The 115,343-nt window shown below is 62.4% G+C and carries 97 protein-coding genes (2 of these 97 cut by a window edge); 56 read left to right on the forward strand and 41 right to left on the reverse strand.

Annotated elements, in window-relative coordinates; translation table 11 throughout:
• The 5 genes from BM438_RS03185 to BM438_RS03200 all read left to right on the forward strand — a co-directional run.
• Window positions 1–293, forward strand: the 3' portion of a protein-coding gene (locus BM438_RS03185) for a MarR family winged helix-turn-helix transcriptional regulator (protein WP_093632877.1). It extends 175 nt beyond the left edge of the window; only the last 293 of its 468 coding nucleotides appear in the window; its start codon lies beyond the left edge, outside the window; it ends in the stop codon at window positions 291–293.
• Window positions 294–309: 16 nt separating this feature from the next.
• Window positions 310–873 carry an isochorismatase family protein gene (locus BM438_RS03190; RefSeq protein ID WP_093632878.1) on the forward strand — a complete coding sequence of 188 codons (564 nt, stop codon included), beginning with the start codon at window positions 310–312 and terminating at the stop codon, window positions 871–873.
• Between the two features lie 55 nt (window positions 874–928).
• Window positions 929–2,269, forward strand: a complete 1,341-nt coding sequence (locus BM438_RS03195) for an MFS transporter (RefSeq protein WP_093632879.1) — start codon at window positions 929–931, stop codon at window positions 2,267–2,269.
• Between the two features lie 90 nt (window positions 2,270–2,359).
• A complete protein-coding gene (locus tag BM438_RS45310) occupies window positions 2,360–2,536 on the forward strand; it encodes a hypothetical protein (RefSeq protein WP_167378290.1) in 177 nt (58 codons plus the stop codon).
• 102 nt (window positions 2,537–2,638) lie between these two features.
• Window positions 2,639–4,003 carry a glutamine synthetase family protein gene (locus BM438_RS03200; RefSeq protein WP_093632880.1) on the forward strand — a complete coding sequence of 455 codons (1,365 nt, stop codon included), beginning with the start codon at window positions 2,639–2,641 and terminating at the stop codon, window positions 4,001–4,003.
• Window positions 4,004–4,105: 102 nt separating this feature from the next.
• Here the strand turns inward: BM438_RS03200 and BM438_RS03205 are convergent, their stop codons facing one another.
• Together BM438_RS03205 and BM438_RS03210 are read right to left on the reverse strand one after the other, a co-directional pair.
• A complete protein-coding gene (locus tag BM438_RS03205; RefSeq protein WP_093632881.1) occupies window positions 4,106–5,629 on the reverse strand; it encodes a CoA-acylating methylmalonate-semialdehyde dehydrogenase in 1,524 nt (507 codons plus the stop codon).
• 171 nt (window positions 5,630–5,800) lie between these two features.
• Window positions 5,801–6,880, reverse strand: a complete 1,080-nt coding sequence (locus BM438_RS03210) for a hypothetical protein (protein WP_093632882.1) — start codon at window positions 6,878–6,880, stop codon at window positions 5,801–5,803.
• Between the two features lie 221 nt (window positions 6,881–7,101).
• Between BM438_RS03210 and BM438_RS03215 the strand changes: the two genes are divergently transcribed.
• The 3 genes from BM438_RS03215 (at window position 7,102) to BM438_RS03225 (ending at window position 9,956) form a co-directional block, all read left to right on the forward strand.
• On the forward strand, window positions 7,102–8,007 hold the full coding sequence (locus tag BM438_RS03215) for a LysR family transcriptional regulator (RefSeq protein ID WP_093632883.1): 906 nt from the start codon (window positions 7,102–7,104) through the stop codon (window positions 8,005–8,007).
• A 130-nt stretch (window positions 8,008–8,137) separates the two neighbouring features.
• Window positions 8,138–8,815 carry an HAD family hydrolase gene (locus BM438_RS03220; RefSeq protein WP_093632884.1) on the forward strand — a complete coding sequence of 226 codons (678 nt, stop codon included), beginning with the start codon at window positions 8,138–8,140 and terminating at the stop codon, window positions 8,813–8,815.
• 4 nt (window positions 8,816–8,819) lie between these two features.
• Window positions 8,820–9,956 carry a DSD1 family PLP-dependent enzyme gene (locus BM438_RS03225; protein WP_093632885.1) on the forward strand — a complete coding sequence of 379 codons (1,137 nt, stop codon included), beginning with the start codon at window positions 8,820–8,822 and terminating at the stop codon, window positions 9,954–9,956.
• A 63-nt stretch (window positions 9,957–10,019) separates the two neighbouring features.
• Here BM438_RS03225 and hpaR read toward each other — a convergent pair whose 3' ends face one another.
• Window positions 10,020–10,427: a homoprotocatechuate degradation operon regulator HpaR gene (gene hpaR / locus BM438_RS03230; RefSeq protein WP_093632886.1), complete on the reverse strand. Its 408-nt coding sequence runs from the start codon at window positions 10,425–10,427 to the stop codon at window positions 10,020–10,022.
• Window positions 10,428–10,604: 177 nt separating this feature from the next.
• On the opposite strand from hpaR, the gene BM438_RS03235 reads away from it, so the two are divergent.
• The 7 genes from BM438_RS03235 to hpaI all read left to right on the forward strand — a co-directional run bounded on the left by BM438_RS03235 (window position 10,605) and on the right by hpaI (window position 16,717).
• Complete coding sequence (locus BM438_RS03235) at window positions 10,605–11,378, forward strand: fumarylacetoacetate hydrolase family protein (protein ID WP_093632887.1); 774 nt, start codon at window positions 10,605–10,607, stop codon at window positions 11,376–11,378.
• The gene (locus tag BM438_RS03240) at window positions 11,375–12,133 is read left to right on the forward strand and encodes a fumarylacetoacetate hydrolase family protein (protein ID WP_093632888.1); all 759 of its coding nucleotides are present in this window, start codon (window positions 11,375–11,377) and stop codon (window positions 12,131–12,133) included. The genes BM438_RS03235 and BM438_RS03240 overlap by 4 nt, the downstream gene beginning before the upstream one ends.
• Window positions 12,134–12,212: 79 nt before the next feature.
• Window positions 12,213–13,670, forward strand: coding sequence for a 5-carboxymethyl-2-hydroxymuconate semialdehyde dehydrogenase (gene hpaE, locus BM438_RS03245; protein WP_093632889.1), 1,458 nt, complete (start codon window positions 12,213–12,215; stop codon window positions 13,668–13,670).
• Window positions 13,671–13,731: 61 nt separating this feature from the next.
• Window positions 13,732–14,595, forward strand: a complete 864-nt coding sequence (gene hpaD, locus BM438_RS03250) for a 3,4-dihydroxyphenylacetate 2,3-dioxygenase (RefSeq protein WP_093632890.1) — start codon at window positions 13,732–13,734, stop codon at window positions 14,593–14,595.
• A 21-nt stretch (window positions 14,596–14,616) separates the two neighbouring features.
• Window positions 14,617–15,015, forward strand: a complete 399-nt coding sequence (locus BM438_RS03255) for a 5-carboxymethyl-2-hydroxymuconate Delta-isomerase (RefSeq protein ID WP_093632891.1) — start codon at window positions 14,617–14,619, stop codon at window positions 15,013–15,015.
• Window positions 15,016–15,089: 74 nt separating this feature from the next.
• Window positions 15,090–15,893, forward strand: coding sequence for a 2-oxo-hept-4-ene-1,7-dioate hydratase (hpaH, locus tag BM438_RS03260; RefSeq protein ID WP_093632892.1), 804 nt, complete (start codon window positions 15,090–15,092; stop codon window positions 15,891–15,893).
• Between the two features lie 20 nt (window positions 15,894–15,913).
• Window positions 15,914–16,717: a 4-hydroxy-2-oxoheptanedioate aldolase gene (gene hpaI / locus BM438_RS03265; protein ID WP_093632893.1), complete on the forward strand. Its 804-nt coding sequence runs from the start codon at window positions 15,914–15,916 to the stop codon at window positions 16,715–16,717.
• A 309-nt stretch (window positions 16,718–17,026) separates the two neighbouring features.
• Here the strand turns inward: hpaI and BM438_RS03270 are convergent, their stop codons facing one another.
• Window positions 17,027–19,360: a bifunctional diguanylate cyclase/phosphodiesterase gene (locus tag BM438_RS03270; protein ID WP_093632894.1), complete on the reverse strand. Its 2,334-nt coding sequence runs from the start codon at window positions 19,358–19,360 to the stop codon at window positions 17,027–17,029.
• A gap of 603 nt (window positions 19,361–19,963) precedes the next feature.
• On the opposite strand from BM438_RS03270, the gene bcsD reads away from it, so the two are divergent.
• The 7 genes from bcsD (at window position 19,964) to BM438_RS03305 (ending at window position 33,048) form a co-directional block, all read left to right on the forward strand.
• Window positions 19,964–20,419, forward strand: a complete 456-nt coding sequence (gene bcsD, locus BM438_RS03275) for a cellulose biosynthesis protein BcsD (protein ID WP_093633235.1) — start codon at window positions 19,964–19,966, stop codon at window positions 20,417–20,419.
• A 97-nt stretch (window positions 20,420–20,516) separates the two neighbouring features.
• Window positions 20,517–21,506 (forward strand): cellulose biosynthesis protein BcsP, encoded by a 990-nt coding sequence (bcsP, locus tag BM438_RS03280; protein ID WP_093632895.1) that lies wholly within the window; start codon window positions 20,517–20,519, stop codon window positions 21,504–21,506.
• Window positions 21,503–22,291, forward strand: a complete 789-nt coding sequence (gene bcsQ, locus BM438_RS03285; RefSeq protein ID WP_093632896.1) for a cellulose biosynthesis protein BcsQ — start codon at window positions 21,503–21,505, stop codon at window positions 22,289–22,291. Before bcsP ends, bcsQ begins: the two co-directional genes overlap by 4 nt.
• Window positions 22,288–24,492: a UDP-forming cellulose synthase catalytic subunit gene (bcsA, locus tag BM438_RS03290; protein ID WP_093632897.1), complete on the forward strand. Its 2,205-nt coding sequence runs from the start codon at window positions 22,288–22,290 to the stop codon at window positions 24,490–24,492. Before bcsQ ends, bcsA begins: the two co-directional genes overlap by 4 nt.
• Window positions 24,493–24,495: 3 nt before the next feature.
• Complete coding sequence (gene bcsB, locus BM438_RS03295; RefSeq protein ID WP_093632898.1) at window positions 24,496–27,057, forward strand: cellulose biosynthesis cyclic di-GMP-binding regulatory protein BcsB; 2,562 nt, start codon at window positions 24,496–24,498, stop codon at window positions 27,055–27,057.
• A 10-nt stretch (window positions 27,058–27,067) separates the two neighbouring features.
• A complete protein-coding gene (gene bcsZ / locus BM438_RS03300) occupies window positions 27,068–28,276 on the forward strand; it encodes a cellulose synthase complex periplasmic endoglucanase BcsZ (protein ID WP_093632899.1) in 1,209 nt (402 codons plus the stop codon).
• A complete protein-coding gene (locus BM438_RS03305; protein ID WP_093632900.1) occupies window positions 28,267–33,048 on the forward strand; it encodes a cellulose synthase subunit BcsC-related outer membrane protein in 4,782 nt (1,593 codons plus the stop codon). The genes bcsZ and BM438_RS03305 overlap by 10 nt, the downstream gene beginning before the upstream one ends.
• Before the next feature lie 803 nt (window positions 33,049–33,851).
• On the opposite strand, the gene BM438_RS03310 is transcribed toward BM438_RS03305, so the two are convergent.
• Window positions 33,852–35,084, reverse strand: a complete 1,233-nt coding sequence (locus tag BM438_RS03310; RefSeq protein ID WP_093632901.1) for a DUF2252 domain-containing protein — start codon at window positions 35,082–35,084, stop codon at window positions 33,852–33,854.
• Window positions 35,085–35,528: 444 nt separating this feature from the next.
• On the opposite strand from BM438_RS03310, the gene BM438_RS03315 reads away from it, so the two are divergent.
• Both BM438_RS03315 and BM438_RS03320 read left to right on the forward strand, forming a co-directional pair.
• Entirely contained in the window at window positions 35,529–38,213 is a 2,685-nt protein-coding gene (locus BM438_RS03315) for a hybrid sensor histidine kinase/response regulator (protein WP_093632902.1), read from the forward strand.
• Window positions 38,214–38,249: 36 nt separating this feature from the next.
• Entirely contained in the window at window positions 38,250–39,170 is a 921-nt protein-coding gene (locus tag BM438_RS03320; protein WP_093632903.1) for a DUF72 domain-containing protein, read from the forward strand.
• A 62-nt stretch (window positions 39,171–39,232) separates the two neighbouring features.
• Here the strand turns inward: BM438_RS03320 and BM438_RS03325 are convergent, their stop codons facing one another.
• Window positions 39,233–40,078, reverse strand: coding sequence for an MBL fold metallo-hydrolase (locus BM438_RS03325; protein ID WP_167378291.1), 846 nt, complete (start codon window positions 40,076–40,078; stop codon window positions 39,233–39,235).
• A 108-nt stretch (window positions 40,079–40,186) separates the two neighbouring features.
• Window positions 40,187–40,852, reverse strand: coding sequence for a glutathione S-transferase family protein (locus tag BM438_RS03330; protein WP_244179238.1), 666 nt, complete (start codon window positions 40,850–40,852; stop codon window positions 40,187–40,189).
• Window positions 40,853–41,109: 257 nt separating this feature from the next.
• Between BM438_RS03330 and BM438_RS03335 the strand changes: the two genes are divergently transcribed.
• Window positions 41,110–42,138 carry an SGNH/GDSL hydrolase family protein gene (locus tag BM438_RS03335; protein ID WP_093632905.1) on the forward strand — a complete coding sequence of 343 codons (1,029 nt, stop codon included), beginning with the start codon at window positions 41,110–41,112 and terminating at the stop codon, window positions 42,136–42,138.
• Between the two features lie 222 nt (window positions 42,139–42,360).
• Window positions 42,361–42,627, forward strand: coding sequence for a hypothetical protein (locus BM438_RS03340; RefSeq protein ID WP_093633237.1), 267 nt, complete (start codon window positions 42,361–42,363; stop codon window positions 42,625–42,627).
• Here the strand turns inward: BM438_RS03340 and BM438_RS03345 are convergent.
• From BM438_RS03345 to BM438_RS03370, 6 genes are read right to left on the reverse strand one after another with little or no spacing between them, the layout of a single operon-like run.
• On the reverse strand, window positions 42,572–43,963 hold the full coding sequence (locus BM438_RS03345; protein WP_093632906.1) for an ATP-binding protein: 1,392 nt from the start codon (window positions 43,961–43,963) through the stop codon (window positions 42,572–42,574). The two genes, BM438_RS03340 and BM438_RS03345, sit on opposite strands and share 56 nt — an antisense overlap.
• The gene (locus BM438_RS03350) at window positions 43,960–44,673 is read right to left on the reverse strand and encodes a response regulator (RefSeq protein WP_093632907.1); all 714 of its coding nucleotides are present in this window, start codon (window positions 44,671–44,673) and stop codon (window positions 43,960–43,962) included. Before BM438_RS03350 ends, BM438_RS03345 begins: the two co-directional genes overlap by 4 nt.
• Window positions 44,674–44,689: 16 nt before the next feature.
• Window positions 44,690–47,821, reverse strand: a complete 3,132-nt coding sequence (locus BM438_RS03355; protein ID WP_093632908.1) for an efflux RND transporter permease subunit — start codon at window positions 47,819–47,821, stop codon at window positions 44,690–44,692.
• Window positions 47,818–48,948, reverse strand: coding sequence for an efflux RND transporter periplasmic adaptor subunit (locus BM438_RS03360; RefSeq protein WP_093632909.1), 1,131 nt, complete (start codon window positions 48,946–48,948; stop codon window positions 47,818–47,820). Before BM438_RS03360 ends, BM438_RS03355 begins: the two co-directional genes overlap by 4 nt.
• 4 nt (window positions 48,949–48,952) lie before the next feature.
• Complete coding sequence (locus BM438_RS03365) at window positions 48,953–50,521, reverse strand: efflux transporter outer membrane subunit (protein WP_093632910.1); 1,569 nt, start codon at window positions 50,519–50,521, stop codon at window positions 48,953–48,955.
• A 50-nt stretch (window positions 50,522–50,571) separates the two neighbouring features.
• Window positions 50,572–50,865 (reverse strand): EF-hand domain-containing protein, encoded by a 294-nt coding sequence (locus BM438_RS03370; RefSeq protein WP_054038902.1) that lies wholly within the window; start codon window positions 50,863–50,865, stop codon window positions 50,572–50,574.
• A 25-nt stretch (window positions 50,866–50,890) separates the two neighbouring features.
• On the opposite strand from BM438_RS03370, the gene BM438_RS44620 reads away from it, so the two are divergent.
• The 3 genes from BM438_RS44620 (at window position 50,891) to BM438_RS03380 (ending at window position 52,432) form a co-directional block, all read left to right on the forward strand.
• Window positions 50,891–51,181, forward strand: coding sequence for a hypothetical protein (locus BM438_RS44620; RefSeq protein WP_143131638.1), 291 nt, complete (start codon window positions 50,891–50,893; stop codon window positions 51,179–51,181).
• A 121-nt stretch (window positions 51,182–51,302) separates the two neighbouring features.
• Entirely contained in the window at window positions 51,303–51,641 is a 339-nt protein-coding gene (locus BM438_RS03375; protein WP_093632911.1) for a hypothetical protein, read from the forward strand.
• 545 nt (window positions 51,642–52,186) lie between these two features.
• Window positions 52,187–52,432 carry a hypothetical protein gene (locus tag BM438_RS03380; protein ID WP_093632912.1) on the forward strand — a complete coding sequence of 82 codons (246 nt, stop codon included), beginning with the start codon at window positions 52,187–52,189 and terminating at the stop codon, window positions 52,430–52,432.
• Between the two features lie 21 nt (window positions 52,433–52,453).
• Here BM438_RS03380 and BM438_RS03385 read toward each other — a convergent pair whose 3' ends face one another.
• Both BM438_RS03385 and BM438_RS03390 read right to left on the reverse strand, forming a co-directional pair.
• Window positions 52,454–53,704, reverse strand: coding sequence for an arsenic transporter (locus BM438_RS03385; RefSeq protein WP_093632913.1), 1,251 nt, complete (start codon window positions 53,702–53,704; stop codon window positions 52,454–52,456).
• A 126-nt stretch (window positions 53,705–53,830) separates the two neighbouring features.
• On the reverse strand, window positions 53,831–54,847 hold the full coding sequence (locus BM438_RS03390; RefSeq protein WP_093632914.1) for a sensor domain-containing diguanylate cyclase: 1,017 nt from the start codon (window positions 54,845–54,847) through the stop codon (window positions 53,831–53,833).
• Between the two features lie 225 nt (window positions 54,848–55,072).
• On the opposite strand from BM438_RS03390, the gene BM438_RS03395 reads away from it, so the two are divergent.
• The 5 genes from BM438_RS03395 to BM438_RS03415 all read left to right on the forward strand — a co-directional run bounded on the left by BM438_RS03395 (window position 55,073) and on the right by BM438_RS03415 (window position 58,857).
• Window positions 55,073–55,627: a cytochrome b gene (locus tag BM438_RS03395; protein ID WP_093632915.1), complete on the forward strand. Its 555-nt coding sequence runs from the start codon at window positions 55,073–55,075 to the stop codon at window positions 55,625–55,627.
• 105 nt (window positions 55,628–55,732) lie between these two features.
• Complete coding sequence (locus BM438_RS03400) at window positions 55,733–56,296, forward strand: YceI family protein (protein WP_093632916.1); 564 nt, start codon at window positions 55,733–55,735, stop codon at window positions 56,294–56,296.
• 48 nt (window positions 56,297–56,344) lie between these two features.
• Entirely contained in the window at window positions 56,345–56,923 is a 579-nt protein-coding gene (locus tag BM438_RS03405) for a YceI family protein (protein WP_093632917.1), read from the forward strand.
• 390 nt (window positions 56,924–57,313) lie between these two features.
• Entirely contained in the window at window positions 57,314–57,925 is a 612-nt protein-coding gene (locus BM438_RS03410) for a hypothetical protein (protein ID WP_167378300.1), read from the forward strand.
• A gap of 206 nt (window positions 57,926–58,131) precedes the next feature.
• On the forward strand, window positions 58,132–58,857 hold the full coding sequence (locus tag BM438_RS03415) for a DeoR/GlpR family DNA-binding transcription regulator (protein ID WP_093632919.1): 726 nt from the start codon (window positions 58,132–58,134) through the stop codon (window positions 58,855–58,857).
• A 64-nt stretch (window positions 58,858–58,921) separates the two neighbouring features.
• Here the strand turns inward: BM438_RS03415 and BM438_RS03420 are convergent, their stop codons facing one another.
• The 7 genes from BM438_RS03420 to deoC form a co-directional block, all read right to left on the reverse strand.
• Window positions 58,922–59,983, reverse strand: coding sequence for an ABC transporter permease (locus BM438_RS03420; RefSeq protein ID WP_093632920.1), 1,062 nt, complete (start codon window positions 59,981–59,983; stop codon window positions 58,922–58,924).
• A gap of 15 nt (window positions 59,984–59,998) precedes the next feature.
• Window positions 59,999–61,555 carry a sugar ABC transporter ATP-binding protein gene (locus BM438_RS03425; RefSeq protein ID WP_093632921.1) on the reverse strand — a complete coding sequence of 519 codons (1,557 nt, stop codon included), beginning with the start codon at window positions 61,553–61,555 and terminating at the stop codon, window positions 59,999–60,001.
• Between the two features lie 94 nt (window positions 61,556–61,649).
• The gene (locus tag BM438_RS03430; protein ID WP_093632922.1) at window positions 61,650–62,654 is read right to left on the reverse strand and encodes an autoinducer 2 ABC transporter substrate-binding protein; all 1,005 of its coding nucleotides are present in this window, start codon (window positions 62,652–62,654) and stop codon (window positions 61,650–61,652) included.
• Window positions 62,655–62,791: 137 nt separating this feature from the next.
• Window positions 62,792–63,859 carry an ABC transporter permease gene (locus BM438_RS03435; RefSeq protein ID WP_093632923.1) on the reverse strand — a complete coding sequence of 356 codons (1,068 nt, stop codon included), beginning with the start codon at window positions 63,857–63,859 and terminating at the stop codon, window positions 62,792–62,794.
• Between the two features lie 34 nt (window positions 63,860–63,893).
• Entirely contained in the window at window positions 63,894–64,859 is a 966-nt protein-coding gene (gene rbsK / locus BM438_RS03440) for a ribokinase (RefSeq protein ID WP_093632924.1), read from the reverse strand.
• Window positions 64,860–65,021: 162 nt separating this feature from the next.
• Window positions 65,022–67,415, reverse strand: a complete 2,394-nt coding sequence (locus BM438_RS03445) for an aldehyde dehydrogenase family protein (protein WP_093632925.1) — start codon at window positions 67,413–67,415, stop codon at window positions 65,022–65,024.
• Between the two features lie 16 nt (window positions 67,416–67,431).
• Window positions 67,432–68,442, reverse strand: coding sequence for a deoxyribose-phosphate aldolase (gene deoC, locus BM438_RS03450; RefSeq protein WP_093632926.1), 1,011 nt, complete (start codon window positions 68,440–68,442; stop codon window positions 67,432–67,434).
• Between the two features lie 252 nt (window positions 68,443–68,694).
• Here deoC and BM438_RS03455 point away from each other — a divergent pair, with 252 nt between their 5' ends.
• The 4 genes from BM438_RS03455 to dinB all read left to right on the forward strand — a co-directional run bounded on the left by BM438_RS03455 (window position 68,695) and on the right by dinB (window position 73,939).
• On the forward strand, window positions 68,695–70,326 hold the full coding sequence (locus tag BM438_RS03455; protein WP_093632927.1) for a sugar ABC transporter ATP-binding protein: 1,632 nt from the start codon (window positions 68,695–68,697) through the stop codon (window positions 70,324–70,326).
• Complete coding sequence (locus BM438_RS03460) at window positions 70,323–71,324, forward strand: ABC transporter permease (RefSeq protein WP_054038800.1); 1,002 nt, start codon at window positions 70,323–70,325, stop codon at window positions 71,322–71,324. Before BM438_RS03455 ends, BM438_RS03460 begins: the two co-directional genes overlap by 4 nt.
• A 119-nt stretch (window positions 71,325–71,443) precedes the next feature.
• The gene (locus BM438_RS03465; protein ID WP_093632928.1) at window positions 71,444–72,589 is read left to right on the forward strand and encodes a substrate-binding domain-containing protein; all 1,146 of its coding nucleotides are present in this window, start codon (window positions 71,444–71,446) and stop codon (window positions 72,587–72,589) included.
• A gap of 183 nt (window positions 72,590–72,772) precedes the next feature.
• Window positions 72,773–73,939 (forward strand): DNA polymerase IV, encoded by a 1,167-nt coding sequence (gene dinB / locus BM438_RS03470; protein ID WP_093632929.1) that lies wholly within the window; start codon window positions 72,773–72,775, stop codon window positions 73,937–73,939.
• Here the strand turns inward: dinB and BM438_RS03475 are convergent.
• The 6 genes from BM438_RS03475 to BM438_RS03500 form a co-directional block, all read right to left on the reverse strand.
• A complete protein-coding gene (locus BM438_RS03475; RefSeq protein ID WP_093632930.1) occupies window positions 73,936–75,360 on the reverse strand; it encodes a heavy metal sensor histidine kinase in 1,425 nt (474 codons plus the stop codon). The genes dinB and BM438_RS03475 overlap by 4 nt on opposite strands.
• Window positions 75,357–76,043 (reverse strand): heavy metal response regulator transcription factor, encoded by a 687-nt coding sequence (locus BM438_RS03480; RefSeq protein WP_093632931.1) that lies wholly within the window; start codon window positions 76,041–76,043, stop codon window positions 75,357–75,359. Before BM438_RS03480 ends, BM438_RS03475 begins: the two co-directional genes overlap by 4 nt.
• 79 nt (window positions 76,044–76,122) lie before the next feature.
• Window positions 76,123–77,610: an efflux transporter outer membrane subunit gene (locus tag BM438_RS03485; RefSeq protein WP_093633238.1), complete on the reverse strand. Its 1,488-nt coding sequence runs from the start codon at window positions 77,608–77,610 to the stop codon at window positions 76,123–76,125.
• Between the two features lie 29 nt (window positions 77,611–77,639).
• Window positions 77,640–78,863 carry an efflux RND transporter periplasmic adaptor subunit gene (locus BM438_RS03490; protein WP_093632932.1) on the reverse strand — a complete coding sequence of 408 codons (1,224 nt, stop codon included), beginning with the start codon at window positions 78,861–78,863 and terminating at the stop codon, window positions 77,640–77,642.
• A 41-nt stretch (window positions 78,864–78,904) separates the two neighbouring features.
• Window positions 78,905–82,129: an efflux RND transporter permease subunit gene (locus tag BM438_RS03495; protein ID WP_093632933.1), complete on the reverse strand. Its 3,225-nt coding sequence runs from the start codon at window positions 82,127–82,129 to the stop codon at window positions 78,905–78,907.
• A 435-nt stretch (window positions 82,130–82,564) separates the two neighbouring features.
• A complete protein-coding gene (locus BM438_RS03500) occupies window positions 82,565–82,999 on the reverse strand; it encodes a VOC family protein (protein WP_093632934.1) in 435 nt (144 codons plus the stop codon).
• Between the two features lie 385 nt (window positions 83,000–83,384).
• Between BM438_RS03500 and BM438_RS03505 the strand changes: the two genes are divergently transcribed.
• A complete protein-coding gene (locus tag BM438_RS03505) occupies window positions 83,385–84,023 on the forward strand; it encodes a LysE family translocator (RefSeq protein ID WP_093633239.1) in 639 nt (212 codons plus the stop codon).
• Between the two features lie 69 nt (window positions 84,024–84,092).
• Window positions 84,093–84,452: a hypothetical protein gene (locus tag BM438_RS03510; RefSeq protein ID WP_093632935.1), complete on the forward strand. Its 360-nt coding sequence runs from the start codon at window positions 84,093–84,095 to the stop codon at window positions 84,450–84,452.
• Window positions 84,453–84,492: 40 nt separating this feature from the next.
• On the opposite strand, the gene BM438_RS03515 is transcribed toward BM438_RS03510, so the two are convergent.
• A complete protein-coding gene (locus tag BM438_RS03515; RefSeq protein WP_093632936.1) occupies window positions 84,493–86,205 on the reverse strand; it encodes a SulP family inorganic anion transporter in 1,713 nt (570 codons plus the stop codon).
• Window positions 86,206–86,680: 475 nt separating this feature from the next.
• Between BM438_RS03515 and BM438_RS03520 the strand changes: the two genes are divergently transcribed.
• The 4 genes from BM438_RS03520 to BM438_RS03535 all read left to right on the forward strand — a co-directional run bounded on the left by BM438_RS03520 (window position 86,681) and on the right by BM438_RS03535 (window position 90,094).
• Window positions 86,681–87,052: an antibiotic biosynthesis monooxygenase family protein gene (locus BM438_RS03520; protein ID WP_093633240.1), complete on the forward strand. Its 372-nt coding sequence runs from the start codon at window positions 86,681–86,683 to the stop codon at window positions 87,050–87,052.
• Window positions 87,053–87,429: 377 nt separating this feature from the next.
• A complete protein-coding gene (locus BM438_RS03525; RefSeq protein ID WP_093632937.1) occupies window positions 87,430–87,813 on the forward strand; it encodes a helix-turn-helix domain-containing protein in 384 nt (127 codons plus the stop codon).
• Window positions 87,800–89,056 (forward strand): type II toxin-antitoxin system HipA family toxin, encoded by a 1,257-nt coding sequence (locus tag BM438_RS03530; RefSeq protein WP_167378292.1) that lies wholly within the window; start codon window positions 87,800–87,802, stop codon window positions 89,054–89,056. The genes BM438_RS03525 and BM438_RS03530 overlap by 14 nt, the downstream gene beginning before the upstream one ends.
• 180 nt (window positions 89,057–89,236) lie before the next feature.
• On the forward strand, window positions 89,237–90,094 hold the full coding sequence (locus tag BM438_RS03535; protein WP_093632939.1) for a PA4780 family RIO1-like protein kinase: 858 nt from the start codon (window positions 89,237–89,239) through the stop codon (window positions 90,092–90,094).
• Window positions 90,095–90,145: 51 nt separating this feature from the next.
• Here the strand turns inward: BM438_RS03535 and BM438_RS03540 are convergent, their stop codons facing one another.
• The 10 genes from BM438_RS03540 to ftrA form a co-directional block, all read right to left on the reverse strand.
• The gene (locus tag BM438_RS03540) at window positions 90,146–91,201 is read right to left on the reverse strand and encodes a LacI family DNA-binding transcriptional regulator (RefSeq protein ID WP_093632940.1); all 1,056 of its coding nucleotides are present in this window, start codon (window positions 91,199–91,201) and stop codon (window positions 90,146–90,148) included.
• Window positions 91,202–91,249: 48 nt separating this feature from the next.
• A complete protein-coding gene (locus BM438_RS03545) occupies window positions 91,250–92,452 on the reverse strand; it encodes an ABC transporter ATP-binding protein (protein ID WP_093632941.1) in 1,203 nt (400 codons plus the stop codon).
• Between the two features lie 11 nt (window positions 92,453–92,463).
• Window positions 92,464–93,375 (reverse strand): carbohydrate ABC transporter permease, encoded by a 912-nt coding sequence (locus tag BM438_RS03550; protein WP_093632942.1) that lies wholly within the window; start codon window positions 93,373–93,375, stop codon window positions 92,464–92,466.
• Entirely contained in the window at window positions 93,375–94,316 is a 942-nt protein-coding gene (locus BM438_RS03555) for a carbohydrate ABC transporter permease (RefSeq protein ID WP_093632943.1), read from the reverse strand. Before BM438_RS03555 ends, BM438_RS03550 begins: the two co-directional genes overlap by 1 nt.
• A 9-nt stretch (window positions 94,317–94,325) precedes the next feature.
• Window positions 94,326–95,567 carry an ABC transporter substrate-binding protein gene (locus BM438_RS03560; protein WP_093632944.1) on the reverse strand — a complete coding sequence of 414 codons (1,242 nt, stop codon included), beginning with the start codon at window positions 95,565–95,567 and terminating at the stop codon, window positions 94,326–94,328.
• 63 nt (window positions 95,568–95,630) lie between these two features.
• Complete coding sequence (locus BM438_RS03565) at window positions 95,631–97,046, reverse strand: GH1 family beta-glucosidase (protein WP_093632945.1); 1,416 nt, start codon at window positions 97,044–97,046, stop codon at window positions 95,631–95,633.
• 305 nt (window positions 97,047–97,351) lie between these two features.
• Entirely contained in the window at window positions 97,352–98,572 is a 1,221-nt protein-coding gene (locus tag BM438_RS03570; RefSeq protein WP_093632946.1) for a DUF2252 domain-containing protein, read from the reverse strand.
• Window positions 98,573–98,614: 42 nt separating this feature from the next.
• Window positions 98,615–98,746 (reverse strand): hypothetical protein, encoded by a 132-nt coding sequence (locus BM438_RS46680; RefSeq protein ID WP_372342318.1) that lies wholly within the window; start codon window positions 98,744–98,746, stop codon window positions 98,615–98,617.
• Window positions 98,747–98,909: 163 nt separating this feature from the next.
• Window positions 98,910–99,860, reverse strand: a complete 951-nt coding sequence (locus BM438_RS03575; RefSeq protein ID WP_143131639.1) for a hypothetical protein — start codon at window positions 99,858–99,860, stop codon at window positions 98,910–98,912.
• Window positions 99,861–100,236: 376 nt separating this feature from the next.
• Window positions 100,237–101,205: a transcriptional regulator FtrA gene (ftrA, locus tag BM438_RS03580; RefSeq protein WP_093632948.1), complete on the reverse strand. Its 969-nt coding sequence runs from the start codon at window positions 101,203–101,205 to the stop codon at window positions 100,237–100,239.
• A 123-nt stretch (window positions 101,206–101,328) separates the two neighbouring features.
• Between ftrA and BM438_RS03585 the strand changes: the two genes are divergently transcribed.
• The 3 genes from BM438_RS03585 (at window position 101,329) to BM438_RS03595 (ending at window position 104,859) form a co-directional block, all read left to right on the forward strand.
• The gene (locus BM438_RS03585) at window positions 101,329–101,760 is read left to right on the forward strand and encodes a rhodanese-like domain-containing protein (protein WP_093632949.1); all 432 of its coding nucleotides are present in this window, start codon (window positions 101,329–101,331) and stop codon (window positions 101,758–101,760) included.
• 100 nt (window positions 101,761–101,860) lie between these two features.
• Entirely contained in the window at window positions 101,861–103,930 is a 2,070-nt protein-coding gene (locus tag BM438_RS03590; protein ID WP_093632950.1) for a putative bifunctional diguanylate cyclase/phosphodiesterase, read from the forward strand.
• A 122-nt stretch (window positions 103,931–104,052) separates the two neighbouring features.
• Window positions 104,053–104,859, forward strand: a complete 807-nt coding sequence (locus tag BM438_RS03595; protein WP_093632951.1) for a hypothetical protein — start codon at window positions 104,053–104,055, stop codon at window positions 104,857–104,859.
• Window positions 104,860–104,942: 83 nt separating this feature from the next.
• On the opposite strand, the gene dapA is transcribed toward BM438_RS03595, so the two are convergent.
• Window positions 104,943–105,863 (reverse strand): 4-hydroxy-tetrahydrodipicolinate synthase, encoded by a 921-nt coding sequence (gene dapA, locus BM438_RS03600; protein WP_093632952.1) that lies wholly within the window; start codon window positions 105,861–105,863, stop codon window positions 104,943–104,945.
• Between the two features lie 408 nt (window positions 105,864–106,271).
• Between dapA and BM438_RS03605 the strand changes: the two genes are divergently transcribed.
• From BM438_RS03605 to BM438_RS03620, 4 genes are all read left to right on the forward strand, one after another.
• Window positions 106,272–107,564, forward strand: coding sequence for an aspartate carbamoyltransferase (locus BM438_RS03605; RefSeq protein ID WP_054038849.1), 1,293 nt, complete (start codon window positions 106,272–106,274; stop codon window positions 107,562–107,564).
• 235 nt (window positions 107,565–107,799) lie between these two features.
• On the forward strand, window positions 107,800–109,263 hold the full coding sequence (locus tag BM438_RS03610; RefSeq protein WP_093632953.1) for an amino acid permease: 1,464 nt from the start codon (window positions 107,800–107,802) through the stop codon (window positions 109,261–109,263).
• 318 nt (window positions 109,264–109,581) lie between these two features.
• Entirely contained in the window at window positions 109,582–110,640 is a 1,059-nt protein-coding gene (locus tag BM438_RS03615) for a hypothetical protein (RefSeq protein WP_093632954.1), read from the forward strand.
• A gap of 4 nt (window positions 110,641–110,644) precedes the next feature.
• The gene (locus BM438_RS03620) at window positions 110,645–111,448 is read left to right on the forward strand and encodes a bestrophin-like domain (RefSeq protein WP_093632955.1); all 804 of its coding nucleotides are present in this window, start codon (window positions 110,645–110,647) and stop codon (window positions 111,446–111,448) included.
• Between the two features lie 48 nt (window positions 111,449–111,496).
• Here BM438_RS03620 and BM438_RS03625 read toward each other — a convergent pair whose 3' ends face one another.
• Window positions 111,497–112,174 (reverse strand): response regulator transcription factor, encoded by a 678-nt coding sequence (locus BM438_RS03625; protein ID WP_093632956.1) that lies wholly within the window; start codon window positions 112,172–112,174, stop codon window positions 111,497–111,499.
• 274 nt (window positions 112,175–112,448) lie between these two features.
• Between BM438_RS03625 and BM438_RS03630 the strand changes: the two genes are divergently transcribed.
• The 5 genes from BM438_RS03630 to BM438_RS03650 form a co-directional block, all read left to right on the forward strand.
• Complete coding sequence (locus tag BM438_RS03630) at window positions 112,449–113,129, forward strand: DUF2589 domain-containing protein (RefSeq protein WP_054038856.1); 681 nt, start codon at window positions 112,449–112,451, stop codon at window positions 113,127–113,129.
• Between the two features lie 31 nt (window positions 113,130–113,160).
• Window positions 113,161–113,967 (forward strand): DUF2589 domain-containing protein, encoded by an 807-nt coding sequence (locus BM438_RS03635; RefSeq protein ID WP_244179239.1) that lies wholly within the window; start codon window positions 113,161–113,163, stop codon window positions 113,965–113,967.
• Window positions 113,960–114,406: a lysozyme gene (locus BM438_RS03640; protein ID WP_093632957.1), complete on the forward strand. Its 447-nt coding sequence runs from the start codon at window positions 113,960–113,962 to the stop codon at window positions 114,404–114,406. Before BM438_RS03635 ends, BM438_RS03640 begins: the two co-directional genes overlap by 8 nt.
• Window positions 114,407–114,428: 22 nt before the next feature.
• A complete protein-coding gene (locus BM438_RS03645) occupies window positions 114,429–114,935 on the forward strand; it encodes a hypothetical protein (protein ID WP_093632958.1) in 507 nt (168 codons plus the stop codon).
• A gap of 184 nt (window positions 114,936–115,119) precedes the next feature.
• Window positions 115,120–115,343, forward strand: the start of a protein-coding gene (locus BM438_RS03650; RefSeq protein WP_093632959.1) for an extracellular catalytic domain type 2 short-chain-length polyhydroxyalkanoate depolymerase. It continues 895 nt past the right edge of the window; the window shows 224 of its 1,119 coding nt (coding positions 1–224); it begins with the start codon at window positions 115,120–115,122; its stop codon lies beyond the right edge, outside the window.

Raw genomic sequence — 115,343 nt, forward strand, 5'->3', positions numbered from 1 at the left:
AAGGTCCGGCAACGGTCACCGCGCTCGCGCGCATCCAGGGGATGCGGCCGCAATCCATGGGCGAGACGCTTTCAGTTCTGAAAGCAGCCGGACTCGTGAGCGGCGCACCCGACCCGAACGACGGGCGGCAAACCGTCCTCTCCCTCACGCCCGCCTTCCGCAAGAAAATCAAGGCAAGCCGCGCGGCGCGCGAAGACTGGCTATTCCGTACGATCCAGACCCGCTTCTCCGCCGCCGAACAGAAACAACTCGCGATTGGCGTCGACTTGCTCAAACGCCTCATCGATTCGTAACTCTCAGGAAAACACCATGGCCCTCACTACGCTCGACGCAATGACCGCATTGGTCGTCATCGATTTGCAGCAAGGTATCGTCGCGCTGCCTACTGCCCATCCCACCGCAGAGGTTGTCAAGCGCTCCGTTGGTCTGATCGATGCATTTCGCCGCCACGGTCTGCCGGTGGTGCTCGTCAACGTGGCAGGTGGCGCGCCCGGCCGCGCGGAACAGTCGCGTCCTGCCGGCGACTTCCCCGCCGGCTTTGCGGACCTCGTTCCCGAACTGAATCAGCAGCCGTCGGATCATCTGGTGACCAAGCGCACCTGGGGCGCGTTCACGAACACCGACCTCGAAGCGTATCTGCGCAAACAAGGCGTCACGCAGGTGGTATTGGTCGGCGTTGCCACCAGCATCGGCGTCGAGTCAACCGCGCGTTTCGCCCAGGAACTCGGCTTCAACGTCACGTTCGCGGTAGACGCGATGACGGACATGAACCTCGACGCGCACACCAACAGCATCACGCGAATCTTCCCGCGCCTCGGCGAAACAGGCACGACGCAGGACGTCCTCGATCTGCTCGAGACATCGCGCGCATGATCATGCGTCTGAACCGCTGTGCGGCGCGGCGAATCGTCCACTCGGGGATGTCCCGGTGAGCGGCACATTTCGTTCGCTGCGTACGTTCAACTACCGGGTCTGGGCCAGCGGTGCGATCGTCTCCAACGTCGGGACATGGATGCAGCGCACGGCACAGGACTGGCTCGTGCTCACTGAACTCACGCATCACAATGCCACCTCCGTGGGCATTGTGATGTCGCTGCAGTTCGGGCCGCAAATGCTCCTGCTGCCCCTAACCGGCTATGCGGCCGATCATTTCGATCGCCGCAAGCTGCTGTTCGCCACCCAGGGGGCGATGGGCACGTTGGCGTTATGCCTCGGGATTCTCACCGTGACCGGCCTCGTGCAATTGTGGCAGGTCTATGTGTTTGCGGGCTTGCTCGGCTGTGTCACCGCGTTCGATTCACCGGCGCGCCAAACCTTTGTCTCCGATCTGGTGGGAGAAGCCGATCTGTCGAACGCGGTCGCGCTGAACTCCACCTCGTTCAACGCAGCGCGCATGATCGGGCCTGCCGTCGCAGGGCTATTGATCGCCTCAGTGGGCACGGGCTGGGTGTTTCTGATCAACGGGCTCTCCTTCGTCGCCGTACTCGGTTCGCTGCGCATGCTGCGCATCAGCGAACTGAATGTGAAACCACGTGCAACACGCACGCGCGGCAGCTTCGTGGAAGGTTTCAAGTATGTGTGGCGCCGTCCCGATCTGAAGGCCGCGCTGTTGATGATGTTTCTGATCGGGACGTTCGGGTTGAACTTCCCGATCTTCATCTCGACCATGTCGGTCACCGCTTTTCATGCGGGCGCGAGTCAATACGGCGTGCTGAGCTCGACCATGGCGATCGGTTCGGTAACCGGTGCGCTGCTCTCCGCACGCAGAGCGAAGCCTCGCATGGCTCTTCTGCTCGGCGCAGCGGCCGTTTTCGGCGTGGGCTGCACGATCGCCTCGCTCATGCCGAACTACGTCTTGTTCGGCCTGGCGCTCATCGTGGTTGGCGTGGCGACGCAGACCTTCAACACGTCGACGAACAGCCTCGTGCAAATCTCCACCGAGCCGGCCATGCGTGGCCGGGTCATCGCGATCCTGCTGGCCATCGCCCTGGGCGGCACGCCACTCGGCGCGCCGGTGGTGGGTTGGGTCGCGGATCGCTTCGGTCCGCGTTGGGCGCTCGGCGTCGGCGCTGCATCGGGTTTCACGGCGGCGGTCGTCGGCTTGATGTATCTGGTCAAGTATCGTCAGTTGCGCGTGTATGTCGAGGCTGGGCGTTTGCGCTACAGCATCGATGATCCGCGCCAGGCGCCGCCTTATGTCAGTCCCGTCACGGCAGTACAGAATGCCGTGTTGCATGAAGCCGAAGAGGATACGTCGGCTGGGGTTTGAGGGGTGCTGCGCGGAACGCGTCGAAGCAGCGGAGCGCCCCGTTATTTCGTCGAGCAACGCGCCCTGCCCACAGCTATACTCGTGTGCATCATGAAGCCCGCCGCATGGTCATCCAGCCGCAGTTGCCACGCCGATCCGGCGTGCGCGCACGCGCGCCTCGCCACGGCACGCCTCAATCCCCTGCTGAACGTGATTCTCGCTTTCTGGGCGATCTGGCATTGCCGTCACGCACGTCCCCCGTTGTTCTCCCTGCATCCGCTCGTCTGAACTGAATCCGACGCCGCCATCCGCGGCTCTTCCGATTTTTTCGTCGCTCCGCGCGCCTGATGCGGAGGACGAGGCACGCGCCAATGCGCAGAGAGAACCGACATGCAATTCGCCCACGAACAGGAAGCGCTGAGTTTCCTCGAACAGAATCCCGATATCGATCTGATCGAACTCTTTATCGTCGACGCCGCCGGCGTGCCGCGCGGCAAGCTGCTTCATCGTGAAGAACTACTCGCCGTGTATCGCAGCGGACGGCCGCTGCCGAGCGCGATCATGAATCTGACCATCAACGGCGACGACACCGAGGACAGCGGCCTCGTCTGGGACGTGGGCGATATCGACTGCCGCGCCTATCCGCTGCCGGGCAGCCTCGTGCGCCTGCCGTGGCGCAAGATGCCGACCGCCGCCGTGCAGGTTCAGATGCATCCCGAAGAAGGCCTGCCCGCCGGCGTCGCCGATCCGCGGCAACTGCTTGCGCGCATCGTCGATGATCTACAAGCGGAGGGTTTCTTTCCGGTGATGGCGTGCGAACTCGAGTTCTATCTGCTGGATGCAAAACTCGATGCACAGGGCCGTCCGCAGCCCGCGCTCGATACCGACGGCCGCCGTCCGCGAACAACCCAGGTGTATGGCCTGCGCGAACTCGAACAGATCGAGCCGTTCCTGAAGGATCTCTACGATGCCTGCCGTGAACAGAACATTCCGGTACGCACCGCGATTTCCGAATACGCGCCGGGCCAGGTCGAGATCACACTCGAACACGGCCCCGCGCTCGAAGCGATGGATCACGCCGTGCGCTACAAGCGCATCGTCAAGGGCGTCGCGAATGCGCACGGCATGAACGCATGTTTCATGGCCAAGCCGTTCGCCGATATCGCAGGTTCTGGCATGCACATGCACGTCAGCCTCGCCAATGAAGCCGGCGACAACCTCTTCGCCTCCGAAGACAAAGCCGGCACGCCACTGCTGCGCCAGGCCGTGGGTGGCATGTTGCACGGCCTGCTCGATTCGATGCTGATGTTCTGCCCGAACGCGAACTCGTATCGCCGCTTCCAGGCAAACAGCTATGCGCCGTGCACGCCGACATGGGGTGTCGATAACCGCACAGTCAGCCTGCGCGTGCCGGGCGGCCCGGCGCCGAGCCGGCACGTCGAGCATCGCGTGTGTGGCGCCGATGCGAATCCGTATCTCGCTGCCGCGGCCATTCTTGCGGCCTCGCACCACGGCATTCGCGAGCGCCTCGACCCGGGCGCACCGATCGAAGGCAACGGTTATGCGCAAGCCACCACACTGCTGCCGACCGACTGGTTAAGCGCCTTGAACGCACTCGAACAGTCAGACTGGGCGAGGGACGTATTTGGCACAAAATTCCTTAAGGTGTTCCTCGCGATCAAGCGCGCCGAGTATCGGCAGTTCATGGGCGAAGTCGGTGAACAGGACTGGCGCTGGTATTTGAACCAGGCTTGATTGCTTGTCACTGCGTGCTGCGTGCATGTTGCTGATTCATTAAAAAAGCCGCGCCTGAAATCAGGCGCGGCTTTTTTGACTACGGCAATACAGTTCTATTGCTTACTTCGCCACCGGCATCGTGAACTCAGCACCCTTCGCGATGCTATCCGGCCAGCGCTGCATGATGCTCTTGTAGCGTGTGTAGAAACGCACGCCTTCTTCGCCATACGCGTGGTGATCGCCGAACAGCGAACGCTTCCAGCCGCCGAACGAGTGCCATGCCATCGGCACCGGAATCGGCACATTGATGCCGACCATGCCCACCTGAATCTGCCGGCCGAACGCACGCGCCACACCGCCATCCGACGTAAAGAGCGACACGCCATTGCCGAACTCGTGCGCATTGATCAGCTCGACCGCGCTCGCGAAATCGGGCACACGCACCACCGCCAGCACCGGGCCGAAGATTTCTTCCTTGTAGATCTTCATCTCGGTACCGACCTGGTCGAACAGCGTCCCGCCGATAAAGAAACCGTCCGCATTCGTGACCGGATGCGCGCGGCCATCGACGATAAGCTTCGCGCCTTCCGCCACGCCCGAGTCGATATAGCCGGCCACCTTGGCCTTATGTTCAGCGGTAACCAGCGGACCCATTTCGGCGTCGAGGTTCTCGCCGTTCTTGATCACCAGAGACTTCACGCGCGGCACGAGACGCTCGATCAGTTCATCGGCGACATTGCCCACCGCCACCGCGACCGAGATCGCCATGCAGCGCTCGCCTGCCGAACCGTAGGCAGCGCCGATCAGGGCGTCCACCGCCTGGTCCAGATCGGCGTCCGGCATCACCACCAGATGATTCTTCGCGCCGCCGAGCGCCTGCACGCGCTTGCCGCGCTTCGATGCTTCCGTATAGATATATTCGGCGATCGGCGTGGACCCGACAAACGACAGCGCCGCGACGTCCGGGTGTTCAATCAGCGCATCCACGGCTACCTTGTCGCCGTTCACGACGTTGAACACGCCATCAGGCAAACCGGCTTCCTTCAGCAGCTCGGCAATGCGCAACGAAGCCGACGGGTCACGCTCCGACGGCTTCAGCACGAACGTGTTGCCGCAAGCGAGTGCGACCGGGAACATCCACATCGGCACCATTACCGGGAAATTGAACGGCGTGATCCCTGCCACTACGCCCAGCGCCTGACGCAGATTCCAGTTGTCGATGCCGCCGCCGATCTGGTCGGTGAAATCGGTCTTCAGCAGATTCGGAATGCCGCAAGCGAACTCGACCACTTCGATGCCGCGCACCACCTCACCTTGCGCGTCCGTGAACACCTTGCCGTGTTCGCGGGTGATCAGCATCGCCAGTTCGTCGTGATGCTTGTTCAGCAGTTCCTTGAACTTGAACAGAATGCGGGCGCGCTTGATCGGCGCGGTTTCGCTCCAGGCGGGAAAGGCGGCCTTGGCGGCCTTGACCGCCGCGTCCACTTCCTCGACCGATGCCAAAGCGACCGAGCCGGTCACCTGGCCCGTGGCGGGATTGAACACGTCCTTGAAGCGGCCGCTGGTCGACGCAGCCGGTGCGCCGCTGATGTAATGCCCCAACTGTTGCACCGACAACTTCGCTTGTTCGTTCACTGCATTCATTTCGTTCCTCGTGTTCGGGATAGGCCGCAAGGGTTGATCCGCCAACTGTATCGACGGCGCCGGTCATATTCCCGATACAGCACAATAAAACCGCGCCTCACTGTATTGTTTTTCACGAGGCAACTGTACTGGCCGACGAGGTTGGCGCAACTTCAGGAAAAACCGCTCAACTCAGCGCCATTGCTCGGTCAATTCATTGGCCAACACCATCTTTTCGCGGACGAGCTCGATAAAGCCGGCGTCCGCGCCGTTCTGGGCTTTGAGGAATTTCAGCGCCGCGGAATGAACGGCTCGCATCGACCGGCCGTCGATCCCAGCCATGCGCGCCGCGCTGCGACGCGTTTCCTCGACCAGATCGCGCGCGCTGCTGAAGTCGGGTGACAGACCGGTCTGCGCTTCGAACCCGGCGCGCAATCCGGCCGCATACTCACGCGACGGCCCCAGCCGGTCGATGTCGATCATCAGATCGACGCCGTCGGCCATGCGCAACGCACAGAGAATCCATAGCGCGACGAACGCCCGATATGCGTTATTGCCTTCCGCCGTGCGCGCGTATTGCTCGCACACCATGGCGTAAGCGTCATCCGACGTAGGCACGCCAGGCGGCAAACTCACGCCGCAGATTTCGATGGCCTGCCGGACCAGCGGCTCCGTCTGGTTCAGACCCAGCACGCGAAACGGCGCGGCCACGAAAAACGAATTGCTCCATTGCTGATTGAGCAGCCACCCCGAGGCGAACTGCGAAGCGGGATTGCGCAACACGGCTGCGTGCATGATCTGCGGGAACGCTTGCTTGAGCCACGGCAGCCGGCCCGACGAACGGCAAAACTTGAAGACGGGTACGCTGCCGTGCTCAGCGGTGCGTTCCCACAGGTTGGCCAGATAGGCCTGCAAGGCGGGGAATTCCGCGTCGGGTGCAGGCGCAAAGCGGTCGGTGCCGAAGCGCTTCCTGTATCCGGCTACGCCGCGTGCGCTCTCCTGGAGAAACGGCCGATACTCTTCGAAATACGGCGCGGCGAGCGGCGGGTGTCCAGAAGTTAATGTAGGGCGGGACGCAGAAACGTCGGCGAGGCTCAGATCGGCGAGCACGTTGCTGAACGGTTCATAGAATCCGGTGACGGAATCGAGTGCGCGCAGACGCGACCAGACCCACGTTCCTGCGCTGCGCCAGCCCGTGTGCAGGAATACCCCCTGTTTCAGGGCATTTTGTTGCGCGGCGGCGCCCGGACTCGTTCCTCGTGACAACGACATGGGACTTCTCTTCAAATGGAAGCAACAACGATTCGACGGAAGGCGGGTGCTGCCCGCCCCACCTGGTTCAAGTGCACACTGAAGTGCACACTTTAGCCGTTCAAGCTGTCGGCTTCGTTACGGACGTATCAGTTTACCTTGCAAGAACGTCTTGTGACGCACTGGAACAGCGCATCCAAACGCTTTAAGCTGCCAGACTCCCGAACTCAAAAGCTTCTGCCATGAACGACTCGGCCGATATCCGGTTTCTGCTGGCCATCCGCGAAAGTGGCAGCCTGATCGCCGCGGCGCGAAAACTGGGTCTGTCGCCCTCGGCGGTGACCCAGCGCCTGCAGCAGCTCGAAAAGAAACTGGACACGCAGCTGGTGACCCGCACGGCGCGCCGTTTGCAGTTCACGGAAGAAGGCGCGCTCCTATGCGAACGCGGCGCCGAACTGGTCGAGCAGTTCGACTCGCTGTTCGAAGACCTGCAGACACGCCGGGGCGGCCTGGTCGGCACGCTGAAAATCAATGCGCCGCTGGGCTTCGGCCGGCGTCACCTCGCGCCAGCCATCGCCGACTTCCAGCAGCAAAACCCGGACATCGACGTGGCGCTCACACTGTCCGACCAGCCCTTGACCGACACGATAGACCGCTTCGACATCGTCGTGCATATCGGCGACTTGCCGGTATCGAATCTGGTCGGCTATGCGATTGCGCCGAATGCGCGCTTCGTCTGCGCCGCGCCCGCGCTGCTCAAACGTACTGGTCAACCGGAGTCGCCGGAAGACTTGAGCAAGCTGCCGTGCATCGTGCTGCGCGAGAACAACGAGGACGTCTCGCTGTGGCAGTTCAGCAAGGGCCGCACACGCCGCAGCGTGCGCGTTTCTCCGCATCTGAGCTGCAACGACGGCGATGTGATCCGCCAGTGGGCTTGCGAAGGCCGCGGCGTAATCCTGCGCTCCGAATGGGACGTGGCCGAGGACATCGCGAAGGGACGACTCGTGCGTTTGCTGCAAGGCTGGAAGACACCAGACGCCGACGTGATCGCCCTCACGCATCAGCGAACGGGAATGCCTGCTCGCACGCGACATTTCATGCAATACCTGCAGGGTCGATTCAGGCCGCTGCCGCCGTGGAGAAGATAACGCGTGAAACGTGACGAATTACGTCGCGGATGGCGCATTCAGCCAAACTGAATCTTAGAGTTACCTTGGCTGAACTCCGCGCGAGTGATGAAACTTTATAATCGGCTCACCGTTCCTCGCCGGTTAAACCATGACTTCCATCTCGACTCCGACCGCCTACCCCAAGGCCGTCCTCTTCGACCTCCTGACCGCCCTGCTCGATTCGTGGACGTCATGGAATCACGCCGCGGGGTCCGAACAGCTGGGCCATGCGTGGCGCGCCGCCTATTTGCGTCTGACCTACGGCTGCGGCCGCTACATTGCGTACGAACAATTGGTGCGTGAGGCGGCCGCCGAAGTTGGACTGCCTGAATCCGTCGCGCTTGCGCTCGAAGTCGACTGGCTGAAACTTACCCCATGGAGCGGCGCTCTCGACGCCTTGCACGCACTCCGCCCGCATTGCAAACTGGCAATTGTCACCAACTGCTCCATCCGCCTCGGTACGCAGGCTGCCGGGATTTTCCCAATCCACTGGGACGCGATCGTCACCGCCGAAGAAGCCGGCATGTACAAGCCGGACCCGTTGCCTTACCGGCTCGCGCTCGGCAAACTTGGCGTAGACGCCCATGAAGCCGCGTTCGTGGCCGGTTCCAGCTACGACATGTTCGGCACAGCCGCGGTCGGGTTGAGGACATACTGGCACAACCGCGTGAGTCTGCCGCTGGTGGCGGGAGCACAGCCGCCCGAAATCGAGGCGCCCACGCTCGACTCGCTGGTCCCATGGCTCGGCCAGTTCGGCCAGACCGAAAGCCACTCCGTTCCCCGGTGAAACCATGAAACTCGAGCATATCGACACCCCTGCCGCGCTGATCGACATCCCCCGGATGCAGAAGAACATCGCGAGAATGCAGGGACATATGAACGCACTGGGCGTCGCATTCCGTCCACACGTCAAGACCACCAAATGCATCGACGTTGTCCGTGCGCAGATCGCCGCCGGCGCGCGCGGCATCACGGTCTCGACCCTCAAAGAGGCGGAAGCCTTCTTCGCGGCCGGCGTCAGCGATATTCTCTACGCGGTCAGCATCGCCCCTTCAAAGCTGCCGCGAGCACTGGCGCTGCGCCGCCAGGGTTGCGATCTGAAGCTGGTGGCCGACAATCCGACCGCCGCTGCAGCCATCGCCGCCTTCGCGGACCAGCATGGCGAATCCTTTGAGGTGTGGATCGAGGTGGACACGGATGGCCACCGCTCAGGGATTACGCCGGAACAGGACACACTGATCGAAGTCGGCCGGATTCTGCACGAGAACGGCGTCAAGGTGGGCGGCGTGATGACTCACGCCGGTTCCAGCTATGAGCTTCATACGCCGGAGGCGCTCGCCGCGCTGGCGGAGCAGGAACGCGCCGGCTGCGTGCGCGCGGCGCAACGGTTGCGCGACGCAGGCATTCCGTGCCCAGCGGTGAGCGTCGGGTCGACGCCCACGGCGCTGGCCGCCGAGCAACTGGATGGCGTGACCGAAGTGCGGGCGGGTGTCTACGTTTTCTTCGATCTGGTCATGCACAACGTCGGCGTGTGCGCGCTTGAAGATATCGCGCTGAGTGTGCTCGCGACCGTGATCGGGCATCAGGCGGACAAAGGCTGGGCGATTCTCGACGCAGGCTGGATGGCGATGAGCCGTGACCGCGGCACCTCGAAGCAGCCGCACGATTTCGGCTACGGCCAGCCATGTTTATTGAACGGGACACCGCTTGGCGGTTTTGTCGTGAGCGGCGCCAATCAGGAGCACGGGATTCTGTCGTCGTCGGAAGACGGTGAGCCTGTGGACGACATCGCGCAGCGCTTTCCCATCGGCATGAAGCTGCGTATCCTGCCCAATCACGCGTGCGCGACCGGTGCACAGTTCACCGAGTATCACGCGGTGTCGGCGAATGGCGGCAGCGTCGAGTGGAGGCGATTTCAGGGGTGGTAAGAGACTGGCCATGGCCTGCGCGAGCGCAGTTCATCGCCAGAAATTAACCAACAACGCGCTGCTTCACTCCTCCTCGTCTTCCAGCCCGGCAAGCAGATCGTCGACCGCGCGATACACGCGCTCGACGATTTCCGGCCCCACCTTGCGCTCCAGTTCGCGATAGTGCGCCTCGAGATCCTTCGAGATCACGCGCACCAGGTCCACGCTCGTATCAGTGAGCGACACCAGCACACGCCGCTGGTCTTCCGCGAAACGCTCCTTGGTCACCAGCTCCATACTCTCCATACGCGCGAGCACACCCGCCATGCTCGGGCTCGAAATCGTGCAGATATCGGAGATGTGACGCGGCTCCATCGGCCCGTGCTCGTTGAGCGCGCGAATCACGCGCCATTGCTGCTCGGTCAGTCCGTGCGCGGTAATCAATGGCCGGAAACGCTCCATCATTTTTTCTCTGGCGCGCAGCAACAGCATGGGCAGGTTGCGGTGCAAAACTCGGGTAGAAGCAGATGCGGACATGGCAGATAAATTAAAAGCAGCTGTCGAGGCTTAAGGGAAAACCCGCGATCGGCCGACAGGCTATTGACCGTGGATGATATCAAGCGCAATACTACTAACATGTTAGTGTTTTTGCCGAGAGACAGCTAATTTATGTTTGCACTTGCCGATCACCTGTTGCATCCGGAAGGCGACGCGCTGCCTCGCGATGTAGATGCGCGCACCGTTGCCGCACTGCTTGCACGCGGCATTGCCTGCCGCGCGCCGGTTTCCGGTGCTGTGTATGGAACCTTGCTGAACGACCGCGCCGCTTTGGCCGCGCTGGGCGACGCAGTGCATGCTGCTCCCTATAAAGCCCCGCCCAAAGCACCGATTCTCTATCTGAAGCCGCGCAATACGTTCGCCGGTCATCGCGCACGTGTTGCCGTGCCTGACGATGCATTGGGCGTGGAAGTCGGCGCTTCGCTGGGTATCGTGATCGGCCGCACTGCAACACGCGTTAGCGCGGAGCAGGCGTTCGACTACATCGCCGGCTATACGCTGGTCGCCGATCTGAGCGTGCCGCACGCGAGCGTGTACCGCCCTTCAGTACGGTTCCGGGCGCGTGACGGTTTTTGCGTGATCGGGCCGGCGGTGGTTGCAGCGCATCATCTTGTTGCGCCGGACAACCTGGCGATCAAGGTTTCGCTTCCTGGGCGCGAAGTATTCACTGCGAGTACTGCGTCGTCAGTACGCAGCGTGGCGCAATTGCTTGCGGACGTAACCGATTTCATGACATTGAGTGCCGGCGACGTCATTACGCTCGGCGTGCCTCATGGTTCGCCAGTTGCCCATATCGGCGACACGGCTACGCTGTCGATTGGCGGTTTGCCGCCGCTCGAGGTGTCGTTTGTCGGTGCAGCAGAACAGGATGGAGAACAGCAATGATGCGCGGCCGTGTTGCGTATGCAGGAGCGATTCATGAAGCCTATCCGGACGCCAACGGCGTGCGCCTTGCCGACGGCCGCGTACGTCGTGAGGATGAAGTGGTGTGGCTCGCACCGATCGAGGTCGGCACGATCTTCGCGCTTGGCTTGAACTACGCGGAGCACGCGAAGGAACTGCAATTCAACAAGCAGGAAGAGCCGTTGGTCTTTCTCAAAGGCCCGGGCGCGGTCATCGGTCACCGCGGCTTCACGCGCCGCCCCGCCGACATCACCTTCATGCACTACGAGTGCGAGCTGGCGGTGGTGATCGGCCAAACCGCGCAGAACGTCAAGCGCGACAACGCCATGCAGCATGTGGCCGGCTACATGATCGCCAACGACTACGCGATCCGCGACTACCTGGAAAACTACTACCGCCCCAACCTGCGCGTGAAGAATCGCGACGGCGGCACGGTGCTCGGCCCCTGGTTCGTCGATGCCGCCGATGTCGAAGACGTCACGCAACTCGAATTGCGCACGTTTGTGAACGGCACGCGGCAGCAACACGGCAACACGCGCGATCTCGTCACCGATATCCCGGCGTTGATCGAATACCTCAGCGGCTTCATGACCCTCGCACCCGGCGACGTGATCCTGACCGGTACGCCGGAAGGCATCGTCAACGTCAATGCGGGCGACGAAGTGGTCTGCGAAATCGACGGCCTTGGCCGTCTCGTCAATACGATTGCATCCGACGCGGACTTCGGCCGCGCCTGATCGACAGGCTTTGCATGGGATCAGAGTAACGCGCTAAAGCGCGCACTCTGATCGACAGCTAAAGAGAAAGGACAACACAATGCGAATCGACCATCTGATCAACGGCAAATCGAGCGCCGCGAAAGACTACTTCGAGACCGTCAATCCGGCGACGCAAGACGTGCTCGCCGAAGTGGCGCGTGGCGGTGCGGAAGAAGTCGACGCCGCCGTACGCGCCGCCAAAGAAGCGTTTCCGGCATGGGCCGGCAAGCCCGCGGCGGAACGCGCAAAAATCATCCGCAAGCTCGGCGAGTTGATCGCGAAGAACGTGCCGGACATCTCGGAGACCGAGACGAAAGACACCGGGCAAACGATCTCGCAGACGCGCAAGCAACTCGTGCCGCGCGCCGCCGACAACTTCAGCTATTTCGCAGAGATGTGCACGCGCGTCGACGGCCACACGTATCCCACCGATACGCATCTGAACTACACGCTGTTCCATCCGGTCGGCGTTTGCGCGCTGATCTCGCCGTGGAACGTGCCGTTCATGACGGCAACATGGAAAGTGGCACCCTGCCTCGCATTCGGCAACACCGCGGTGCTGAAAATGAGCGAACTGTCGCCGCTAACCGCCTCGATGCTCGGCAATCTCGCGCTCGAAGCCGGCATTCCTGCCGGCGTGCTGAACGTCGTGCACGGCTTCGGCAAGGACACCGGCGAACCGCTGGTGGCGCACCCGGATGTGCACGCGGTGTCGTTCACCGGATCGACGGCAACCGGCAACCGCATCGTGCAGACCGCGGGTCTGAAGAAGTTTTCGATGGAACTGGGCGGCAAGTCGCCCTTCGTGATCTTCGACGACGCCGATTTCGAACGCGCGCTCGATGCCGCCGTGTTCATGATCTTCTCGAACAACGGCGAACGCTGCACGGCGGGTTCGCGCATTCTGGTGCAACGCTCGATTTACGCGCGCTTTGCCGAGCGTTTCATCGAACGCGCAAAACGTTTGACGGTTGGCGATCCGCTGGCCGACAGCACGATCGTCGGCCCGATGATCAGCCAGGGGCATTTGGCCAAGGTGCGCAGCTACATCGAACTGGGTCCGAAGGAAGGCGCCACGCTCGCATGCGGCGGACTCGACGCGCCCGACTTGCCGGAAGCCATGCGCAAAGGCAATTTCGTGCAGCCGACGGTATTCGTCGACGTCGACAATCGCATGCGGATCGCGCAGGAAGAAATCTTCGGTCCGGTCGCCTGCCTGATTCCGTTCGACGACGAAGCCGATGCGATCAAACTCGCCAACGACATTTCCTACGGCCTGTCGAGCTACATCTGGACCGAGAGCACCGGCCGCGCGCTGCGCGTCGCTGCAGCCGTGGAAGCGGGCATGTGTTTCGTGAACAGCCAGAACGTGCGCGATCTGCGCCAGCCGTTCGGCGGCACCAAGGCATCGGGCGTAGGCCGCGAAGGCGGTACGTGGAGCTATGAAGTGTTCCTCGAACCGAAAAACGTATGCGTATCGCTCGGCTCCCACCACATTCCGCGCTGGGGCGTCTGAAACGCGGGTCATTTGCGCGCGAGGGCACCACGCCTTGCGCCACACAGAACAGGAGACCGCGATGGGCAAACTCGCGTTAGCAGCAAAAGTGACTCACGTCCCGTCGTTATATCTATCCGAACTCGACGGTCCGCATAAGGGCTGCCGTCAACTGGCAATCGACGGTCACCATGAAATCGGCCGCCGCTGCCGCGAATTGGGTGTGGATACGATCGTCGTTTTCGACGTGCATTGGCTGGTGAACAGCGAATACCACATCAATTGCGCGCCGAAGTTCGAGGGCGTCTATACGAGCAACGAACTGCCGCATTTCATCAAGAACATGCCGTACGCGTATCCCGGCAATGTTGGACTCGGCGATCTGATCGCGGAAGTCGCCAACGAAATGGGCGTGAAGAGTCGCGCGCACAGCGAGACCACGCTCGAACTCGAGTACGGCACGCTGGTGCCGATGCGCTATATGAACAGCGACCAGCACTTCAAGACCGTATCGGTAGCCGGCTGGTGCATGTGGCACGACCTCGAAACGAGCGCGCGCTTCGGCCTCGCGGTACGCAAGGCCATCGAGGAACGTTACGACGGCACCGTGGCGATTCTGGCGAGCGGGTCGCTGAGCCACCACTTTGCCAACAACGGCACGGCCGAGCAGTTCATGCACAAGGTATGGAGCCCGTTTCTCGAACAGATGGACCGCCGCGTGGTCGAGTTGTGGGAAGCCGGCGACTGGAAGACCTTCTGCGAGATGCTGCCGCTCTATAACGAGAAGTGCTGGGGCGAAGGCGGCATGCACGACACGGCGATGCTGCTCGGCGCGCTCGGTTGGGATCGATACGACGGCAAGGTCGAAGTCGTCACACCGTATTTCGGCAGTTCGGGCACCGGCCAGATCAACGCGATCTTCCCCGTGACACCCCTGCCCGCTTGAGTCCTGAGAGAGGAGCTTACCGTGCCACATCTGACACTCGAATACAGCGCCAATCTTGCTGATGAAGCAAGCATCGGACAGCTTTGCACCTCGCTCGCGGCTTGCCTCGACGCGCAGCGCGACAACGACCAACGCGTCTTTCCGCTCGGCGGCATCCGCGTGCGCGCCTTGCGTTGCGACCAATACTGCATAGCCGACGGCCGGCCCGACGCCGCCTTCCTGCATGCAAACCTGAAGATCGCCGCGGGCCGCTCGGACGCCGTAAAGAAGGCGACGGGCGACGCGCTGTTTGAAGCGATCAAACGGCACTTCGCCGCGGAGTTTGAAAAACACGGCCTGGCGTTGTCGCTGGAGATCAATGAATTCAGCGAAGCCGGCACGTGGAAACACAACAATCTGCACGCGCGGCTTAAGGCCTGATACCGAGGCTCGAGGCTCCGGCCTAACATTCCGACCCGGCAAATGGGTCTGGCAGCCGCTCAAAGAGAACCATCATGCTAGACGAACAGACAATCTGCGACCTTGCGGCGCAACTCGACAACGCCGAGAAGACCCGCACCCAGTTGCGCCACTTCTCCGCGAAGTATCCCGAGATGACGGTACAGGACGGTTACGCGATCCAGCGCGAGTGGGTAAAGCTCAAACTGGCCGAGGGCCACGTGATCAAGGGCCGCAAGATCGGCCTGACGTCACGCGCGATGCAGCGTTCCTCACAGATCGACGAACCCGACTACGCGCCGTTGCTCGACAGCATGTTCATCGAAAACGGCCAGGACATCCGCGCTGATCGCTTCATAGCGCCGCGCGTGGAAGTCGAACTGGCCTTCATATTGAGCAAGCCATTGAAGGGCCCGGGCATCACGCTATTCGACGTTCTGGACGCCACAGCCTACGTGACCCCGGCCGTGGAAATTATCGACGCCCGCATCGAACAATTCGACCGCGAGACGAAGGCGCCGCGCAAGGTCTACGACACCATCTCCGACTTCGCGGCGAATGCCGGCATCGTACTGGGCGGCCGCCCGGTACGTCCTATGGACGTCGACCTCCGCTGGGTCGGCGCATTGCTTTACAAGAACGGCGCCGTAGAAGAAAGCGGCCTGGCCGCCGCCGTGCTAAACCACCCCGCGACAGGCGTTGCATGGCTCGCGAACAAGATCGCTCCATACGACGAAGTCCTGAACGCGAACGACGTCATTTTGAGCGGCTCCTTCACGAGCCCGATCCCGGCACGAGCGGGCGACACCTTCCACGTCGACTACGGTCCGCTGGGCGGCATTGGTTTAAATTTCATTTGAGCTCATTTGAGTCAATCGACATGTCTCTACCGCAAAACATGTTCAAGCATGCGCTAGCAGAGGGCAAACCACAATTCGGCTTATGGGCAGCGCTTGCCGACGCCTACGTGACCGAACTGCTGGCCACGGCCGGCTTCGATTGGTTGTTGATCGACAACGAGCACGCACCGAACGACGTCCGCAGCACGCTGGCGCAATTACAGGCGGTGGCCGCCTACACATCGCATCCGGTGGTCCGTCCCGTACGAAGCGACAGCGCACTGATCAAGCAATTACTCGACATAGGCGCCCAAACCCTGCTGCTCCCGATGATCGACACGGCGGAGCAAGCTGCGGAAGCCGTAGCGGCAACGCGCTACCCACCGGAAGGCATCCGCGGCGTGGGGAGTGCGTTGGCACGAGCATCGCGCTGGAACCGAATCCCCGACTACCTGACCACGGCGGCGCAGGAATTGTGCGTACTGGTCCAGGTAGAAACCGTGCAGGGGATGGAAAACCTACCGGCGATTGCAAAGGTGCAAGGCATTGACGGCGTCTTCTTCGGCCCAGCCGACCTAAGCGCATCAATGGGTTTGCTAGGCAAACCAGGCGACGCAAGCGTACGCGAAGCGATCTGCAGCGGGATCAGGAAGGTACGAGAAGCCGGCAAAGCAGCGGGCGTACTAGCACCGGACCCGGGCATAGCAGCCGAATACTTGGCGGCGGGCGCAACATTCGTGGCGGTAGGAACAGACACGGGCCTACTAAGCAAAGCAGCAGCGGACCTAGCGGCCGCATACAAAAAGACAGCGCCAATGACAACACCGACAAAAGGCGGCTACTAACAAAACCCCACGGATCGGTTTTATGAACTACTCTTCGGCGCGCGCAGCGCCGCCGGAAGAATGACGCCCTTGTCACAAGAGCATGTAGTGGCACGAACACAGATTCCAGTCGCACCACTACCCTGAGCGAGCTGCGGGACCCGCTTAGCAGGGGCATCTAGCCGCTTTCTTTTGCCTACTTTTCTTTGCGGCGGCAAAGAAAAGTAGGTGCCGCCCCGCACAGGGGCAACGCTAATAGACCACTAACAAATCAAGGAAAGGCCAAAGCCCCAGGAACACGGCCAAATGCCGCCGCCAAAGGCAAAAAAACTACTCACCGGCAGGCCAAGGCAACCCCACCACCGACCAATCCAACTCCACCCCAATAACCGACCGCTCAGCGGAAAACTGCACAGCCAAAGTAACCGCAACACAAGGCCGCCCACTAGCCAAAGAAAGATAAGGATTACTAGCCACAGCCACCCCAGGCAACAAAACAGCGTTACGAAAATAAGGCCGATGATCCCACCTGGCATCCTGCGGATTAGCCACAGGCTGCAACGAAGCCCCATCACCACTCCCCGCGGGCCCGCGCACTTCATGCCCAATCTGCCGCCCCGAATCATCAAGAACAAAGCAACTGATACACCGCTCAAACGTAGCCAGAAAAGCAAACGCCTCACCAACGGAAACACCGGCAATCAAAGCATCGGCAGCCCGCCTCAAAGCAGCCCGATAAGGCTCAACCTCCGACTCAAACATCGCATACTGATGGGCCCTCCCCTGGGCGATCACATCGAACGCATCATCGATTCGCCTATGCACCGAATCAGGCGGCACAATCTCAGCCGCCGGCCGCCCAAGCAAAAATCCTTGCGCAAAATCCACATTCGACTCCACAGCAAGAATCAATTCCTCCGTGGTTTCCACGCCCTCAACAACAACCAGCATCCCCGCCAGGTGTAACAAAGAAACGAGCTTCGGCAAGATCGGCTGCTCGGTGCCATGACCCGTCGCGCGAATCAACTCGCCATCGAGCTTTACAAGATCCGGCCGAATCCGCAGCAACCGGTCGAGGTTCGACTGCCCCGCACCGAAATCGTCGACGGCGATCAGAAAGCCATGCTCACGGTACAAAGCCGCCACCCGCGACATGTCGTCGACGCTGCCACCATGCGATTCGAGAATCTCGAGAACCACCCGCTCAGGTTCGAGTCCCACCGCCCGCACGATCCTGGCGAGCTGGTCCGCATAGCCCTCGGCGATAAACGTCGCAGGCAGAATATTCAAGAATAGCCAGGCATCGCTCGGCAGCGACTTGCGCGCGTTGGCCAGATGCACGGCATGGCTCGCGCGATCGAGCGCGCCTTCGTCGCTGGAGGGCTTCGGCGCGAACAACACGACGGGCGGCACCAGCGTGCCGTCGTCCTGCTCTCCTCGCAGCAAGGCCTCGAATCCCACCTGCTTCTGATGCGACAAACTGTAGAGCGGCTGGAAGTGCGAGGTCAGGGAGTACTCGTCCCAGCGATGCCGCGGCACCAGCGCCCCGTCCTCCGCGAACACATCGCCGGCGAGCATCTGCAGCGGTTCGATCGGCAACGCGCGTTCGGCGCACACGCGGTTTCTGCCCGAATGCTTGGCGCGCAGCAAGGCTTCGTCGGCGCGATCGAGCAACACCATGATGTTTTCGCCGCTCCGGTGTTGAGCCACGCCGAAGCTCGCGGTCAGATGGCCGTCCGGGCGCTCGAGCGCGGCAATCGCGGCGCGCAGGCGCTCGGCCAGCGCCAGTGCGCCGGTCAGGCCGTCACGCAGCAGCACGGCAAACTCCTCGCCGCCGATCCGGCTCACACTGTCGTCCGCGGAGGTCTCCTCCATCAACACCTGGGCGACCTGGTACAACGCATGGTCGCCGACTGCATGGCCAAAGCGGTCGTTCAGCGATTTGAAACTGTCGATGTCGAGAAAAATCGCGCTGACCCGCGCCTCGGGCGTCATGGTTTCGAGGCGGCGCTCGGCCTGCTTCACGAATGCACGGCGGTTTTGCAGGCCGGTCAGCGGATCGGTCGCGGCGAGCTGCGCCAGTTGGCTCTCGAGCAGAAAGTGGTTACGCCGGAACCGGTAGAAGCCGAAGTGAAACACAACGGAAGTCGGCACACCGATCGCCAGGATCCACATCCACACGACGATGTCGACGTCATGCGTGCGCGGCCCGCCGAACAGCAAGGCAAACGCCGCCCCATAGAAGAGCGCGCTGCCGACGAAGAAATGCAGCGGCGTGAGCCACAACGGCGCAGCGCAGACGGGGATCACCACCATGGCCGGCAAGACCCACAACAACGGCTGCTCGACGCCGGAGACGTTCAGCGCGAGACCAACCACCAGCACAAGAGAGTAAGCGACACCGATTGCACCGAAGGTCCAGGTCGAGCCGGTGCGTGGAATCGCCATCACCAGCGAGGCGAGCACCAGCGCACAGGCAAGCCGGTAGCCAAGCGGCGTTGCCGGCCCGTTGACCATGTTGCGCGCCCCCACGAGACACAGGAACGCGACAACCGTAAATGCCATCGTCACCGTCGAAAGGGGACGCTGGTGTTCCAACGATCGTCGATGGAAGCGATCGCGCAAACCGGAATCGGACAGTGGCTTCGTTGAGGTGGAAAGCATATTGATAGATATCAGGCTGGCTCCGGTTACTCTACCGATGTATAACGGCAACCGTCTGACAAATATTTATGCCCCGCCCGTAAATAGAATTCCCCCCGCCCCGCTCAGGCAGGGCTACGCCGCCATCACGCGACACGAGAGATGCCCCGCGCATAACAGCACCGCCGTTAGCACGAGGGACTCGCCACCCTTTCGACGGCCAATACCTGGCTCATTTCGCGCAACCCAACTCAAACCGTTGCATTTAGCACGAAACCAAAAAGCTAAAAGATCGGCGCAATCGACCGTTAATAAAATTATTGAAAACAGCTTAGCGACGGACATCCTCAGTGGAGAAGCGAACAAGGCAATTCCGGCAGCAAAAATTACGTGGCGGACAAGCATCTGCAGCAATCGTTTGCGCGTATAAAGCAGACGAATGTAAAGTGGCTAAAAGTTAATGTCTTAAGTAGACTCCTCCGAAGTGTGGCGGATAGAGCAGACGAACTCGGTAAAAGTAACCTAAGACGCGTGCAACGCGCGCCTTCCCGTAACACTTTCAGTTATTCGGCCGTCGGCACCCGTTTTGTACGCGGTTTGAGCAGCGGCTATTTCCCGGAAAACATGGTCCAAATTCTCGATTACCTGCTGGAACGCCAAATCTCGCCACAATGGCGCGGCATGCTGACCGCACTCGCGACAGAGTTCGAAGCGCAGATCGGTCGCGACGAACTGCGCCAACTGATGTACCGGGTCGGTTGCCGGTTTGCGGCGGCGCATCAATTGCCGGCGTGCGGGTCCACCGCCGAGCTCGCTCAGGCGTTGAATCTGTACTGGCATGACATGGATTGGGGCTACGTCGAACTGTCCGACGAAGCAGACGCGCTGCGCATCGTTCATTACTGTGCGCCGCTGCAGGCATTCGGCAGCGCGGCGCTCGCGTGGACCCCGGCGTTTCTCGAAGGCGTCTATCAGACGTGGTTGAGCGCGTTGGGCGCGCAGGGCCTTTCGGTAGCGCAAACGAGCGCGTACGGCACGGACACCTCGATCGAGTTCCGGCTGGGGCGGCATTCTGTTTGAGCGGTCCGGGTAGCAAACCAGGTAAGCGAGCCAGGTAAGCGAGCCAGGCGAGCGGACCGATCGGGGCAACGCAAGTCATTAAAAAGTCGGCGGCACTATGAGTTCATCTAGCGACATCGAAAAACTATTCGACCATTTTGGCGGCGACGCCAGCGCGTACCAGGAAATCGGCCGCGAAAACGAAGCGCGTTCGGCGCGCACGCGTTGGCCGCTGCTGGTGACGCTGGATCTGACACAGCCGGCGATTCCCGCGATCGGGCAACGCCGCGAGGTTGCTGGCGAGGCATTGGCGCAAGAAGCGGCGCCGGAAGTCGATCGTCAGGACACAACGCCAAAAGACGCCGCCTCGGTCACACGCGCGAAGGCGCCGCTGTTTACCCGCTCGCATCGACGGGACATTCCGCCGGTCGCCGTCGCCGCTCAGCCTGGCGCGCCGCGCGGCGCTTCGCGTTTCGGCGCGTTCGAAACGAAGGGTGACGCTGCCGTACCGATCGATGCCGTGACGCCAGTGGCCGCACAGCCTGCGGCTGCCGTCGCCAAGGTACAGGTGCCGCCGATTGCGACCGCACCTATTCCCCCTGTCATGCCAGCTGTAAGTATTCCGCCCGTGGCTCAGTTCCGCACGCCGGCCATGCCTGTAGCGCAACCTACGGCGAGCATGCCGTCAGCAGCGGTGATGCCGCGCGCCGAGATCCCTGCCCTCACGCCGCGCAGCACTGCGCCGGCGCCGGTCTCCGCATCCGCGCCGACGTGGGCGCAAGCACCGGCTCCGGTCCCGGCATGGACGCAAGCTCCCGCCCAGGCGCACACCCCGACGTGGGCACAAGCACCCGCACCCACCTACACGACTGCGCCCGCAGCGCCAAAGCCGCCCGCGTCGATCCTCGGCAAACTGTTCGCTCCGGTATCCGAACCGACGCCGCCGCAACCCGCCGCGCCCACCGGCGAATCCGCACCGCTGCAATCGGTCTTCGACCGTCTGCGCGGCACACCCGCACAAACGGCCCCCGCGCCGGTCCGCGCTCCCAGCGTCGCCGCGCCCGCCCCCTCCAACTCGTGGCTGGTCAACGGCCCTCGTCGCTCATGAAAGTCATTGCGGTCGTGTCCGCCAAAGGCGGGGTCGGTAAAACCACCCTCGCCGCCAATCTCGCTTCCGTGCTGGCCGCCAGCGGCCGCCGCGTGATCGCGCTCGACCTCGATCCGCAAAACGCGCTGCGTCTGCATTTCGGCGTGCCGCTCGACAGCATCGACGGTTTGTCGCGCGCGACATTGACGGGCGATCCGTGGCAATCGGTCATGTTCGACGGCGTAGACGGTGTGACCGTGCTGCCCTACGGCGCCGTGCTCGAAGACGATCGCCGCCGCTTCGAAGCGTATATCGACCAGGACCCGAGGTGGCTCGCGCACTCGCTGCAAACGCTGCGGCTCGACGCGTCCGACATCGTCATCATCGATACGCCGCCAGGTTCGTCCGTGTATGTACGCGCTGCGTTATGCGCGGCGACCTTCACGCTAAACGTAGTGCTCGCCGACGCCGCTTCCTACGCGGCCATTCCGTTGATGGAACGGCTGATTGAAGCGTACGCGGCGCCGCGCCCCGAGTTCGGCGGCGAAGGTTACGTGGTCAACCAGATCGACCAGTCGCGCCAGTTGACCAAAGACGTCCTCAAGGTCTTGCGCCAGATGCTCGGCGACAAGCTCTTCCCAGGCGTCATCCATCTTGATGAAGGGGTGAGCGAAGCGCTCGCCTGCGACACCACGCTGATTCACTACGATCCACTCAGCCAGGCGGCCGCCGATTTTCGTTCGTGCGGCAACTGGCTGATGGCGGCGGTCGATGCGATCGCCGTCTCGCCGAGGAACGTCGCATGAGTACGCCCCAGTCGCAGGACATCGAGGCCGGCGAACCGTCGCGGCTCGAACGCATCGTCGACGCGCGCTTCTGGAACAGCCGGATCGTGACCGGTCTGGTCACGCTGTTCGCGCTGATGATGCTGTACTTCGTCTTCACGGTGCCGCTCGCGTTCTACGAGCAACTGACGTTCGCGACCTGCTGCTTCGTCACCGCGCTGCTGTTCCGCCGCCTGCAAGGCCGTTACGCGACGATGGTGATGATCATGCTCTCGGTGGTCACGTCGGGCCGCTATATGTACTGGCGGCTCACTTCGACGACTTACTGGGAACATCCGCTCGACGCCGCATGGGGCCTGCTGCTGGTGTCGGCCGAAGTCTATTCGACCGTCGTGCTGATGCTCGGCTACTTCCAGACCGCCTGGCCGCTCAAGCGCACGCCGATGCCGCTGCCCGCCTCGCGCGACCTGTGGCCGACCGTCGACGTCTTCATCCCGACCTACAACGAGCCGCTCGCGGTGGTGAAGCCGACCATCTACGCCGCGCTCGCGCTCGACTATCCGGCCGACAAGATCGCGATCCATGTGCTCGACGACGGCCGCCGTCCCGAGTTCAAGGCTTTCTGCGAGGAAGTCGGCGTCAACTGGACGATCCGCACGCACAACCGCCACGCGAAGGCCGGCAACATCAATGAAGCCCTGAAGATCACTCAGGGCGAGTACCTCGCGATCTTCGACTGCGATCACATTCCGACCCGCTCGTTCCTGCAGATCGGCCTCGGTTGGTTCCTGCGCGACAAGCTGCTGTCGATGCTGCAAACGCCGCACCACTTCTTCTCCGCTGATCCGTTCGAACGCAATCTCGGCACCTTCCGCAAAGTGCCGAACGAAGGCGAACTGTTTTACGGCCTCGTGCAGGACGGCAACGATCTGTGGAACGCGACCTTCTTCTGCGGCTCGTGCGCGTTGCTGCGCCGGACCATGGTCGAAGAGATCGGCGGCATCGCGGTCGAAACGGTGACCGAAGACGCGCACACCGCGTTGAAGCTGCACCGCCTCGGCTACACCACCGCCTATCTGGCGATCCCGCAGGCAGCAGGTCTCGCCACCGAAAGTCTGTCCGGCCACATCGGCCAGCGGATTCGCTGGGCGCGGGGCATGACGCAGATTTTCCGGATCGACAATCCACTCACCGGCAAGGGCCTGAAAATCGGCCAGCGGCTCTGTTATCTGAACGCGATGATGCACTTCTTCTACGGCATCCCGCGTCTGGTGTTTCTCACGGCGCCGCTGTCGTATCTGTTCTTCGGCGCGCACGTGATCGAGGCCGCCGCCAGCACGATCGCGATCTACGCACTGCCGCACATGATGCATGCGAGCATCACCAACTCGCGGATGCAGCGCTCGTTCCGCCATTCGTTCTGGGCCGAAGTTTACGAATCGGTGCTGGCGTCGTACATTACCGCCCCGACGCTGCTCGCGCTGATCAACCCGAAGCTCGGCAAGTTCAACGTGACGGCCAAGGGCGGTCAGATCGAAAAGAACTACTTCGACTGGGCGATCTCGCGGCCGTATCTGTTTCTGCTGTTGCTGAACCTGATCGGCTTCGTGGTCGGCATCGTGCATATCTATCTGAACTGGCACACTCGCAGCGTGGTGCAGACGACCATCCTGAACTTGGGCTGGACCACCTACAACATGCTGATTCTCGGCGCGAGCGTGGCCGCGGCCAGCGAGCGCCGGCAGATTCGCGCGGTGCACCGCGTGGCGATGACCATGCCCGTGATGCTGAAGTTCTCGACCGGCCGCACGCTCGCCTGCGAGACCATCGACTACTCGGAAGGCGGCGTCGGCGTGGCGCTGCCGGCCAAGATCGAAGTGCCGATGCACGAAAGCGTGACCGTATCGCTGTTTCGCGGCGACGAGGAATACGCCTTCCCCGCCACCGTCGGTTTCACGGAGCCGGGCCGCGTGGGCCTGCGCTTCTCGGCAATGACGCGCGAACAGGAGTACGAGTTCGTCAAGACCACGTTCGCGCGCGCCGACGCGTGGACCGGCTGGGCCGAAGGGCGTCAGCAGGACACGCCGCTGCGCGGTCTGACGCATGTGCTGACGGTCGGCGCACGCGGCATCGTGGGGCTCTTCGAGCATCTCTATGCCGACCTTCGAAGCTCGATGAAAAGCCGTCCGGTGGACGTCAAGAAGCTAAAAACCAAAGACTGATCAATGGGCAACAGGATGGCGAAGGGACACGTCGAACGCTCGAATCACGGGCGCAATGGGATGGAAACGGAGGCACGCCTTTTTGGACGCCCTCGCTCAAAACGGCTGATGCGCGGGCTTGCCTGCTGGCTCGCGTTGCAAACCGCGTTGGCGGCGCCACTGGCTTCGGCAGTTGAAGTGGCTGCAGCGGCCATGAGCGGCGCGAGTGCGTCGCAAGCGTCGCCCGCAGCCGGCGCCCCAGGCGCGGCGGCCGCTCGCGTCGCCACCGGCGTGGGCAGCGTGCCTGCGCCGAGCGTGGCCGTCCTCTACGATCCGAACGCGCTCGCGCAAGCGCAGCTGGCCACGCCCACGCCGGCGCTCGCCGCGTCGTCGGTGAAAGCCTTGGGGATCAAAACGCCGACCACGGCAGAACCGGGCACGCTGGTGCCGGGCGGCCGCCGTCAAACGCTCACGTTCGCCGACCTCGGCGCGCGCGATCCGCTGCAACTGCGCGGCACCGACGGCCAGAACGGCGTCGCGTTCTCCGTGCGCGGCGACGAAGTGGTGACCGGCGCGATCCTGCATCTGGTCTACAGCTACTCGCCGGCGCTGCTCGCGAATATTTCCCAGCTGAAAGTGCTGGTGAACGGCGAAGTCGCCGCGACGCTGCCGGTGCCGCACGAACAGGCCGGCATGCTCGTGGCGCGCGACGTCTCGATCGATCCGCGCTTCATCACCGAATTCAACCATCTGAACGTGCAGTTGATCGGTCATTACACGACCAGTTGCGAGGACCCGGCGAATTCGTCGCTGTGGGCCACCGTCAGCAATGCGAGTTCGCTCGATCTGACCTACGCGTCGCTCGCCAGCAAGCCGGATCTCGCCGCCCTGCCGCAGCCATTCTTCGACCGCCGCGACGTGCGCCGTCTCGAGCTGCCCTTCGTGTTCCCGCAAAAACCCGGCGCCGCGACGCTCGAAGCGGGCGGCATCGTCGCGTCCTGGTTCGGCGCGCTCGCCGGCTATCGCGGCGCGGTGTTTCCGGCGCAACTGGATAACGCGCCGCTGTCGGGCAACGCCGTCGTGTTCGCGACCGACGACCAGCGCCCGGCCGGCGTGACGATTCCGGCGATTTCCGGCCCGACGATCGCGGTGGTGGATCGCGAAGCGCCGGCGCGCGGCAAGCTGCTGCTCGTGCTCGGCCGCACCGAGGCTGAACTGAAAACCGCCGCTAAAGCGCTCGGCATCGGCCAGAACACGCTCACCGGCCCGAGCGCGACGATCACGCAGTTGAACGAACTCATGCAGCGTGCGCCGTACGACGCGCCGAACTGGCTGCCGACTAACCGTCCGGTGCGTTTCGGCGAACTCACCGATCCGCGCGACCTGACGGTGTCCGGCTATGACGCCGACGCCGTGCGCGTGAATCTTCGCGTGCCGCCGGATCTGTTCATGTGGCACACCAAGGGCGCGCCGATCGATTTGCGCTACCGCTATACGGTGCGTCCGCTGCGGGACCGTTCGTCGCTGAACGTCAGCGTCAACGACGGCTTCGTGCAGGCGCTGCCGATTCCGGCCGAGTCGGCCTCGGTGTTCGAGTTGGGCCATTACTTTGAGCGCGTGTTGCCGGACAAGACTGCCGAAGCGCGTCGCACCGTGCATATTCCGCCGCTGCTGCTGACGCCGCGCGCGCAGGTGCGTCTGCATTTCTTCTACGACATTCCGAACACCGGCGAATGCCACGGCCGTCTGCTGGAAAACGTGGTCGGCGCCATCGATCCGAACTCGACCATCGACCTCTCGTCGTTCCCGCATTACATGGCGCTGCCTGATCTCGCGGCCTTCGCCAATAGCGGCTTCCCGTTCACGCGGATGGCCGATCTCTCGGAGACCGCGGTGGTCCTGCCGAACGAGGCCGATTCGAGCGACTACAGCCTGTTCCTGCTGACCATGGGCCGCATGGGCGCATCGACGGGGTATCCGGTGAATGGCGTGACCGTCGGCACGGCCGACGACGTCGACAAGTACGCCAACAAGGACCTGCTGATTTTCGGCGCGCCGGGCAAGCAACCGCTGCTGCAACGCTGGGCCAAGTCGATGCCGTTCTCCAGCGACGGCGATTCGCGCACCTTCGCGCTCTCGGACGTGGTCTTCAAGCTCGAGGACTGGTGGCATGGCGAACGCGGCGTCGAACGCTCGCCGGCACGCGCCGACCTGACGCTCGTGAGCTCGAGCGGCGATGCGCTCCTGACCGGTTTCGAATCGCCGCTGCAGAAGAACCGCAGCGCCGTCGCGCTGGTGAGCGCGGCCGGCCAGTCGGACGCCGATCTGTCCGCCGCCCTGCTCGACGCCGACGTGCTGCAGGAAATTCAAGGCGCGATGGCCGTGGTCCACGGCCGCACCGTCACCATCACGTCGAACGGCGAAGCGTACTATGTCGGCCATTTGTCACCGCAGGAGTATCTGCGCTGGGCACTGTCGTCGCATCCGCTGTTGCTGATGCTGGGTGGCGTGCTCGCCGCGTTGATCATCGCCGGACTGTTCTACCGGACGCTGCGCTCGATCGCCGCGCGCCGCCTAAAGGACTGATAGGACTGATATGCGGGTTCGAAACATCAAGACACACGTGGCGCTAACGCTCGGGCTTGGCTTCGGCCTTGTCCTTGCGGCGGCCACGTGCTTTGCCAATATCACGAAGGTGGCGCAGACCACTTCGGCACCCGGCCAAACGGGTCCGTGTAACACAGACTCGCCGGCCTACCGCATCTTCGTCGAACACTTCGTGCAGGCCGATGGCCGCGTGATCGACTACTCCTCGCCACAGTTGAAGACCACCTCCGAAGGCCAGTCATACGGCCTGTTCTTCGCGCTGGTCGCGAACGACCGCGCAACCTTCGACCGGCTCCTGAACTGGACCCGCACCAATCTCGCGGGCAATCAGTTCGATGCGCAAAACGTGCGGCTGCCGTCGTGGCTTTGGGGCAAGAAGCCGGATGGCTCGTTCGGCGTGCTCGATCCGAATTCCGCATCCGACTCCGACCTGTGGATCGCCTACGATCTGCTGCAAGCCGGCCGCCTGTGGCATGAGGCGAGTTATACGCAACTCGGCGAGGCGCTCGCCGCGCAGATCGCGCGCCAGGAGATGACCACGCTGCCGGGCGTCGGCCCGATGCTGCTGCCCGGTCCGCAGGGCTTCAAAAATGGCGGCGTGACGCGCCTGAATCCGAGCTACCTGCCCTTGCCGGTGCTGCGCGCGCTCGCCAAAGACATGCCGAACGGCCCATGGGCCAAGCTCGCCGACAGCGCCTACAAGCTCATCAAGACCACCGCGCCGCAAGGTTTCGCGCCCGACTGGGCGGCGTGGCAGAACGGCCAGTTCGTAGTCGATCCGAAAGAAGGCGACACCGGCAGCTACGACGCGATCCGCGTCTATCTGTGGGCCGGACTCACCTCGCCCGCCGACCCGCTCGCCAAACCCTGGCTCGCGGCGCTCGGCGGCATGCGCGCGAAGGTTGCGCAAAGCGGCATTCCGCCCGAGAAGGTTTCGTCGACCACCGGTACGGCGAGCGGCGAAGGACCGTTGAGCTACTGGGGTGCGCTCGCGCCGTACTTCAAGGCGCTCAATGACGAGCGCGGCCTCGGTCTCGCGCGCACCCATCTCGCCGTGCTCGACACCAATGTGCCGGGCCGTGAACCTGTTTATTACGATCGTGTGCTGGGCTTGTTCGGCACCGGATTCATCGACGGCCACTATCGTTTCGACGAAGCCGGCCGTCTCGTGCCGAGTTGGAGAAATGCATGCGATTGAGCGCCCTCGCGTTTTCATTGCGGTTCGCGCTGAGCCTCACGGCCGTCTGCTGCGTGGCGACGGCTTCGCCTGACGCATTGGCGCAGGCGTCGAAAGACCCCTTGAACGTGCTGATCGATCAGGGCAAGTACTGGCAATCGCATCATCGCGGCGACCTCGCCGAGCAGGCGTGGCAGAAAGTGTTGCGCATCGATCCGAAGCAACCCGATGCGCTCTACGGCATGGGCATGGTGCTCGCCGACCGCAAGGACGGCGCCGGCGCGCAGCAATATCTGGCGCGTCTGAAAGCGGTCGCGCCGAACTATCCGAACCTGGACGAACTGGGCCGGCGCCTCGGCGAATCGAGTCTGCGTGACCAAACGGTCAACGATGCGCGGCGGCTCGCGCAAAGCGGTCAAAGCGCGAGCGCGGTAGAGGAGTATCAGCGCGCGTTGAACGGCAAGCCGGCCACACCCGCACTGCAACTCGAGTATTACCAGGCACTCTCCGCCACGCCGCAAGGCTGGGACCAGGCGCGCCGCGGCCTCGAACAGCTCGCACGCGATAACCCCGACGACCCGCGCTACGCCCTCGCCTACGCACAGCATCTGACGTATCGCGATACGACGCGCCGCGACGGTATCGCGCGGCTGCAGAAGCTTGCCGGCGACAGCACGGTCGGCGCGTCGGCGAAAAAGAGCTGGCGCCAGGCCTTGCTGTGGCTCGACGCACGGCCGTCGGACGCCGCAATGTACGAAGCGTATCTGCAAGGCGCAACCGACGACGCCGCGGTCAAGGCGCGCTTCGAGTCGATGGTTCAGCAGGACAAGGTGGCCCGCGATCGCGCCCAGGAAAATGCCGCCGTCGACGCCCGCGGCCGCACCATCGCCGATGGTTTCGCCGCGCTCGACCGCGGCGACCTCGGCACGGCGCGCGCGAAGTTTTCGTCAGTACTGGCGAATAGTCCGAACGACACCGACGCGCTCGGCGGCATGGGTATCGCCGCGTTGAAGCAGGAAAAATTCGCCGAAGCCCGCAACTATCTGGAACGCGCGTCGCGAAACGGCAATCCGGCGCGCTGGAAAACCGCGCTCGATAGCGCGACCTACTGGACCTATACCAGCGACGCCATCGGCGCGCGCAGCAATGGCGAGTTCGCGAAGGCGAAGTCGCTGTTCGAACGCGCGATCGCGCTGAATCCGTCCGACGTCACCGCACAGGTGCTGCTCGGCGAAATGCTGCTCACGAACGGCGACCCGGTCGGCGCCGAACAGGCCTACCGGATGGCGCTGCGCCGCCAGGCCGACAATCCCGATGCGATTCGCGGCCTCGTCGGTTCGCTCGCCGCACAGGGTCGTGGCGACGAAGCGCTGCAATTCGCCAATCAGCTGAACAGCGAACAACAATCGAAGGCCGGCGGCATCAACCGTCTGCGTGGCGAAGCGCAGGCCGCGCAAGCACGCGCGGCCGAAGCGCGCGGCGATCTCGGCAGTGCGCGCAGCCTGTTCGAAGACGCGTTGCTGAACGATCCTGACGATCCCTGGCTGCGCCTCGACCTCGCGCGTATTTACGTGCGCCAGGGCGCGGTTGCGAATGCCCGCAGCATGATGGACGGCCTCCTCGCCGCGCATCCCGACATGACTGACGCGCTGTATGCGAGTGCGTTGTTGTCGGCGGAAACGCAGGACTGGACGGCCGGTCTCGCGCAACTCGAACGGATTCCAGCCGCGCAGCGCACCGACGCGATGACGACCTTGCAGCATCGCCTGTGGGTGCATCAGCAGGCCGATCTCGCGACGCGGATGGCGCGCAACGGTCAGTCGCAACAAGCGCTGGCAACCTTGCACGCCGCCGAACCGGTTGCCGGCAACAATCCCGAACTGATCGGCGTGATCGCTGCCGCGTATCAGCAGGCGGGCGACCCGAATCGCGCATTGGGCCTCGTGCGCAGCGCGATGAACGCGGCGCCTGGCAACACCGATTTGCTGCTGCAATACGCGGGTATTCTCTCCGCCACGCAGCAGGAAGCCGAACTCGGCATGGTGATGCGACGCCTCGCAGCGATGCAGTTGACGCCGCAGCAGCGCACGGATTTCGGCAATCTGAATCTGGGCATCGTCATCAAGCAATGCGACGCGGTGCGTCAGCGCGGCGATCTTGCCAGCGCCTACGACGTGATCGCGCCGTGGCTCGCGGCGATGCCCGACAATCCCGATCTGCAAGCCGCTCTCGGCCGCCTCTATTCGAGCGCCGGCGACGACCGCAACGCGCTCGCCAGTTACCGCGTCGCGTTGCAGCGCAAACCCGACGACCTGAACCTGCTGCAAGCGACGATCTCCGCGGCATCTGGCGCGAAACAGTTTAGCTATGCCGAATCGCTCGCCAATCAGGCGCTTGCAGCGGCGCCGAACGACCCCGGCGTGCTGGCGACGGTCGGCCGCATGTATCGCGCCGAAGGCAAGCTGTCGCTCGCGTCGACTTATCTGCAACGCTCGCTGATCGCCGCCAATACGCCGCTGATGGCCAACGGGCCCCGCGCCAATGCGCCGAGCAACGTGCCGCGTGGCTGGGAAGTCGCGATGCGCCGGATCGGCGCGACGCCGCTGCCGGGCACCAATCCCTTCGAAGGTAAAACCGCAACGATCTCGCCGACCGACGCCGACAACGCCGCGCTCGCAGGTGGCGGCTTCAATGCCGCGCGTGCATCGCTCCCGTACTCGCAGTCCTCCTTGCCGTCCCAGACCGTGCCGAACTATCCGCCGCCCTCGCAGCCCGCGCCGTACGTTGCGCCCTATACGGCGCCTGCTCAGCCGTATGCGCCGAACGCCGCGCCTACCGCCGTTCCCTATAACGCGCCACGTCCCGGCACCAACGCGGATGGCTACGGCCAGGAGACCAACGGGTCGAGCCAGTCCGGCGCGCCGTTGCAGCCATATCCGGGGCAAGGGCAGGCGCAGATGCAGCAGGCGCAGCAGCAGCAGTACAACCCGGCGTATCCGCAGCAATCCGGTCACCCGCAACAAGGTGGATATCCTCAACAGGCGCAATATCAGCAGCAGGCGCCCTATCCGCAGCAGCCGGACGGTTATGCGACCACGCCGTGGCCGATGTCGCCTGCGGCACGCGATGCGCAGGCCAATGCCGGTTCGATGCAACAGCCGCGTTACACGAATTCGGCCACGAGCACGAAACGCTCGACCAGCAAGAAGCAAAGCACGTCGAAGAGCAACCGTAACGCGCAAGCCTATGCGCAGGCGCCGTATGGGCAGCAACAAGCTTATCCGCAGCAGCAACAGCCCTACTACGGCCAGCAGCCTTACCCGCAGCAACAACAGGCATACGCGCAGCAGGGTTACGCGCAGCAGCCTTACCAACCGGTGCCGCCGCAACAGGCCTACGGTCAGCAGCCTTATCAGCCGTATCCGAATCAGGGCTCGGGGTATTACGCGCAGCAACAGCAGCCGTATATTCCGCAACCGCCGACCGGTTACGCGCAGGCGTACTACCCGCAACAACCTGGCGCGAACGGTAACGGCGGCACCTACCCGCAACCGAACGTCGCCAATACGCAGACGCTCGGCGTGGCTGAAGAACTGGCGCAGGTCAATCGCGAGCAGTCGAGCACCGTGTCGGGCGGGGTCGTGTTCCGCAATCGCACGGGCGAGGACGGCCTGTCGACGCTGACCGATATCGAAGCACCGATTCAGGGGCGCATCAAGGCCGGCAACGGTCACATCGTCGTGACCGCGACGGCGGTAACGCTGGATGCCGGCACGGCCGCGGGCAGTCTATCGACGCTCGCGCGATTCGGCTCGGGGTTGTCCAATAGCACGTCCGCTACGGCGGCGGTGGCGGGCACCAACACTTATGGCAGCCAGACCGCCAACGGCGTAGGTTTGTCGCTCGGCTACGAAGGCCGCAACCTTAATGGTGATATCGGCGTAACGCCGCTTGGTTTCCCCGAGAAGAACATTGTGGGCGGCTTGCAATACAACGGTGGCATTACCGACAAGGTGTCGTATTCGCTGGCCGTCGCGCGCCGCGCGGTGACTGACAGCTTGCTGTCGTATGCCGGCGCGCGCGACTCCGGCTCCGGCCTCGAGTGGGGCGGCGTCACTTCCTTCGGCGGCCTCGCCAGTCTTGCATGGGATGACGGCACCAACGGCCTGTATGTGAACGCCGCGTACCAGAACTACCATGGCTATCACGTCGCAAGCAATAACGCAGTCAAAGGCGGCGGCGGTATCTACACGCGTGTTTACAAGGATGCCGATCAGACGCTCACTGTCGGTGTGAACACGACGCTGATGACCTATAACAAGAACCTCTCGTACTTCACGTATGGTCAGGGCGGGTATTTCAGTCCGCAGCAGTACATGATTCTGAATTTGCCGGTGGAGTGGACTGGGCGCAATGGTCAGTTTACTTATGACGTGAAGGGCTCGATCGGCGTACAGCATTACCGGCAGGATGCATCGGATTACTTCCCGCTCGACGGCACGCTCCAGACCAATGCGGCGGCGGAAGCCAAGACCCTCGGTTCGAATCTGGATAGTGGTGCGCAGTATCCTGGGCAGAGTAAGACTGGGGTTTCTTATTCGCTTAGCGCGGTGGGGGAGTATCAACTGGCTCCGCAGTTGGCGTTTGGGGCGACTGCGTCGCTCGGCAATGCTTATGAGTATCGCGAGTGGCTCGCGGCTGTTTATTTGAGGTATAGCTTTAGTAAGCAGACTGGGTTGCAGCCGTTTCCGCCTACGCCGGTCAGTTCGCCTTATTTGTCTTTGTCTAACTAGCTGGGGGTTTTTGCCTGCGCGGCGCTTTTTGGCCGTGTTCCTGGGGCTTTGGCCTTTCCTTGTTTTGGTGGTGGTTTATTAGCGTTCCCCCTGTGCGGGGGGGCACCTACTTTTCTTTGCCGCCGCAAAGAAAAGTAGGCAAAAGAAAGCGGCTAGAAACCCCTGCTAAGCGGGTCCCGCAGCTCGCTCAGGGTAGTGGTGCATCTGGAATCTGTGTTCGTGCCCATGCATAGGCTTGTGACAAGGGCGTCATACTTCCGGCGGCGCTGCGCGCGCCGAAGAGCCGCTCATAAAGCCACTCACTACGTTTTGACGCCTACGCCTCGCCAACAGGTCGTGGCTCGTCCTTGCATTGCCACCGCAGCCGCGACCGTGATTGCGAGGCACCGACAAACATTTGAAGTGGGGGTTTCCGGAGTGAGTGCAGGGCGCGTCGCCGAGGCGAAGCCAACGGCCCCCACAGACCTCAACCGAAGCCCATGGTTTCCCCTGCAGACCCGTCCGCGACGCACGCAGTGCGGAGTGGGAGCTGATGACTCCTTTGTCACTAACGCCGAATGTGCGAGAGCACGGATTCCAGTCGCACCACTACCCCAGGCAAACCACGGTGCCCGCTTAGCAGGGGCTTCTAGCCGCTTTCTTTGCTTATCTTTCTTTGCGGCGGCAAAGAAAGTAAGTGCCGCCCCGCACAGGGGCAACGCTAATAAACCACTAACAATGCAAGGAAAGGCACCAAAGCCAGAACAAGGAAAGCCCAAAGCCCCAGGACCACGGCCAATGCCGCCGCAAAAGGCAAAAACCAGTCACTTAATGCCCCCCTCAGTGGCATACCGTCGACAATGCTCCAAATACCCCACAGCATGACTACTAACCAACTCTAAAATACTTTTCCAAAGCCACCCCGGCGCATCGAGGGTTTTCGACCGATTCCTCCGCAACTCCGCAAGCCAGGCCGCGCGCTCAAGCGCATCCATTTGCCTCGCATGCGCCTTCCCCACCACCAACGCAAGAAAGCGCGCAGCTTTCATCGCCTCGTCCTGAGTCAACTGCTCAATCGTCAACTTCATATCCTGCGGCAGCAGCTCCCGTATAACAACAGCGCGATCCGATAACCGCGCCGCCCGCATCCGCTCGCCCAGCGAGGGCGACAAATGCCGCGCCCCCTCCACCACCCGCTCGGCGTTATCCCGCGGCATGCGCACTCGGGGATAACGCGGCGCGGCTGCCTGCGCTGCTTCCTTGATGTCGATCAGGCACAGGTCGTCGCCATCCACCGCGGCGCCGTCGATGTCCAGCAACACCGCATACCGCAACCGCCCCAGCGAACTGCACCCCTTCACCCAGTACGCCGCGTCGAGCACCTCGACATCGGCGTCGTCACCGCCGCCACGCAACACCGTCGCGAGCCGCGCCAGCGAACCCTTCTCGAACAGCGCCTCGATCTCGCGCCGCTCGCTCTTCGCCAGCGGCCAGAAGCGCGGGCCAAGTGGAATGGTCGGCTCGAGATCCTCAATCCGCTCTTCCGCCAGATGACGCCACGACCGGCGCACCGCCTCCTTCATCACCACCCTCACCGCCTCCGGCTTCTCGGCATGAATATCGGCATCGCCGGCCGCCTCGTCGAAGGCGCGCTCGTAACCGTCCGCCAACGCTTCCATCATGTGCACCGTAGTCAGTCCAGGCAGGTTCGAACCGCGCGCGGCCGTCGCCAGCGACAGCCCAAGGCGGATCAGGTCGTGCGCAGGATTGCCAATCACCGTCTGGTCAAGGTCGCGAATCAGGATCTCGACACGCCCTTCTGCATCGGCGACCGGTCCGAGATTGCCGGTGTGGCAATCGCCGCAGATCCAGATCGCCGGACCTTCAGGCAAGGTGTGGCTCTCCATCCCGTCGAGCCATTCGTAGAACTTGCTCGTGTTGCCGCGCACATAGGCGTGCGCCGAACGCGCCATTCTGGCGTTACGGCGCGTGGTCAATATCGCCTGCCGTACGTCCGGCTTGGGCAGCTTGTTTCGTGTGATGTTTTTCCTTGCCATCGTGTGGTCCGCGTTTATAGAAGTTCGAATCCGGCATGGCGCTCAACCCCCACCATGCGCCCGTTGGCATAAGCGAAGAAGAGCGGGCAGCACGAAACACGCCTGATGCCCCAAGCGCACCATTCAGGCCGCACTAAAGCCTAGACATCCAGTCAAAAACCGGCGACACGTGCGCTTCTTTCCGGATCACGCGCACTGACTCGATCAACGCAGGTAAAAGTTGCGAGGCGGTTCGCGCCGATTGTTCGGCTAAACCCGCAGAGCCCCTTCTGTTATGTCATCAGGCGAGCGTTGTAGCCTACAATTATTGCTGCCGCGTGGCCGCTTCGCGCCCGCTGTGCACGGCAGAAGATTCATCCCGCCTCCTGCTGAACATTCACGCGCGCCATGAGCGCCGGCAGAGTGGGGACACATTCATTGACGTGACCTCTGTGGAGCGCAGCAATGCCATTCCCGGCACAAGACCATGGTTGCCCCGGCTGGAACGGGGAAATGGCGCGACGCATCAGCGAATTCGACTGGGCCGCCACCGACCTCGGTGCGATAGAAAACTGGCAGCGCAGTCTGACCGCCACCGTTCAGATGCTGCTAGCCTCGCCCGTCCCCCTCGTGCTTCTGTGGGGCAAACCCGGCTACATGATCTACAACGACGCCTACGCGATTTTCGCGGGAGGACGGCATCCGTATCTGCTCGGCTGTCCGGTCGAACACGGCTGGCCGGAAGTCGCCGATTTCAACCGTCACGTGATGACGACGTGTCTCGCTGGCGGCACCCTGTCGTATCGCGACAAGGAGCTCGTTCTGCTGCGCGACGGTAAGCCCGAAGAGGTCTGGATGGACCTTTACTACAGCCCCGTTGCCGACGACAGCGGCGCACCCGCGGGCGTCCTCGCGATGGTCGTCGAAACCACCACGCGTGTACTCACCGAACGCTGGCGGCAACATGCCGAGGCCGAACTGCGCGAAACCAACGAACGGCTGCAACTCGCGCTCAATACCGGCGCGGTGCTCGGCACATGGGTGCTCGACGCGCGCACCGGCATCGTCACCGGTGACGAGCGTTTCGCGCGCACCTTTTCGTTTCCATTGGAAGAAGCCGCGAAAGGGCTTGAACGCAATGCAGCGACGCAAGTGATCCATCCCGACGACCAGCCGCTCAACGACCGCCTGACGGTCGAAGCGATACGCACCGGCCAGCCGTTTCGCGCCGAATACCGGATTCGCCGCCCCGATGGCGACTACATGTGGGTGCAGGCAAACGGCCAGTGCGAGTTCGACGAACAGGGGGAGCCGACGCGCTTTCCCGGCGTACTGATCGACATCCACGAACGCAAGATCGCCGAACAATCGCTGCGTCAGTTGACCGAAACGCTCGAACAACGCGTCGCCGATGAAGTCGCGGCACGGGCGCTCGCCGAAGAACAGTTGCGCCAGGCCCAGAAGATGGAAGCGATCGGCAGCCTCACAGGCGGCGTCGCACACGACTTCAACAATGTGCTGCAAGTAATCAACGGCAACCTGCAGATGCTCGCCGCCGACGCCGGTGAGAGTCCGGCCACGCTACGGCGGTTCTCCGCCGCGACGGATGCCGTCAAACGTGGCGCGAAACTGGCCGCGCATCTGCTCGCCTTCGCGCGCCGTCAGCCGCTCTCGCCTACCGTGCTCAATCCGTGCCGCCTGCTCACCGGCATGAGCGAGATGCTGCACCGCGCGCTCGGCGAGACCGTCAAGATCGAAACGGTGTTGAGCGACGACCTGTGGAATGTGCAGGCCGATCGCAATCAACTCGAAAACGCCCTGCTCAATCTTGCGATCAATGCGCGCGACGCGATGCAGGCCGACGGCACACTCACCGTTCGCGCGACGAACCGCGTGCTGGATCATGCGTTTTGCCGCGGCAAGCCGGAACTCTCGCCAGGCGAGTACGTGGAGTTCTCGGTGAACGACACGGGCACCGGCATGAAACCCGAAATCCTGGAGCACGTGTTCGAACCGTTCTTCACGACCAAGCCCGACGGCCACGGCACGGGCCTCGGCTTAAGCATGGTGTTCGGCTTCGTCAGGCAAAGCGGCGGCCATACGGTGATCGACAGTGAAGTGGGACGCGGCACGACCGTCTCGCTGTTTTTCCCGCGCTGCTGCGAGCCGGAAACAGTCGAAGCCGTCGATCAGACCTCGGCTCCGGTGGGCGGCGGCGAAACGATTCTGGTGGTCGAAGACGATGCGGATGTGCGCCTGACCGCCGTCGAAATGCTCGCGCAACTCGGCTATAAAGTTCTGACTGCATCGAGTGGCGACGCGGCGCTCGAATTCATCGACAGCGACGTGCCGATCGATCTGCTGTTTACCGATGTCGTGATGCCCGGCCAGGTGAAAAGCGTGGAACTGGCGCAGCGTGCTGCGGCGCGCTCGCCCATGGTGCCGACGCTCTTCACCTCGGGCTATACGCGCGACGAGATCGTCCATCACGGCAAGCTCGACGCCGGCATCACGTTGCTGTCCAAGCCTTATAGACGTGACGATCTCGCGCGCAAGGTGCGCAGCGTGTTGCGCGGCGCCGGCGTCGCCAGCGTGAGCGAGGGGCAGATTTCACCCTGCGTGCCGCGTACGGTCTACGATCCTGCCGGTGCAACTGAAGCGTCCAACCCGCGCGAAAGCCTGCACGCGCCTGCCCCTTCGGGTGAAAAACCGCTCGCCCACACCCCGGCGAATTCGCTAGCGGATCGCCTGGCAAATCCGTCGTTGCACCAACCCGGCACGCCGGCTCGCGTGCTGCTGGTCGAAGACGACGCCGATTCGCGCGACGCACTCTGCGATCTGCTCGGCGCGCTGGGACTCGACTGCACCGCGGTCGGGAGCGCAGAAGAAGCGCTGCCGCTCGTGCCCGCACAACGTTTCGACGTGTTGTTCACGGACCTGACCTTGCCCGGCATGTCCGGCGACAACCTGGCGCGCGCGGTGCTGAGTCAGCAGCCGGACATCCGCGTGTTGCTGGTGTCGGGTTATGGCGAGAACGCCGATATCGGCGACACGATTCCCGGCGCTCGGCTGCTCGGCAAGCCGCTCGACATCTCGCAGTTGCGGCGCGAACTCGCGGAGTGGCTCGATCACACGGAGGCGGCTTCCTAGGCTCGCCTGTGCGCGGTAACCACCACTTTGACGCCGATGGACATCCTCTGCGGCACCGCAGGCTGGACCGACAAAACGCTGATCGCCTGTAAGCGGTTTTATCCGCCCGGCAGCAGCAGCGCTGAAGCCCGGCTGCGCTTTTACGCATCGCAGTTTCCATTGGTCGAAGTCGATTCGGCCTACTACGCTATGCCGTCGGCAAGCAATGCGCAGTTGTGGACCGAGCGCACGCCGGAAGACTTCACGTTCAACTTCAAGGCGTTTCGGCTGTTTACCGGACATCAGACTTCGCCCGACGTCCTGCCGAAAGACATTGCGATGGCGCTGCCGGAAGGCATCACGGGTCCGCGCAAGAAAAACGTCTACTACCGCGACATGCCTGCCGAGATCCTCGATGAACTGTGGCGGCGCTATCTGGAAGCGCTGGAACCGTTGCGCGCGAGCGGGCGGCTCGGCGCGGTGCTGTTCCAGTTCGCGCCGTGGATCACGCGCGCGCCTGATGGTCTCGCGCTCGTGGAAGAATGCCGGGCGCGCATGGCGGGCTACATGATGGCCGCCGAGTTTCGCAATCAGTCCTGGTTCGACGATCAGCACGCGCCATGGACGCTCGATTTTCTGCGCGAACGCAGCCTCGTCCACGTGATCGTCGACGCACCGCCTGATGTGACGAACCGCGTGCACACCGTATGGGAAGCAACCCATCCTCAACTCGCGATGGTGCGTCTGCACGGCCGCAATACGCAGGCATGGAGCGCAACGGGCGCGGCAAGCGCGGCCGATCGCTTCGACTACGACTACAGCGACGACGAGCTGACCGGACTGGCCCCCTCGATCCGCGCAATCGCGACGCGGGCCGGCCGTACCCACGTCATCTTCAATAACTGTTTCGAGGACCAGGGGCAGCGCAACGCGCGGACGCTAATGAGCATCCTGAGGGCGGACGCGAAGCCGCTATGAGCCAGTCGTCGGTTCGACCAGGCATCGGGCAGCGCCGCGCTTCGCAGCTTGCCGGGAAAGCCTCAGTCCGCTTTTACCGTATCGAGAAACGCTCGGAGTTCGCGCTGCATGGTCGGTGCATCCAGAACGACACTTCCGCCATGTCCGGCGAATACGCCACTGAAGCTTTCGTGAACGAGCCGCTCGAGGGAGCGAAGCTGGGTGGGCCAGTCGTACCAGCAAAAGTCGCGAAAGGCATGCAGAGCGCGCTTTTCGAAATCCCAACTCAGTGAGTCTCCGGAGAAAAGCGCGTGGTTGATGAGGAACATGACGCTTCCCTGCGTATGTCCCGCCACCGGAATGACCCGAACGCCCGGCAACATCTCATGCGCCAGATCACTTGTGATGACGTCGGTGACGAACGGTGCGCCATCGGCATCGTTTGCATGGATCCAGACGCGGGCGCCAAAACGCTTCGCATAGAGACCCGCGTCCGCGACATCGTCGCGGTGGGTCAATAGGATGTGATCCAATCCTCCGGCTTCCGCGATCCAGCGCTCGAGATGGCCGGACCAGCGCGGCCCGTCGATCATCAGACGCAGGCCCCCTGCAAGCGTGAAGTAGCTGTGAGCACCGTACGAAGAGCGGGCGTTATATCCGAGCCGCCACACGCCGGGCGCCAGGGCTTGCGGGAAGAGGCCTGTCGGCATCTTCAAACCTTTTGGCGCCCGAACGGCTGCCGCCGGACAGAGGAGCACGCCTCGCCACGCATCTTCTGTTTCCTGTTCACTGGCAGGCTGGTGAGCAAACGCCGAAGCACCGTTTCGCTCGATGAACAGATTGGGAGCGGCCGTTCGAACCGCGCCGCAGTTGAAGCACGCCGCACTTACGTGCCAATGATCATCGACATCATCTTTGTCCTCCGCCATAGCGCGCTCCTGGCTGATATTGGGCAGACGGTTCAAAGATAGCATCTTTGCCCGATTGAGAATTGCGGGGCGTTTAGTTGGCCCTCGCGATGACACGGCCGACCTTCATCAGCCGGCCGGTTGCTGGCCAGTGAAAACCGCCAATTGCGCGGCGAAAGCACGTTTGTAGGCGGGCCGCGCTTCACCGCGGGCAACATAGGCGGAGAGGTTCGGATATTCGTCCAGCAGCCCCGATGCTTTCAACCTGAGTAGTACGGACACCATAAGCAGGTCGCCCGCGCTGAACGCACCATCGAGCCAGTCGGCGTTGCCAAGGCGATTGGAAAGCTCGCCCAGCCGGTCACGGATGCGATCCTTGACGAGCGGCAGGCGCTCGTCGTACCAGCTCTTGTCTCCCTCCAGGAATTTAGCGGTTTGGAGATCGAGGATCGGCGGCTCAACCGTGTTGAGCGCGGCAAACATCCATGTGATCGCGCGTGCGCGGGCATCCGCATCGTCAGGTAGCAGGCCTGCGTGGCGCTCGGCGATATGAAACACGATCGCCCCCGACTCGAACAGGACCAGCGCGCCTTCTTCATAGGTCGGGATCTGCCCAAAAGGATGAAGCGCGCGATGCGCGGGTTCCTTCATCGCATCGAATGAAACCAGACGCACCTCGTAGGGTTGGCCGACTTCTTCGAGCGCCCAGCGAACACGCGTGTCACGCGCCAGTCCCCTGCCGCAATCGGGCGAACGTTCAAAGGCGGTGATAACGGGGGTCAGTGGAAGGGGCACGATGGATTCTCCTTTGCCGGATGTCTCATTGCGTGCCGGATACGCAATTCCAGCGCTTACCTACTCGACGTTCGAGATCGGGCTGAATCGACATCGCTGAACTCATTTTATTAGACGACCCAATCATCCCGCTGCGTGGCTCGCCGCGAGCGGCATCCTTTTTGCTACCCCAGAAGTACTGTCGAGAGAACGATATGCAGGCTGGCGCTACGTCCGCCACATAGGGCAACCGCCCGTTCAATCTGTGGGGAGGCGCTATGCAGGGAAGCAAAGACACGGTACGTGCTGTAATTCTTGCCACGATGATGTCGCTATTGACAGCATGCGGCGGCGGTGGAGGCGGAGGCAGCTCGAGCAATGGCAGTGGCACAGCCACGCCGCCGGGCGGCGTCAAATTGCAAGTTGTCTCATTCGGCGACAGCCTGTCGGACGTCGGGACCTATGCGCCGCTCGCGAGCGCGGTGGGTGGCGGGCGTTTCACCACCAATCCGGGCCAGGTCTGGACCCAGAACGTCGCGCAATATTACGGCGGCACGCTCAGCGCCGCATTTACGATCGACGTCACGCATAAGCTGAGTGCGCAAAACGGTCTCGGCTATGCCGAGGGCGGCTCCACCGTGGCGACGCCGGCCAACCAGAACGACTTTCTTACGAACGTGATCGGCAATGTCGAAATGCCGGTCAATCAGCAGGTTTCGAGCTATCTGGCCACGCACGGGAGTTTCAATTCCGGTCAACTGGTTCTGGTTTGGGCCGGCGCGAACGACGTGCTTCGCGCCGGTTCGCTGCCGGCGGCGGCGCCGACGGTACAAACGGCGGCAACCACGCTCGCTCAGCTTGTCGGGCAGATCGTTCAGAACGGCGCCACGCATGTGGTGGTGATCAATGTTCCGAATGTCGGTCTGTCGCCCAAAGGCCTCGCCGCGGCCGACGGCGGGGCCAATCTGACCCAACTATCGCAACTCTTCAACCAGGACCTGAACGCTGCCTTGCAGGCCGATGGCCTGCAAGGCAAGGTCATCCAGATCGATTCCTATACATGGGTAGACCAGATCATTGCGAACTTTCAGGCTAATGGCTTCGTCGTGGCAAATACCGGTCAGGCCTGCGACCCCAAGAAAACGCCGGACGACACGGCATTGCTGTGCTCACCGGCGACCTATGTGACGGCCAATGCCGACCAGACGTACATGTTCGCCGACGATCTTCATCCGACGACGCATCTGCATGCGCTATTCGCCCAGTTCGTCGAACAGCAGATCGCCAGCAGCGGTCTGGGTCACTGAGCCTTCGGAACGATGACGACTTGCCGACATAAGGCTTTCCCGATAAATTCCGGCGACTTGCGCTTCGTCTGGCGTGTGATACGTTAGTGTTAGGGATGTTCGTGTATGTGCGCGGCACGAACGACCCCTGGTATGATGCCAATCGAGCGCCGGCCGGCGTTCGATTCGGCACCACGTTTCGCCGCAGCGTTTGTCATTGCATTTCCAGCCACGAGAACCATCATGCCCGCCCAACACGACGAAGTCCCCACTACCAGCACCACGCCGGGCAAGGCTAAGCGCAAGGATCTGTCCATGGTGGCGCGCAATCTTATGATGGTTGCGATCGGCGTCATCGTCTTCGCGATCGTTGCGACTGTCGTGCTCTACGGTCCGATTACTTACGGCGACGAGATTCCCAACTTCGGCATCATCCTCATGCTGACCGTGCCGGTCATTGCGGGCGTGGCCTTCCGGGTGGGACTGGATGCGTGGCTGGACCGGGAATGAGTGGCAACACCACCCACACTTCCAACCCGCCGCCCTCGCGCGCATGAAACTGCAGGCTGCCGCCGTGCAGCCGCGCGATCCGCTCGACAATCGCCAGCCCCAGCCCGGTGCCGCCGCTATGCGCGCGAGCATTGCGGCCACGCTGAAATGGCGCTTTCAGTTGCTCCAACTCCTCCGCTGAAAGACCCTTTCCGCGATCGCCGACCGCAACATACACGGCTTCGCCTGTGGCCCAACTGCGCACGGAGAACCCGGTGCCGCCATAGACGATCGCGTTCTGCATCAGGTTCATCAGAAGCCGCATCATGCTGATTGGCCGGTAGGCAATCGCAGGCAGAACCGCGAGCGACAGCTCAAACTCATGGCCCAGCCCGGCGAAATCGCCGGCAAGCCGCTCGACCAATGCATTGAGATCGCCGGGCTCCGCCGCTTCACGCTCGCCACTGCCAGCGTAATCCATGAACTGCTGCAAGATCGTCTCGATCTGGTCCAGATATCCCTCGGCGGCGACCACGAAGCTGCTGTCGCTGCCGTCAGGCATCGCCATGGCCATCGAGAGCCGCAACTTGGTGAGCGGCGTGCGGATGTCGTGCGAGATGCCCGCCAGCATCAGCGCGCGCGTCGCCTCGGCCTGCTGCAGCGCATGCGTCATCTGATTGAACGCGCTGCTCACCGTGGCAATCTCGATGGGACCGTCGGTCGACAACGGCGCGGGCGTTTCGCCGGCACTCACGCGACGCGCCGCCTGCGTCAACGCCTGGAGCGGCTGGTTGAGGTGGCGCTGGATCACGTAGCCGGTCAGCGCCGCCAGCGCGCCCAAACCGAGCGACAACAGAATCGCGGCGTCGAGTCCGTTGCCTTGCGCGTCCTCGGGAATCGGCAGCGCGATCCAGTACGGCGTGTGCGGCGCATCGGCCGGCGCATGCATGCGAATCCACAAGCGTTGACCGCCTTCGGACTGCCAGAGCGCGGGCATGTCGGCGGGCAGATGCTCGCGCAAGCTGTCGAGAAACACGTTGCGCTGATACGTGCGATAAGCGCGCATCAGACTGGGCGGTGGTTCAAGGGCGGCATCGGCGGGTAGTTGCGTGCGAGCATCGAGGCGTGCAGTCAATTGGGCGCGCGCACCCGGCGGCGTGGCTTGAAGCAGACTATCGAGCGTCGTCACGTAAGTGGCGAACACCGTGGCTGCCCGTTCGACGCGGGGCCGCTGTACATAGTGCAGCAACACCGCAAGCGCGCAGAGCTGGCTCAGCATCACCAGCACGATCAGCAAGAGGATATTGCGCGCCAGCAGCGTTTTAGGCAGCGCCCTCTGCAGCCACGCGCGCGTCATGAGTCGACGTCCGCGACCAGCATGTAGCCGACACCCCACACGGTCTTGATGAAGCGCGGCTTCGACGGGTCGTCCTCGATGATCTGCCTGAGCCGCAGCACCTGCACGTCGATGCTGCGATCGAGCGCATCGTGATCACGCCCACGGGCGCGCGCCAGCAGATTGTCACGACTCACGGGCCGGTTCGGCGACGAGGCCAACGCGACCAGCAACAACATCTGCGCCGAATGAATCTCCAGCAGTTCGCCGGTGCGCGACAACTGCTGCTTGCCGACATCGAGACTGAAATCGCCGAAGCGCACGCTCTGCGAGGTCACGGTGACATCGCCCGAGGCGATCTTCTGGCGGCGCAGCAGCGCATTGATCCGCGCCACCAGCTCACGCGGCAGGAAGGGTTTGGCGAGGTAGTCGTCGGCGCCGGTTTCGAGGCCGAGCACCCTGTCGAGCGGATCGCCCTTCGCGGTCAGCATCAGGATCGGCAGCGTCTGCCCTTGCTCGCGCAACCGGGCGCAGATGGCAAGTCCGTCCTCTTCGCCGATCATCAGATCGAGCACCAGCAGATCGAACGGCTCACGCTCGAGATAGCGGTCGAGCCGCTTGCCGTCCTCCGCGATCCGGACATCGAAGCCATGCCCGCGCAGAAAACGCTGCAGCATGTTGCGCAGTTCGGCTTCGTCGTCGAGCACGATGATTTTGGCGGGGCGTTCCATACGAAAGCTCCTCGGTTTAAGCGTCGGGCGGTGCATGCCGCGCCGCGTGCCGTTCGGCCTGGCGCTGCAACAGCACGTAGAACGACGGGATGAACAGCACGGCAATGCACGTTGAAGCGAGCATCCCCGAAAATACAGCAATCCCGAGCGAACGGCGTGCGCTCGCACTCGCGCCGGTGGCGATCACGAGCGGCACCACGCCGAGAATAAACGCGAACGAGGTCATCATGATCGGCCGGAACCGCAAGCGTGCCGCTTCCACCGCGGCCTCGGCAACGCCCACGCCCTGCGCGCGCAGATGCCGCGCGAACTCGACGATCAGAATCGCGTTCTTCGCCGACAGCGCGATCAGCAACACGAGGCCGATCTGCGTGTAGAGGTTGTTGGCAGCCCCAAGCATGGCAAGCGTACCGGCTGTACCGAGCAACGCCAGCGGCACGGCGAGCACGACCGCCACCGGCAGCAACCAGCTTTCGTATTGCGCGGCCAGCACGCAGAACACCAGCAATACGCCCACGGCAAACACCCAATAGGCCGAATTGCCGACCAGTTTCTCCTGATACGACATCGCGGTCCATTCGTAACCGATACCCGCCGGCAGCACGCGTGCGGCTTCCTGTTCGAACGCGGCGATCGCCTGACCGGTGCTATAGCCGTTCGCCGGATTACCATTGATGGCCGCGGCCGGCGCGAGGTTATACAGCGTCGCCACGGCCGGGCCGACGCTCGTATGCGCATCGATGAAGGTGCCCAGCTCCACCATATGGCCGCTATTGCTGCGAATCTGCAAGCGGCGAATGTCGTCGGTTTCGCGGCGAAACGCGCCGTCGGCCTGCACGAACACGGGGAACGTGTGGTTGAACGTCGTGAACTGGTTCACATAGCTCGAGCCGACGTAATCCTGCAGCAGGTCGAACACATTGCCGACCGGCACCTGCAGCGACTCGGCCCTGGCGCGATCGAGCGTGAGTTCGACGGTCGGCACCGACGCGCGAAACGGGCTGAACACGCGCTGCAGTTCAGGCCGCTTCGAGACGCTGGCGATCAGCGCGTCGGTGGCATCCTGCAAGCGCTGATAGTTCTGCGAGCCGTCCGTGAGCATTACCTGCATCTGCACGCCGCCGCTATTGCCGAGGCCCTGGATCGGCGGCGGCACGATCACCACGGAGCGCACGTCAGGCAGTTTCGCGAGTTCGCTATTCATGCGCAAATACAGCGAGCGCAGGTCCTCGCCTTTGCCGCGCTTGCTCCAGTCGTCGAGCGTGACGTAGATCAGCGCGGAATTCGGCAGCGACGCGTTGTTATCAAGCGGAGAGATGCCACCGATCGACACCACATGGCTCACGCCAGGAATCGCACCGATGCGCTTCTCTATCTGCGTACTCGCCTCGCGGGTGCGGCCGAGCGAAGCGGCATCGGCCAGTTGCGCGGCGATCAGGATATAGCCCTGATCTTCGAGCGGAATAAAGCTGGTGGGCACGCGCGTCAGCAGAAACGCAGACGCCGCGCCGAGCACCAACGCGATGCCGAGCGCGAGGCCACAGCGCTGCACGAACCAGGACACAATGCGCACATAGCCCTTTTCGACACGGGCGTACCCCTTGTCGAACACGCGATACACAACGTTCGGCTTGCCGGGCCGCGCGTGCCGCAGCCAGCGCACGCTTTGCACCGGCTTGAGCGTCACCGCGTTGATCGCGCTGATGATGGTCGTTGCGACGACAACCAGCGCGAATTGCCGGTACATCTGGCCCGTGACGCCACCGAGAAACGCCGATGGCAGAAACACCGAGATCAGCACCAGCGTGATGCCGATGATCGGCCCGAGCAGCTCGTGCATTGCGTCGATGGCAGCCTGCTTCGGCGTCTTGCCCTGCTCGATATGCTGCGTAATCCCTTCGACCACTACGATCGCGTCGTCCACCACAATGCCGATTGCCAGCACGATCGCGAACAGCGTCAGCAGGTTGATCGAGAAGCCGAGCATGTAGATCGCGCCGAACGTGCCGATGATCGTCACCGGAATTGTCGTGGCGGGCACGAGCATCGCGCGCCAGTTCTGCAGGAACAGTAGGATCACCGCGAGCACCAGCAACGCGGCTTCGAATAGTGTCTTGTACACGTCGATCACGGATTGCCGCACGAAGGTCGTCGTGTCGAACGGCAATTGATAGCTGACGCCCTTCGGCATGTCCTTGGCAAGCCGCGCCATGGTCGCTTTCACGGCGTTGCCGACTTCCAGTGCGTTGGCTTCCGGCAGTTGATAGATGGCAATGCCCGCAGCCGGTTTGCCGTCGAGATTGAAGAACTGCCCATAGCTCGACGAACCGAGTTCAGTGTGACCCACATCGCGAATGCGCACGAAGTGGCCACCGTCGTTCGGATCGGCTTTAACGATGATGTCGTCGAACTCGTGCGGATCGGACAGCGCGCCCTGCATCGTCACTGTGAGCTGGAACGCTTGGCCGCCCGCGTTCGGCTCCGAACCGAGCTGGCCGGCGCTCACGTCCTTGCTTTGGCTCTGGATCGCCTGCATCACGTCGGCGGCCGTCAGACCGCGCTCGCTCAGCTTCTGCGGATCGAGCCACACGCGCATGCTGTACTGCCCCGTGCCGAACACGGTGACGTCGCCGACACCCGGCAAACGCGCCAGCGTGTCGCGCAGATAGATCACCGCGTAGTTGCTCAGAAACAGCGAATCGTATTTCGGATCAGGCGACTGCAGTGTGTACAACTGCAGAATCGCCGTGGAGCGTTTGCGCACGGTCACGCCCTGCTGCTGCACCGCTTGCGGCAATTGCGCGGTGGCGGCCGACACGCGGTTTTGCACCAGCACCTGCGCTTTATCGACATCCGTGCCGACGGCGAAGGTGACGGTGAGCGTATAGGTGCCATCGTTCGTGCTGGTCGATTGCATGTACAGCGCGTTTTCCACGCCATTGACCTGCGTTTCGATCGGCAAGGCCACGCGGTCGATCACAGTCGCGGCGCTCGCCCCCGGAAAGCGTGCGACAACCTGCACGGTCGGCGGCGTGATCGGCGGATATTGCGCGATCGGCAGGTTAATCAGCGCGACCGCGCCGAGCAGCATCACGATCAACGCGATCACATTGGCAAGAACCGGCCGCTCAACGAAGAAACGGATCATGACTGACCCTGCGCCGCAGCGGCGACCACCTGCACCTTGGCGCCGGGCGCGACAGCCAGCGCACCGCCGGTCACGACCTGATCGTTCGCGGTGAGCCCCGAGGTGACCGCCCGCTGCGAACCGTACAAACCACCCGTGACAACCGCGCGTTTTTCGATCACGCCCGCGCCGTTCACGATCAGCACCGACGCGCCTGCCTGATCGCGCAGCAATGCCGTGTCCGGCACCAGCAACACGTTGTGCGGCGCGCCAGCAGGAATGTGCACTTCAACCGACATGCCAGGGATCAGATGCGCGTCCCGATTGGCGATATCGGCGCGCAGTTTGACCGCCCCGCTGCTCGGATCGACGCGTGTGTCGACAAATTCGAGCGCGGCGTCCTCACCTTGCCCCTGGCCCGCGGCCGCGCCGAGCACATTGACGCGCACCGTGCGGGGTGGCTGCGTGAAGAGCCCGATGCGGTTGGCGTCGCGCTCGTTGAGCGTGAAATTCACATACACCGGCTGGATGCGATCCAACGTGGCGAGCTTGGCGGAGTCGGACGCACCCACCAGATTGCCGACGTCGAATGCACGTGCGCCGATGCGGCCCGCAAACGGCGCGCGGATTTCGGTGTAAGCGAGATTGATACGCGACATGTCGCGTTTGGCGAGCGCCTGGTCGCGTGTGGTCTGGGCTTTTTGCAGTGTCGATTCAGAGGTCGCGTTATCGGACGTGAGTTGCTTTTGCCGGACCAGTTCCTGGTCGGCATTGTCGAGCGCGGCCTGGTCGTAAGTCAGTTGCGCGCGATACGTATCCGGCTCGATGCGAAACAGCACCTGCCCTTGCTTGACGTAAGCACCATCGGCAAAGCCGATTTCCTTCAGCACACCCTGCACGCGCGCGATTAGCGTGACGGTCGCCGAGGGTGCGACGGTGCCGCTCAGATCGAGTTGTTCGCGCACCTCGCGCTGCACCGGCCGCATCACGCTGACTTGCGGCAGGGACGCGGCTTGCGACGATTGTGCGGCGGGCGCGCTGCCGTCGCGGCACGCGGCCAGCGCCATTGCCGCTGCCAGCACGATGCAAAACCTCGCTCCCAGGTGCGTGTTCGCCACGCTACGCTGTGCCCCGCTCCCGTTTTTCATGTTCTTATTTCCCATTCTCGAGCTGGCCTCCACTGGCGCGCGCCAGCGCGGAATTCGCTGGCGGGTTCAGTAAGCGCCCCCAGTCCGTGCGCTGCGCCATCTGTTCGGCGATCTGTTCGCTCACCACCTGCTGCCCCTCTGCCACTTCCCAGCCGCCGCCCAACGCGCGATACAAGGACACCGCCGCAAGCGCGGCAATTCCCTGGTTCTGCGCGAGCGAATCGCCGTCACGCAGCATCGAACGCGATGCGTCGAGCACCGTGTCGTACGTGACCGATCCCGCGCGATACTGCACATTCGCGAGCTTCAAGGCGCGCTGCGACGCATCGGACGCACGCGACGACGCCGCCAGCGCATCGAGCGAGGTACGTAGTGCGGCAATCGCGTCCTCCACTTCTTTCTGCGCTTGCAGCACCGTGTTCTGATAGTCGAGCACGGCCTCCTGGAAGGCCGCGTCCTGAATCCGCACGGCGTTCTTCAACTGGCCTCGATCGAGGATCGGCAGCGTGATGCCCGCGGAGAAGAGACCGATCGTCTTGCTGCCCCACTGCGATAGTCCAATGCCATGCTGTTCGCCCGACGAAAGCCCGAACAGTCCCGTCAACGATAGCGACGGATACAGCTTCGCCTTGGCCGCGCCGATCAGCGCCGATTGCGCCGCCGCGTTGAGCGCGGCCTGGCGCACGTCAGGGCGCCGGCGCAGCAGATCGGCGGGAATACCGACATCGATCTGCGTCGGCGGCACCGGAATCGCGCTGCTGCCTTTGAGTTGCGCATCGACTGCGTCGGGAGGATCGGCGAGCAGCACGGCAAGTGTGTCGCGGTCTTGCGCGCGTGCCTTGATGAGCGGCGGAATCTGCGCCTCGGTTTCGGCCACCAGCGTGGCAGCCTGCTCGACGTCGAGCTGGCTCGACGCGCCGCGTTTGTAGCGCGCCTGGGTCAGCGTAAGACTCTGCTGCACCGCCTTCAGGTTTTGCTGCGCCACCGCGATACGCTGCTCGAGCGCGCGCAGGTCGATGTACGCATTGGCGACATCGGCGAACAGCGACACGAGCGCGTTGTCATACGCCGCTTCGGACACGCGCAGTTGCGCGCGATCCGATTCGATCTGCCGGCGATACTTGCCCCAGAAATCGATTTCCCAGCCCACGTTCACACGCAGATGCTCGGCCCACAGATGCGTGGGCGGAATCGGACCGACGCCGCTTGTGTTGATATGGTCCGCGCCAGCAGACACGCTGCCCGATTGCGGCAGCAGATTCTCGGCGCTGATCGCGAGTTGCGCGCGCGCCTTGAAGATATGCAAACCTGCCACTTGCAGCGACAGATTGCGTTCGTACGCACGCTGTTCCAGTGCGCTCAGCACCGGATCGTTGAAAGCCGTCCACCAGGCCGCCTGAGCACCAGGCGCGGTCTGCGCCTCGCCTGCCAGGCTTTCGAGCCACTGGTTTTCGAGCGTCACGTCCGGCTGTTTGAAGTCGGGGCCGACCGTCACGCAACCCGTCAGCGCCACGCTCATCGATACAATCAGCGCACAGGCGATAGACAGGCGGCAGGACGTGGCTGGTTTCATCACGCATTGAGGCGTCAAATATCCTACGATCCCGCCGATGCCCGCGCGGCTCAGTGCGCTGCCCCGCGTTCCTGCATGAATGCCGCGATCTGCGGCAACGTGATGTAGCCCGCCTTCTGCGTGTCGATTTCATCGAAATGCTTGGCGACCATCGGCATGCCGGCTGCGGCCTGTTCCCGGGTGAGCTTGCCGTCGTGCGTGGTGTTGGCATTCGCAAAGCGCGTTTGCAACTGCTGCGCCATGCGCTCCATGCGCTGCGGGTTGGCGCCCTGCGGTGCGGCCGTTTGGGCGAACGTGACGGTGGATGCGCAGCACAGCAGCACAACGGCGAGAAACTTTTTCATGACTGACTCCTTGGATTGAGCCATCGTGCGTCGCCTGCAAACCGCCGCGATCCGTTCGATGACAGGCCGAATTCTTGAGGAAGCGCCGCCGGAAGGCAATTTGAGAATCATGTCGACTTATGTCATGGCTTTTTGCGGCGTCGGCGCGGCACACGCTATCGCTGTCGTCGCAACACAGCACGCGCTTCATACACCTGCGTGCTTATCTCAGGCCCACTTCCGCGCGACATTGAATGAAATAAGTTCGCGCTGCCGTTTTCAGGGCGGTTTGCGTATCTTTCGTCTGCCGGCGCTACCAGTGCCGCAAGTGCCTTAAGTGCATCAAGTGCCTCAGCGGCGCCTCAACGATTCGGAAGGGTTCTCAAGCAATCCGAACCAGTCGCACGGCTTCTTCACCGGAAGACGCTCCGCACCGCTCAACGTCTCAGGAGTATCAAGTGAGTATTCGTCTCGTCTGCGCCTCTACCTTCACCGCCATCGGTCTCGCCTGTTCGTCGACAGCGTTCGCCCGGGTGGTCGTCTATATGCCGGCTGCCGTGGTCTACGCGCCGCCGCCGCGCACCGTCTATTACTACGCGCCGGTCAAGCCGGTCTACGTGGTCGCGCCGCCGCCGGCTCCAATCCCCGTTGCCGTAGCGGTCGGCACGCCCGTGCCGCTGCCTCCGAAACCCGTCACCCTGTACACGACGGTCGTGGTGCCCGCGCCGACCAACTATGCGATCGTGCCCGCCCCTGCCGTCAGCTACGCGCAGCCCGTGATGGTGGTGCCGCGCTAAATGTGCCGAATGCGAGTCCCGACAGACCATCGCCGTGCTGTCAGCACGAACGGATCCAACATTTGGATTACAAAAATAGCCGTTGAACCAGCATAGGACATGCTGTTCGCAAGAATGCCTGGTGAATTCCCGTTGTACTGAAGAATGGCCGGCGCGCCGCGTGAGAACGGGTTGTCCCGCTTGCGCGGCGCACCGGATTACCGGCAATCGGTAGCTTGTGTCCCAGGAAACGATTCTTACGGGCAGAAAGGCGAGATGAACTCGCTTTTTTGGCGGTCGAGCGACGAAATGTGTGGATTAAAACAGGAGAAAGACCAGTCTCCTCAAGAGGCCTCCCTGATTGGGCGGCGCCGAATCATCAGATGAATGTTCGGTGTTTGAAAGCTCGATGTTAGCTTGGTATCGTGGACGCGCGGTACGGCGCTTGCTGCATTCTCCACCACCGGCAGGCGCGCCTGCTAGCTGGACCGATCTGTTCAGCTAGCGGCGCTCGGCTCACACGCGCTTTATCGCCCGTCCACCTCTTCTTCTGGAACGTTAGTTAGATGAGCTATCACGACATAGACAAAGAAATCGCCCATCTCGAACTTGTCTTCGGGAAGATTTCCACCAACGATCGCATTCCCCTGACGTACTGGCGCAATCGGCTAGCCATGTTTCCCAAGACATTGCTGATGCCCAGCCAGCGCGCCCGCCTCGCACGGCTCGAAGCCGCCCTGCGCTCGCTCGAGCAGTCCGCGCGAGCGCTGGAGACGGAGCCGCCCATGCGAGCGACGGGCACCCAGCGATGATGCATTACCCTTTATTTGCCCTTAACCGATCAGGATCCGCGCGGCGAGCGCCAGCGCGAGAGCGGGCAGCATCACCACCACGCCCACTTTAAAAAACTTCATGAAGCTCACTTCTTCGCCTTCACGGCGAATTGCGTTGAGCCAGAGGATCGTCGCGAGCGAACCGGTGATCGACAGGTTCGGCCCCAGATCGACGCCGATCAGGAGCGCGTCGATCACGCGCTCGGGACTATGAGCCTGCATTACGGTCGAACTGGCGATCAGGCCCGCCGGCAGGTTGTTCATCAGATTGCTGCTGATCGCGATGACGCTGCCTGCCCAGGCAGCCGTCGTGGCTTCATTGTGTTGCGTCGCATCTTGCAACAGTTGAACGAATGTTCTGATGACCCCGGTGTGATCGAGCATTTCGACCAGCACGAACAACGCGGCGACCAGCGGCAGCACGCTCCACGATATTTCCCGGATCATCGGCAGCGGCGATTTGCGCTCCTGGATCAGCACGACCGCGGCAGTCAGCGCACCGAGTATCGCGGTGGGCAGGCCGAGCGGGACATCGAAGGCCGAAACCGTCAGCAGCACGACGGCCGTCACCGCGATACCCGCCAGCGCCACGCGCCCGCTCGACGACAACTCGAGCGGCTCGAGATCGGCTTCGCAGGTGCCGGCGAGCGCCTCGCGCTGCGTCCAGCGCAACAGCACATAGGTCGCGACGATCGACAGTAGCGAAGGCAGCGTGAAGCGCATCAGCCAGGCCCCGAGCGCGGGCGTGTGATTGCCGTACAGCACAATGTTGGCCGGATTCGAGATCGGCAGTACGAAGCTCGCGGCGTTCGCAATGAACGCGCAGATGAAGAGCAAGGGCAGCGGAGGCGTCTTCGCTTTCCTGGCGGCGGCAAAAACCGCGGGCGTGAGAACGACTGCGGTAGCGTCATTGGAAAGGAAGGCGGTGATGACCACGCCGACCAGATAGACCAGCAGAAACAGCTTTCTCGGCGAACCTTTGGCATGGTTGACTGCGAAAACGGCGACCCAGTCGAACAGACCTTCGCGGCGCCCGACTTCCGATAGCACCATCATGCCGAACAGGAAGAGATAGACGTCCGTGCCCTTGCCGACGGCCTCGACGGCCAGATCGACGGGAAGCAGGCCCAGCGATACGAGTAATAGCGCGCCGGCGACGGCCCACACAGCCTCGGGCCATTTGAACGGACGGGTGATGACGCCGGCCGTGGCGGCTATGGCGATACCCCAAGACAGGAAGACGGAATTCACCAAGTAGATCCTGGATTCTGATTGTGCGCGAGCGCGGAATGGGAGCGCAGCATAACCGATGAGCGGGACGCTGCAGGCGGTCGGAGCGCAAGTTGTGTACCACGCAATACCGCCATGCCTGCCTCGCTACCCCACCCGGTTCACCGCGGCAATGCAATCCCGCCCGTTATCCTTGGCGAGGTACAACTGCGTATCCACCAGGTTCACAAAGGCGACGGGATCATCCGACGCTGAAGGAATCACCGTTCCCGCACCGAAACTGGCGGTGACGGTCTGCCGGAATGGCGACCTCTCATGCGCGATCTCCGCGGCGGAGATGCGGTCACGGCAACGTTCGACCACCTGCCGTGCGGCCTCGGCCCCGGTATTCGGCAAGATCAGCACGAACTCTTCCCCGCCGAACCGGCCGACGAAGTCCCCCGGCCGCACCGCCTCGCTCAACACCGTGGCGATCTGCTTCAGGCACGCATCCCCTTGCACGTGTCCGTAGTAATCGTTGTACGACTTGAAGAAATCGATATCGGCCATGACTAGCGACAGCGGCGCGCCATGCCGCTGTGCCGCGCTCCATTCCCGCTGCAGGACAGCGTCGAACTCGCGGCGATTGCCCACGCCCGTCAAACCGTCCTTGAACGACAGCGCTTCGAGTTCCCGCTGCAACGCCGCCACTTTCTCCTCGGTCTTTTTGCGCTCGCTGATGTCGAACATGAAACCGACCAGCGACTCCACCTCGCCGCGGCCATCGCGCACCACATGCACGACGTCGCGCAGCCACACGTATTCGCCACCGCTCGTCAACGCCCGATAGTCCGCTTCGTGATCGGTGCCCGCCTTCGACTGCGCGACGCAGAACTCCACCACCTTGTCGCGGTCGTCCGGATGCATGCGGGCAGCCCAGTCCTGCACGGTCTTCCAGCTCGACGGCGCCCAGCCCAGCAAGGTTTCGATCTGCGGGCCGATATACGCGAACTCCATGGTCGCCCAGTCGATCTTCCAGGGAATCGCTCTCGTCGATTCAAGCAAGGTCCGGTAGACCGCTGCGTCATGCTCCAGGTAACCTTCGACACCGCCTTCGGCCACCGCCGTGTCGTGCCGCAGGAAATCCGCGCCAAGTGCGGCGCTGTTCTTTTCAGTGCTCTTCATGGGTCGAACCTTTTATAGCGGTTGAGCCGGCAAATTAACACAATGCCGCCTCCATTCCGCCAAATCAGGCCGCCGCCCGGCTTTATTCCACCCTCATTAGCGTCACGGCTAGAACAATCTGTTCTCTTCTCCTGGTCTATTCAACTTTCATTGGCATCCCTACTATCCGCATTCACACGCGGCATACCGCACGCGATACGCACCACGAATTGTGAGCATGAACCCATGAATCCCCGTCCTTCAGACGTCAAGCATTACAGCGGCACCGCCGTCGCCCTGCACTGGCTAATCGCATTGCTGATTGTCTGCGGGTTCTGCATCGGCTGGGTCATGACCGATATCCCCGGCTTTACGCCCACCAAGCTGAAGTATTTCTCATGGCACAAGTGGATTGGCGTAACGGTCTTCGTGCTGGCCGTGGCGCGTGTGCTGTGGCGCGCCACTCACCGCGCGCCGGCGCTGGATAGCGCTACGCCCGCATGGCAGAAAGCTGCGGCCCATCTCGTGCACGGCCTGCTCTACGTGCTGATGCTGGCCATTCCGCTGTCCGGCTACTTCTATAGCTCGGCGGCGGGCATTCAGGTGGTGTACCTCGGCATCGTGCCGCTGCCCACCTTCATCGGTCCGGACCAGACGCTCAAGGCAATCCTGCGCACGGTCCACGTGCTGCTCAATTACACGTTGCTTGCGCTGGTTGCGATGCACGTACTCGCGGCGCTCAAGCATCAATTTGTCGACCGCGACGGATTACTCGCGCGAATGATCCCGTTCCTCAGATGACTCACGCGACTCGCGCGTAACAGACGATTGGCTACAGCCAGTTGGCAATCTAATTCCCAACGGTGCGCAATCAGCGCGCGTGGGTTCGATAGGATGCGTACCACTATGAAATCAAACTTTTATCACTCCATTCTGGCCGGCGTTGCCGCCCTCTCACTCTTCGGCGCAAGCCTCGCGCACGCCGATGTCGACGTCAGCAAAAGCACCGTCGTCGCCACGACGAAGCAGATGAACGTGCCGGTGGACGGCAAATTCAAGAAATTCTCGGCGCAGCTGAATTTCGATCCGGCCAAGCCGACCGCCGGCAACGCCAACGTGTCGATCGACACCGGCAGCTACGACCTCGGCGCGGACGACTACAACAAGCAGGCCCAGGGCAAGGAATGGTTCGATAGCGCGACCTATCCGGCCGCGACGTTCGTCTCGAGCGCAATCGCGCCGGCCGGCGGCAATCAGTACAAGATCACCGGCAAGCTCACCATCAAGGGCAAATCGCAGACTGTCGTGGTGCCGGTCACCATCGCGAGCCAGGGCAACACGCAGACCTTCGACGGCTCACTGCCGATCAAGCGTTCGCAGTTCGATGTCGGGACGGGCGAATGGAAAGACACGTCGGTGGTCGCCGACGAAGTCGTCATCAAATTTCACATCGTTGCTTCGAAGAAGTAACGGAACACACCTAAGCGTCACAGCACTTTCTGAAACCTGGAGAATCACTTGAAGAAACAACTTTTGCTCGCCGCAGGCGCGCTGGCCGCAGCCATGTCGTTCAATGTCATGGCCGCCGACACGTATCAACTCGACCCGACGCACACCTACCCGAGCTTCGAGACCGACCACTTCGGCGGCCTGTCGATCTGGCGCGGCAAGTTCAAGAAGAGCAGCGGCACCGTGGTGCTGGATCGCGCGGCGAAAACCGGCACGGTCGACGTGACGATCGACATGAGCTCGGTAGATATCGGTAACGACAAGCTCGACGCTGAACTGGTCACGGACAAGTTCTTCGACGCAGCCAAGTACCCGACGGCGACGTACAAGGGCACGCAGATCCGCTTCGACGGCGACAAGCCCGTGGAGGTGATCGGCACGCTGACCATGCACGGCATCACCAAGCCGGTCAACCTGAAGATCGAATCGTTCAAGTGCTTCATCAACCCGATGCTCAAGCGCGAAGTGTGCGGCACCGAATCGACCGCGACGTTCAACCGCGACGACTTCGGCGTCGACTTCGGCAAGACCTATGGCTTCAAGATGCAGACCACGCTGCATATTCAAGCTGAAGGCATCAAGCAGTAATCGCTACTCCCCTGTAGCTTGCGGCAGGCGGTGGAGCAACTCCCCGCCTGCCGATTCGAAAATCACGACATCACGACGTCACGACATCACCGTCATGCTGACTGTCGATTCATCTGAACAATTCGCACACCCCACCGAATAGACCTTAAAAACAGGACTCGTCTGATCAATAGGCCGAGTTTAATCACCTGTTTGGCAAGCGTTACACGTCATATCTTCCGGTTTCTCCGCGCGCAAAAACTTGAGCGCGAAGAGTCGCCATAACTGCCCGCTTTTCTTCGATTTGAACCGCAAGGTTAAACCGTAAAGTCGCCAGCACGGGAATGACTCTTTACTGGAGACGGCGCGGTGAATCAGGTGAAAAATGCGGCTCTGGTCGCGGCAGTGGCGATGGCGGTCGCAGGATCGGTACAAGCACAGGAAGTCTATGTGCACGGCGGCACACTCGGCGCAGGTGTCGGCGCGGCACTGCCGTTGACCTCGTGGGCCGGCGTGCATGCGGAATTCGAAGGACTCGGCTTCTCGCATTCGTTCAACGTCAGCGGTAACGATTACGACGGCCATCTCAAACTGCTGCAAGGCGGCTTGTATCTCGACCTGTTTCCGTTTTCGTCCAGCGGTTTTCGCCTGACGGCCGGCGCCCTGATCAACGACGACGAACTGACGGGTCAGGCGGTGCCGAACGCGCAAGGCAACTACAAGATCGGCGATGAATTCGTGCCGGCCGTAGGCCCCGCGCCATCGACCACCATCACACTGCCGCGCGTGATGCCCTATCTCGGCATCGGCTACGGCCACAAGCCGGTTTCGAAGGGTTTCGGCCTCACGTTCGATCTCGGCGTGGCCTACGGCCGCCCCCGCACGACGTACAACGTGCCGGCGATCTACTCGCAACTCACAAGCCAGGCGAACATCGACCAGGAAGAACAGAACATCAGCAACAAAGTCGAGCGCTACAAGGTGTATCCGGTGGTACAGATCGGTGTGAGCTACCGGTTCTGAGCAAACACCTTTTCTGATTCATCTTCGAGGAGCCTTTAGCCCTTTGGGTTAAAGGCTTTTTCTCGTTGCTGGTGCGACACGATCCTCATATTCGACGCTCAAACAGGCTCGCCGCGCAGGCGACCTCTTGTTATAATCCTCTCATCAACGCGAACAAAACATAACGCGCCTCTACACTGCGCCCCACACTGCGCGACAGGACTTCCATGCTGAAACCCGACCGCCTCCGCGCCCTCGCCGATGCGCTGGCCAAGCAGAACGTGATGCGCCTGCGCGACGCCGCCAGCCTGCTGGACGTATCGGAGATGACTGTCCGGCGCGATATCGCAGGCAGTCCGGAACGATTCACGTATCTCGGCGGCTACATCGTCAGCGCGACCGACGTACCCAACAACGCCGGCTATTCACTCGAAGAAGAGAAGGATCATTTCGCGCAGGCCAAGGCGGAAGCCTCCGCGCTTGCGGCGAAACTTGTCGTCGACCACGAAACGATCTTCATCGATTGCGGCACGACGCTCACCACGCTTGCGCGCCTGATTCCGCTCGAACGTCACGTCACCGTGGTCTGTTATTCGCTGAATGTGGCGGAGATTTTGCGGCGCAAGCCGAATGTGCGGATGATTCTGCTGGGCGGCGTCTACGTGCCCTCGTCAGATTCGTTTGCGGGCGAAGAGAGTCTGGAGATGCTGCGGCGCATGGGCATCAACAAGGCGTTCATTTCCGCGGGCGGTGTGGACAACGCGCGCGGCGTGACGTGCTGGAACTTTCACGAAGTCGCGCTCAAGCAAGCGGCCATGGCAAGCGCCGTCGAACGGCATCTGGTCGTGGACCAGAGCAAGTTCGGCGTCGTCAAGGCGGTGCGCTTCTCGCAAATCGACGACTTCGATTCCATCATCACCGAGAAAGGTCAGGAGCACCGCAAGCGCAAATGAATGCGCTAGCCGCGCACTTGTCACGCGGTTGCGCTGTCAGGCAGCCGGCGTGACCGGCCTTCAGTTATCCGTTTTTACGCTGCAATGCGAACAGCGTCCCGGCGATCAGAATGAACGCGCCGATGATCACCTTCTGCCAGGTGCTCGGCACGCCAACCAGAATCAGCACACTGTTGATCAACGTGACCAGCACCACACCGAGCAACGTGCCGGCCACCGTACCCGTCCCCCCTGTAATGCGCGCGCCGCCTAGAATCACTGCGGCGATCACATCGAGTTCCGAACCCACCAGATCGAACGGATTCGCGAGCCGGTTGTTCGATACATGCAGAATGCCCGCTATGCCGGCGAGCATGCCGGTATAGCCGAACACGAAGAGATGGATCGCGCGCAGGTTATAGCCGAGCCGCTCGGCAATCGCGAGGCTGCCGCCCATTGCATAGACGCCGCGCCCCATCATCGTCCGGTTCAACAGCCACCACGTGACGCCGGCGGCCGCCACCAGCGCCAGCACCGAAACAGGCAACACCGCGCGCAGGCCTTCGTTGGTGTGATAGAAAAACAGCGGAATCCGGCCGAAGTGATCCATGCTGTGCGGAATGTTCATGAAGAACGTCGTGCCGATAAACGTCAGCAGCAGGCCGCGATACAGATACTGCGTGCCGATCGTGACGATCAGCGAAGGCGCTTTCAAACGATGCACCAGCAGGCCGTTGATCAGACCGAGCAGCACGCCGCCCAGCGCGCCGGTGATCAGGATCAGCGCGAACGGCGCGTCCGGCCACCAGGCAAACACAGCCTTGGTGATGCCGTACATTGTCAGCGCGGCGATTGCCGTGAACGAGACGTCGATGCCGCCTGACGCCAGCACGACAAGCGTGCCCAGCGCAAAAAGCGACATCGTGGTGGCCGAATGCAGCAGATCAAATAGCGTCGCCAGTTGAAAGAAGCGTGGATTGATCGCGCCGACAATCAGGCACGTCGCCGCGATCAACGCGACCGTGAACCATTCGGGGTTGCGCGAAAGCCTGGCCCGCAAAGTGGGCGGCTTGACCTCGGGTGCGACTTCGACAACGGTCGGGGTGGTCATGGTCTCGTTCATGCGCGAAGGGATCCGCGAGTTCATGGGTATCGGCGTCCTTTATGCGGCTTCCGAAAGCAGCGCGTGATACAGGTCAGCTTCGCTCAGCGTATCGGCCTGATATTCGCTGGCCACACGCCCCTTCTTCATCATCAGGATGCGATCGCAGTTCTGCAGCAGCTCGGGCAGATCGTCGCTGATCAGAATAATGCCGATGCCACGTTTCGACAGGCGCTGCATGATGCGATAAATGATGTCTTTCGAGCCGACGTCGACGCCGACCGTCGGTCCATGCAGAATCAGCACGCGCGGATCGATGGCGAGCCAGCGGCCGATCAGCACGCGCTGCTGATTGCCGCCCGAAAGCGACTGCACGGGTTTGTCCACGCCGGGCGTCGCGATCTGCAAATCGTTCACCGTCTGTTCCGCGAGCGCCTGCGCGCGTGTGCGATCGATCTGGCCGAAGCGGTCCCGCAGGCTGGAGATCATCGCGGTAATCACATTGTCGCGAATCGACTTGTCGAGAAACAGCCCTTCGTTCAGGCGGTCTTCGGGCACATAGCCAATACGATGATGTTTCGCGTCCGAGGGCGTGCGCAATGCAATCGCCTTGCCGTCGAGCAACACCTGTCCCGATTGCGCCGCCGCAACGCCCGCGAGTGCGCGCGCGAGTTCGTTGCGCCCCGAATCGAGCAAACCGGTGACGCCGAGTATCTCGCCTCGATGCAGCTGGAACGACACGTCGTTGAACTGCCCCGTACGCGTGAAGCCGCGCACGTCGAGTACGACATCTTGCCCCAACGTGCCTTCACGATAGCGCTCATTCGTCAGATGGCGTCCTGTCATCAGTTCGCTAATCTGCGCTTTGGTAAATTGCGCGATCGGTCCTTGCGCCATCTTCTGGCCGTCACGCAACACAATGACTTCGCCACCGATCGCATAACACTCGTCGAGCTTGTGGCTCACGAACAGCACCGTCACGCCCTGCGAGCGCAAGTTAGCGAGCACAGCGATCAGATTGTTGACTTCTTTCTGCGTGAGCGACGTGGTGGGCTCGTCCATGATGACGAACTTGGCCTCGCTGGCAATTGCGCGAGCAATCGCGACAAGTTGACGCGTGGCGAGCGGCAATTGCTCGATGAGGGTCGCCTGAAACTCGGCGTCGCCGGGCAAGCCGACCGATTCCAGCGCGCGCGCCGCCGTGCGCGCGAGCGCGCGCCGATCGAACGTCCGCGCAAGCCGGCCTTCGTGCGTGGCCAGCTCGGCGGTAAGCGCGACATTTTCCGCCACGTTCATGTTGGGCAGCAGCGAGAGATCCTGATAGACGGTTTCGATTCCTGCCGCCAGCGATTCCAGTGCGGACAGCCGTGCATGCCGAACGCCTTCGATCACGAGTTCGCCTTCGTCGGGCGGCTGCGCGCCGGAGATGATCTTGATTAGCGTGCTCTTGCCGCAGCCGTTCTCGCCGAGCAGGTGATAGATCTGACCACGCTCGAACGACAGGCTCACCCCGCGCAATGCATGTACGCCGGTGAAACGCTTGTGCACGCCGACCACCTGCAGAAACGGCTGCGAGGTATCGGACTGCGGCTGCGAAGACGATACGTCCTGATTCATGATGGTGAGTCGCAAGTTAAGGCATGTCCACACGGGCACGCCTTGAAGGAAGTCCCCCGAGGGGGACGCCGTGACACATGAAGCAAAAAACCAATCAGAACGGATACTGCTTGTAGTTCGACTTGTCGACATTCACCCAGCCCTGGCCGCGCACGATAATCCCTTTGCCCGGACCCTTAGCAACGGTGACCTTCGTGTAGCCCGGAATGCCGAGATCGGCGCCGTTCTCAACTGTCTTGCCGTCGATCAGCATCTGCGCGACCTTGTTCATCGCAATGCCTGCGAGCTTCGGATCCCAGAACGCAATGCCGTTGATCGCGCCGCTCTCGAGGAACTTGCCGGCTTCCGTCGGCAGGCCCGTACCGTAGACGCAGATCTTGCCCTGCATGCCGGCTTCTTCCACCGCGCGGCCGATGCCGATCACGTCGAGCGAGGACGAGCCCTGGAAGCCCTTCAGGTCCGGATGCTTGCGCAGCACTTCCTTCGCGACTTCATAGGCGCGCTCGCCGTCGTTGTTAGTTTCGAGTTTCGGTTCGACCAGATCCATCTTCGGATATTTGGCCTTGGCGTTGCCGATCCCGCCGTCGGCCCATTGCACCTGCGAGCGGCTACCCAGTGAACCGACCAGCGCCACCCACTTGCCGTCGTCGTGCATGCACGAGGCGAGGCGCTCGTTCAGTCCGGCGCCGTAGGCCGTGTTGTCGAATGCTTCGATGTCGACCATCGTGTTCTTCGCGTTGTCGGCCTCATGGGTCACCACCTTGATGCCGCGATCCATCGCCTTCTTCAGCGCCGGTTCCAGCGTCGGCGGATCGTAGGGCACCACGGCAATCGCTGTGACCTTCTTGGCGATCAGGTCTTCGATGATCTTCAGTTGCTGTGCCGCATCCGCGCGGCCCGGGCCGGTCTGATACGCGTTCACGCCCGGGTTGTCCTTCGCGAATTGCTTGACGCCGTCGTCCATCCGGTTGAACCAGTTGATACCGGTCACCTTGACGACCGTGACGATCGTCTCGTTGGTTGCAGCCTGCGCAGCGGCGATCACGCCTACGGTAAGAGCGCCTGCCGCGAGCGCGGCACCCAGTCGAGTCAATTTCATGCGATGTCTCCTTTATCCTTCGATGTAGTTCGATGTCGCCCTACTTCACCATCACGGACAGTCAGGGCTTGTTGTCCGCCGCGTACTGAAACCTGGATTTGAAACCTGGGTTATGCCTTTTAAGTCTGAGCGTCGCGCTAACGTTTCGGGACTGTGCCGGAACTTGCGGCACTAGCACTCACGCCACCGCCACCGCCGCCGCCGCCAAAACCGAAGATCGCCCGCACCCGCTCGCCGCCTGCAAACGCGAGTGACAGCAGCAACAAAAATCCCCACGCGCAATCGCCAAAAAACTGCGATACGCCCAGCAGGTTGAACAGACTCGAGAGAAACTGCAGCACGGTTGCAGCAAAGAACACGCAGATGATGCGGCCGTGGCCGCCGGCGGGATTCACGCCGCCCATCACCGCGATCAGGATGGCGATCAGCAGATAGGAGTTGCCATAGTCCCATTTCGCACTGGACGTGTGGGTCGCGCTGATCAGACCAGCGAGCGACGCCAGCACGCCGCACATCGCATACGTCGTAATCAACATCCGCGCGCGCGGAATGCCCGCATAGAACGCCGCTTTGGGGTTGGTGCCCATCAGATAGAGACGCAGGCCGAACGGGCTGCGTCTGAGCAACCAGCCGAGCACGATCACCGCCGCGATAAAGATGCAGAACGCGATCGGCACCTGAAACACGGTACCGTTGCCGATATTCGACAAGGGGTCGACATAGTCGACATGCACCGAGGCGCCGTTGCTGAGCACCACCGCAAAGCCCGTGAACAGCAACTGCGTGCCGAGCGTGCAGAGAATCGGTGTGAGCCTAAGGCGCGCGATCACCACGCCGTTCAGGAGGCCGCCCAGCAGCCCCATCGCCACCACGATCGCGCAGAAGAGCGACGTGTAGAGCGCGGGCGAATCGTCGCCGTTGACAAAGTGCGGCACGACGAGCGCTGCAACCATCCCGGACAGGTTCGCGAGCCCGACACCTGACAGATCGATCCCGCCGTTGCCCGAGACCATCGACAACATGATGCCGAGCGCCAACAAGCCGAGTTCGGGCAACTGCCCGCCCATCGACTGCAGATTGTCGATGTCGACGAATTGCCCGTGAGAAAGCCATGTCGCGACCAGCACGACGAGTACATTGACGATCAGCAGAAAATTCAGTTGCCGGTCGCCGAACATTTTTCCAGCGGTGAACGAGGACTTCATGGTGAGCACGATCTCCTTCAGTCTTCGCGAACGGTCAGGACAGCGGCGAGGCGGCCTCGGTCGGCTGGCTCAACACGCGGTTCACTTCGTCAAGCGTCGGCATGGAAGGCGCCGTGCCCGGACGTGTGACGGAAATGCCCGCGAGCGCGCAGCCGAAGCGCAGCGCTGAGACGGCGTCGTCGCCGCGTGCAAGCGCCGCCGCGAAACCGCCCGTGAAGCCGTCGCCGGCGCCGGCGGTCTCCACCACGCGGCCGCAGTGATAGGCCGGCACGAGTATCGATTGGCTTGCCGAGTGCAGCAGCGCGCCGCCTTCCCCCAGCGTGACGATCACCGCGCCGACACCTTTGGCGAGCAGCACGTCGGCGGCACGGCGCGCGTCGTCGGCATTCGCGATCGGCACGCCGGTGAGCGCGGTGGCCTCGGTTTCATTCGGGGTGATGTAGTCGCACAACGGAAAGATGTCGTCGTCGAGCGGCAAGGCGGGCGCCGGATTGAACACGGTGATGACGCCGTGCCGGCGCGCCACTTCGAGCCCGCGGCGCGCGGCAGCCAGCGGCTGTTCGAGTTGCGTGACGAATACGCGCGCAGCGGCGATATCGGCCTCGATCGCGTCGACGTCGGCTGCCTCCATCGTGCCGGCCGCGCCGGAGGCGACGATGATCGCGTTCATGCCGGTGTTGTCGTCGACAAAGATATGCGCGGCGCCCGTGGACACGCCCTCCACTACCGAGGCGCGTGCCGTGATGCCTTCAGCGGCCCATGTGGCGCGCGCAATCTCACCGAACGCGTCGTTGCCGATGCGCGTGCAGAACACCACCTGGGCACCGGCGCGCGCCGCCGCCACCGCCTGATTTGAGCCCTTGCCGCCCGGCCCCATCGCGAAGGCCGTGCCGGCAATCGTCTCGCCGATCAGCGGCATACGTCCGGCGCGAAACGTCAGGTCGGTGACGTAGATGCCGAGAATGACGACACGCCCATTTCCTTGCAAAGACGTGTTCATTCGCGTTCCCCTTGAGGCGCGTTGATCGTGAGGCATGCGTGCGGGGCATGTATTGCGCGCAGCACCGCGGTGTTCCATTGCAGATCCAGATGCTTCAGCACGTTGTCTCCTCCATTTTCTGGTTGGCGTGCAGGGTGTTCAGGCGTAAGGGCCGACGTTCAATCAGTCTCCGTACGGTATCCAGATGTTCTTCACCTGGACGGCCTGGCGCAGGAACGGCCGGCCTTCGCTCGAACGGTCGAACCAGTCGAACTGGCGGCCGTGATCGACGAAGGTACGCTTCAGATTCCCGATCGACTCGCGCTCGACCAGCGTCGAATCCGCCGCGCTGCCGAAACACCAGACGGCATCGACGTCGTCGTGTTTGGCGAGCGCCGGCAACAGCGCGTCACGTTCACCGGTGACAATGTTCAACACACCGGCCGGCACATCCGACGTTTCGGCCACCTGATAAAAGTCGGTCACCGTAAGCGGACATGAGACGCTCGGCAACACCACCACGCGATTACCCATGGCCAATGCGGGCGCCGCCAGCGAGACGAAGCCGAGCAACGGCGCTTCGTCCGGACAGGCAATGCCGATCACACCGAGCGGCTCATGCATCGCCAGCGCGACGCCGCGCAGCGGCGGCGTATGCACGGCGCCGTCGAACTTGTCGGCCCACGCCGCGTACGTGAAGAGACGCGCCACCGCCGCCTCGACTTCCGCATGCGCTGCCGCTTCCGTCGCGCCGTTTCTCGTTACGAGTTGCCGCGCGAACTCGTCCGCACGAATGGCCAGGTTCTCCGCGAGATAGAACAGCACCTGAGCACGGTTATGCGTACTTGCCTGCGACCACTTCTGCGCCGCGCGCGCCGCTTCGACCGCGTTGCGAATGTCCTTGCGGTTGCCCTCGCCCACTTCACCGACCAGCGTCCCATCCGGCGCGTGTACCGGCAGCGAATAGCCGCTATCCGGACGCACCTGCTTGCCGCCGATAAAGAGTTTCGCGGTGCGGTCGATCAACGTGACGTTCGACAACGGATCGCGCTCGCCTGCGCCTGCCATCTGTTCAACACGCACGGGCTGACGGACAGCAAGATTGAGCCAGGCACGCGGTTTCAGATATTCGTAGATGCCCTCACGGCCGCCTTCGCGACCATAGCCCGACTCGCGATAACCGCCAAAGCCGACCGCCGCATCGAACAGATTGGTCGCGTTGATCCATACGACACCGCACGCGAGACGCGGCGCGATATCGAGCGCGCGGCCGATGGTCTCGCTCCACACGCTCGCGGCGAGTCCGTAGCGCGAATTGTTGGCGAGCGCAATCGCCTCATCCGGCGTGCGAAAGCTCATCGTGACCAGCACCGGTCCGAAGATTTCTTCCTGCGCGAGAGTAGATGCCGGCGCCACGCCGGTGACGAGCGTGGGCGGATAGAAGCAACCGCCGGCGGGCATCGTCGTATCGGGCGACTGCCACACCGCACAGCCTTCGCGCCGGCCGGTTTCCACCAGCGACTCGATGCGTTCGAGCTGCACCGGATCGACGATCGCACCGATATCGATACTTTTATCGAGCGACGTGCCGACGCGCAGCGTTTCCATGCGGCGCTTCAGCTTTGCGATGAAGCGCGCTTCGATCCCCTCCTGCACGAGCAGTCGCGAGCCGGCGCAGCAGACCTGCCCCTGGTTAAACCAGATCGCGTCAACCACACCTTCGACGGCGCCATCGAGATCCGCATCGTCGAACACGATGAAGGGCGACTTGCCGCCGAGTTCGAGCGTCAGCGATTTGCCCGTGCCGGCCGTAGCCGCACGGATCAGGCGCCCGACTTCCGTCGAACCCGTGAAAGCGATCTTGTCCACCCGCGGATGTTCGACGAGCGCGGCGCCCGTGCGGCCATCACCCGTGACAACGTTCAGCACGCCCGCCGGCAACCCCGTTCGATGAGCGAGTTCGGCGAACAGCAACGCGGTGAGCGGCGTGTATTCAGCCGGCTTCAACACGACGCAGTTGCCCGTTGCGATCGCCGGTGCGATCTTCCACGCGAGCATCAGCAGCGGAAAATTCCACGGCACGATCTGCCCGACGACCCCGAGCGGCGCATAGTCGGCGAATTCGCTCTCCTGCAACTGCGCCCAACCCGCGTGATGCAGGAAGTGCCGCGCGACCAGCGGCACGTCGATATCGCGCGTCTCACGAATCGGCTTGCCGTTGTCGAGCGCTTCGAGCACGGCAAAGAGGCGGCTATGACGCTGGACCATGCGCGCAAGCGCATACAGATGCCGCGCCCGTCCGGCGCCGCCGAGCGCGAGCCAGCCCGGCTGCGCGGCACGCGCGGCCGCTACCGCCGCGTCGACGTCGGCCGCATCGCCCTGGGCGATCTCGGCAAGCCGCCCGCCCGTGGCAGGCGCGTGCGAAACGAAGTGCTCACCGGCGGCCGGCGCATGCCACGCCCCGCCGATGAAATGCCCGAAGCTCGCTTCATGCTGCGCGAGCCAGGCGCGCGCTGGCTGATCGTCCTCGGGTGCGGGACCGTACTCCATCGATGAAAAATACTCGGCTACGCTCATGGGATCGGTCTTCTGTTCAGGCTACGGGGTGACGGTTGAAAGCGGAGTAACGACCGCTGACGTGATGTTCGAGCTGGCGTTCGATATCGGCCAGCAGGCTCGAGGCGCCGATACGGAACAGGTCCGGTTCGAGCCACGGGCGGCCGAGCTCTTCCTTCATGAGGATCTGATAGGACAGCACCGACTTCGCGCTCGACACGCCGCCCGCCGGTTTGAAGCCGATCGGCACGCCGGTGCGCTCCTGGTATTCGCGAATCATGCGCACCATCACCAGCGAGACATCCAGCGTGGCGTTGACCCCTTCCTTGCCGGTCGACGTCTTGATGAAGTCCGCGCCGGCCATCATGCAAACCATCGAGGCGCGCGCCACGTTGGAGAGCGTGCGAATGTCGCCGGTCGCCAGAATCGTCTTGAGGTGCGCGGGGCCGCAGGCTGCACGGAAGTCGCGCACTTCGTCGTAGAGCGCCTGCCAGTTGCCGGTCAGCACATATTCACGCGTGACGACAATGTCGATTTCCTGCGCCCCGTCCGCAACCGAAGCCTCGATCTCTTTCAGCTTCAGCGGATGCGGAATCAGCCCGGCGGGAAATCCTGTCGACACCGCCGCGACCGGAATGCCGCTGCCCTGCAGCGCGTCCACCGCCGCCGCGACGAACCGGTGATAGACGCAGACCGCGCCCGTCGTGATGCCTTGCGGCGCGATACCGAGCGCTTCGAGCAGATCGGCCCGCACCGGTTGGCGCGCCTTCGCACACAGGCGGCGCACGCGGCCTTCGGTGTCGTCGCCATTGAGCGTGGTGAGGTCGATGCAGGTGACGGCCTTCAGCAACCAGGCCGCCTGCGCATCTTTCTTGACGGTACGGCGCGTGGCAAGCGTCGCCGTGCGCCGTTCGACCGCCGACTGGTTGACGCGCAAGCCGTCCAGCCAGGATGCGTCGAACGGCATGCCCGGGTTGCGCACCGGGTGAATGAGCGGGCCGCCGCGCAGCGCGACGACCGAAGAAGAAAGCACAGGGGCTTCAGGCATAAGACATCCGAAAATTTGATGCGGCGCACAACAGCCGCCGACAATTTGTTCCCACTTATGCTACAACGATTGATAGAATCATAACAAGTATTACGCTTCAATCATCACATAAGCAGCCACCCAAGCGCTGCGAGCGCCGCCAATGTTATTGACGCACCATATTCATGATGCGAAGATCACAACACGGCTTTGCCCGATAGCACCACATACAAAGAAAAGAATGTCGTCGTCTTGACGAAGGAGACATGCCAGATGAGTGAGCCGGTTGCGGTCGCGGCCGCGTCATCGCCTCAGGTTCCATTGATCCGTGTTGCGGGCGTCACCAAGCGATTTGGTGGCGTGCAGGCGCTGCGCGGCGTCAGCCTTGATGTGTTGCCCGGCGAAGTGCATGCCTTGCTCGGCGAAAACGGCGCGGGCAAATCCACGCTGATCAAGATCCTCAGCGGCGTTCACACCTACGACGACGGCGTCATCGAGATCGATGGCCAGACAGTGGCGTTCGAGTCGCCGGCGCGATCGCGTGAGGCGGGTGTTGCCGTGGTCTACCAGGATCTGAGCCTCGTCGAATCGCTATCGGTCGGCGCCAATCTGATGCTGGGGCGCGAGCCTCGCACACGCCTCGGCTTTGTGAAAAACCGCCAGCTCATGGCGACGGTTAGCGAGTTTCTTCGCTCGCACGGCATCCCGCTCGACCCGCGCACCGCCGTTGGCGCATTGCCGTTCGCCTACCGGCAAATGACTGAGATCTGCAAGGCGCTGATGGGCGACGTGCGGGTCCTGATCCTCGACGAACCCACCTCGGCGCTCACGGGCGGCGAAGAGCAAATTCTGTTCGACGCGATTCGCGCGGTCACGAATCGCGGCGTGGGCGTGATCTACGTGACACATCGGTTGAATGAGGTGTTTCGGATTTCGCAGCGCGTCACCGTGTTCCGCGATGGCGCCAATGCCGGCACGTTCTCGACGGCGGAGACCGACATGAAGCAGCTGGTCGCGGCGATCGTCGGTCCCGGCCATGCCGCGTTGCAGGCGCGGGAGAGGACGGCTGTCGGCGCTGCCGAGGATGAATCAGCCGTTGGACCGCAAACATCGGACACCTCCAATGCCGCCGCTGTACCCGTTCTCAAATTGTCGAACGTGAGCAATGACAGGCTTCACGACGTCGACCTCACGATTCGTCCTGGCGAGATCCATGGCCTTGCGGGATTGATCGGCAGTGGGCGCACGGAAATTCTGCAAACCATCTTTGGCATTCGCAGAATCGAAGCGGGCGCCATCGAGATCGGCGGTCAATCGCGCTCTCGTATCACACCCGCCGAGGCCATCCAGCTCGGCATAGCGCTGGTGCCCGAAGATCGTCATCTTGAAGGGCTTGTTCTCGATCATTCGATCGAACGCAACCTGACCTTGCCGCGGTTGCCGCAATTTTCTCGCTGGGGATGGTTGCGCAGCCAGGCGGCCGTCAACCAGGCGAAGCGCTCGATGAAAGAGCTGGCAGTCAAGGCGCCCGGCTCCTCGACCGCGGTCAAGTTTTTATCCGGCGGCAACCAGCAGAAAGTGGTCTTCGCGAAGTGGAACCATCCGCGCCCCACGCTTCTATTGCTCGACGAACCGACTGTCGGCGTCGACGTCGGCGCACGCGAGGAGATCTACGGCGTAGTGCATGACGCCGCGCGAGCGGGCACGGCCGTGCTCGTCGTGTCCTCGGACCTCGATGAACTGTTGCGCCTGTGCGGCCGGATTTCGATCGTCGCGGACGGCTCGATCGTCAAGACCGTCGAGCGCGCCGAACTCGCCAACGCCGAAGCGCTTCATCACCTGATTCAACTGTCCCGTTCTTCCATCGAGTCCCCCGAGGGGACGTCCTTTGAGCACGCAATATGAACGACTCTGTCTCGCCGCTGACGGCTAAACGGCAGGCATCGCCACCGCAGAAGAGCCGTATGCGGCGCCTCGCGCAACTCCTCTTGCAAGGCGACCGGCCCTATGCACTCTACGGCGCGTTCGCGATCCTGCTGGTGGTGTTCAGCTTTGCCTCGCCGTGGTTTCTCTCCATCGACAACTTCCTGAATATCGGCCGGCAGACCGCACTGGTCTCGATCGTCGCAATCGGCATGACCTTCGTGATCATTGCGCGGCAGATCGATCTGTCAGTGGGCTCGACCTTGGCGCTCTCGGGCATGTCCGCGGCGCTCGCCATGTCGCATGTCGGCGACAGCTGGATCATCGGCGCGATTGCCGGCATCGGCACCGGCGCAATCGTCGGCGCGATCAATGGCGTCGTCACCACGCGGCTGAACATTCCATCGTTTCTCGTGACGCTCGGCACCTTGAGCGCGGCACGCGGACTCGCGCTGATGGTGACGACAACCCGGCCCGAGATCATCACCAACGACTCGTTCATCTCGATCTTCGGCGAGGGCGATATTGCCGGTGTGCCGGTGCCGATCATCTGGACGGTGCTGACCGTGATCGCCGGCATCCTGCTGCTGCACTACAGCGTGTTCGGCCGGCAGATCTATGCGGCCGGCGGCAATCCGACTGCGGCGCTCTACTCCGGCATCAACACGCGACGCGTGACCACCCTCGCCTTCATTCTCACCGGCGCGCTGGCCGGGCTCGCGGCGCTCGTGCTCGCTGCACGCTCGCATGCGGCGCGGCCCGATGTCGTGCAAGGGCTCGAGCTCGATGTGATTGCTTCTGTAACGCTCGGCGGTTGCAGTCTGTTCGGTGGTCGCGGCTTCGTGCTCGGCACGCTGCTCGGCAGCCTCATCATCGGCACGCTCAATAACGGGCTGGTGCTGCTCGGCGTCAGTTCGTCGCTGCAGTTGGTGATCAAGGGTGCGATTATCGTCGCGGCTGTGGCGTTTACCAGGAAGTGATTCAGGAAGTAACCAGGGAAATGAGGAAAGCACGTCGATCACGCGAGATGTCACGTGCCCGCGTTGTTCGTGAATGGCAGGAGACGTAACACAAACATGAAGACCAACGGAGAAGAATCATGAAACATCGTCGTGGCTCAGGAAGTGTTCTACCCACTCTCATGGCGGCGGCGGCCGTCCTGGCGCTGGCTTCATCGGGAGCCTACGCGCAATGCGTGACCAGCTTGCCGGCCGGTTCGATCGGACCGAAGACGATCGTCGGGCAAGGGCCGAACGGCGAAAAAGCGGCCTCAGTGGATGCCGTGAAGCTGAGCGACGCCGACATCGCCAAAATCAAGGCCGGCAAATTCAAGGTCGGCATTTCGATGCAGACCATGAATCTCGACTGGTCGCAACTGCAGGTGCAAGGCATCACGGACACGCTCAAAAAATACGGCGTGGAAGTAATCGGCACGGCTTCGGCGGAATACCAGGTCGACAAGCAGATTGCGGACATCGAGAACACCATTCAGCGCCACCCGGACGGCATCATCTCCATTCCGGTCGACGGCACGGCCACGGCCGCCACCTACAAGAAAGTGTCCGAGGCCGGGATCAAACTCGTGTTCATGGACAACGTGCCAACTGGCCTCAAGCATCCTGAACAATACGCAGCGATGATTTCCGCCGACAGCGAAGGCAACGGCCAGATCGCCGCGAAAGTGCTCGCCTCGTGCGTCCCGCAGGGCGCGACGATCGGGCTCGTGAACTTCGGCGTCGATTACTTCAGCACGACGGAACGCACCAAGGCCGTCAACGACTGGATCAAGAAGAATCGTCCGGACATCAAGGTCAAACAGGTCGCGTTTACGGACCCGTCGAAAGTGGGCCAGATCGCGGGCGACTTCCTCACCGGCAATCCGGACGTGAAGGGGCTGTTCGCCGTTTGGGATCAACCGGCGCTCGACACACTGACGTCAATGCGCGCGCAAGGCGTGAACATTCCCGTCACGACGGTCGACCTGGGCCTTCAGTCCGCCATCGAGATCGCCAAGGGCGGACCGCTCAAGGCAACCGGCTCGCAACGTCCGTACGATCAAGGCGTGGCCGAAGCCATGGCGATGATGAAGGCGCTGATCGGCCAGACGCCGCCGGCATGGATCGGCGTGCAGTCCCTGCCGGTGGTTCAGTCGAACGTGCTCGAGTCGTATAAGACGGTGTTCAAGAAAGACCCGCCGCCCCAGCTTGCGGACGCCTGCAAAAAAGCCAAGCCGGCTTGCGGCTAACGCTTCAAGCACGGCACCTTGCCCCGGCGGAGCAAGGTACTATTACGGTTTGGCGTCCGGCGTGCAGCGCATCATGGCTCGCACGTCCTGACGCCCGACGCAGCAAGTCGTACGATCGGGCAGCACGGCACATGCATCGACTGCTATGCTCGCTGCCCGCACCGTCACCCGTTTCCGCCAGCCATGAGTTCTGCAAGCCGCCACATCGCGCACCTGGACATGGACGCGTTCTACGCGTCCGTTGAACTCCTGCGCTATCCGCAACTGCGCGGCAAGGCGGTGGTGATCGGCGGCGGCCGCAATGCCGTGCCGCAAAAGCTTGAAGACGGCAGCCTTCGCTTTGCGAAACTGCGCGATTACGCGGGCCGCGGCGTGGTGACCACTTCCACTTACGAAGCCCGCGCGCTCGGCGTGTTCTCCGCGATGGGCATGATGAAAGCCGCCGTGCTCGCTCCCGATGCGATCCTGCTGCCCACCGATTTCGAGTCGTATCGCCACTACTCGCGTCTCTTCAAACAGGCGGTCGCCACCTTCACCGATCGGATCGAAGACCGCGGCATTGACGAAATCTATATCGACCTCACCGAGTTGCCGGGCGAGCCGCGCGAGATCGCCGCGCGCATCAAGCAGGCCGTCAATCAGGCGACCGGTCTCACCTGCTCCATTTGCGTGGCGCCGAACAAGCTACTGGCGAAGATCGGCTCCGAACTCGACAAACCCGACGGCCTCACGATCCTCACGCCTGCGGATGTGCCGTTGCGCGTCTGGCCGTTACCGGTGCGCAAGGTCAATGGAATCGGGCCGAAGGCCGCGGAAAAACTCACCTCGCTCGGCCTCGCCACGGTCGGGGATCTGGCAGCGGCGGACGCGGGTTTGTTGCAGGACAACTTCGGACGCAGCTACTCGGCCTGGCTCATGCAGGTCGCGCAAGGCTACGACGAGCGGCCGGTCGTGGTCGAGTCGGAACCCAAGTCGATGAGCCGCGAGACGACCTTCGAACGCGATCTGCATCCACGTCACGATCGTCCGGCCCTTTCCAGTTCGTTTACCAGCTTGTGTGTGCGGGTCGCGGAAGACCTGGTGAGGAAGGGCTATGTGGGGCGCACCGTGGGCATCAAACTGCGCTACGACGACTTCCGCACAGTCACGCGCGATCTGACGCTCGACGAACCAACCGCCGACGCCACCGAGATCCGGCGCGCCGCAACGGAATGTCTGAGACGGGTGGAATTAAAGCGCAAGCTGCGGCTGCTGGGCGTGCGTGTGAGCGCATTGACACCGGCCAACGCGCAACCGGCAAAGCGGCGCGTGCCGGTTCAGGCCGACTTGCCTTTTACCAGCAAAGATTAACCTGCTGCTTCCGCCGGGACACCGGCATTCACACGCGCCGCCGGCAAACTGGCTTCCATACTCGACGCCGCAATCGAAAACGCAAACGTGTTAACGCCGTTCGCGCTTTCCACCGACACCGTGCCGCGATGCATCTCGGCAATCGCCTTCACGATCGCAAGACCCAGGCCGTGGTTTTCGCGGCTATTGGTACGAGACACTTCCGCGCGATAGAACCGGTCGAACAGATGTTCGAGCACGGCCGGCTCGATCGGCTCGCCCGGGTTGGCCACCGCCACGCGCAACTGATCCGCTACTTCCAGGATCGTCACCGTAATCGCCGCGCCCGGCGCGCAGTGCTGGATCGCGTTCATCAGCAGATTCGTGCAGGCGCGGCCAAACAGCGAGCGGTTCACACGCGCCACCGCATCGCCGCGCAACTGCGCATGCACGCGTGCTTCTTCCAGCGGTATCTCGAGAAACTCCAGCGTATGCGCAACTTCCGCGGCCAGCGACACCTCGACGAGGCCCGTCGCGCGTTCGCCCTGGTCGGCGCGAGCGAGGAACAGCATGTCGTTGATAATCGCACGCATGCGTTCGAACTCTTCGAGATTCGATTGCAGCGTATGGCGCAAATCGTCGACCGAGCGGTTGCGTGTCAACGCCACTTCGGTCTGGCCGATCAGAATCGTCACCGGTGTGCGCAATTCATGGGCGACGTCCGCGTTGAACGATTCGAGGCGGCCGTATGCGCCGTCCAGACGTTCGAGCGCGCCGTTGAACGAGTTGGCCAGATCGCTCAATTCGAGCGGCAGCGAGGCCGTATTCAGACGCTGTGAGCGGTTATTCGGACTCACCGCGGACGCTTCTCTCGTCAGGCGCGTCAACGGCGCAAGACCGAGCCGCGCGACCGAGTAACTCAGCAGCAGCACGGCGAGACTGCCCAACGCGGACAGCGCGGCGAGCGCCGCCCCGAACACGCGCATTGTGCGGGTATTCGGCGAACAACTGGCGGCGACCTGCAATTGCACAGGTGGGCGAGCCCCGTAAGCCGGTATCGTCACAGTGATGGTCAACATGTCCGCACCGCCGCCGACGGGCGATACCCTCGCGTAGCCACCCGGCCAGCTCGACACCACGGGCCCCTCGATGGGCTTGCCATAGTGAAAATACGGATCGGTACTCGACACCGCGTACACGGTGCTGCCGTCGTGGGGCATCATGTCCGTGAGTTTTTCGCGCGCCATGCGCCACTTCTCCGGCGTCACCGCGTGATAGACGATGATGCGCGCGATCTCGGTACGATCGTCGAGCGATTCGCGCAAATGGTGTTCGAGTTGCGTGCGCAGCACCAGAAACAGCCCGGTGCCGATCAGCGTGAACACCAGTAGCGCCACGAGTGCGAACATCAACGCAAGGCGGCGCGCGATTGAACGGTTCATGATTGCTCTGCCTCTTCACGCACCTCGAGCACGTAGCCCATGCCGCGCACGGTGTGCAGCAGCTTCGAGGAAAACGGGCCGTCGAGCTTGGCGCGCAATCGTTTGATCGCGGTCTCGACCACGTTCGTATGGCTATCGAAGTTGACGTCCCACACGAGTTCGGTGATGGCGGTCTTCGAGAGGATGTCGCCTTGCCGGCGCGCCAGTACGCTCAGCAACTGGAATTCCTTCGCGGTCAGATCGAGGCGTATGCCGTCGCGGGTGGCGCGCCGGCCGATCAGATCAACGAACAGATCGCCGACGGAAATCAGCGTAGATTCCTGCGAACGCGTGCGGCGCGCCAGCGCATGCAGCCGCTCGACCAGTTCGAGAAAGGAAAAGGGTTTGGTGAGGTAGTCGTCGGCGCCTTCGCGCAGACCACGCACGCGATCGTTCACGTGATCGCGGGCGGTCAGCATGATGACCGGCGTCGACTTGCGCATGCGCAGCGCCTTCAGCACGCTGAAGCCGTCGCGTTTGGGCAGCATGACATCGAGGACGATCACGTCGTAATCGAATTCGGTGGCCAGGTGCATGCCTTCCTCGCCGTCGAGCGCCACGTCGACAACCCAGCCCTGCTCTGTCAAACCGGAGCGCAGGTAGTCCACCACCTTATGCTCGTCTTCAACGATCAGCAATTTCATGCGCGTCCCCTTGTATGTGCATTATACGAAACGCCTCGTTTTTCCTCTTTCCTGTCTGGCCGTGTCATTGTCGGGCGGCTCACTTCGCGGGAGCCATCGCCTCCTTCGTTGGATTGCCGGGCGGCTGCGCGCCCGCTATGTCCGCGGCATCCCAGCCGCCGCCTAGCGCCTTTACCAGCGAAACCGAGAGGGTCATCTGCTGGCCGTGAATCTGCACGTCCTGACGCTCGCTGGTCAGCAGCGACTGCTGCGCGGTGATGACGTCGAGGTAAGCGACCAGGCCGCCCGAATAACGATCGTTGGCGAGCGCCAGAAGATGCTGTGCATCGGTCACCGCCTCACGCGACTGCTTCGACGCGCCATCCAGAACGGAGAGGCCGGTGATGCCGTCCTGCACCTGCTGGAATGCGTTGAGCACGGTTTGGCGGTAGTTCGCCTCGGTGGCCTTGTAGCCTTCGCTCGCAAATTGCACGTTCGCCGCACGGCGGCCGCCGTCGAACAGCACCTGGCCCACGGCCGCGCCGAGCGTCCACATCAGCGTCGGCGCGCTAAACAGGCTCGCGAACTGCGTGCTTTCCCAGCCAATGCTCGGCGTCAGCGTCAGGCTCGGAAAGAACGCCGCCTTGGCGACGCCGATCTGCGCATTCGCCGCGGCCATCGCGCGCTCCGCCGAGGCGATATCCGGACGGCGTTGCAAAACGTCGCTCGGCAAACCGAGCGGAATCGCCGGCACCTGCGTCGCGAGCACTTTGGGCTCGATCGAGAACTGCGGCGCGGGCACGCCGACCAGGGCGGCAATTGCATGTTCAAACTGCGCGCGCTGATTCAGCAGGAGTTGCGCCTGCACGCGCGTCGAATCGAGCAGCGACTTCTGCTGCAACACGTCGAGCCCGGACACCGAGCCGAGATCGTGCTCGGTCGTGACGTAATCGAGCGCCTTCTGCTGCAGTTTTACCGATTGATTCAGCACGTCGATCTCGGCGTCGAGTTCACGCAGCGAGAAATAGTCGGTGGCGAGATCAGTGGTGAGGACGAGCCGTGCGTTGGCGAGGTCGTCGGCCGATTGCTGCGCGGAGGCCGCGGCGCCCTCCACTTCACGACGTATCCGGCCGAATAGATCGGTGTCGTAGTTGATCGTCGGGCCAAGTTGCAGATTGTTCTGTACTGTCGACGTGGTCGGCGTGTTGTAATTGGTCAGCGGGCGATCCTGCGAAATTCTGAAGCGCGACCCGGACGCTCCGAGATCGACTTCAGGAATCTGCTGCGCACGGGTGTTCGCCAGCGTCGCTTTGGCCTGCGCGTAATGTGCGCTCGCCGCGGCCAATGTCTGATTCTGCGCGAGCGCCTGCGTTTCCAGCGTCCCGAGCGTCTGATCGTCGAAGGCGCTCCACCAGTCCAACGAGATCGGCGCATGCGAAGGCGCCGCGACGCGCCAGTACGAATCGGTTTGCCAGGTTGACGGCACCTCGGCTTGCGGCCGCTGATAGTCCGGGCCGACTGTGCATGCAGCCAGCAAGGCCGCACTCGCGGTGACCGCCAGCGCCGTTCGTGTCGCTCGCGATGTCAGTGCCCGATAAGCGCTCGCCTGCTTCGCGATCACGACGCCCCCTTGCCGTTTTTCTTCGGCTGCGTGATCAGCACATGATCGCCGTCCGCGATCGAATCGCTCGGGTTGATGATGACCTTGTCGTTCGCCTCGATCCCGCTTTCGATTTCGAGCGACTGTCCCAGGTCCTGCGCGATCACGACCTTGTGCAAGGCCACAGTGCCGTTCGCATCGACCACCGCGACCCGCGGACCTTCTGCGCGGAACAGCAAGGCATTGCCCGGCACCATCAGTTGCGCATGCGCCGCCGCCGGCACGGCTACCTGCACATACGCGCCCGGCCGCAGCTTGTCGTCAGGATTCGGCAAGGTCACTTCGACTTGCAACGAACGGGTCGGCACGTCGATCGCGCCGGAGATGTGCGTGATCGTGCCGTGAAACTGCTGCCCCGGCAATTCAGCCTGCGTCACCACCACCTTCTGCCCGACCGACACGTTTTGCGCGTACGCCTGCGGCAGTTGCACATAGACCCGCAACGGGTCCGATTGCGCCAGCGCGAACAATGCACGACTCGTGCCGCTGCCCGCGTCGATCAGATCGCCGACATCCACATTGCGCTGCGTGACCACGCCCGCAAATGGCGCGACGATGCGCTTGAACGATTCGAGTTGCTGCAGGCGTTTCACGTTGGCATCGGCGGCAGCGAGATTGGCCAGGTCCTGCGAGTAGGTGCTGGTCCGTTCGTCGAGTTCCTGCTGCGAAACCGCATCGCGTTGACGCAGTTGCTGCCAGCGTTCCATCGAGCTTTTGGCGAGGCCGAGACTCGAACTGGTTTGCGCGCGCTGCGCCAGCGCCTGGGCGAGTTCCTGATCGATCTCGGGCGTATCCAGATCGGCGAGCAGTTGCCCCTGCTTCACGCGCGTGCCGATATCGGCGTACCAGTGCAGCAGATAACCGGTGGAACGCGCATAGATCGGCGATTCCACAAAGCCGCGCAACGTGCCCGGCAACAAGGTGTTGCCACCGCCCTCGGTTTGCGTCGGACTGACCACGTTCACATACTGCGTGGCGTTCTGCTTCGTCGTCTCGGCGACCGAGCGGCTTTGCAGAACATTCGCGATCACGGTGCGCAACGCGCCCACGGCGAGCAGCGCCAGCACGATCCAGATGGCGATTTTGGCGCGCTTCCATTCGCGATTGCGCGGGGGCAAGGCGTGGCCGCCTTCGGTCTCTCGCGCGGGAATCGCCAGCGATGCATGGGTTTTTTCGGTCATCTCAGTCAGCCATCTCAGTCAGCCGTCATTTACATTGAACGTTACGCGGGCTTGCCTGCGCCGCCGTGGTCAGGCGCGGGGCCGTCGTTACCGTGGCCGCCCGTGGTATCCGTGTCGTCATCGTCGCGATGGCGCCGCGCGAGGCGGGTATGAATACCTGCGAACACCAGTGGCACAAAAAACAGCGTAGACACGGTGGCGAATAGCAAGCCACCGATCACCGCGCGGCCGAGCGGCGCGTTCTGCTCAGCGCCCTCGCCGAGCCCCAGCGCCATCGGAATCATGCCGATGATCATCGCGAACGCCGTCATCAGCACCGGCCTGATCCGGCTAGCACCGGCTTCGAGCGCGGCGGTGAGCGGCGGCGCCCCGGAAGAGAGCCGCTGGCGCGCGAACGACACCATCAAAATACTGTTGGCGGTTGCGACGCCCATCGTCATGATCGCCCCCGTCAAGGCGGGCACGCTCAAGTGCGTACCGGTCAGGAACAGCATCCAGACGATGCCCGCCAGTGCCGCGGGTAACGCGCTAATAATGATCAGCGGATCGACCCACGACTGGAAATTCACCACGATCAGCAGGTACACCAGCACAATGGCCATCGCCACGCCGATCCCGAGACCGAAGAACGAACTGCGCATGGTCTGCACCTGCCCGCGCAAGGTGATCTGGCTACCGCGCGGCAACGAGGCCCGCACGTTGTTCACCAGCTTGTCGACCTGCGTGGCCACGCTGCCCAGGTCGCGCTTTTCGACGCTCACGTACAGGTCGATCACCGGCCTGATGTTGTAGTGCGTGACTTCCGCGAACTGATTCTGCGGCGAGACGCGCACCAGGTTGCCGAGCAGTTGCGTCGGACCGTTGGCCGAGGCCGAAACGGGCGTGCGCAACAACTCATCGATCGACGAGATCTGATACTGCGGCGTCTGCACCGCGACGCTGTATTCGACACCGTTCTTGTTGTTGAACCAGAAACCCGGCGAAGTCTGCGAACTGCCCGACAAGGAAATCAATACATTTTGCGCCACATTGCTTGCGCTCAGATTGAGTTGTTGCAGGCGCGTGCGATCCATCTGAAGATTGATCGCCGGTTCGTCCAGTTTTTGCTGGATGTGGGTGTCGACGGTGCCGGGAATCATCCGCACCTGTTTCAGCAGCTTGCGCGCAACGTCGAAGTTGCCCTGCTGATCCGCGCCGGAAATCTGCACGTCCACGGCGGCGGGCAAGCCGAAGTTGAGAATCTGCGTGACGATGTCGGCCGGTTGAAAGAAGAACTCGACGCCCGGAAAACGCTGCGGCAGGATCGCGCGCAGTTTGTCCATGTAGATTTGCGTCGGGTGGTGGTCTTCTTTCAGGGCCACCTGAATTTCGCCGTCGAGCGTGCCGATCGTGCCCGCGTTGCTATACGAAAGATTGATACCGCTATACGGCAAACCGAGGTTATCGAGGATCGTGCCGAGTTCGTCGGCCGGCACGACCTCGCGGATCACCTTCTCGACTTCGTCCGCGAGACGCGCGGTTTCCTCGATGCGGGTACCGGTCGGCGCACGCATGTGGAGACGAATGTCGCCGGCGTCGACGCTCGGAAAGAAGTCTTCACCGAGCACGAAAACCAGACCCATCGACACCACGCAGAAGCCGAGGAACAGGCTGCCGAACATGCCGCGCCGCACCAGCACGCTGCTGAGAATCACGATGTAGGTGGACCGCATGCGCTCGAAGCCGTGATCGAAACGCAGGTAGATGCGCCGAAACACGCTCGGCCGGGCATCGGCCTTGGGCTTGTGCGCATGGCCCATCAGCAGCATGGCCAGCGTCGGCACCAGCGTACGCGACAAAACGTACGAGGCGAGCATCGCGAACACCACCGCTTCGGCAAGGGGCACGAACAGATAACGCGCGACGCCGGTCAGGAAGAACATCGGCACGAACACGATACAGATACACAGCGTCGAGACGAGCGCCGGGATCGCGATTTCGCCTGCACCGTCGAGAATCGCATCGTGCAGATTCGTGCCCATATGCAGGTGCCGTTCGATGTTCTCGATCGTCACCGTCGCATCGTCGACCAGAATCCCGACCGCGAGCGCCAGGCCGCCCAGCGTCATGATGTTGATGGTTTGCCCGAGCGCGTGCAGGGCGATCAGCGAGGACAGAATCGACAGCGGAATCGAAATCGCGATGATGCAGGTGCTGCGCCAATTGCCGAGGAACAGCAGGATCATCGCGGCCGTCAACGCCGCGGCAACCAGCGCCTCACGCACCACGCCCTGCACCGCCGCTTTCACGAACACAGACTGATCGAACAGGGCCGTGATGTTCAGGTCCGGCGGCAACGCGGCGCGCGCCGCCGGCAGAATGCCTTGCAGCGTATTGACGATCGAAAGCGTCGAGGCGCTACCGTTCTTCAGCACCGACATCAGTACGCCACGGTGTCCATCCTGCCGCACGATATTGGTCTGCGGCGAGAAACCGTCACGCACGTGAGCGACTTCCCGCAGGTACGTCGTCGCGCCATTGAGCGTGCGCACCGGAATGTCGTTGAGCCCTTCCACCGTGGCGGGCGAGCCGTTCATATTGATCGTGTATTCCTTCGGCCCGATCTTGGCCGTACCGGTCGGCAGAATCAGGTTTTGCGCGTTGAATGCGCTGACCACATCCGAGGGCGTCAGGCCCTTTGCGAGCAAGGCGCGCGTGTCGAGGTCGACCGAGATCAGACGTGATTTGCCGCCGTACGGGTACGGTACGGCCGCGCCCGGAATCGTCACCAGTTGCGGGCGCAGGAAGTTCAGTGCCGTGTCGTTGAGCGCCTGCTCGGAGAGCTTCGGGCTCGACAAACCGAGCTGGATCACCGGAATGCTGGAAGCCGAATAACTGATCACCAGCGGCGGCGTCGCGCCTGGCGGCATCTGCTTGAGCTGCGCCTGTTCCACAGCCACGGTTTGCGCGATCGCGGTCTGGATGTTCGCGTTCGGCTGCAGGAACACCTTGAGAATCGTGATGCCCGCGAGCGACTGCGATTCAATGTGCTCGATGTCGTTGACCGTGGTGGTCAGGCTGCGCTCGTTGACGGACGTGATGCGGTTGGCCATGTCTTCGGCCGACAACCCCGTGTAATTCCAGATGATGCTGACCACCGGAATATTGATCTCCGGCAGCACGTCGACCGGCGTGGTCAACAGCACAAATGGCGTCGCCAGCAAGATCAGAATGGCCATCACGATGAACGTGTATGGCCGCTTAAGCGCAACGTTGACGATCCACATGAAACGCGCCCGAGAGAATGCAGGTAAGGAATGGGAGGGGATGGGTGAATCCGTACCTATGCTAGATCCATAGTACCAACGCCTGCATGGCGCCAAAATGGCCAGATTGTCAGGAAGGCTAATGTAAGGATAGGTGGCGCTTCAAACGCATGCGGGTTCATGCGGCGCAAACGTTTGATGAGATGTAGATAAGCTCTTTTAAGGGTATTGCTAAAGGCATGTCTCGTCGAACTGCCGTGAGACATGCCTTCAGAATAAGTTATGGAAAGCAAATACCTTACGCTCTAGCGCCGATTCTGGGATTCATTCCGGCGCGGCCGGTGAATCGCCGAGCTTTAGCGTCAGGCAAAAAAGGCCGGTCAACATGATTGCTGACCGGCCTTTTCGTTTCGAAGCGCCGGCGCGTGCAGCCGGCGCCCTCGCACCTACATCACTTCACTTCGCAAACAACGACGACATATCGGCAAACGCCTTGAATTCCAGCGCGTTGCCCGACGGATCGAGGAAGAACATCGTCGCCTGTTCGCCGACCTCGCCCTTGAAGCGCACGTGCGGTTCGATGATGAAGTCGATGCCGGCCTGTTGCAGCTTGTCCGCGGCGGCCTGCCATTGCGCCATCGAGAGCACCGCGCCGAAGTGGCGCACCGGCACCGCGTCGCCGTCGACCTTGCTAGTGTGACGGTGGCCGATTTCCTCTGGTGCGAGGTGCGCGACGATCTGATGTCCATAGAAGTTGAAATCGATCCATTCCGGGGAGCTGCGCCCCTCCGGACAGCCGAGCAGCTCGCCATAGAACTCGCGGGCCGCGGCGAGGCTATGCACGGGAAACGCCAGATGGAACGGCGGCAAAACGGTGTCGGCAACGCTCATGGTGGGGAAACTCGCTGAAGGTAAAGGGGGTTCGTGCATCGGTCAATGAAGCGGCCCGGAAAAGCGCACGCATGGGCCAGATTTTAACCATGATTAAAAATGGTGAAAAACGATATATATTTGATCTGACCAACACCAAAATCGATAAATCGACGATGCTCAGCGAACGGCGTTGATTCCGAATACAGCCGGACTCGGCACGTGGCCCGCCAGAGGAGCCCCGCGTTGCCCCACAAACGCCCGATTGTGCAGCCGCACGTGAGATCAACTGTATCTGTGAGATTCGCACACGGGCAAGCAAAATGGTTGTTCGCGCATCGATCCATGCGATTCCCCCGTGCCGCAACGAGCGGCGCAGTTCGCCCTCGCCGAGGTTCACACGCCCATGACCGCCAGCTCCTTCCTCACCGCCGATGTCCTGATCGCCTACAGCGCCTACTTCGTCGGCACGGCGAGTCCGGGGCCGAGCAATCTCGCGATCATGTCGCTGGCGATGAGCGCCGGCAGAAAATCCGCGCTCACCTTCGCGCTCGGCGTGGTGTCCGGTTCATTCTTCTGGGCGTTGCTGGCGTCGCTGGGTTTGTCGGCGGTACTCGCCACTTACTCGGAATGCCTGGTGGCGATCAAGATTGCCGGCGGACTTTATCTGCTGTGGCTTGGCTTCAAATCCGCGCGCTCGGCATTCAGCGCGGAAAAGCTGCCTACGAATACCGCACGCGAAGGCGAACCGCTCAAACGGCTCTATCTGCGCGGCCTGTTGCTGCATCTCACCAATCCGAAAGCGATTCTGGTGTGGCTCTCGATCGTTTCGCTGGCAATGTCACCAGCAGGCGGCACGTCGCACACTGCGCCGGTGGTGCTCGGCTGCATGGTGATCGGCGTATCCGTGTTCAGCAGCTACGCGGTGCTGTTTTCAACTGCGTCCGCACGGCGCATCTACGTCGCGATCCGTCGCTGGCTGGACGGGTCGCTCGCGATCATGTTCGGCATTGCGGGGATCAAGCTGCTGACTTCGAAAAGCTAGCCGCACCTTCGGGGTGCGCCCGCTCTGCGATACTGTCACCCTGATGACACGAGCGGGTAAGCGAACACGATGAGCGGTGGCAATGACCTGAATCCGGCGGCGAAGCGCTCGCCATTGCAAAAGCGGCTTTATCTGGCGGGCGTCGTCGTGCTGCTCGCCGGTCTGATCGCCGCGGTGATCATCTATGCCATGGCGCCGGCGCCAGACAGCGCCGTCTCGATGTACAGCATCGCAGACCCGCGCTATCAGATCGAATTGCAGCGCATCGGCGGCAACGCGGCCGTGGTGATGGCGCAGATTCATCAATGGTTCGACAGTCTTTGGCACGGTACGGCGCTCGCCTATACGGTGGCCGTGCTTGGCGCGCTGGTTGCGGGCGCGTGCTTCTTTATCGGCTACTTCTTTGCCGATGAAGAGCCGCAGACCTGAAGCAATCCACCACGTCTTGCAAAACAAACCAGAACGACGTTTACGACGCGACTTTGACCTGCGTACCCGGCTGCTCCACGCCTGCCATGCGCAGCGCGTCATGCAAGGTGCTGAAAATGCAGGTTGCGCCGACGGTTGGCGTGATGCCATGCCGGTCCATATCCGAGCGCAGATACTGATTCACGCGCGCAAAAATCACTTCGACGCCGCTACGTTTTAGCGCCTCGCACAACTCGCCGACCGAACGCGCCGCCGAATAGTCGAGGTCGGTGATCGCGCCGGAATCGATCACGAACCAGCGCACCGGGCTCGGCGCGTGGTCGATCAGGCGGCGGGCATCGTCGATGAAAAAGTGGTCGTTCGCGTAGAACAGGTCGGAGCCAAAGCGATAGACGATCAGCCCCGGCGCGGTCTCGAGCCCGGGCGCGGCCGGCACCGGCACCCAGATGCCGCCTTCGCCGGGCACGAGGACCATGGTGTGCGGCCGGTAGCTATGCCGCACATGCCGCAGCAGCGATAAGGCCACCGCCACCAGAATGCCGTGCTCGACACCGATCAGCACCACCGCCGCGGCGGTAAACACCGCCAGCGTGAATTCACCGGGGCTTTCGCGGCGAATCGAAAACAGCGTCTGCAGATTGATGAGGCCAATGGCGATCGTAAACACGATGCTGGCCAGAATGCAGTGCGGCAGGTACTGCAAATAACGGCTGAAAAACAGCAGCACCACGACCACCACCACCGCGAATACGACCTGCGCGAACTGGCTGCGCGTGCCGGCGCGATCGGCCATCGCGGTTTGCGTCGGACTGCCGTTCACCACGAAGGCGCCGGAAAACGCCGCGGCGGCGTTGGCGGCGGCAATACCCAAGAGGTCGGCATTGGTATCGACAGTCTCGTGATAGCGCTCCGCAAATACGCGGCTCGCTGCGGCGCTTTGCGCGACGATCATCACGAAGCACGAGGCGGCAACCGGCAGCAGATCGAGTAATTGCTGCCACGTGACCGAGGGCATGCGCAGCGGCGGCAATCCCCCTGCCACCGGCCCCAACACTGAAATGCCGTGGGCAGCGAAACCGTAGATATCACTTGCGGCAATGCCCGCCACCACCGCGATCAAGGGCACCGGCAGGCGTGGCAAAAAGCGCTTGAAAACCAGAATGGAAACCACGACCAGCGCAGAAATGGCGAGCGTCGGCAGATTGATCTGCGCCGCCTCGCGCACCACGAGCGCGAGTTGGCCAACGCTGTTCGCGGCATGTCCAGGGACGCCGAACATGTCGCCCAGCATGGCGATGCCGACCTGCACGCCAACGCCGGCCAAGAAGCCGACCAGCACCGTGCGCGAGAGAAAATCAGCGAGAAAACCAAGCTTGAAGATCCGCGCAATGAGCAGAAGCGCGGCAGTGAGCAAGGCGACCATTCCGGCAAGCGCCGCATATTCCACACTCGAAGCCGGCGCCATGGTCGAAAGGCGGCTCGCGAAAATGGTGGCGGTGGCGGAGTCGGCAGCCACGACGAGGTGCCGCGAGGCGCCGAAGAACGCAAACGCAATAAGCGGCAGAAAGACCGTGTAAAGACCGGTAACGGCCGGCATGCCGGCAATGCGCGCATAGCCGAGCACTTGCGGAATATCCATCGACGCAAGCTGCACGCCGGCCAGCGCATCGCGCGCCGCCGCGGCACGGCTCAAAGGAAGCACGCCCTTCAAAACGCCAAGGCGCGTAATGATGTTTGCCAGAAAATCCCGCATACGCGATAGTGCCCCAAACTTAGGTTATCGCGCATCGTGCCGTGACTCGGCACGTCAAGGCAAGGGTTGAGGCTTTGATCGGCTATAGAAAGTGGTTAAAACCAGTAATGGCTTGAACACCTCTGCCGAAACTGCTCCATTTTGGGTCTAACGCCTGAACTGCCCTGTCAGCGGATCCACGTGCCGCGCGAAACCGAACAGCGCGGCGATGCAGATCGGACAGGCGATGATGAACACGGCCAACATCTCGCACCCCGTAACAAATTGTTACTGGCAAGTTTAAGCGATTGCCGTGCGAAATGAATGAGGGAAAACGCAATAGACTGTTGCGGACTATTACAACACCGTTACTGCCGTGCGGCAGATGGCGCGTGAGAATACCCCTGAAAATGCGGCAAATAACGCAAAAAAATGAGCGCTCGATACCGTGCGCTATGATGCGCAAACGTTCGCCTACCTACAAACCGGTTACGCCATGTACACGTCAACTTTCATCTTCGCGACACGACAATTAGACGAACGGTTCTACCGGCTCGACGAGACCATCGCCACCGCCGCCAAGGCCATTCCCGGCTATCTCGGCGAAGAGTCGTGGGAAAACGCGTCGACAGGACTGACGTCGAATGTGTATTACTGGGCGTCGCTCGAGGCATTGCAAGCGTTGATGCAACACCCCGCGCATCTGGAAGCGAAAGCAGCGCAGGCAAACTGGCTCGATGGGTATCAGGTGATCATCTCTGAGGTGCTGCGCACTTACGGCGATTCAGGGTTTACGCATCCTGCAGCGGCCCATCGGGTACAGGATGGACCGACTGCCCGAGCCGCGCCGCCCGTACGTCCGGTTTGAACGTTGCGAGAATCGGCACGAAACCCGCTACTCCAAAGCATCATCAAGCCGATCAGCACGAACTCGACTAGCTCCACCGTGTAGATCGACGGCCAGGTTCTGATCGCGTAAAACGCCCGGGCCAGCAGCGGCACTATTAGATACGCCACCGGCACAGCATGCGGTCCGCAAGGTCTCGTCTGCGCGGGTTTGGAGTGGTTGGGTGATCATTGAGCCTCTTATTTTGTACGATACTTTAGGCAAAATCACCAAAATTGCCTTAAATATCGTACAAATATTATAAATTCTGGGTCAGATCAAGGCAATCATAACCTCTGGCTCGGAAAATATGTCCGATACTTTTGACATATTCTCGATATTTGCCTAATCTATCAGACATGCCCCGCACCTTTCAACGTCCCTTTCCGTCGGTCGAGAAGCAGATGCGTGCGCTCGGCGAACGCCTGAAACTCGCCCGCCTGCGGCGTGAACTCCCAACCGTTCTGTTCGCCGAAAGGTTGGGCATTTCGCGCGACACGCTGAGCCGCCTCGAGAAAGGCGATCCGAATATTGCGCTCGGCACCTATATGCGGGCGCTTCGCGTGTTGGGTCTCGACAAGGACATGGACGCCGTCGCCCATGACGACGAACTCGGCCGCAAGCTGCAGGACCTCAAGTTGCCGGGTCAGCGCAAACCGCGCACGAACACGCCCGGCGCCGCCCCTGTCAAAACCGGGCAGCCGGCAAAAAAACACCCGAAGAAATCTGATGGTCAGCAATAAACCTCGAGATGCATTCAAGGTATTTCTCGACGCAACCGAACTGAGCAGCCAGCAGCAGGTCGGCACCTTGTATCGCCAGACTGCGCGCACAGACTTGCCGGCATCGTTCGCCTATGCAAAGAGCTGGATAGATGGGCGTAACGCATTCATGCTCGACCCGCGCCTCGAGTTATGGACCGACGAGCAATATCCGCCTGCGAAATCCGCTGCATTCGGCGTTTTCATGGACTCGGCGCCGGATCGCTGGGGCCGCGTGCTGATGGAACGCCGCGAGGCCGTGGCGGCAGATCGCGAAGACCGGCCTATGCGCAATTTGCAGGAGATCGATTTCCTGCTGGGCGTGCACGACCTGACACGAGTCGGCGCGCTGCGGTTTCAAGACGTGGACGGACATTTTCTCGACAACAGCGCCGATGCCGCGCCGCCGGTCACCGACCTCGCGACCCTCGCGTATATCAGCCTGCGCATTGAAGAAGCCGATATAGAAAAACTGCCCGAGTACGAGCAGTGGCTCGCGATGCTGATCGCCCCTGGCACCTCGCTCGGCGGCGCTCGCCCAAAAGCGAACTTCACGAGCCTGGGCAATGATCTCTGGATCGCCAAATTCCCCGCCAAAGACGACCGTTACGACATCGGTGCGTGGGAATACATCGCTCACCGGTTGGCCAGGAAAGCCGGCATCTGGGTGCCGCAATCCGAACTCAAGTATGTCGGCACACGTTATGGCACGTTCTGCGTCGAACGATTCGATCGCCGTGAAGGCAGCCGGCGCATGTACACCTCGGCCATGACCTTGCTCGAACGTCAGGATGGCGAATCGGGAGCAGGCTACCTGGACATTGCCGAGTACCTCGCCGACAACGGCGCACAAGGTCATATCGACGAAGATCTCGCTCAACTCTTCAGAAGAGTCGTCTTCAACGTACTCATGGGAAACCGGGACGATCACCTGCGCAATCACGGCTTCATTCGCGAGCCTTCGGGTTGGCGGCTCTCGCCGGCGTTCGATATGAATCCAAATCCGAGCAAGCGGGAACACGCGCTCACGCTGGACGGTATGAGCGCCCTGCCGGATCTTGAAACCGCCTTCGACACCGCTGAGTTTTATCGACTCGACGACACAGACGCGCGCCGCATCGTCGCGGAAGTTCAAGACGCCGTCGACACATGGCGGGAAGAAGCCGCCGCGCTGAATCTGTCCCGGCCCGAAATACAGCGAATGGAGTCTGTATTTCAGGCGTGATGTCTTCGTCTGGCGACCATACGTCCGCGGTGTGCCGGTCGCGTCCGGCACCTTGACGCTCGTGTTCCGGCACATGTCTCCATACCCCTTATAATCCGGCATGATCCGAATCCCGCACCACCTCCTCTCGCAATCGGCCGCACCCGACCGATCCGCCCCCCACCGCGCTCCGGTGGCCGCATGAAAACACCTAAACGTCTGCTCCCGCTCGTCGAAGAGGGCCTGATCGACGAAGTCATCTCGCAGCTGATGAGCGGCAAGGAAGCCACCGTCTACGTGGTCCGCAGCGGCGAGTCCACGCGCTGCGCGAAGGTCTATAAGGACGCCAAACAGCGCAGTTTCCGCCAGGCCGCGTCCTATCAGCAGGGTCGCAAGGTCAAGAACAGCCGCCAGCAGCGCGCCATGGAAAAAGGCAGCCGCTATGGGCGCGAAGTGCAGGAACAGGCGTGGCAGAACGCGGAAGTCGATGCGCTGTTCCAGCTCGCCAACGCCGGCGTGCGCGTGCCGCAGCCCTTCATCTGCACCGACGGCGTGTTGCTGATGGAATTGGTGACCGATGCGGACGGCGACGTTGCGCCGCGTCTGAACGATGTGGAGATGACCGAAGCACGCGCACTCGAATTGCATGCGCTGCTGCTCAACCAGGTGGTGCGCATGCTGTGCGCCGGCATGATTCACGGCGACCTGTCCGAGTACAACATCCTGCTCGCGGCGGACGGCCCGGTGATCATCGACTTGCCGCAAGCCGTGGATGCCGCCGGCAATCTGGAAGCGCCGGCTATGCTCGAGCGCGACGTGAACAACCTCGCTACCTATTTCGGCCGTTTCGCGCCCGCGTTGCTCGATACGAGCTACGGCAAGGAAATCTGGTCGCTGTACGAAGCAGGCGCCTTGCACGTGGATGCCAAATTGACCGGCCGTGTTGAACTGGACACCACGCCGATCGATCTCGAAGCCGTGCTGCAGGAACTCGAAGACACGCGCCTCGACGAAGAAGCGCGCCTGCGCTACGAGCAGTCGCTGCGCAGCGGGACATAAGCGGGGCCAAAGCAGCCCCTACGCGCCTCTATGCGCCGCTTCGCGAAGATGCTACGACGCGATGCGGCAACTGGGCGCCTTGATCCTGGTCGATGAAGCCCCCGGTGCCGGCCCCACCGATTCCCGCATTGTCACGCTCACCGGAAACTCGCGGATGATCTCCCACGAGGTCCGGTAGCACTGATTGACCAGCCAGCGCACGGCGTTCTGCGTCAACTCCGCCGTCGGGATATGCACCGAGGTGAGCCCGGGCGCGGCATACGCGGCCGAATAGTCATCGTCGTAGCCGATCACCGAGACTTCGTCCGGTACGGAAATGCCCGCCTGGTGGAAACGCGCCAGCGCGCTCACCGCCATCGTGTCGTTCGCGCAAAAGAGGCCGGTGAAGCGCCGCTCCGAATCGAGCAGCTTCTGCGCGGCGACGTAACCGCCTTCCGGCGAGAAGTCCGATTCGATCAGCGTGACGTCCTCGCGCGCAATGCCCTCGCGCGACAATTCGGCAAAGAAGCCTTCGAGCCGGGTGTGATTGTCCGAGGCGCTGAACGGCCCGGAAATCACCGCAATGTCCCGATGCCCATAGTCGAGCAGCGTGCGTGCCGCCAGTTCACCGCCGCGCCGATGATCCGCGCAAAACGACGCTTCCGGCAACTGGTCGAACGCGCGATTCAGAAACACCATCTTCGGATGCATGCGATGCAGCATGTCCAGATCTTCGTCGTGCAGATCGTGGCTGATCACCACCACGCCATCGCAATCACGGCCGATCAGAAAACGCACTGCCTCGATGGCCTGCTCGCGCGGCGACACTTCCCCGCAACCCGTCGCCACCACCACGTGACGGCGCACCGCGCGCAGTTCGGTGTCGGTCTGCTTGAGAATCGTGCCGTAGTAGGAGCCGAAGAAAGTCGGCACGAAAATGCCGATCATGCCGAGCGATTGCGTTGCCATGGCCCGGCCGATGGACGACGGCCGGAAATTCAGTGCTTCGATCGCGGCCTTCACGCGCGCGGCGGCATCGGCTGAAATGGGTCCCTTACCGGAAATGGCCCGTGAGGCAGTCGACATGCCGACGCCGGCCAGTGCCGCGACATCCTTGAGTGTTGCCACGCGGTTCTCCGTCAAGCCTGTTGTATTCAACGGCGCTGCATCCCATCACTACAGACGCGCGCCGCCATCTTCCTCGAACAGCGAAATGTGTGCGCCATCGAACGAGAACGTCGCGGCATCCCCTATTGCCACCGGCGTCTTCGTCTGGTCGATCGACGCGATTTGCACTCCATGATAGTCGAGCCAGATGACACGGTGGTTGCCCATCGGCTCGATCAGGGAAATGTTCGCGCGCTCGCTCATTTTTGAGTTTGAACCGCTTGAACCGCTTGAGCCTTCCCCCACGTGGACGTCTTCGGCTCGTACGCCGAGTACGCATGACAGACGATCCGTTGGCAGGTTTTTGAAAGGATAATGCGACACATCGAGCTGCAAATCCGCTGTACAAAAGTGTAGCGCGCCATCGCGCGACTCGAGCGTGCCCTTGAGCACATTCATGGCGGGCGAGCCCAGAAACGTCGCGACAAACAGATTGTTCGGCCGCGCATAGACTTCGGCGGGCGTGCCGAACTGCTGGATCACGCCGCCGCGCATCACGGCCATCCGTGTGGCGAGGGTCATTGCTTCGACCTGATCGTGGGTCACGTAGATCATCGTCGCGCCCAGACGCTGGTGCAGTTGCTTGAGTTCGCGACGCAATTCGGTGCGCAATTTGGCGTCGAGATTCGAAAGCGGCTCGTCGAACAGGAACACATCGGCCTCTCGCACGATCGCACGGCCGATCGCCACGCGCTGCCGCTGGCCGCCGGAGAGTTGCGCGGGCTTGCGCTTGAGCAGCGGTCCGAGTTGCAGCATCTCGGACGCCCGTTTGACACGCCGTTCAATCTCCGCCTTCGGTGTGCCGTTGATACGCAAAGCAAACGACAGATTGCGCTCGACACTCATGGTCGGATACAACGCATACGACTGGAACACCAGCGCGATACGGCGATCTTTCGGGTCGGCCCAGGTCATGTCTTCGCCCGCAATTTCGATGCTGCCGTCGGTCACGTCGATCAGGCCCGCGATGCTGTGCAGTAAGGTGGACTTACCGCAACCCGATGGGCCGAGCAACACGACGAACTCACCCGCTCGCACATCGAGATCGAGATTCTCGATCACCGTATTCGCGCCGAGCTGGATCTTCAGATTGCGTATCGATACGTTGGCCGGATTCGACAGGCCCGCGGTGTCCACCGCGTGCCCGACATTCGCCGCATCAGCCGGGTTAGCCAGATCGGCCGCATTTGCCAGGTTAGCCAGGTTTGCCATGCTTTATCGCCCTATCCCTTGACGGCGCCGGACGCAATGCCGCGCACAAACCAGCGGCCCGAAATAAAGTAAACCGCAAGCGGCACCATGGAGGTCAGAATGGTCGCCGCCATATTGACGTTATAGAGCCTCTCGCCAGTCGTCGTATTGATGATGTTGTTCAGTTGCACCGTCATCGGCAGGTTTTTCGTGCCGGCGAACACAAGGCCGAGAATGAAGTCGTTCCAGATGCCTGTCACCTGCATGATGACCGCGACGACAATGATCGGCGTGGACATCGGCAGCATCAGTTGCAAAAAGATGCGCCAGAAACCACCGCCGTCGATGCGCGCCGCCTTGAACAGCTCCTGCGGAATCGACGCGTAATAGTTGCGAAACAGCAGCGTCATCACTGGCATGCCGAAGATGGTGTGGATCACCACGATACCCGGCAGCGAACTGAACAGATGCACGCTCGCGAGCACGCGCACGAGCGGATAGACCATCACCTGCACGGGAATGAAAGCGCCCATCAGCAATACGCCGAACAGCAGCCCTGCCCCACGCGGCCGCCAGAACGACAGCGCATAGCCGTTCACCGCGCCGATCACGATCGACAACACCGTGCTGGGCACGACGATACGCACCGAATTCCAGAAGCCGACCTGGATACCGTTGCAATCGAGCCCGGTGCAGGCGGATTGCCATGCGGCACTCCATGCATCGAGTGTGAAATGCGCGGGGAAAGCGAGCAGATTGCCGAGGCGAATCTCGCTCATCGGTTTCACCGATGTGACGAGCATCACATACAACGGCAATAGGAAGAACAACGCGGCGGTGAGCAGAAACGCGTAGACGCCGAGCCGTGCGGGTGTAAACGAACGGCGGCGTCGACGTGCACGGCTCGGCGTGCCGCCTTTGAGTGGCGGACTGAGCGTGTTCATCACACCTCCTTGCGCAACGCAGCGCGGCTGCGGGCATAAAAGAACGGCGCGAGAATCGCCAGCACCGTAGCCAGCAGCACGATCGACGCGGCCGACGCGAGGCCGATGTTGGCCCGGCCGAACAGGTAGTCCATGATGAACTTCGCCGGCACTTCGCTTGCCGTGCCGGGCCCGCCTTGCGTCATGGCGACCACGGCGTCGTAAAGCTTCACGACCATCACGAAGAGCAGCACGAAGGCGGTGGACAGAGAAGGCCCGAGCATCGGCACGACGATGCTCGCATACACGCGCCAACGCGGAATGCCGTCGATACGTGCGGCTTTCCACAGCTCGTCGTCGATACCGCGCAAGCCGGCCAGCAGCAGCGCCATCACGAGACCAGACGCCTGCCACACCGTCGCGATGACGATGGTGTAAATCACCCAATCCTGATCCACGATCCAGTCGAAGCGCGCATGCACGAAACCGATCTTGTGCAGCACGGCCTGCGCACCCAGCTCAGGATTCAGAATCCACTGCCAGACCAGACCCGTTGCGACAAACGACATCGCATATGGATAGAGAAACACCGTGCGCAACGCGCCTTCGGCCACCACGCGTTGGTCGATGAAAATCGCCAGCAGCAAACCGATCACCATGCACGCGACAATGAAGCACGCGCCGTAGATCACGATGTTTTGCAGCGACAGCAACCAGCGGTCGTTATTGAAGAGCCGCGTGTACTGCGTGAGGCCCGCGAAGTCGCCGGAAGGAAACGTGCGCGAATTGCTGAGAGATACGCGCGCGGTCCAGACCATCGTGCCGAGATACGCGAACACGACGGTCAGGACCATCGGCAGCAGGGCCAGCCATGCCGCTATCGGTAAACGCTTTTTTAGCGGCTTTTTCAGCGGCCCTTTGCGATGCCTTGAGTCGGCAGCCGGCAGCTTGAGCGCGTGCATGATGAGCGCCTAGCTCTTCAACGCACTGGCAAACGCCTTCTGCGCATCGTCGACCGACTGGTTCTTGTTCCAGAAGTTCGTGATGACGTCGATCAACGCGCCCTGCGTGTCAGGCGAGAGCAGCATCTCCGGATTCGGCAACTGACGCGACTTGTCCTTCATGATCGCCATGCCCTCCTTCGCGCAGATGTCGAGACTGCTCACATCCACATCGGGGCGAATCGGAATCGAACCTTTCTTCGCGCTGAATGCGACTTGCGCGGCCGGCGAAGTCATCACCGTGGCAAGCAGATTCTGCGCCTTGATTGCGTTCGCGTTGTCGGTTTTCGGGAACACGAATACGTCGCCCGCAACCAGATACGGCGAATGCGGACCGAAGCCCGGGAAGCAGCCGAAGTCCTTGCCGGCAACCTGGTTGGCCGCCGAGAATTCACCCTTGGCCCAGTCGCCCATGATCTGCACACCGGCCTTGCCGGAAATCACCAGCGCGGTGGCATCGTTCCAGTTGCGGCCAGGCGAGCCGGCATCGACGAAATCATGCAAGCGCTTGAACTGCGCGAGCACCTTCTTGAATGCATCCGACTTGACCGCGTTCATGTCACGATCGCGGTACACCTTCAGATAAAGATCGGGACCGCCGACGTCGGCAAATACTGCGTCGAACGTGATCTTTTCCTGCCACGGCTGACCGCCGAGCGCGAGCGGGATCACGCCCGCCGCTTTCAGCTTGCCAAGATCGGCGAGGAATTCGTCATAGCTCTTCGGCTCGGCAGTAATGCCGGCCTTCTGGAACACTGGCTTCGAGTAGAAGAACCAGGCCGGCATGTGAATATCGACCGGCGCGGCGTAGTAGTGACCCTTCACCCGGATGCTGTCGATGATCGATTGCGGGAACACGCCGTTCCAGTTTTCTTTCGCGGCGACGTCGTCGACATTGTTCAGCAGGCCCTGATCGATCAGGTCATGAAACTGCTTGGAGGTGTTGAACTGCGCGGCCGTGGGCGGATCGCCGCCGACGATCCGGTTGATCGCGGTGGAGCGCGCCTGATCGGCGCCGGCCACCGCGTTGTCGACCCACTGGCCACCGGCCTTGTTGTACGCATCGGCAAACTGGCGGATCGCGGCGGATTCGCCGCCGGAGGTCCACCAGTGAATCACGTTGGCTTTCAGCGGTTCAGCCGCATGCGCGACGGCGCCACACAACGCCAGTGCCGCAACTACGCCTCGCAAGACCATTTTTTTGCTGTGCATTCCGTCTCCTTCGGGCTTTGCGCCCGCGTTTCAAGTCGACATACAAACCAGCTTCACCTGCCGTTAAGCCTTTGCCTTACGCTCCTGCAAAAATTTCTCCACTAGCTCAGCACTCCGTTTGATTGTGCGCTTCTGCGTACTGTAGTCGACATGTACGACACCGAAGCGACGCTCATACCCAAACGCCCATTCGAAGTTATCCATCAACGACCACAGAAAGTAACCGCGAATATCCACGCCGGCCTTGATCGCCTGATCGACCGCCGCGAGATGGCGCCTGAGGAACGAGATGCGCTGCGTATCCTCCACACGACCGTCGGTCACCTCATCGTCCGAGGCCATGCCGTTTTCGGTGATGTAGATCGGCGGCAGGTTGTGATACGTCTCCTTGAAACCGGTCAGCAGATCGCGCAAGCCATCGGGATACACCTCCCAACCCATCTGCGTGCGCTCGACGCCTTCGAGCGGCACGTCCCGGAATCCATGCGCGCCATCGCTCGCGACGTTGGTGCGGAAGTAATAGTTGATGCCGAGGAAATCGAGCGGCGCGGAAATGGTTTCCATATCGCCGTCGAGCACCAGCGGCTCAGTGCCCGGCCACAACTCGAACAGGTCTTGTGGATACGAACCCTTGAGCAACGGGTCGAGAATCCACGCATTGTGCTGGACTTCGAACAGATGCGCCGCGCGCTGATCCGCAGCGCTATCGCTATTGGCCGTGCCGCGGCCGATGTTGGCGACGATACCTTTCTGCGAAGCCGGATCGTTGGCGCGCAACACCGGCACGGCGAGGCCGTGCGCGAGCAATAGGTGATGCATCGCCTGCGTCGCAAAGCGGTCGTTGGCGAGGCCCGGCGCGTGGTGGCCGTTGCCGTAGCCGAGATACGCCGAGCACCACGGCTCGTTGAGCGTCGCCCATGCGTCGACCGTGCCGGCCAGTTCGCAGCTCATCAAGTCAGCGTAGTCGGCGAAACGGTAAGCGGTGTCGCGATTGAGCCAGCCGCCGCGATCTTCCAGATGCTGCGGCAAGTCCCAATGATAGAGCGTCACGAAGGTCGTGATGCCCTTCTCTTTCAGACGGTTCAGGAGGCGCTTGTAGAAGTCGATCCCTTTGCGATTGGGCGCGCCTGCCGCGTCCATCACGCGTGGCCACGCAATCGAGAGCCGATAGCCTTCGAGACCGAGAGAGGCCAGCATCTCGACGTCCGCTTCCCAGCGATGATAGTGATCGCAGGCAACGGCGCCGGTGTCGCCGGCCAGCACCTTGCCGGGTATCGCTGAGAAGGTGTCCCAGATCGACGGCAGGCGGCCGTCTTCATTCACCGCGCCTTCGATCTGATACGAAGCGGTGGCGGCGCCAAGCAGGAAGTTCTTGCGCCACAGCGAAGAGTCCGCGGGCGGGGTGAAGGGATCGGCGAGCGAACCCTTGGAAACTGCTGGGGATAGGGTGTCGAATACAGCGGATGCGTCGTTTGCCACGGATTCTCTCCTGCGCTGAGGTCATTGAACCGGGTACGGCAAAACTCGATGTGGATGCTGCCGGGCAGCTAGAGTGGAAGCGCTTCCACAAAGACCAGCGAACGATAGCAGTGGCGGATTGAACGCAGCAATCAGGGTTTGTCTGGAGGACTTGCTGGCATGCGCGGCGCTGGGATGCGCCGCGCATCGGAAGAGGTCGGGAACGGCGTGAGAATGCGCAAGCGTAGTACGACTGCGTACGCCAACACGCGAGCTATTCTGCAAGTTTGCGCGCTACGCGCTGAACCTCCAGTGCGGCTAACCTCTCAAGACTTGGTCGGCGCCGGCAAATCAAACGCACCACCATCATAAGCCTCGCAATACGCCTTCCAGTCAGCCCCCACCTGCGCCTCGCACTGAGTCGCGAGTTCAATCAACGGCAATTGCCAATCCTTGCGATTGCCGAATGCAATCAGCTCGTCCGCAATCGACGACTTCTGCCGGCCGCCGCTGCGCAGTTGCGCCCATGCGCTCAATTGGGCCATGCTGTTGACCACTTCTTCGAGCCGCGGCAGCTTGCCGTCCCAGTCGCTCAATGCCACACGGTCTTCCGAAGGCTGCAAGCTGCGCAGCACATACGAGCATTGATTGAAATCGACTGCATGCAGGAACGCTTGCGAAACCGCCTGATTGCGCCGCTGAACTTCAACCACACGCTGCGCCTCGCTCTGCCACTTCGGCTGCGGTGTGCGCACATGCGGCGTGACCGAAGAAGGCAGTGCCTCTTTCAAATCGAGCAGATAGTTGCCGTCCGGTGAGCCCTTGCCTTCGACGAGAATCACGTAGCGGTCCACGCCCAGGCTGCCGGTGCCGGCAATCCGCCGCGCCACGTCGATGATGCGATAGAAGTCCGGATTGGGTTGACCGGCGGCGAACTGATGCATGAACGCGGTGACTGTGGCGCGCGCCTTGTCGCTCACCGGTAGCGCTTTCTTGCCATCCACTTTGAGCACGCGGGTCTTACCCTTGAGCGTGGTGCGCCGATCCAGATGCGCGGCGCGCGTGCGGCTGGCCAATGCGTCGAACAGATCGCGCACCATGCCGGTCGACGTCTCCGCTTCGATCCAGCGTGCTTTGCCGAAGGCGAGCGCCGCGCTATAGGAGTCGACCGCGGTGTGACAGAGCGCGAGCGCCTGCGCGCGGCTCAGCTTGAGGTCGTTCGCGCCGACCAGCACGCTCGTGAGGAGCCGTACCAGTTCGTAAAGACTCGGCGCGAGACAGGCTTCGTCGAAATCGTTGTTGTCGAAATAGACGAGGCGGTTGTCGCCTTTATAGCTGCCGAAATTTTCCAGATGCATATCGCCGCAAATCCACACCGGCGGCGCTTCGTCGAGCACCTTGTCGCGCGGCAGACGCGCGTAAAACAGATGACAGGTGCCGCGCAGAAACACGAACGGCGAGCTACGCATGAGCTTGTATTTCATCGCGAGCCGTTCAGGATCGCGGCCGGCATTAAAGCAGGCGATGGTCTGTGCGATATCGGACATGTGTTTCTCCTTCGTGCGACTCGATGCGGATTCAGTACGGATTCAATGCGAGCGGAACGAATCCGCGAGCGCATGGAGATTGAGTGGCTTCACGCGAATCACACCGCCGCGCGGGCTATCGATATCGGCGACCAGCATGAACGACAGCGAGACGATCAACGGAACGATCAGCAATGGTTTTGCATGGCGAGCGTTTTTCTTATCAGAGTTTTGTTGGCGGAAACGCTTTGGACAGCGGTAAAACGTGCACGGCCACTGCATCATAAGAGACGCAGCGCGGATGGGGAAGCATGCGGGCGGCAGGTGAACTGGCTGGCAACCTGCAGCATGCCAGCCGTCAGGAACCTGTCATCAGATAGTAACGTCCGTCCGCGCTGACGTTGAAGCCGAATCCGCATTCCGTCGGTGAGCCGTGCGTCGCTACATCGAGCGTTTCCGGTGCGGAGAGTTTGAACTCGATCAGGCATTTGTCCGCACGCTTGTCCGTTGGCTTGTCCGCACGTTTGTCATAAGGCGCGAGATTGGTGATCCTGGCGGTTGCGTCGAGCGGCGCATCGCCGACACCATCGCTCATCGGCACGCGCGCCACGCCGTCGTAGAACCGCACGTAGGCCGACAGGCTGCCCATGTTCGCGCTCGGTTGACCGTCAGCGGCGACAGTCGGATACACGAAGTCGCCATCGATCCGATAGACGCCGTGCCGCCCTTTCACCGGCTTCACCTCGATACTGTTCCATGCGCCGAAAAACATATAGCTGGCAAAGCGCGCGCCGTTCGGCGGCAGACCGGCCACCACCGCCTTGTCCGCAATCGCTTCGAGACGTTGACGCGCCGCCGCTACCGCCCGACCGAGCAGCGCGTCGTTGGGATAGTCGTTGCCGCGGCTCACCGCGGTGCGGTAGTACGCGCGCGCATCCGGCAGCGCGCCCAGCCTCACTTGTACGTCACCTTGATGAACCAGCGCCATCGCCACGCGAGCCCGCGCCGAACTGGTCGCTTTCGGCGAATTCTCTTCGTTCGCCTGCATGGCGGTGGCCTCGGCGAGCGCGGCTTCCATCGCGACCAGCGTTTGCGCGTCCTTGAGGCGCCCTGCTTCGAGCGCGGCCACGCCCAACGCCGCGCATGACGCGTTCGTGCGGCACGGCACCTCCTTGCCCGCCAGCAGGTTGCGGCGATAGAGTTCGGCGCGCGAATCGGCTGCTTCCGTTTGCGCCGCGACGAGCGCAGGCATGAGCGCCGCCATGGCAGCGGAGACGGCAACGGCAGCAGCGGCGGTTTTGACGTTCATGAGCAGGAGAGGACGATGACGACGACGTGTTTCGAACACGCGCTTCAAGTAGCCGTATGCGCTGCACGTTTGACGTGGGTTGCCACGGATGCTGGCCGTGATGCTGACAGAAAACCGGCGATTGCGCGAACCCTTGCAAGGCGGCGAAACGGGCGGCCTATCGCACGATTCGCTCGCAACGCCCGGCACGCGGCACTCTGTGACTTTTGAGCATACACGGCGGCTCGCACGAAACGTATTCGACCGGTCATGCGGCACGCATCAAGCTGCTTGTCATACCCGAGTCATACATGATTTTGCGCATTGGCAATGCGTTCGTTTGAAACTGTTCCCGTGGGGGAACAGCAGAACGAAAAACGACGCGCCGCTAGCCGAATCACTGCACCCCGGCCTGCACCCCGAACTTCTTACGATACGCGCCTGGGCTCGTCAACGCGATACGCCGGAAATGCCGCCGCAGCGATTCTTCGGAGCCGAAGCCTGCCAGCTCGGCCACACGCGCCATCGGCAACGGGGTCGGCGCCTCAAGCAGTTCCCGCGCGATCGACACGCGTTCACGCACCAGCCATTCGTAGGGCGCCATGCCCGTCGCGTCGTGGAACTGCCGCTGCAGCGTACGCGGGCTCATCGCCGCCCGTTCGGCCAGCGAGCGCAACGTGTGCGGCAACGCAGGATGGCGGCGCACCCAGTCCATCAGCTTCGCGAGGCGGCCGCCTTCATCTTGCGGCATCGGCCGCGGCACGAACTGCGCCTGGCCGCCCTCTCGATGCGGCGGCACCACGAGACGCTGCGCGACCCGATTGGCGATCGCGCTGCCATGATCTCGCCGCACCAGATGCAGCAGCATGTCGAGCCCGGCCGCCGATCCCGCCGAGGTGATGATCTGCCCTTCGTCGACATACAACGCATCCGGCTGAACGCGCAATTGCGGATAGCGCTGCTGCAATTTGTCGGCGTAGCGCCAGTGTGTCGTGACGGTCTTGCCGTCGAGCACACCCGCAGCGGCCAGCACGAACACACCGGAGCAGATCGAGCAAAGGCGCGCGCCGCGTTCGTAGGCGGCGCGAATTTTTTTCAGCAGTGGTTCCGGCGGCAATTCGTCGGCATCGCGCCAGCCGGGAATCACGATCGTGTCAGCGCGATCCAGCAGCCTGAGCGTGTACGGCGCGGCGACGGTGATGCCGCCAGCCGCGCGAATCGGACCGGGTTCGCTCGCGCATACCGCGAAGCGATACCAGTCCACGCCGAGTTCAGGACGCTCGAGCGCGAACAGTTCGGTCACACAGCCGAATTCGAAGGTACAGAGCCGGTCATAGGCCAGCGCGACGACAAGATGATTGTGCATGGCGTGATGTTACCGGAGATTGACGATTGCGCCACTTACCCGGCGCGTGGGGTATCGCGACAATGAAGGCTCGAGAATCGCTTCGCCAGACAATCACGCTCACTGCCCAACCGGAACCTCGCCATGCCGATGCTCAACACCCTCACCGCTCACAACTCCGTTACCGCCATCCCTGCCGCCGATAGCGCCGCCGCCCTTGCCCACTTCCAGGCGTCGCTGCAATTCGAAACCGACTGTTCGGACGTGTCCGCGGCACTCGCGAGCGGCACGCCCGGCTTCGTGCTGCTCGACGTGCGCAGCCCGGCGCTGTTCGAACAGGGCCACGTGCCGGGTGCGCTGAACCTGCCGCACGGAAAAATCGTGGCGTCGAAGCTCGCCGAGTACCCACAAGACACACTGTTCGTCACCTACTGCGCAGGCCCACACTGCAACGGCGCCGCACGCGGCGCACTGCGTCTCGCGCAGCTGGGACGCCCCGTCAAACTGATGATCGGCGGCATTACGGGCTGGCTCGACGAAGGATTAACCCTGGTACACATCACGCCAGCCGTGTGATGCTCAAACCCCATGACTAACATATTGAAAATCAATTAAATAAACGCCACCAACTGTCGATAACAAGTTCAGCCGCTTCCCTCTCGCGGTTGGACTTAACATGCAGAGCTCATACAATTTTTGGCTGGTCGGATTCTCGTTCGTCGTCGCGACGCTGGCGTCGTACACGGCGCTCGATCTGACGGGCCGTATCTTCCTGTTGGCGTCGGCCAGTTTGCGGCACGCGTGGCGTCTCGGCGGCGCCGCCGCGCTCGGTGTCGGCATCTGGTCGATGCACTTCGTCGCCATGCTCGCCTTCTCGCTGCCGATTCCGCTCGGCTACGATTTCGCGACCACGGCTTATTCGCTCGGACTCGCGATCGGCGCGTCGTATCTGGCGCTGGTCGTGACGACCCACGCGCGGCTCACGCTGCTTCGGCTCGTGGCCGGCGGCGTGCTGATGGGCTTCGGCATTGCCGGCATGCACTACACCGGCATGGCGGCGATGCAAATGGAGCCGGGCATCCACTATCAGCCGGCCTGGTTCGCCGGCTCGCTGGCGATCGCGATCGGCGCCTCGACCGCCGCGCTGTGGATAGCTCGCGCACTCAGTAACGATGATGAACTCCACGTTTTGCGCAAACGTTTCATTGCGGCGCTGGTGATGGGCGTCGCGATCAGCGGCATGCACTACGCCGGCATGGCGGCCGCGGAGTTTCCGCCCGGCGCCATCTGCGGCGCGGCCAAGGGCGTGAACGCCGCATGGCTCGCGACTTCGGTGATCCTGTTCACGTTTGCGATTCTGATCGTCACGCTAATACTGTCGCGTTTCGATGCGCGCACCAGCTTTCTGGTCGGCGCAGTCTCAAAGCTGAACGGACAGATCGTGCGGCTCGCCACGCTCGACACGCTGACGGGCCTGCCCAACCGCAGCACGCTCACCGAACGCATCGACCGCGCCATTCATAGCGCGCGCCGGCAGCGTTCGCTGTTCGCCATCCTGTTCATGGATCTGGACGGCTTCAAGACCATCAACGATTCACTTGGTCACTCGGCAGGCGACGAAGTGCTGTCCGCATTCGCCCAGCGCCTGCTGCTGTGTGTGCGAGAGAGCGACACCGTCGCGCGTCTCGGCGGCGACGAGTTCGTCGTGCTGTCCGAGAACCTGGCGTCACGGGAAGACGCCGGCACGATGGCCGAAGGCGTGCTCGAACGGATGCGCCAGGGCGTATGGACCGATTCGCAGCCGCTTCAGGTGATGCCGAGCATCGGCATCGCGCTCTTTCCCTACGACGGCGATAGCGTCGACACGCTGCTCAAGCATGCCGACGCCGCCATGTACGAAGCCAAGCGCGCGGGCCGCAGCACCTATCGCTTCTTTGAACAAAGCATGAACGAAGCCGCGACGCGCACGCTGCAAATTCAAAGCGCGCTGCACGAGGCGCTCACCGCCGGCCATTTCTCACTGCACTTCCAGCCGAAGTTCCACGGCAGCGGCGACTCGCTGGCCGGTGCCGAAGCGCTCATCCGCCTGAATCATCCGCAACTCGGCGCACTGGCGCCGCTCGAGTTCATTCCGATTGCCGAGCGCTCGGGTCAGATCGTCCAGATCGGCTATTGGGTGCTGCGCGAGACGTGCCGGCAGATTCGCCGCTGGGTCGACCAGGGCCTGCCCTCGATGAAAGTGGCGATCAATCTGTCGCCGCGCCAGTTGTCGCAACCGGACCTCGTCGCGACGATGCTCGAGATCGTGCAAGCCGAAGGCGTGCAATGCGGGCAGATCATGTTCGAGATCACCGAAACCGTCGCCATGCAGGACGCGCAGAAAACCATCGAGATGATCCGCGCGTTCCAGGCAAGCGGCTTTGAAATCGCCATCGACGATTTCGGCACCGGCTATTCGAGCCTCGCCTATCTGCAACGCTTTCGCGTCAAGCAGTTGAAGATCGACCGCTTCTTCACCAACGGGCTCGACGAGCACGGACCGGAAGGCAGCGCGATCGTTTCCGCGATCATTGCGCTCGCTCACTCGCTGGAAATGGACGTGGTGGCCGAAGGCGTCGAAACCGAGTCGCAGCTCGACATGCTCAAGTCGATGATGTGCGATGAGATGCAGGGCTTCCTGCTAGGCAAGCCGCTCACCGCCGAGGACTTCGGCGATCTGCTGCGGGCAAGAATGGTGGCCGCATGAACATCCTGATCTGTTTGAAAGACGTGTACCTTTGCGACCCGGTTCGCCTATCATGGCGCGCCCGCTGCGTCGCCTCGTTTTACCTATAAGCAGGAACAAACAGATTGGTTGCTGGAGACTTCATGAAAATTGACGTAGCGACGTTCCAAACGGTGTGGCTGATCACGTTCCTGTGCAGCGCCCTCATCACGACAGCGCTTTCGCGTATGTTCGCGCAGGTGGGCGCCTTCCGCTTCTGGGCCGTCGGTTTTTATCTGCTTGCCACCGCCACGGCATGCTTCACGTTGCACAAGATCTGGCCTAGCGATTTGCTGTTGCTGGCCACCGCCACGCTGGCGTTGCAAAGCCGCATTCTGATCTGGACGGGCACGCGTGACCTGTTCGGTGCATCGGCGCCGTGGCGCGCCGGCCTCGCCGTCACTGCCGTGTTCTGCGTGCTGTATGGGAGCGTGCTGGCATTGAATGCACCGCTGGCGGTCCGCGCTAGCCTGCTGGCGCTGTTTTTTGCGCCGTGCCGCGCGGCGACGCTGTATGAGGTCTACCGGCGGCGCCGTCCGCAACTTGGGGCAGCTCGTATGCTGGTGGCGATAGGCAGCGGTATCGCGACGCTCAATGCCATCGTGCCGCTCGTGCTCGTGTTGCTCGACCGCTCCAACATGACGCTGCTGTACGGCAATCCTCGCACCACCTCGGCGCTTTATGCTGTCGTGTTTGCAGGCGATCTGCTGCTGAGCATCGGCCTGATCGTGCTGGCCCTGCATCATCTGATCGTCGAGCGCGACATGCTCGCCACGCTCGACCGCGGTGCGCTGGAGCGTCTCGCCGAGTCACGGGAAATGCGCGGACTACACGAATCGCGAACGCAGCGCGGCGACGTACTCGGCCACGACACGTCCACGCAACGCCGGTCGCTGCCGGGGACTGTTTGACGCTGCGCGGGGCTGCTTCGCCTGGCATCACGAACCATCATCTCAAATACAGATGGCCCGAAGCGAATCCGCACTCAAGCCAGCTATGCCGCTGCGTGCGTCTCTATCCGATCAAACCCTTCCAGCTCCCTGAGCCGCGCGACCAGCGCATCACCGGCACGCGTCATCGGCATGCGCAACTCGTCGCGTATCAGACCTTGCGCGGCGAGCAGAGCCTTCACCGGTGCCGGATTTGGTTCGGCAAACAACGCCTGGATCAGCGGCGCGAGCTCATGAAAAATACGCCGTCCTTCGTCGAGCCGTCCTGCTGACAGCGCACGATACAGCGCGACGAACCGTTCCGGCCGCAGATGCGCCGAGGCCGCGATCGCCCCGCTCCCACCCAGACACAACGTGTTGAAAATATTGATGTCCTCGCCGGTCAGCACCTGCAAGCGCCCGTCGCGAATCAGCGCGAGCGTGGTGTCGAGCGAACCGGCGCAATCCTTCACCGCCTGAATCCGCGGATGCGCGGCGAGCGTCAGCAGCGTGTCGAGTTCGAGCCGCACGCCGGTTCGATAAGGAATGTCGTACAGCACGACGGGCTTGTCGCTCGCATCGGCAAGCGCCGTGAAATGCCCGACGATGCCCGCTTGCGAAGGTCGGATGTAATACGGCGCGGCCATCAGCACACCGGCGATCGGCAGCGCGTTCAGTTGCTCGATACGCTCCTTCATGCTCGCCGTGTGATTGCCCGACACGCCGACCAGCACCGGCAGCGCTCGTACGTCCGCGCCGTGAGTGCTGTGAGCGGCGGCTCGCGCTTCGTCGAGAATCGTCGCCAGCACGGCGTCCTGTTCGGCGTCGTCGAGCGCGGCCGGTTCGCCGGTGGTGCCGAGCGCGACCAGCCCGGCGATGCCCGCGTCGGCATAGCGGCGCACCAGCGCGCGCAACGCGGCGTGATCCACTTCGCCATCGGCGAACGGTGTAATGAGCGGAACCCAGATACCCGAAAAAATAGACATGTCTTTACCTCGATGACGACCGTATCGATTCCGATCAGTGGTGCGAGGGAGGAAAAACAGGGAATGCCGCAGGGGGCGTTGACCGGCTGTTCCGTCGCAACATCTGACGGAACAGCGGCTCCGGTCAGATGAGCGGCTGTTTTTTGGCTTTGGCGTTAACGCTCGGGAAACCCGCGCGTGCGACCACGACGCTCGCAAAAGCGAGACGGGCGATGGTTGACGGACGGAGTCGGAGCGTTTGGCCGGAATGCATGACACGCAGTGTAACCGCGTCCGGAGCGAGTTTGCAAAGGGGGCGGCCAAACGGATTGGCCAAACTCGCAAAATTGCTTGACTTCTGCGACAGGGAAACTAATATACGCACCGCGTACATATCCGGTTCGCAGCCCTTTCCCGACAGGTGCCCGCATGAGCGTCCCACAACAAGCTTTCCTGCGCGACGCGATGCGTCGCATGAACATGACCCGCGAGACGTTCGCGAGCCGTATCGGCGTGTCACGCCGTGCGCTGGACACATGGCTCTTGCCGGACGATTCGCAGGAATCGCGGGCCATGCCGGAGATCGTGGAGCGTTTCGTGTCGGAAATCGTGGTGCATGGCGAGCCGGGTGAAAACTATACGCAAAGCGTAGACTCGCAGTCGCTGGCGAGCCAGATGCTGTTCGAGGGCAAGCCGCAACTGCTATCGGTCGACCAGTTCTCGCGCGACTCGGTCGAAGCGCTGTTTCGCGTCGCCGACATCATGCAGCCGATCGCGCGGCGCCGGAAAATCTCCCGCGTGCTCGAAGGCGCGGTGCTCGGCAATCTGTTTTTCGAAGCCAGCACACGGACCCGCGTGAGCTTCGGCGCGGCCTTCTGCCGGCTCGGCGGCTCGGTGTGCGACACCACCGGCTTCACGTTTTCGTCGATGGCCAAGGGCGAGTCGATCTACGACACCAGCCGCGTGATGAGCGGCTATGTGGATGCGCTGGTGATCCGCCATCCGGAGCAAGGCTCGGTGGCCGAATTCGCGCGCGCAACCAATGTGCCGGTAATCAACGGCGGCGACGGCCCGGGCGAGCATCCGAGCCAGGCGCTGCTTGACCTGTACACGATCCAGCGCGAGTTCTCGCGGTTGGGCAAGATCGTCGACGGCGCACATATTGCGCTCGTCGGCGACCTGAAATATGGGCGCACGGTGCATTCGCTGGTCAAGCTGCTGGCACTGTATCGCGGCATCAAGTTCACGCTGATCTCGCCGCCCATGCTCGAAATGCCGAGCTACATCATCGAGCAGATTTCGCGCAACGATCATGTGATCGAGCAAACCCACGATCTGCCCGCCGGGCTGCGCGGCGCCGACGTGGTGTACGCCACGCGCATCCAGAAAGAGCGCTTCACCGACGAATCTTTCGAAGGCTATACGCCGGACTTCCAGATCAATCAGGCGCTGATGGACAGCGTGTGCGGTCCCGACACGCTGATCATGCACCCGCTGCCGCGCGACAGCCGGCCTGGCGCGAACGATCTGAGCGTCGATCTGAATCACGATTCGCGTCTAGCGATTTTCCGCCAGACCGATAACGGCATCCCGGTGCGGATGGCGATTTTCGCGGTGCTGCTGGGCGTCGAAAAGCTGGTTCAGCATTCGATGCGCGACGCCGCATGGCGCCCGCCGGTTTATCTCGGTCCGGACGACGCGGTGTTTCACGGCATCGATTGATCAGGATTCGAGATTGAAAAGACGGCCTTGCGGATCGCCCGCAAGGCCGTTTCTGCATCCGCAATTTATATCTTCAGTACCCACTCGATTAAATCCGGACTAGACTGAACTCGTTAGTCCTCCCCTCAACCGCAACATCAACAGTGTCAGTCGCCTTTAAAGAAGTCGCTTATTGCAGTGCGTCACAGATCGATTCGATCTCGGATTCACCCACATACGAACAGGACGACTCATCATGGCTGACACGAGTTATATGGTGCGTAAATCCGTCGCGGATATTGTCGCAAGCGCGGAGGGTGGCGAAAACCAACTGTCGAAGTCGCTGGGTGCGCCCAGCATTACGGCCATGGGTATCGGCGCGATCATCGGCGCCGGCATCTTTGTTCTGACCGGCACGGCCGCGGCCCATTACGCGGGCCCGAGCATCATTCTTTCGTTTGTCCTCGGCGGGATTGCCTGCGCCTTTGTCGGACTCTGCTACTCCGAACTGGCTGCCATGCTGCCGGTCTGCGGCAGCAGTTATACCTACACGTATGCCACGCTCGGCGAAATATTCGCGTGGATCATCGGCTGGGATCTGATCCTCGAATATGCGATGGGCGCGGCGACTGTTGCGGTTGGCTGGTCGGGCTACATCGTGAGCCTGTTGCATAACGTCGGGATCAACATTCCGCCCACCATGGCGGCGGCACCCGGCACCACGGTGACGCTCGCCGATGGCAGCACGGTAGCCGGTGTCGTCAATTTGCCGGCGGTCTTCATTATCGCCGTGCTGACCCTCCTGCTCGTGCTCGGCACCAAGGAATCCGCGCGGCTCAATAACATCATGGTGGCGATCAAGCTGACCGTGGTGGTGGCGTTCATCGCTATCGGCGCCTTCTTTGTGCATCCGGCCAACTGGCATCCGTTCATTCCGCAGAATACCGGTGAATTCGGCAATTTCGGCGCGAGCGGCATTCTGCGCGGATCGGCCGTCGTGTTCTTCGCTTTCATCGGCTTCGATGCGGTGTCCACCGCGGCCCAGGAAGCACGCAAGCCGCAGATCGATATGCCGATCGGCATTCTGGGCTCGCTGATAATCTGCACGCTGCTCTACATTGCGGTCGCCGGCGTGCTGACAGGACTCGTTCCGTATGCCCAGCTCAACGTCCCGGATCCGATCGCGAAAGGTGTCGATGCGATCGGCGTCACCTGGTTTTCCGTGCTCATCAAGATCGGCGCGCTGACCGGCTTGACGACTGTGATACTCGTGCTGCTATATGGCCAGAGCCGTATCTTCTTCACGATGTCACAAGATGGCCTGCTGCCGCACCTGTTCGCGCGCGTCCATCCGCGTCTGCAAACACCCCATTTGAGCCAGATAATGATCGGCGCGATCGTCGCGATTGTGGCGGCGTTCACACCGATCAACGTGTTAGGCGAGATGGTCAGCATCGGCACCCTGTTCGCGTTCATTCTCGTCTGCGGCGCCGTGATCTATCTGCGCCGCAGCGACGCAGGAGCCGCGAGACCGTTCCGCGCGCCGGGCGTGCCGGTGATCGCGATCCTCGGGATTCTGTTTTGCCTGCTGCTGATGGCGGGGCTGCCGATCGTCACGTGGCTGCGGCTCTTCGTCTGGCTCGTGATCGGGCTCATCGTCTACGGGATCTACGGCCGCAGTCATTCGCGGCTTCGCTATCCGGAACGGGCACCCGACTGATATCACAGACGATGTGGTATTTCACCGCATCGATTGAACGACTAATAAAGCGGCCTTGCTGAAAACCAGCAAGGCCGCTTTTTTTTGCTGTCGCTCGAACGCCCGTCACGGGCGCTTCGTCACCCCGTCATCCATGACTTCTGCTGGATTGTCCACAGCGCGCGAGACACGCAAAGTGGCATCGCCGTCTATCGCGTCCACGCACGCCGGCACTCTTCCACAGCAGGACGTTCACCATGACTTTGCAACGCTTACTAACTCGAGCCTGCCGCGCCGCACGCTCAGCAATCGGCCACCGTAACGAACCGGAGGGCTGAAATGGGCATCGACCATTTTTCCAATCGGTTCCGGCTGCGCGCCGCACGTGTCAGTGCCCCTCCTGACGGCGCATCACCCGGCGCGCTGCTGGCCCAATTGCGCGACGAATGCGAGGCGATGGCGCGCTACGCGTTGCATCACGGTCTGCCCGTCGCGCCCGAAACCATCGCGCTGCTGAGCGCGCTGATCGACGGCACCGCGCCTGAAAACCGGCCTCCCGGCACTGCCGGCGACGTGCCTCGTTACGCCGCCACCTCGCAGCACTCGCTTGCATCGATCCACCGGAAACTGGCCGCGCTCATCGCGCCGGCCACACCGCAAGCCGTCACGCTGCTCGATGCGCAGCACCGTCTCGGCCGCCCGTTCGCTTGGCTCGGTCCGGTGCCGCTGATCAGGCTGTTGACGGTCGCGTCGATTGCGTTTCTGATCGCCGTGGTCGCAACCGGGCTTTCTCCCGACGTCTCCGCGGACAACGTCGAGCGCGGCTTCCTCGACTCACACGGCACGCAGTTGTTATGGAATGCGCTGTTCCTGCTGTTTTGCGCGGGACTCGGCGCATCGTTCGCGACGCTGTTTCAGGCGCATCGTTACATCGCCGCGTCGACGTACGACCCGAAGTACGACGCATCCTACGGCGCGCGCCTGATTCTCGGGCTGATTGCCGGGTTGATCCTCGTAGAGATGCTACCGTCGCGCCTCTTCGATCAGGGCAGCATGCACAGCTTCGGCAAACCCGCCCTATCGATGCTCGGCGGCTTCTCGGCAACTGCCGTACACCGCTTGCTGCAAAGGCTCGTCGACACGCTCGACACACTCGTGCGCGGCGATCGCTCGTCCGACGCGGATGCCGCACAGCAGACGCGCCGTGCCCAGGCTGTGAGCGAACGCACGCAATGGCAGAGCGAGATCGCCGCGAACCTGCTCGAGCTTCAGCAGTCGCTCGATCATCCGGATGCCGGCGACACGGTACGCCAACGTCTCGCGGATCTCACCCGCGCGATGCTCGCAGGCGAGCCGGCCCGGCTGTCCGTTACCCCCATTCCAAACGACCCGGAGTGACACGATGCTCTTCCTCTACAACATGCCCGCCGCCTTGATGGGTGCGCTGATCGTCGGCGCGACGCTCGCCGCGGCCTTGGGCGGCTATCTGCTGTTTCGCCGTTGCTTTCCGGTTCAACTCGATGCCGAACAGCGCGGCATGACTGTGGCGATGATGTCCGCGGTGACCACCATCAATTCGCTGCTGGTCGCGTTCGCCGCCATTACGGTCTGGGGTACCTACGACGCCGCGGCTGGCACGGTCTCGTCCGAGGCCGCGTGCGCCACTGAACTCGCTCACGATCTCGCGTCGTTCGGCAAGCCGGATGCACTCACTGCCAGAAACGAACTGATCATCTATATCGAGCATGTCGTTCGCGACGAATGGCCGCAAATGCAGCAGTACGCCCGCGCGGATGCCGGAACCCAGGCCGCATTCGACAAGATGTTCGCGACGACCAACCGGATCGTGCCGTCGGACGATCGCGAGCGGGCACTGCTGACCGAAGTGCTCGCCCGTGTGAATGAAATGACCAAGCTTCGGGAGCATCGGCTGCAGGCGCTCGATGTCGCCATGCCGGTGACGTTGTGGGGTGTCATGCTGATCGCGAGCGCGCTCTCGCTGGTGCTGCTGTACGTGTTGCCCGTGACGCGCTTTCATCTTGGGCTCGTGACCATCTGGGCAACGACGCTCGGACTCGCGTTCTTTTTCGTGCTAGCCGTCGACCGGCCGTTCGCCGGCGAAGTCAGCGTGAGTCCGGCGCCCATGCAGCACGCCATCGACACCCTTGCCGCTGAAGACGCCGGACATCAGATTGCACCGGCCTAGCCGGTCTTGCATCCGGCCCGTGCGCCGGGCCGGATGCAAGCGTGGCATTTACTCATGCGTGACGCATAAGAGCGTCTGGCCGCGCACGTTTTCAGGTGTCACGTGACGCGCAAGCCAAAGCGCCGCCTCCGTGCGATTGCTGACGCCGATCTGCCGAAAAAGTGCGTACAGGTGGTTCTTGATGGTCCCCTCCGCGACGTTGAGCACCCGGCAGATCTGCTTGTTCGACTTCCCTTCCGCCAGCAGACGCAATACCTCGCGCTGCCGCGGCGTCAGACGCTCGAATGCGCGATCGCTGGACTGCGCCTGAGCCGGCCCCAGCTCGGCGCCCAGGCCATAAGTGGGCGGAACGTAGATCGCACCCGAGGCGACGCGGCAGAGCGCATCGGCGAATTCGTCCGCGCTCGCATGACGCTCGACGATGCCCGAGGCGCCCGCCATCAGCGCATCGGCGATCGCCTGGCGACACACCGTGCGCACCACGAATAGCCATGGCACCGTCCCCAGGGCGTCCTGCAGCACCTTCGGCCAGCCCATCCGCGCAGCACGCTCGTCCCATTCGAGGGTGACCGCGCCGACCGTTCCCGGCGGCAGGCCTTCCCGGATGCGGTAGATGTCTTCAGGACGCTGGGCCGACCACACCTGGCAACTGCTGTCCCGTCTCCATAAGACATCGGCTACCCCTGCCACAAATAGCGGCGGACTATCGATCATCAGAACGTTCATTTAAGCGTATCCCCTCGGTAGCGAGACGCTCGGGTTCACGTTATTTGCGTCTCTTCGGCTCGCTTTTACCGCTCTTTTGAAAATGACGCACTAGTTCCGACGATCCGTGAAAAACGTTCTAATACAAAAGGCACTCCATTTCTTTCAGAATTAATATGCCGTCCTCCCCTGCCGTCATGCAGGACGGATGGCCTCTCCACAGATTTCTCCAATTTATGTAATTTGAATAGAGACAGTGTATTCGCACTGTCACAAATTCACCATGGAGGTCTGTATGGATGCCAATTTCATCGGCTCTGTCATTAATGCTTTACCAATGGACCAAATGATCGCCGGTCCATTGAAAGCAATGATTTCAGCGCAAACCCAGGCGGCGAAAAGTTATGCCGATTTTCTGATGCAGGTGTGCATTCAGAACGGCAAGGCAGTCGCTGTGCAGTTCGACTACGACGAAACGCTCGTCGACGAGAGCGGCGTATCGAAAGGCGTGGTGCAGAAGACCATGCGCATTCCGCTGCTGGCCGCGATCGTTCATCCCATCATCGCGATCGAAGAAGGCACGATCGACTTCGAGATGGAAATCACGCAGTCGGAGAAGTCGTCGGAGTCTACGGATGCGAGCGGCGAATTCCAGGCGAAGTTTGGCTGGGGTCCGGTCAGCGTGAGCATCTCGGGACGTGTCTCGCACAAGTCGGAGCAAACCCGCAGCACCGATACGCGAGCCAAATATTCGATCCACACGCAGATCAAGCGGCAGCCTCCGCCGGAAGCGCTGATGCGTGTCATTGACTTCCTGACGGACGCCGCCACCAAACCGGTTGTGACCGAAGACAAGGCGAAAGACGTCAAGCCGCTGCCGGCCACACCGACAGACGGCAAGCTGGTCGGCGAGACCACGCAAGCGAGCACGCAGGCAAGCACGCAGGCGAGCGGCCAGCAGCCTGTCCATCAGTAAGCACAGCGGCCACTGACGGCGGGCGGACACCATGTTCAACTTCTTCAAACGGCGCCGCGGCGTGCCGGCTTCACACGGTACGCCGGCCGAAGGCGTACCGCACGACAACGCCTCACAGCGCACGGCCTCGCAGAACGCTAGCGATAGCAAACCGGCTGCTGCGCCTGGCACGCGCGAGCCGCCGGCAGTCACGCAAGCTGCGCCGTCCGCTTCGGCGGCGGCCGGCGACGCCGACATGGCGAACGGCAGCGGAGCGAACGTGCCGCCCGGCACTCCACCGTCCGGCGGTGCGCCGCCGTCGAGCGCGAGCGATCCACCGCCACCACCACGCGGTCTCGCGCTTGACGACATCACGCGCGGCATGCAACACGCGGCAGCCGCCGCGAATCAGTTGCTCTCGCTTCAGTACACCACCGTGCTCGACCAGTTCTTCGACCAGGACGAGAACGGCCTGCTCACGCCGCGCGCGGTCGAGGTCGCGCTCGACGCGGAGCACACGATGCCGGTGCCGCTCGTCGCGCTGGCGACGCCGCGCGGACTGGCGCTCGACAGGATGGTCGTGCATCTGACGGTGCGCGCGGACTTCACCGAAACGCTACCGGCCGGCGGATTGGCGGGCGGCGATCAACGCGGCCGTTTCTTCGTGACGCTCGCGCCGCCGTCCGCACGCCCGAACGCCCAAGGTGAGCAAGCGCAGCGCGATAGCCAGCACATCGACATCGAAATGCAGTTTGCGGCGCTCGACCCGCCCGAAGCGATCATGCGCGTGATCGACGAATACACCCACCGCCTCGTGCCGCGCGCACGGCACGACGATGAGGAGAAACGCCATGCCTGAGCAACCCACGTGCACCGGCACGCAAGGTATCGACCTGATCAAACAGTTCGAGGGATTACGCCTGAACCGCTATCTCGACGCCGTCGGCAAACCGACGATCGGCTATGGACATCTGATTCTGCCGCACGAAAGCTTCAACCGCCCGCTCTCGGAGTCCGAGGCGCTGGCGCTTCTGAGGCGCGACTTGCGCAGCGCCGAACTCGCGCTGCGCAAGCTGGTACGCGTCGCGATCACGCAGCAGCAATTCGACGCCTTGATGTCGTTCGTCTTCAACCTCGGCGCGGGGCGGCTGCGTTCCTCAACGCTGCTGCGCTATCTGAACGCGGGCGCAAGCAGTCATGCCGCCGACCAGTTCCTCGTCTGGAACAAAGCGGGCGGCAAACCGCTCGCGGGCCTGACGCGCCGCCGCCAGGCCGAACGCAAGCTTTTTCTTTCCTAGTGTCCTGACAGGAGGCTTCCCGATGATTTCAAACCATCACGACCGGACGGGTCGCGGGCTTAACACGCGTGTTGTCTGTGCAATCGCAGCCGCCACCGTCGTCCTCTATTCCATCGCTGATTCGCACGCCCAACAGCCAACGCCGACGCTTACCTGCGAGGCTGAAGTCGTGCGCATCAGCCAGGCCTTGCAAATCGCGCACCAACCTGCGCTATGCGAACGCTGCGGCGAGCGGCTTGTGCGCACGCTCGACAGCCTTTACCGGCTCGGCGTGTTGCCCACCTTCTATGCATCCGCGGACAGCGCCAACTGGGACGACCCGCAGCGGCGCCCCGCGATGATGAGCGGCCGCAGTCTCGCCGGCATTCCGGACGGCGCCGAGCTGCTGGCCGACATCGACAGTGGCTTTGGGCCGCGCGGCATCCACAGGTTGCGCTACACGCCGTCGAACCGGCCGGTAGCCATCACCACGGCCGACCGCAGCGTCTCGATACCACTGGTGCCGTGCAAACCCGGCGGCGCGCCCTGACAACCTGGTAATGCACGGCGGGCACGGCCCAGGCCATCCTTCCTATGTCGCCGTACCAGCCTTCCGCCCTATTCATGCGAACACGCCGCGCATCTACTCTGCAAGGGTAGTGCAACACAAGCAACGCATGCCTGAGACGTAGACCCGAACACTCATCGAGTACACACCCAACAGGAGCAGTGGCATGAATTCGGCAACTATCCATAATGATTCGTTATCCAAACTTGATTGGCAATCACGCAGATCCTGGCACGATGTCCTGCGCGCACGGTTCAGCGCAGTGGTGCTGATCGCCGCGACCGTCTCGTGCGCACACGGCGCGGACCTCGCGCCGCTGCCCACGCTCGGCGCCGATCTGCAACACACGTCGGTCTCCGGACTGTCGTCCGGCGCGTTCATGGCGGCCCA

Origin of the sequence: Paraburkholderia aspalathi (genome assembly GCF_900116445.1) — a bacterium.
Lineage (GTDB): Bacteria > Pseudomonadota > Gammaproteobacteria > Burkholderiales > Burkholderiaceae > Paraburkholderia > Paraburkholderia aspalathi.

Bases quoted from the DNA above. Each gene is read 5' to 3' on its own strand.
- BM438_RS03590 (WP_093632950.1), top strand. From the start codon at position 101,861: ATGCAGAGCTCATACAATTTTTGGCTGGTCGGATTCTCGTTCGTCGTC.
- BM438_RS03645 (WP_093632958.1), top strand. From the start codon at position 114,429: ATGATTTCAAACCATCACGACCGGACGGGTCGCGGGCTTAACACGCGT.
- bcsZ (WP_093632899.1), top strand. From the start codon at position 27,068: ATGCGGGTTCGAAACATCAAGACACACGTGGCGCTAACGCTCGGGCTT.
- BM438_RS03420 (WP_093632920.1), bottom strand. From the start codon at position 59,983: ATGAACTCGCGGATCCCTTCGCGCATGAACGAGACCATGACCACCCCG.
- BM438_RS03415 (WP_093632919.1), top strand. From the start codon at position 58,132: ATGCTGAAACCCGACCGCCTCCGCGCCCTCGCCGATGCGCTGGCCAAG.
- BM438_RS03630 (WP_054038856.1), top strand. From the start codon at position 112,449: ATGGATGCCAATTTCATCGGCTCTGTCATTAATGCTTTACCAATGGAC.
- bcsP (WP_093632895.1), top strand. From the start codon at position 20,517: ATGAGTTCATCTAGCGACATCGAAAAACTATTCGACCATTTTGGCGGC.
- BM438_RS03505 (WP_093633239.1), top strand. From the start codon at position 83,385: ATGACCGCCAGCTCCTTCCTCACCGCCGATGTCCTGATCGCCTACAGC.
- BM438_RS03425 (WP_093632921.1), bottom strand. From the start codon at position 61,555: ATGAATCAGGACGTATCGTCTTCGCAGCCGCAGTCCGATACCTCGCAG.
- hpaH (WP_093632892.1), top strand. From the start codon at position 15,090: ATGCTAGACGAACAGACAATCTGCGACCTTGCGGCGCAACTCGACAAC.
- hpaR (WP_093632886.1), bottom strand. From the start codon at position 10,427: ATGCTGTTGCTGCGCGCCAGAGAAAAAATGATGGAGCGTTTCCGGCCA.
- BM438_RS03520 (WP_093633240.1), top strand. From the start codon at position 86,681: ATGTACACGTCAACTTTCATCTTCGCGACACGACAATTAGACGAACGG.
- BM438_RS03515 (WP_093632936.1), bottom strand. From the start codon at position 86,205: ATGCGGGATTTTCTGGCAAACATCATTACGCGCCTTGGCGTTTTGAAG.
- BM438_RS03620 (WP_093632955.1), top strand. From the start codon at position 110,645: ATGCTCTTCCTCTACAACATGCCCGCCGCCTTGATGGGTGCGCTGATC.
- bcsB (WP_093632898.1), top strand. From the start codon at position 24,496: ATGGGCAACAGGATGGCGAAGGGACACGTCGAACGCTCGAATCACGGG.
- BM438_RS03605 (WP_054038849.1), top strand. From the start codon at position 106,272: ATGAGCGTCCCACAACAAGCTTTCCTGCGCGACGCGATGCGTCGCATG.
- BM438_RS03370 (WP_054038902.1), bottom strand. From the start codon at position 50,865: ATGAAAAAGTTTCTCGCCGTTGTGCTGCTGTGCTGCGCATCCACCGTC.
- BM438_RS03315 (WP_093632902.1), top strand. From the start codon at position 35,529: ATGCCATTCCCGGCACAAGACCATGGTTGCCCCGGCTGGAACGGGGAA.
- BM438_RS03640 (WP_093632957.1), top strand. From the start codon at position 113,960: ATGCCTGAGCAACCCACGTGCACCGGCACGCAAGGTATCGACCTGATC.
- BM438_RS03460 (WP_054038800.1), top strand. From the start codon at position 70,323: ATGAACGACTCTGTCTCGCCGCTGACGGCTAAACGGCAGGCATCGCCA.
- hpaD (WP_093632890.1), top strand. From the start codon at position 13,732: ATGGGCAAACTCGCGTTAGCAGCAAAAGTGACTCACGTCCCGTCGTTA.
- BM438_RS03355 (WP_093632908.1), bottom strand. From the start codon at position 47,821: ATGATCCGTTTCTTCGTTGAGCGGCCGGTTCTTGCCAATGTGATCGCG.
- BM438_RS03510 (WP_093632935.1), top strand. From the start codon at position 84,093: ATGAGCGGTGGCAATGACCTGAATCCGGCGGCGAAGCGCTCGCCATTG.
- rbsK (WP_093632924.1), bottom strand. From the start codon at position 64,859: ATGAACACGTCTTTGCAAGGAAATGGGCGTGTCGTCATTCTCGGCATC.
- BM438_RS03530 (WP_167378292.1), top strand. From the start codon at position 87,800: ATGGTCAGCAATAAACCTCGAGATGCATTCAAGGTATTTCTCGACGCA.
- BM438_RS03555 (WP_093632943.1), bottom strand. From the start codon at position 94,316: ATGCACGCGCTCAAGCTGCCGGCTGCCGACTCAAGGCATCGCAAAGGG.
- bcsD (WP_093633235.1), top strand. From the start codon at position 19,964: ATGGTCCAAATTCTCGATTACCTGCTGGAACGCCAAATCTCGCCACAA.
- BM438_RS03350 (WP_093632907.1), bottom strand. From the start codon at position 44,673: ATGGAACGCCCCGCCAAAATCATCGTGCTCGACGACGAAGCCGAACTG.
- BM438_RS03545 (WP_093632941.1), bottom strand. From the start codon at position 92,452: ATGGCAAACCTGGCTAACCTGGCAAATGCGGCCGATCTGGCTAACCCG.
- BM438_RS03430 (WP_093632922.1), bottom strand. From the start codon at position 62,654: ATGAAATTGACTCGACTGGGTGCCGCGCTCGCGGCAGGCGCTCTTACC.
- ftrA (WP_093632948.1), bottom strand. From the start codon at position 101,205: ATGCACAATCATCTTGTCGTCGCGCTGGCCTATGACCGGCTCTGTACC.
- BM438_RS03205 (WP_093632881.1), bottom strand. From the start codon at position 5,629: ATGAATGCAGTGAACGAACAAGCGAAGTTGTCGGTGCAACAGTTGGGG.
- BM438_RS03310 (WP_093632901.1), bottom strand. From the start codon at position 35,084: ATGGCAAGGAAAAACATCACACGAAACAAGCTGCCCAAGCCGGACGTA.
- BM438_RS03325 (WP_167378291.1), bottom strand. From the start codon at position 40,078: ATGGCGGAGGACAAAGATGATGTCGATGATCATTGGCACGTAAGTGCG.
- BM438_RS03575 (WP_143131639.1), bottom strand. From the start codon at position 99,860: ATGAACGTCAAAACCGCCGCTGCTGCCGTTGCCGTCTCCGCTGCCATG.
- BM438_RS03380 (WP_093632912.1), top strand. From the start codon at position 52,187: ATGAGCTATCACGACATAGACAAAGAAATCGCCCATCTCGAACTTGTC.
- BM438_RS03305 (WP_093632900.1), top strand. From the start codon at position 28,267: ATGCGATTGAGCGCCCTCGCGTTTTCATTGCGGTTCGCGCTGAGCCTC.
- BM438_RS03610 (WP_093632953.1), top strand. From the start codon at position 107,800: ATGGCTGACACGAGTTATATGGTGCGTAAATCCGTCGCGGATATTGTC.
- BM438_RS03340 (WP_093633237.1), top strand. From the start codon at position 42,361: ATGCCCGCCCAACACGACGAAGTCCCCACTACCAGCACCACGCCGGGC.
- BM438_RS03390 (WP_093632914.1), bottom strand. From the start codon at position 54,847: ATGAAGAGCACTGAAAAGAACAGCGCCGCACTTGGCGCGGATTTCCTG.
- BM438_RS03335 (WP_093632905.1), top strand. From the start codon at position 41,110: ATGCAGGGAAGCAAAGACACGGTACGTGCTGTAATTCTTGCCACGATG.
- BM438_RS03525 (WP_093632937.1), top strand. From the start codon at position 87,430: ATGCCCCGCACCTTTCAACGTCCCTTTCCGTCGGTCGAGAAGCAGATG.
- BM438_RS03270 (WP_093632894.1), bottom strand. From the start codon at position 19,360: ATGCTTTCCACCTCAACGAAGCCACTGTCCGATTCCGGTTTGCGCGAT.
- BM438_RS45310 (WP_167378290.1), top strand. From the start codon at position 2,360: ATGAAGCCCGCCGCATGGTCATCCAGCCGCAGTTGCCACGCCGATCCG.
- BM438_RS03445 (WP_093632925.1), bottom strand. From the start codon at position 67,415: ATGAGCGTAGCCGAGTATTTTTCATCGATGGAGTACGGTCCCGCACCC.
- BM438_RS03215 (WP_093632883.1), top strand. From the start codon at position 7,102: ATGAACGACTCGGCCGATATCCGGTTTCTGCTGGCCATCCGCGAAAGT.
- hpaE (WP_093632889.1), top strand. From the start codon at position 12,213: ATGCGAATCGACCATCTGATCAACGGCAAATCGAGCGCCGCGAAAGAC.
- BM438_RS03455 (WP_093632927.1), top strand. From the start codon at position 68,695: ATGAGTGAGCCGGTTGCGGTCGCGGCCGCGTCATCGCCTCAGGTTCCA.
- BM438_RS03365 (WP_093632910.1), bottom strand. From the start codon at position 50,521: ATGAAACCAGCCACGTCCTGCCGCCTGTCTATCGCCTGTGCGCTGATT.
- BM438_RS03220 (WP_093632884.1), top strand. From the start codon at position 8,138: ATGACTTCCATCTCGACTCCGACCGCCTACCCCAAGGCCGTCCTCTTC.
- BM438_RS03595 (WP_093632951.1), top strand. From the start codon at position 104,053: ATGAAAATTGACGTAGCGACGTTCCAAACGGTGTGGCTGATCACGTTC.
- BM438_RS03500 (WP_093632934.1), bottom strand. From the start codon at position 82,999: ATGAGCGTTGCCGACACCGTTTTGCCGCCGTTCCATCTGGCGTTTCCC.
- bcsA (WP_093632897.1), top strand. From the start codon at position 22,288: ATGAGTACGCCCCAGTCGCAGGACATCGAGGCCGGCGAACCGTCGCGG.
- BM438_RS03235 (WP_093632887.1), top strand. From the start codon at position 10,605: ATGTTTGCACTTGCCGATCACCTGTTGCATCCGGAAGGCGACGCGCTG.
- BM438_RS03395 (WP_093632915.1), top strand. From the start codon at position 55,073: ATGAATCCCCGTCCTTCAGACGTCAAGCATTACAGCGGCACCGCCGTC.
- BM438_RS03200 (WP_093632880.1), top strand. From the start codon at position 2,639: ATGCAATTCGCCCACGAACAGGAAGCGCTGAGTTTCCTCGAACAGAAT.
- BM438_RS03560 (WP_093632944.1), bottom strand. From the start codon at position 95,567: ATGCACAGCAAAAAAATGGTCTTGCGAGGCGTAGTTGCGGCACTGGCG.
- BM438_RS03550 (WP_093632942.1), bottom strand. From the start codon at position 93,375: ATGAACACGCTCAGTCCGCCACTCAAAGGCGGCACGCCGAGCCGTGCA.
- BM438_RS03435 (WP_093632923.1), bottom strand. From the start codon at position 63,859: ATGAAGTCCTCGTTCACCGCTGGAAAAATGTTCGGCGACCGGCAACTG.
- BM438_RS03360 (WP_093632909.1), bottom strand. From the start codon at position 48,948: ATGAAAAACGGGAGCGGGGCACAGCGTAGCGTGGCGAACACGCACCTG.
- BM438_RS03490 (WP_093632932.1), bottom strand. From the start codon at position 78,863: ATGACCGAAAAAACCCATGCATCGCTGGCGATTCCCGCGCGAGAGACC.
- BM438_RS03585 (WP_093632949.1), top strand. From the start codon at position 101,329: ATGCCGATGCTCAACACCCTCACCGCTCACAACTCCGTTACCGCCATC.
- BM438_RS03400 (WP_093632916.1), top strand. From the start codon at position 55,733: ATGAAATCAAACTTTTATCACTCCATTCTGGCCGGCGTTGCCGCCCTC.
- BM438_RS03320 (WP_093632903.1), top strand. From the start codon at position 38,250: ATGGACATCCTCTGCGGCACCGCAGGCTGGACCGACAAAACGCTGATC.
- BM438_RS03615 (WP_093632954.1), top strand. From the start codon at position 109,582: ATGGGCATCGACCATTTTTCCAATCGGTTCCGGCTGCGCGCCGCACGT.
- BM438_RS03240 (WP_093632888.1), top strand. From the start codon at position 11,375: ATGATGCGCGGCCGTGTTGCGTATGCAGGAGCGATTCATGAAGCCTAT.
- BM438_RS03635 (WP_244179239.1), top strand. From the start codon at position 113,161: ATGTTCAACTTCTTCAAACGGCGCCGCGGCGTGCCGGCTTCACACGGT.
- bcsQ (WP_093632896.1), top strand. From the start codon at position 21,503: ATGAAAGTCATTGCGGTCGTGTCCGCCAAAGGCGGGGTCGGTAAAACC.
- BM438_RS03345 (WP_093632906.1), bottom strand. From the start codon at position 43,963: ATGACGCGCGCGTGGCTGCAGAGGGCGCTGCCTAAAACGCTGCTGGCG.
- BM438_RS03225 (WP_093632885.1), top strand. From the start codon at position 8,820: ATGAAACTCGAGCATATCGACACCCCTGCCGCGCTGATCGACATCCCC.
- deoC (WP_093632926.1), bottom strand. From the start codon at position 68,442: ATGCCTGAAGCCCCTGTGCTTTCTTCTTCGGTCGTCGCGCTGCGCGGC.
- dapA (WP_093632952.1), bottom strand. From the start codon at position 105,863: ATGTCTATTTTTTCGGGTATCTGGGTTCCGCTCATTACACCGTTCGCC.
- BM438_RS03190 (WP_093632878.1), top strand. From the start codon at position 310: ATGGCCCTCACTACGCTCGACGCAATGACCGCATTGGTCGTCATCGAT.
- BM438_RS03480 (WP_093632931.1), bottom strand. From the start codon at position 76,043: ATGAAATTGCTGATCGTTGAAGACGAGCATAAGGTGGTGGACTACCTG.
- BM438_RS03535 (WP_093632939.1), top strand. From the start codon at position 89,237: ATGAAAACACCTAAACGTCTGCTCCCGCTCGTCGAAGAGGGCCTGATC.
- BM438_RS03495 (WP_093632933.1), bottom strand. From the start codon at position 82,129: ATGTGGATCGTCAACGTTGCGCTTAAGCGGCCATACACGTTCATCGTG.
- dinB (WP_093632929.1), top strand. From the start codon at position 72,773: ATGAGTTCTGCAAGCCGCCACATCGCGCACCTGGACATGGACGCGTTC.
- BM438_RS03625 (WP_093632956.1), bottom strand. From the start codon at position 112,174: ATGAACGTTCTGATGATCGATAGTCCGCCGCTATTTGTGGCAGGGGTA.
- BM438_RS03465 (WP_093632928.1), top strand. From the start codon at position 71,444: ATGAAACATCGTCGTGGCTCAGGAAGTGTTCTACCCACTCTCATGGCG.
- hpaI (WP_093632893.1), top strand. From the start codon at position 15,914: ATGTCTCTACCGCAAAACATGTTCAAGCATGCGCTAGCAGAGGGCAAA.
- BM438_RS03570 (WP_093632946.1), bottom strand. From the start codon at position 98,572: ATGTCCGATATCGCACAGACCATCGCCTGCTTTAATGCCGGCCGCGAT.
- BM438_RS03410 (WP_167378300.1), top strand. From the start codon at position 57,314: ATGGCGGTCGCAGGATCGGTACAAGCACAGGAAGTCTATGTGCACGGC.
- BM438_RS03475 (WP_093632930.1), bottom strand. From the start codon at position 75,360: ATGAACCGTTCAATCGCGCGCCGCCTTGCGTTGATGTTCGCACTCGTG.
- BM438_RS03210 (WP_093632882.1), bottom strand. From the start codon at position 6,880: ATGTCGTTGTCACGAGGAACGAGTCCGGGCGCCGCCGCGCAACAAAAT.